Annotated in this window: 113 protein-coding genes, 1 tRNA gene and 2 pseudogenes (1 of these 116 cut by a window edge); 63 read left to right on the forward strand and 53 right to left on the reverse strand. The window is 71.6% G+C overall.

From position 1 onward, the window contains the following. A protein-coding gene (locus ACZ3IJ_RS20345; protein WP_467470051.1) for an extracellular solute-binding protein crosses the window boundary here: on the reverse strand, positions 1 to 1,108 show its 5' portion. It extends 164 nt beyond the left edge of the window; only the first 1,108 of its 1,272 coding nucleotides appear in the window; the start codon lies at positions 1,106 to 1,108; its stop codon lies off the left edge, out of view. Positions 1,109 to 1,317: 209 nt separating this feature from the next. On the opposite strand from ACZ3IJ_RS20345, the gene ACZ3IJ_RS20350 reads away from it, so the two are divergent. The 3 genes from ACZ3IJ_RS20350 to ACZ3IJ_RS20360 all read left to right on the forward strand — a co-directional run bounded on the left by ACZ3IJ_RS20350 (position 1,318) and on the right by ACZ3IJ_RS20360 (position 4,452). After that, positions 1,318 to 2,256, forward strand: a complete 939-nt coding sequence (locus ACZ3IJ_RS20350; protein WP_391800340.1) for an ROK family protein — start codon at positions 1,318 to 1,320, stop codon at positions 2,254 to 2,256. Continuing rightward, positions 2,256 to 3,401: an N-acetylglucosamine-6-phosphate deacetylase gene (nagA, locus tag ACZ3IJ_RS20355; protein WP_467470054.1), complete on the forward strand. Its 1,146-nt coding sequence runs from the start codon at positions 2,256 to 2,258 to the stop codon at positions 3,399 to 3,401. Before ACZ3IJ_RS20350 ends, nagA begins: the two co-directional genes overlap by 1 nt. Positions 3,402 to 3,525: 124 nt before the next feature. Continuing rightward, positions 3,526 to 4,452, forward strand: a complete 927-nt coding sequence (locus ACZ3IJ_RS20360; RefSeq protein ID WP_467470056.1) for a 1-phosphofructokinase family hexose kinase — start codon at positions 3,526 to 3,528, stop codon at positions 4,450 to 4,452. Positions 4,453 to 4,516: 64 nt separating this feature from the next. Here the strand turns inward: ACZ3IJ_RS20360 and ACZ3IJ_RS20365 are convergent, their stop codons facing one another. Then, a complete protein-coding gene (locus ACZ3IJ_RS20365) occupies positions 4,517 to 5,485 on the reverse strand; it encodes a CBM35 domain-containing protein (protein ID WP_467470058.1) in 969 nt (322 codons plus the stop codon). Positions 5,486 to 5,592: 107 nt separating this feature from the next. Beyond that, complete coding sequence (gene cdgB / locus ACZ3IJ_RS20370; RefSeq protein ID WP_467470059.1) at positions 5,593 to 7,215, reverse strand: diguanylate cyclase CdgB; 1,623 nt, start codon at positions 7,213 to 7,215, stop codon at positions 5,593 to 5,595. 337 nt (positions 7,216 to 7,552) lie between these two features. Here cdgB and ACZ3IJ_RS20375 point away from each other — a divergent pair, with 337 nt between their 5' ends. Next, complete coding sequence (locus ACZ3IJ_RS20375) at positions 7,553 to 8,119, forward strand: flavin reductase family protein (protein WP_467470061.1); 567 nt, start codon at positions 7,553 to 7,555, stop codon at positions 8,117 to 8,119. Between the two features lie 80 nt (positions 8,120 to 8,199). Here the strand turns inward: ACZ3IJ_RS20375 and arfB are convergent, their stop codons facing one another. Next, positions 8,200 to 8,637, reverse strand: coding sequence for an alternative ribosome rescue aminoacyl-tRNA hydrolase ArfB (gene arfB / locus ACZ3IJ_RS20380; protein ID WP_361676583.1), 438 nt, complete (start codon positions 8,635 to 8,637; stop codon positions 8,200 to 8,202). 138 nt (positions 8,638 to 8,775) lie between these two features. Between arfB and ACZ3IJ_RS20385 the strand changes: the two genes are divergently transcribed. The 4 genes from ACZ3IJ_RS20385 to ACZ3IJ_RS20400 all read left to right on the forward strand — a co-directional run bounded on the left by ACZ3IJ_RS20385 (position 8,776) and on the right by ACZ3IJ_RS20400 (position 11,709). Beyond that, on the forward strand, positions 8,776 to 9,351 hold the full coding sequence (locus ACZ3IJ_RS20385; RefSeq protein WP_352190192.1) for a TerD family protein: 576 nt from the start codon (positions 8,776 to 8,778) through the stop codon (positions 9,349 to 9,351). Between the two features lie 184 nt (positions 9,352 to 9,535). Beyond that, the gene (locus tag ACZ3IJ_RS20390; RefSeq protein ID WP_467470064.1) at positions 9,536 to 10,105 is read left to right on the forward strand and encodes a GNAT family N-acetyltransferase; all 570 of its coding nucleotides are present in this window, start codon (positions 9,536 to 9,538) and stop codon (positions 10,103 to 10,105) included. Positions 10,106 to 10,147: 42 nt separating this feature from the next. Continuing rightward, positions 10,148 to 10,555 (forward strand): YciI family protein, encoded by a 408-nt coding sequence (locus ACZ3IJ_RS20395; protein ID WP_467470066.1) that lies wholly within the window; start codon positions 10,148 to 10,150, stop codon positions 10,553 to 10,555. 8 nt (positions 10,556 to 10,563) lie between these two features. Next, entirely contained in the window at positions 10,564 to 11,709 is a 1,146-nt protein-coding gene (locus ACZ3IJ_RS20400; protein ID WP_467470069.1) for an RNA polymerase sigma factor, read from the forward strand. Positions 11,710 to 11,755: 46 nt separating this feature from the next. Here ACZ3IJ_RS20400 and ACZ3IJ_RS20405 read toward each other — a convergent pair whose 3' ends face one another. Further along, positions 11,756 to 13,165: a M1 family metallopeptidase gene (locus ACZ3IJ_RS20405; protein WP_467470073.1), complete on the reverse strand. Its 1,410-nt coding sequence runs from the start codon at positions 13,163 to 13,165 to the stop codon at positions 11,756 to 11,758. Positions 13,166 to 13,284: 119 nt separating this feature from the next. Continuing rightward, entirely contained in the window at positions 13,285 to 13,827 is a 543-nt protein-coding gene (locus tag ACZ3IJ_RS20410; RefSeq protein WP_467470075.1) for a GlcG/HbpS family heme-binding protein, read from the reverse strand. A 293-nt stretch (positions 13,828 to 14,120) separates the two neighbouring features. On the opposite strand from ACZ3IJ_RS20410, the gene ACZ3IJ_RS20415 reads away from it, so the two are divergent. The 4 genes from ACZ3IJ_RS20415 (at position 14,121) to ACZ3IJ_RS20430 (ending at position 18,257) form a co-directional block, all read left to right on the forward strand. Continuing rightward, the gene (locus ACZ3IJ_RS20415) at positions 14,121 to 15,287 is read left to right on the forward strand and encodes a sensor histidine kinase (protein WP_467470278.1); all 1,167 of its coding nucleotides are present in this window, start codon (positions 14,121 to 14,123) and stop codon (positions 15,285 to 15,287) included. Between the two features lie 25 nt (positions 15,288 to 15,312). Then, a complete protein-coding gene (locus ACZ3IJ_RS20420) occupies positions 15,313 to 15,939 on the forward strand; it encodes a response regulator (RefSeq protein WP_467470077.1) in 627 nt (208 codons plus the stop codon). Between the two features lie 68 nt (positions 15,940 to 16,007). Then, complete coding sequence (locus tag ACZ3IJ_RS20425; protein WP_467470080.1) at positions 16,008 to 17,219, forward strand: FAD-dependent monooxygenase; 1,212 nt, start codon at positions 16,008 to 16,010, stop codon at positions 17,217 to 17,219. Between the two features lie 537 nt (positions 17,220 to 17,756). Further along, positions 17,757 to 18,257 carry a hypothetical protein gene (locus ACZ3IJ_RS20430; protein WP_467470082.1) on the forward strand — a complete coding sequence of 167 codons (501 nt, stop codon included), beginning with the start codon at positions 17,757 to 17,759 and terminating at the stop codon, positions 18,255 to 18,257. Positions 18,258 to 18,266: 9 nt separating this feature from the next. On the opposite strand, the gene ACZ3IJ_RS20435 is transcribed toward ACZ3IJ_RS20430, so the two are convergent. Then, positions 18,267 to 18,956 carry a pentapeptide repeat-containing protein gene (locus ACZ3IJ_RS20435; RefSeq protein WP_467470084.1) on the reverse strand — a complete coding sequence of 230 codons (690 nt, stop codon included), beginning with the start codon at positions 18,954 to 18,956 and terminating at the stop codon, positions 18,267 to 18,269. 98 nt (positions 18,957 to 19,054) lie between these two features. On the opposite strand from ACZ3IJ_RS20435, the gene ACZ3IJ_RS20440 reads away from it, so the two are divergent. Together ACZ3IJ_RS20440 and ACZ3IJ_RS20445 are read left to right on the forward strand one after the other, a co-directional pair. Beyond that, complete coding sequence (locus tag ACZ3IJ_RS20440) at positions 19,055 to 20,254, forward strand: NAD(P)-binding protein (RefSeq protein WP_467470086.1); 1,200 nt, start codon at positions 19,055 to 19,057, stop codon at positions 20,252 to 20,254. A 67-nt stretch (positions 20,255 to 20,321) separates the two neighbouring features. Beyond that, positions 20,322 to 21,320 carry a zinc-binding dehydrogenase gene (locus ACZ3IJ_RS20445; protein ID WP_467470088.1) on the forward strand — a complete coding sequence of 333 codons (999 nt, stop codon included), beginning with the start codon at positions 20,322 to 20,324 and terminating at the stop codon, positions 21,318 to 21,320. Between the two features lie 85 nt (positions 21,321 to 21,405). Here the strand turns inward: ACZ3IJ_RS20445 and ACZ3IJ_RS20450 are convergent, their stop codons facing one another. Both ACZ3IJ_RS20450 and ACZ3IJ_RS20455 read right to left on the reverse strand, forming a co-directional pair. Continuing rightward, a complete protein-coding gene (locus ACZ3IJ_RS20450) occupies positions 21,406 to 21,882 on the reverse strand; it encodes a GNAT family N-acetyltransferase (protein ID WP_467470090.1) in 477 nt (158 codons plus the stop codon). Positions 21,883 to 21,912: 30 nt separating this feature from the next. Next, positions 21,913 to 22,464 carry a DsbA family protein gene (locus tag ACZ3IJ_RS20455; protein ID WP_467470092.1) on the reverse strand — a complete coding sequence of 184 codons (552 nt, stop codon included), beginning with the start codon at positions 22,462 to 22,464 and terminating at the stop codon, positions 21,913 to 21,915. Between the two features lie 129 nt (positions 22,465 to 22,593). Here ACZ3IJ_RS20455 and ACZ3IJ_RS20460 point away from each other — a divergent pair, with 129 nt between their 5' ends. Both ACZ3IJ_RS20460 and ACZ3IJ_RS20465 read left to right on the forward strand, forming a co-directional pair. Further along, the gene (locus ACZ3IJ_RS20460; RefSeq protein WP_467470094.1) at positions 22,594 to 23,994 is read left to right on the forward strand and encodes an NAD(P)/FAD-dependent oxidoreductase; all 1,401 of its coding nucleotides are present in this window, start codon (positions 22,594 to 22,596) and stop codon (positions 23,992 to 23,994) included. A 37-nt stretch (positions 23,995 to 24,031) separates the two neighbouring features. Next, a complete protein-coding gene (locus ACZ3IJ_RS20465) occupies positions 24,032 to 24,781 on the forward strand; it encodes an ATP-grasp domain-containing protein (protein WP_467470280.1) in 750 nt (249 codons plus the stop codon). Positions 24,782 to 24,803: 22 nt separating this feature from the next. Here the strand turns inward: ACZ3IJ_RS20465 and ACZ3IJ_RS20470 are convergent, their stop codons facing one another. Both ACZ3IJ_RS20470 and ACZ3IJ_RS20475 read right to left on the reverse strand, forming a co-directional pair. Then, the gene (locus tag ACZ3IJ_RS20470; protein ID WP_467470096.1) at positions 24,804 to 25,064 is read right to left on the reverse strand and encodes a DUF7683 domain-containing protein; all 261 of its coding nucleotides are present in this window, start codon (positions 25,062 to 25,064) and stop codon (positions 24,804 to 24,806) included. 35 nt (positions 25,065 to 25,099) lie between these two features. After that, on the reverse strand, positions 25,100 to 25,354 hold the full coding sequence (locus ACZ3IJ_RS20475) for a hypothetical protein (RefSeq protein WP_391800317.1): 255 nt from the start codon (positions 25,352 to 25,354) through the stop codon (positions 25,100 to 25,102). Between the two features lie 92 nt (positions 25,355 to 25,446). Here ACZ3IJ_RS20475 and ACZ3IJ_RS20480 point away from each other — a divergent pair, with 92 nt between their 5' ends. The 4 genes and pseudogenes from ACZ3IJ_RS20480 to ACZ3IJ_RS20495 all read left to right on the forward strand — a co-directional run. Next, the gene (locus ACZ3IJ_RS20480; protein ID WP_467470099.1) at positions 25,447 to 25,773 is read left to right on the forward strand and encodes a hypothetical protein; all 327 of its coding nucleotides are present in this window, start codon (positions 25,447 to 25,449) and stop codon (positions 25,771 to 25,773) included. Positions 25,774 to 26,138: 365 nt separating this feature from the next. Beyond that, positions 26,139 to 26,663, forward strand: coding sequence for a hypothetical protein (locus tag ACZ3IJ_RS20485; protein WP_467470101.1), 525 nt, complete (start codon positions 26,139 to 26,141; stop codon positions 26,661 to 26,663). A 219-nt stretch (positions 26,664 to 26,882) separates the two neighbouring features. Beyond that, complete coding sequence (locus ACZ3IJ_RS20490; RefSeq protein ID WP_467470103.1) at positions 26,883 to 27,212, forward strand: hypothetical protein; 330 nt, start codon at positions 26,883 to 26,885, stop codon at positions 27,210 to 27,212. Between the two features lie 102 nt (positions 27,213 to 27,314). Next, a pseudogene (locus ACZ3IJ_RS20495) lies at positions 27,315 to 27,605 on the forward strand (tyrosine-type recombinase/integrase); the annotation flags it as partial. 70 nt (positions 27,606 to 27,675) lie between these two features. Here the strand turns inward: ACZ3IJ_RS20495 and ACZ3IJ_RS20500 are convergent. Beyond that, positions 27,676 to 27,749: transfer RNA gene (locus tag ACZ3IJ_RS20500), tRNA-Thr, on the reverse strand. Between the two features lie 181 nt (positions 27,750 to 27,930). On the opposite strand from ACZ3IJ_RS20500, the gene ACZ3IJ_RS20505 reads away from it, so the two are divergent. From ACZ3IJ_RS20505 to ACZ3IJ_RS20515, 3 genes are all read left to right on the forward strand, one after another. Further along, complete coding sequence (locus tag ACZ3IJ_RS20505) at positions 27,931 to 29,028, forward strand: ABC transporter ATP-binding protein (RefSeq protein WP_467470105.1); 1,098 nt, start codon at positions 27,931 to 27,933, stop codon at positions 29,026 to 29,028. A 203-nt stretch (positions 29,029 to 29,231) separates the two neighbouring features. Next, a complete protein-coding gene (locus ACZ3IJ_RS20510; RefSeq protein WP_467470107.1) occupies positions 29,232 to 29,645 on the forward strand; it encodes a hypothetical protein in 414 nt (137 codons plus the stop codon). Between the two features lie 99 nt (positions 29,646 to 29,744). Then, on the forward strand, positions 29,745 to 30,461 hold the full coding sequence (locus ACZ3IJ_RS20515; protein WP_391800312.1) for a nucleotidyltransferase family protein: 717 nt from the start codon (positions 29,745 to 29,747) through the stop codon (positions 30,459 to 30,461). Positions 30,462 to 30,604: 143 nt separating this feature from the next. Here ACZ3IJ_RS20515 and ACZ3IJ_RS20520 read toward each other — a convergent pair whose 3' ends face one another. The 6 genes from ACZ3IJ_RS20520 to ACZ3IJ_RS20545 form a co-directional block, all read right to left on the reverse strand. Further along, entirely contained in the window at positions 30,605 to 32,179 is a 1,575-nt protein-coding gene (locus tag ACZ3IJ_RS20520; protein ID WP_467470110.1) for a DoxX family membrane protein, read from the reverse strand. A gap of 143 nt (positions 32,180 to 32,322) precedes the next feature. Next, entirely contained in the window at positions 32,323 to 33,282 is a 960-nt protein-coding gene (rlmB, locus tag ACZ3IJ_RS20525) for a 23S rRNA (guanosine(2251)-2'-O)-methyltransferase RlmB (protein WP_391800310.1), read from the reverse strand. 98 nt (positions 33,283 to 33,380) lie between these two features. Beyond that, entirely contained in the window at positions 33,381 to 34,781 is a 1,401-nt protein-coding gene (gene cysS / locus ACZ3IJ_RS20530) for a cysteine--tRNA ligase (protein ID WP_391800309.1), read from the reverse strand. Between the two features lie 222 nt (positions 34,782 to 35,003). Continuing rightward, the gene (gene ispF / locus ACZ3IJ_RS20535) at positions 35,004 to 35,507 is read right to left on the reverse strand and encodes a 2-C-methyl-D-erythritol 2,4-cyclodiphosphate synthase (protein ID WP_467470113.1); all 504 of its coding nucleotides are present in this window, start codon (positions 35,505 to 35,507) and stop codon (positions 35,004 to 35,006) included. Then, complete coding sequence (ispD, locus tag ACZ3IJ_RS20540) at positions 35,497 to 36,246, reverse strand: 2-C-methyl-D-erythritol 4-phosphate cytidylyltransferase (protein WP_467470115.1); 750 nt, start codon at positions 36,244 to 36,246, stop codon at positions 35,497 to 35,499. Before ispD ends, ispF begins: the two co-directional genes overlap by 11 nt. Positions 36,247 to 36,649: 403 nt before the next feature. After that, a complete protein-coding gene (locus tag ACZ3IJ_RS20545) occupies positions 36,650 to 37,132 on the reverse strand; it encodes a CarD family transcriptional regulator (RefSeq protein ID WP_003953493.1) in 483 nt (160 codons plus the stop codon). Positions 37,133 to 37,770: 638 nt separating this feature from the next. Here ACZ3IJ_RS20545 and ACZ3IJ_RS20550 point away from each other — a divergent pair. Beyond that, entirely contained in the window at positions 37,771 to 38,451 is a 681-nt protein-coding gene (locus tag ACZ3IJ_RS20550; protein WP_467470117.1) for a DUF461 domain-containing protein, read from the forward strand. A 102-nt stretch (positions 38,452 to 38,553) separates the two neighbouring features. Here ACZ3IJ_RS20550 and phoP read toward each other — a convergent pair whose 3' ends face one another. Together phoP and phoR are read right to left on the reverse strand one after the other, a co-directional pair. Next, positions 38,554 to 39,225 carry a two-component system response regulator PhoP gene (phoP, locus tag ACZ3IJ_RS20555; RefSeq protein WP_465270246.1) on the reverse strand — a complete coding sequence of 224 codons (672 nt, stop codon included), beginning with the start codon at positions 39,223 to 39,225 and terminating at the stop codon, positions 38,554 to 38,556. A 5-nt stretch (positions 39,226 to 39,230) separates the two neighbouring features. Next, positions 39,231 to 40,460, reverse strand: a complete 1,230-nt coding sequence (gene phoR, locus ACZ3IJ_RS20560) for a two-component system sensor histidine kinase PhoR (RefSeq protein ID WP_451054963.1) — start codon at positions 40,458 to 40,460, stop codon at positions 39,231 to 39,233. A 262-nt stretch (positions 40,461 to 40,722) separates the two neighbouring features. On the opposite strand from phoR, the gene phoU reads away from it, so the two are divergent. Together phoU and ACZ3IJ_RS20570 are read left to right on the forward strand one after the other, a co-directional pair. Then, a complete protein-coding gene (gene phoU / locus ACZ3IJ_RS20565; RefSeq protein WP_391800304.1) occupies positions 40,723 to 41,403 on the forward strand; it encodes a phosphate signaling complex protein PhoU in 681 nt (226 codons plus the stop codon). Between the two features lie 141 nt (positions 41,404 to 41,544). After that, positions 41,545 to 41,697: a hypothetical protein gene (locus ACZ3IJ_RS20570; protein WP_467470121.1), complete on the forward strand. Its 153-nt coding sequence runs from the start codon at positions 41,545 to 41,547 to the stop codon at positions 41,695 to 41,697. 179 nt (positions 41,698 to 41,876) lie between these two features. Here the strand turns inward: ACZ3IJ_RS20570 and ACZ3IJ_RS20575 are convergent, their stop codons facing one another. The 3 genes from ACZ3IJ_RS20575 to ACZ3IJ_RS20585 all read right to left on the reverse strand — a co-directional run bounded on the left by ACZ3IJ_RS20575 (position 41,877) and on the right by ACZ3IJ_RS20585 (position 44,369). Then, positions 41,877 to 42,344, reverse strand: a complete 468-nt coding sequence (locus tag ACZ3IJ_RS20575) for a GNAT family N-acetyltransferase (RefSeq protein WP_467470123.1) — start codon at positions 42,342 to 42,344, stop codon at positions 41,877 to 41,879. A 162-nt stretch (positions 42,345 to 42,506) separates the two neighbouring features. Further along, complete coding sequence (locus tag ACZ3IJ_RS20580; protein ID WP_467470125.1) at positions 42,507 to 43,481, reverse strand: GNAT family N-acetyltransferase; 975 nt, start codon at positions 43,479 to 43,481, stop codon at positions 42,507 to 42,509. A 129-nt stretch (positions 43,482 to 43,610) separates the two neighbouring features. Continuing rightward, on the reverse strand, positions 43,611 to 44,369 hold the full coding sequence (locus ACZ3IJ_RS20585) for a phosphoglyceromutase (protein WP_391800297.1): 759 nt from the start codon (positions 44,367 to 44,369) through the stop codon (positions 43,611 to 43,613). Between the two features lie 125 nt (positions 44,370 to 44,494). Here ACZ3IJ_RS20585 and ACZ3IJ_RS20590 point away from each other — a divergent pair, with 125 nt between their 5' ends. Continuing rightward, on the forward strand, positions 44,495 to 45,832 hold the full coding sequence (locus ACZ3IJ_RS20590) for an MDR family MFS transporter (RefSeq protein WP_467470127.1): 1,338 nt from the start codon (positions 44,495 to 44,497) through the stop codon (positions 45,830 to 45,832). Positions 45,833 to 46,046: 214 nt separating this feature from the next. Here the strand turns inward: ACZ3IJ_RS20590 and ACZ3IJ_RS20595 are convergent, their stop codons facing one another. Next, a complete protein-coding gene (locus ACZ3IJ_RS20595) occupies positions 46,047 to 46,550 on the reverse strand; it encodes a type III secretion system chaperone family protein (protein ID WP_467470129.1) in 504 nt (167 codons plus the stop codon). After that, positions 46,543 to 47,886 (reverse strand): D-inositol-3-phosphate glycosyltransferase, encoded by a 1,344-nt coding sequence (gene mshA / locus ACZ3IJ_RS20600; protein WP_467470131.1) that lies wholly within the window; start codon positions 47,884 to 47,886, stop codon positions 46,543 to 46,545. The genes ACZ3IJ_RS20595 and mshA overlap by 8 nt, the downstream gene beginning before the upstream one ends. A gap of 207 nt (positions 47,887 to 48,093) precedes the next feature. Here mshA and ACZ3IJ_RS20605 point away from each other — a divergent pair, with 207 nt between their 5' ends. From ACZ3IJ_RS20605 to ACZ3IJ_RS20615, 3 genes are all read left to right on the forward strand, one after another. Further along, positions 48,094 to 48,900, forward strand: a complete 807-nt coding sequence (locus ACZ3IJ_RS20605; protein WP_467470133.1) for a class I SAM-dependent methyltransferase — start codon at positions 48,094 to 48,096, stop codon at positions 48,898 to 48,900. Positions 48,901 to 49,160: 260 nt separating this feature from the next. After that, on the forward strand, positions 49,161 to 50,267 hold the full coding sequence (locus ACZ3IJ_RS20610) for a C40 family peptidase (RefSeq protein ID WP_467470135.1): 1,107 nt from the start codon (positions 49,161 to 49,163) through the stop codon (positions 50,265 to 50,267). 225 nt (positions 50,268 to 50,492) lie between these two features. After that, on the forward strand, positions 50,493 to 51,740 hold the full coding sequence (locus ACZ3IJ_RS20615; RefSeq protein ID WP_467470138.1) for a PP2C family protein-serine/threonine phosphatase: 1,248 nt from the start codon (positions 50,493 to 50,495) through the stop codon (positions 51,738 to 51,740). Between the two features lie 134 nt (positions 51,741 to 51,874). Here the strand turns inward: ACZ3IJ_RS20615 and ACZ3IJ_RS20620 are convergent, their stop codons facing one another. From ACZ3IJ_RS20620 to ACZ3IJ_RS20630, 3 genes are all read right to left on the reverse strand, one after another. Then, on the reverse strand, positions 51,875 to 52,213 hold the full coding sequence (locus ACZ3IJ_RS20620) for a DUF2516 family protein (protein WP_467470140.1): 339 nt from the start codon (positions 52,211 to 52,213) through the stop codon (positions 51,875 to 51,877). Between the two features lie 85 nt (positions 52,214 to 52,298). Continuing rightward, a complete protein-coding gene (locus ACZ3IJ_RS20625; protein WP_467470141.1) occupies positions 52,299 to 52,898 on the reverse strand; it encodes a hypothetical protein in 600 nt (199 codons plus the stop codon). 28 nt (positions 52,899 to 52,926) lie between these two features. Continuing rightward, positions 52,927 to 53,373 (reverse strand): helix-turn-helix domain-containing protein, encoded by a 447-nt coding sequence (locus tag ACZ3IJ_RS20630; protein ID WP_467470143.1) that lies wholly within the window; start codon positions 53,371 to 53,373, stop codon positions 52,927 to 52,929. 177 nt (positions 53,374 to 53,550) lie between these two features. Here ACZ3IJ_RS20630 and ACZ3IJ_RS20635 point away from each other — a divergent pair, with 177 nt between their 5' ends. Further along, positions 53,551 to 54,036, forward strand: a complete 486-nt coding sequence (locus ACZ3IJ_RS20635) for a MarR family winged helix-turn-helix transcriptional regulator (protein WP_467470145.1) — start codon at positions 53,551 to 53,553, stop codon at positions 54,034 to 54,036. Positions 54,037 to 54,134: 98 nt separating this feature from the next. After that, the gene (locus ACZ3IJ_RS20640; RefSeq protein ID WP_467470147.1) at positions 54,135 to 55,622 is read left to right on the forward strand and encodes an MFS transporter; all 1,488 of its coding nucleotides are present in this window, start codon (positions 54,135 to 54,137) and stop codon (positions 55,620 to 55,622) included. On the opposite strand, the gene ACZ3IJ_RS20645 is transcribed toward ACZ3IJ_RS20640, so the two are convergent. Further along, on the reverse strand, positions 55,528 to 56,469 hold the full coding sequence (locus ACZ3IJ_RS20645; protein WP_467470149.1) for a DMT family transporter: 942 nt from the start codon (positions 56,467 to 56,469) through the stop codon (positions 55,528 to 55,530). The genes ACZ3IJ_RS20640 and ACZ3IJ_RS20645 overlap by 95 nt on opposite strands. 72 nt (positions 56,470 to 56,541) lie before the next feature. Here ACZ3IJ_RS20645 and ACZ3IJ_RS20650 point away from each other — a divergent pair, with 72 nt between their 5' ends. The 3 genes from ACZ3IJ_RS20650 (at position 56,542) to ACZ3IJ_RS20660 (ending at position 59,273) form a co-directional block, all read left to right on the forward strand. Beyond that, a complete protein-coding gene (locus tag ACZ3IJ_RS20650) occupies positions 56,542 to 57,411 on the forward strand; it encodes a LysR family transcriptional regulator (protein ID WP_467470151.1) in 870 nt (289 codons plus the stop codon). A 169-nt stretch (positions 57,412 to 57,580) separates the two neighbouring features. After that, positions 57,581 to 58,309 (forward strand): hypothetical protein, encoded by a 729-nt coding sequence (locus ACZ3IJ_RS20655; protein ID WP_467470153.1) that lies wholly within the window; start codon positions 57,581 to 57,583, stop codon positions 58,307 to 58,309. A gap of 67 nt (positions 58,310 to 58,376) precedes the next feature. After that, positions 58,377 to 59,273 (forward strand): hypothetical protein, encoded by an 897-nt coding sequence (locus ACZ3IJ_RS20660; protein ID WP_467470155.1) that lies wholly within the window; start codon positions 58,377 to 58,379, stop codon positions 59,271 to 59,273. Here ACZ3IJ_RS20660 and ACZ3IJ_RS20665 read toward each other — a convergent pair. Continuing rightward, entirely contained in the window at positions 59,198 to 59,995 is a 798-nt protein-coding gene (locus ACZ3IJ_RS20665; protein ID WP_467470157.1) for a TetR/AcrR family transcriptional regulator, read from the reverse strand. The two genes, ACZ3IJ_RS20660 and ACZ3IJ_RS20665, sit on opposite strands and share 76 nt — an antisense overlap. 67 nt (positions 59,996 to 60,062) lie before the next feature. On the opposite strand from ACZ3IJ_RS20665, the gene ACZ3IJ_RS20670 reads away from it, so the two are divergent. Next, the gene (locus tag ACZ3IJ_RS20670) at positions 60,063 to 61,040 is read left to right on the forward strand and encodes an ATP-binding cassette domain-containing protein (RefSeq protein ID WP_467470159.1); all 978 of its coding nucleotides are present in this window, start codon (positions 60,063 to 60,065) and stop codon (positions 61,038 to 61,040) included. Then, positions 61,033 to 61,776 (forward strand): ABC transporter permease, encoded by a 744-nt coding sequence (locus tag ACZ3IJ_RS20675; RefSeq protein WP_467470161.1) that lies wholly within the window; start codon positions 61,033 to 61,035, stop codon positions 61,774 to 61,776. The genes ACZ3IJ_RS20670 and ACZ3IJ_RS20675 overlap by 8 nt, the downstream gene beginning before the upstream one ends. Positions 61,777 to 61,786: 10 nt before the next feature. On the opposite strand, the gene ACZ3IJ_RS20680 is transcribed toward ACZ3IJ_RS20675, so the two are convergent. Then, positions 61,787 to 63,031 (reverse strand): GNAT family N-acetyltransferase, encoded by a 1,245-nt coding sequence (locus tag ACZ3IJ_RS20680; RefSeq protein WP_467470163.1) that lies wholly within the window; start codon positions 63,029 to 63,031, stop codon positions 61,787 to 61,789. Positions 63,032 to 63,165: 134 nt separating this feature from the next. Continuing rightward, on the reverse strand, positions 63,166 to 63,741 hold the full coding sequence (locus ACZ3IJ_RS20685; protein WP_391800277.1) for an RsiG family protein: 576 nt from the start codon (positions 63,739 to 63,741) through the stop codon (positions 63,166 to 63,168). Positions 63,742 to 63,867: 126 nt separating this feature from the next. Between ACZ3IJ_RS20685 and dtd the strand changes: the two genes are divergently transcribed. Then, positions 63,868 to 64,293 carry a D-aminoacyl-tRNA deacylase gene (gene dtd / locus ACZ3IJ_RS20690; RefSeq protein WP_467470166.1) on the forward strand — a complete coding sequence of 142 codons (426 nt, stop codon included), beginning with the start codon at positions 63,868 to 63,870 and terminating at the stop codon, positions 64,291 to 64,293. Between the two features lie 42 nt (positions 64,294 to 64,335). Here the strand turns inward: dtd and ygfZ are convergent, their stop codons facing one another. The 6 genes from ygfZ to ACZ3IJ_RS20720 form a co-directional block, all read right to left on the reverse strand. Next, positions 64,336 to 65,316: a CAF17-like 4Fe-4S cluster assembly/insertion protein YgfZ gene (gene ygfZ, locus ACZ3IJ_RS20695; protein WP_467470168.1), complete on the reverse strand. Its 981-nt coding sequence runs from the start codon at positions 65,314 to 65,316 to the stop codon at positions 64,336 to 64,338. Positions 65,317 to 65,325: 9 nt separating this feature from the next. Beyond that, positions 65,326 to 65,763 carry a Fur family transcriptional regulator gene (locus ACZ3IJ_RS20700; RefSeq protein WP_467470170.1) on the reverse strand — a complete coding sequence of 146 codons (438 nt, stop codon included), beginning with the start codon at positions 65,761 to 65,763 and terminating at the stop codon, positions 65,326 to 65,328. 41 nt (positions 65,764 to 65,804) lie between these two features. Beyond that, positions 65,805 to 66,377 carry a heme-binding beta-barrel domain-containing protein gene (locus ACZ3IJ_RS20705; RefSeq protein ID WP_391800274.1) on the reverse strand — a complete coding sequence of 191 codons (573 nt, stop codon included), beginning with the start codon at positions 66,375 to 66,377 and terminating at the stop codon, positions 65,805 to 65,807. A gap of 226 nt (positions 66,378 to 66,603) precedes the next feature. Next, a complete protein-coding gene (locus ACZ3IJ_RS20710; RefSeq protein WP_467470173.1) occupies positions 66,604 to 67,488 on the reverse strand; it encodes a hypothetical protein in 885 nt (294 codons plus the stop codon). After that, entirely contained in the window at positions 67,485 to 68,273 is a 789-nt protein-coding gene (locus tag ACZ3IJ_RS20715; protein ID WP_467470175.1) for a hypothetical protein, read from the reverse strand. Before ACZ3IJ_RS20715 ends, ACZ3IJ_RS20710 begins: the two co-directional genes overlap by 4 nt. Positions 68,274 to 68,281: 8 nt before the next feature. Then, positions 68,282 to 69,040 (reverse strand): hypothetical protein, encoded by a 759-nt coding sequence (locus ACZ3IJ_RS20720; RefSeq protein WP_467470177.1) that lies wholly within the window; start codon positions 69,038 to 69,040, stop codon positions 68,282 to 68,284. 105 nt (positions 69,041 to 69,145) lie between these two features. Here ACZ3IJ_RS20720 and ACZ3IJ_RS20725 point away from each other — a divergent pair, with 105 nt between their 5' ends. Next, positions 69,146 to 69,508: a DsrE family protein gene (locus ACZ3IJ_RS20725; protein ID WP_137994334.1), complete on the forward strand. Its 363-nt coding sequence runs from the start codon at positions 69,146 to 69,148 to the stop codon at positions 69,506 to 69,508. Positions 69,509 to 69,545: 37 nt separating this feature from the next. Here the strand turns inward: ACZ3IJ_RS20725 and ACZ3IJ_RS20730 are convergent. From ACZ3IJ_RS20730 to ACZ3IJ_RS20760, 7 genes and pseudogenes are all read right to left on the reverse strand, one after another. Beyond that, positions 69,546 to 69,824, reverse strand: a pseudogene (locus tag ACZ3IJ_RS20730) (DUF3099 domain-containing protein); the annotation flags it as partial. Positions 69,825 to 69,931: 107 nt separating this feature from the next. Then, a complete protein-coding gene (locus tag ACZ3IJ_RS20735; RefSeq protein ID WP_352191368.1) occupies positions 69,932 to 70,219 on the reverse strand; it encodes a DUF1416 domain-containing protein in 288 nt (95 codons plus the stop codon). Positions 70,220 to 70,258: 39 nt separating this feature from the next. Continuing rightward, positions 70,259 to 71,104 (reverse strand): sulfurtransferase, encoded by an 846-nt coding sequence (locus ACZ3IJ_RS20740; RefSeq protein WP_467470179.1) that lies wholly within the window; start codon positions 71,102 to 71,104, stop codon positions 70,259 to 70,261. A 434-nt stretch (positions 71,105 to 71,538) separates the two neighbouring features. Further along, the gene (locus ACZ3IJ_RS20745; RefSeq protein WP_467470181.1) at positions 71,539 to 72,228 is read right to left on the reverse strand and encodes an LmeA family phospholipid-binding protein; all 690 of its coding nucleotides are present in this window, start codon (positions 72,226 to 72,228) and stop codon (positions 71,539 to 71,541) included. A 79-nt stretch (positions 72,229 to 72,307) separates the two neighbouring features. Continuing rightward, positions 72,308 to 73,429 (reverse strand): hypothetical protein, encoded by a 1,122-nt coding sequence (locus ACZ3IJ_RS20750; RefSeq protein ID WP_467470183.1) that lies wholly within the window; start codon positions 73,427 to 73,429, stop codon positions 72,308 to 72,310. Between the two features lie 10 nt (positions 73,430 to 73,439). Then, positions 73,440 to 73,694, reverse strand: coding sequence for a MoaD/ThiS family protein (locus ACZ3IJ_RS20755; RefSeq protein ID WP_352191364.1), 255 nt, complete (start codon positions 73,692 to 73,694; stop codon positions 73,440 to 73,442). Positions 73,695 to 73,739: 45 nt separating this feature from the next. Next, entirely contained in the window at positions 73,740 to 74,543 is an 804-nt protein-coding gene (locus ACZ3IJ_RS20760) for an alpha/beta hydrolase (protein WP_467470185.1), read from the reverse strand. 227 nt (positions 74,544 to 74,770) lie between these two features. Here ACZ3IJ_RS20760 and ACZ3IJ_RS20765 point away from each other — a divergent pair, with 227 nt between their 5' ends. The 5 genes from ACZ3IJ_RS20765 (at position 74,771) to ACZ3IJ_RS20785 (ending at position 79,963) form a co-directional block, all read left to right on the forward strand. After that, a complete protein-coding gene (locus tag ACZ3IJ_RS20765; protein ID WP_383289012.1) occupies positions 74,771 to 75,568 on the forward strand; it encodes a response regulator transcription factor in 798 nt (265 codons plus the stop codon). Positions 75,569 to 75,592: 24 nt separating this feature from the next. After that, complete coding sequence (locus tag ACZ3IJ_RS20770) at positions 75,593 to 76,621, forward strand: LacI family DNA-binding transcriptional regulator (protein WP_391800265.1); 1,029 nt, start codon at positions 75,593 to 75,595, stop codon at positions 76,619 to 76,621. Positions 76,622 to 76,731: 110 nt separating this feature from the next. Beyond that, positions 76,732 to 77,793, forward strand: coding sequence for a S1C family serine protease (locus tag ACZ3IJ_RS20775; protein ID WP_467470188.1), 1,062 nt, complete (start codon positions 76,732 to 76,734; stop codon positions 77,791 to 77,793). 20 nt (positions 77,794 to 77,813) lie between these two features. Then, positions 77,814 to 78,539, forward strand: coding sequence for a response regulator transcription factor (locus ACZ3IJ_RS20780; protein ID WP_467470190.1), 726 nt, complete (start codon positions 77,814 to 77,816; stop codon positions 78,537 to 78,539). Further along, entirely contained in the window at positions 78,536 to 79,963 is a 1,428-nt protein-coding gene (locus tag ACZ3IJ_RS20785; RefSeq protein ID WP_467470192.1) for a sensor histidine kinase, read from the forward strand. The genes ACZ3IJ_RS20780 and ACZ3IJ_RS20785 overlap by 4 nt, the downstream gene beginning before the upstream one ends. Here the strand turns inward: ACZ3IJ_RS20785 and ACZ3IJ_RS20790 are convergent. After that, complete coding sequence (locus ACZ3IJ_RS20790) at positions 79,928 to 80,779, reverse strand: phosphatidylinositol-specific phospholipase C (RefSeq protein WP_467470194.1); 852 nt, start codon at positions 80,777 to 80,779, stop codon at positions 79,928 to 79,930. The genes ACZ3IJ_RS20785 and ACZ3IJ_RS20790 overlap by 36 nt on opposite strands. Before the next feature lie 115 nt (positions 80,780 to 80,894). Then, positions 80,895 to 82,715, reverse strand: coding sequence for a bifunctional metallophosphatase/5'-nucleotidase (locus ACZ3IJ_RS20795; protein ID WP_467470196.1), 1,821 nt, complete (start codon positions 82,713 to 82,715; stop codon positions 80,895 to 80,897). A 135-nt stretch (positions 82,716 to 82,850) separates the two neighbouring features. Here ACZ3IJ_RS20795 and mshD point away from each other — a divergent pair, with 135 nt between their 5' ends. From mshD to pstB, 16 genes are all read left to right on the forward strand, one after another. Further along, positions 82,851 to 83,777 (forward strand): mycothiol synthase, encoded by a 927-nt coding sequence (gene mshD / locus ACZ3IJ_RS20800; protein ID WP_467470198.1) that lies wholly within the window; start codon positions 82,851 to 82,853, stop codon positions 83,775 to 83,777. A gap of 100 nt (positions 83,778 to 83,877) precedes the next feature. Continuing rightward, positions 83,878 to 84,261: a GntR family transcriptional regulator gene (locus ACZ3IJ_RS20805; RefSeq protein WP_467470200.1), complete on the forward strand. Its 384-nt coding sequence runs from the start codon at positions 83,878 to 83,880 to the stop codon at positions 84,259 to 84,261. Continuing rightward, positions 84,258 to 85,109 carry an ABC transporter ATP-binding protein gene (locus ACZ3IJ_RS20810; RefSeq protein ID WP_467470202.1) on the forward strand — a complete coding sequence of 284 codons (852 nt, stop codon included), beginning with the start codon at positions 84,258 to 84,260 and terminating at the stop codon, positions 85,107 to 85,109. Before ACZ3IJ_RS20805 ends, ACZ3IJ_RS20810 begins: the two co-directional genes overlap by 4 nt. After that, positions 85,106 to 86,074 (forward strand): ABC transporter permease, encoded by a 969-nt coding sequence (locus ACZ3IJ_RS20815; RefSeq protein ID WP_467470204.1) that lies wholly within the window; start codon positions 85,106 to 85,108, stop codon positions 86,072 to 86,074. The genes ACZ3IJ_RS20810 and ACZ3IJ_RS20815 overlap by 4 nt, the downstream gene beginning before the upstream one ends. 484 nt (positions 86,075 to 86,558) lie before the next feature. Further along, positions 86,559 to 88,730, forward strand: coding sequence for an AfsR/SARP family transcriptional regulator (locus ACZ3IJ_RS20820; protein ID WP_467470206.1), 2,172 nt, complete (start codon positions 86,559 to 86,561; stop codon positions 88,728 to 88,730). Between the two features lie 129 nt (positions 88,731 to 88,859). After that, complete coding sequence (locus tag ACZ3IJ_RS20825) at positions 88,860 to 90,218, forward strand: iron-containing redox enzyme family protein (protein WP_467470208.1); 1,359 nt, start codon at positions 88,860 to 88,862, stop codon at positions 90,216 to 90,218. Next, positions 90,215 to 90,583: a Rieske (2Fe-2S) protein gene (locus ACZ3IJ_RS20830; RefSeq protein WP_352191349.1), complete on the forward strand. Its 369-nt coding sequence runs from the start codon at positions 90,215 to 90,217 to the stop codon at positions 90,581 to 90,583. The genes ACZ3IJ_RS20825 and ACZ3IJ_RS20830 overlap by 4 nt, the downstream gene beginning before the upstream one ends. Continuing rightward, a complete protein-coding gene (locus ACZ3IJ_RS20835; protein WP_467470210.1) occupies positions 90,580 to 91,683 on the forward strand; it encodes a 50S ribosomal protein L11 methyltransferase in 1,104 nt (367 codons plus the stop codon). The genes ACZ3IJ_RS20830 and ACZ3IJ_RS20835 overlap by 4 nt, the downstream gene beginning before the upstream one ends. Before the next feature lie 4 nt (positions 91,684 to 91,687). Continuing rightward, entirely contained in the window at positions 91,688 to 93,046 is a 1,359-nt protein-coding gene (locus ACZ3IJ_RS20840) for an APC family permease (RefSeq protein WP_467470212.1), read from the forward strand. Positions 93,047 to 93,389: 343 nt separating this feature from the next. Next, on the forward strand, positions 93,390 to 95,717 hold the full coding sequence (locus ACZ3IJ_RS20845; RefSeq protein ID WP_467470214.1) for an RNA degradosome polyphosphate kinase: 2,328 nt from the start codon (positions 93,390 to 93,392) through the stop codon (positions 95,715 to 95,717). Continuing rightward, positions 95,704 to 96,723 carry a CHAD domain-containing protein gene (locus tag ACZ3IJ_RS20850; protein ID WP_467470216.1) on the forward strand — a complete coding sequence of 340 codons (1,020 nt, stop codon included), beginning with the start codon at positions 95,704 to 95,706 and terminating at the stop codon, positions 96,721 to 96,723. The genes ACZ3IJ_RS20845 and ACZ3IJ_RS20850 overlap by 14 nt, the downstream gene beginning before the upstream one ends. Beyond that, a complete protein-coding gene (locus ACZ3IJ_RS20855; protein ID WP_467470217.1) occupies positions 96,720 to 97,121 on the forward strand; it encodes an NUDIX hydrolase in 402 nt (133 codons plus the stop codon). The genes ACZ3IJ_RS20850 and ACZ3IJ_RS20855 overlap by 4 nt, the downstream gene beginning before the upstream one ends. Before the next feature lie 575 nt (positions 97,122 to 97,696). Next, the gene (gene pstS / locus ACZ3IJ_RS20860; RefSeq protein WP_467470219.1) at positions 97,697 to 98,833 is read left to right on the forward strand and encodes a phosphate ABC transporter substrate-binding protein PstS; all 1,137 of its coding nucleotides are present in this window, start codon (positions 97,697 to 97,699) and stop codon (positions 98,831 to 98,833) included. A 107-nt stretch (positions 98,834 to 98,940) separates the two neighbouring features. Continuing rightward, positions 98,941 to 99,918: a phosphate ABC transporter permease subunit PstC gene (gene pstC, locus ACZ3IJ_RS20865; RefSeq protein ID WP_467470221.1), complete on the forward strand. Its 978-nt coding sequence runs from the start codon at positions 98,941 to 98,943 to the stop codon at positions 99,916 to 99,918. Beyond that, positions 99,915 to 100,994 carry a phosphate ABC transporter permease PstA gene (gene pstA / locus ACZ3IJ_RS20870; protein ID WP_391800247.1) on the forward strand — a complete coding sequence of 360 codons (1,080 nt, stop codon included), beginning with the start codon at positions 99,915 to 99,917 and terminating at the stop codon, positions 100,992 to 100,994. Before pstC ends, pstA begins: the two co-directional genes overlap by 4 nt. A gap of 28 nt (positions 100,995 to 101,022) precedes the next feature. Beyond that, positions 101,023 to 101,799 (forward strand): phosphate ABC transporter ATP-binding protein PstB, encoded by a 777-nt coding sequence (gene pstB, locus ACZ3IJ_RS20875; protein ID WP_467470223.1) that lies wholly within the window; start codon positions 101,023 to 101,025, stop codon positions 101,797 to 101,799. A gap of 544 nt (positions 101,800 to 102,343) precedes the next feature. Here the strand turns inward: pstB and ACZ3IJ_RS20880 are convergent. Together ACZ3IJ_RS20880 and ACZ3IJ_RS20885 are read right to left on the reverse strand one after the other, a co-directional pair. Further along, complete coding sequence (locus ACZ3IJ_RS20880; RefSeq protein WP_352192558.1) at positions 102,344 to 103,342, reverse strand: inorganic phosphate transporter; 999 nt, start codon at positions 103,340 to 103,342, stop codon at positions 102,344 to 102,346. 6 nt (positions 103,343 to 103,348) lie between these two features. Then, positions 103,349 to 103,969 carry a DUF47 domain-containing protein gene (locus ACZ3IJ_RS20885; protein WP_361436756.1) on the reverse strand — a complete coding sequence of 207 codons (621 nt, stop codon included), beginning with the start codon at positions 103,967 to 103,969 and terminating at the stop codon, positions 103,349 to 103,351. A gap of 193 nt (positions 103,970 to 104,162) precedes the next feature. Between ACZ3IJ_RS20885 and ACZ3IJ_RS20890 the strand changes: the two genes are divergently transcribed. Then, positions 104,163 to 104,513: a metal-sensitive transcriptional regulator gene (locus tag ACZ3IJ_RS20890; RefSeq protein ID WP_391800246.1), complete on the forward strand. Its 351-nt coding sequence runs from the start codon at positions 104,163 to 104,165 to the stop codon at positions 104,511 to 104,513. A 64-nt stretch (positions 104,514 to 104,577) separates the two neighbouring features. Here the strand turns inward: ACZ3IJ_RS20890 and ACZ3IJ_RS20895 are convergent, their stop codons facing one another. Together ACZ3IJ_RS20895 and ACZ3IJ_RS20900 are read right to left on the reverse strand one after the other, a co-directional pair. Further along, positions 104,578 to 104,763 carry a hypothetical protein gene (locus tag ACZ3IJ_RS20895; RefSeq protein ID WP_467470226.1) on the reverse strand — a complete coding sequence of 62 codons (186 nt, stop codon included), beginning with the start codon at positions 104,761 to 104,763 and terminating at the stop codon, positions 104,578 to 104,580. Between the two features lie 109 nt (positions 104,764 to 104,872). Then, complete coding sequence (locus ACZ3IJ_RS20900; RefSeq protein ID WP_467470282.1) at positions 104,873 to 105,679, reverse strand: SCO4651 family lipoprotein; 807 nt, start codon at positions 105,677 to 105,679, stop codon at positions 104,873 to 104,875. Between the two features lie 100 nt (positions 105,680 to 105,779). On the opposite strand from ACZ3IJ_RS20900, the gene ACZ3IJ_RS20905 reads away from it, so the two are divergent. Beyond that, positions 105,780 to 105,938 (forward strand): hypothetical protein, encoded by a 159-nt coding sequence (locus ACZ3IJ_RS20905; protein ID WP_467470228.1) that lies wholly within the window; start codon positions 105,780 to 105,782, stop codon positions 105,936 to 105,938. A 239-nt stretch (positions 105,939 to 106,177) separates the two neighbouring features. Here the strand turns inward: ACZ3IJ_RS20905 and ACZ3IJ_RS20910 are convergent, their stop codons facing one another. Together ACZ3IJ_RS20910 and ACZ3IJ_RS20915 are read right to left on the reverse strand one after the other, a co-directional pair. After that, the gene (locus ACZ3IJ_RS20910; RefSeq protein WP_467470230.1) at positions 106,178 to 106,894 is read right to left on the reverse strand and encodes a phosphatase PAP2 family protein; all 717 of its coding nucleotides are present in this window, start codon (positions 106,892 to 106,894) and stop codon (positions 106,178 to 106,180) included. Between the two features lie 193 nt (positions 106,895 to 107,087). Beyond that, positions 107,088 to 108,116, reverse strand: a complete 1,029-nt coding sequence (locus ACZ3IJ_RS20915) for a C40 family peptidase (RefSeq protein ID WP_391800242.1) — start codon at positions 108,114 to 108,116, stop codon at positions 107,088 to 107,090. Between the two features lie 176 nt (positions 108,117 to 108,292). On the opposite strand from ACZ3IJ_RS20915, the gene ACZ3IJ_RS20920 reads away from it, so the two are divergent. Beyond that, on the forward strand, positions 108,293 to 109,081 hold the full coding sequence (locus ACZ3IJ_RS20920; protein ID WP_467470233.1) for a hypothetical protein: 789 nt from the start codon (positions 108,293 to 108,295) through the stop codon (positions 109,079 to 109,081). Positions 109,082 to 109,198: the final 117 nt, after the last annotated feature.

Genomic DNA, 109,198 nt, shown 5'->3' on the forward strand with positions numbered 1-109,198 from the left:
CCGTGAGGAACTCGCGCAGGCTCGCGTGCTCCTCGTCGCTCTCCATCCGGGAGAACGCGCTGACCGTCACCGGCAGCAGGTCGTTGTCGCCCGCGAACTTCAGCACGTTCTCGTCGCTGAAGACGAAGTCGAGGAAGTCCCCGATCTCCTCGCGGTGTCCGTTCTGCTTGAAGCCCATGATCCAGTCGGCGACGCCCATGGACGCCTTGGACCTGCCGTTCACGCCGGGCAGCGCGACCTTGCCGACCTTGACGCCCTTCTTCTCGGCCTCCTGCATGAGCGAGGGGTGGCCGTTGAGCATGCCGACCTCACCGCGCGAGAAGGCGGCGAAGGCGTCCTTGCGGTTGAGCTTGCCGGGGGCGACGGGTCCGGTGAGCTTCTTCTGGACCAGGTTCGACTTCAGCCAGTCGAAGGTCTCGACGTTCTGCTCGGAGTCGATCCGGTAGCGGTCGGTGCCGTCGGTGTAGCCGTCGCCGCCGCTGAGCAGCCACATCATCGTCTCGGCCTGCGCCTCCTCCGGGCCGAGCGGCAGCGCGAAGGGGTAGGTGACGTCCTTGGCCTTGAGCTTCTGCGCGGCGGCGGCCAGCTCGTCCCAGGTGGCCGGCGGCTTGCTGATGCCGGCCCGCTCGAAGAGGTCCTCGTTGTAGAAGAGCAGCCGGGTGGAGGCGACGAAGGGCAGGCCGTACTGGGTGCGCTTGTGCTCGCCGGCGGAGGCGAGGGGGGCCTGGAAGTTGGCCTGGACGGGTATGGAGAGCAGCTCGTCGGCGGAGTAGAGCTCGTCGGCCGCCGCGTAGTCGGCGTAGGCGCCGATCTGGGCGATGTCGGGGGCCTGGCCCGCCTTGACCATCTCGGCGACCTTCCGGTCGACGTCGTTCCAGGACTCGATCTGGACCTCGACCTGGACGCCGGGGTGCTCCGCCTCGTAGGCGGTGGTGAGCTGTTCCCAGTACTTCTTGGTGGTGTCGCCACCGGTCAGGTCGTAGTCGGCCGCGACCAGCTTCAGGGTCACGTCGCCGGAGTCGCCACCGGTGAGACCGCAGCCGGAGAGTCCCGCGGTCATGCCCAGCGCGGCGAACGTCGCGGTCAGTCCAAGAAATCGCCGCTGCACAGCGTCGCCCCACCCTCATGCTCGTCGTTGAGCTGTGATTTTCACAGAAGAGGAAGCATAAGGTCTACACCACTTGGGTAGGCCTTCGGGATCCGGTGGAGACCTTGTGAAGCCGCGCCCGGGCGGCCGTCACCCGGATTTGTATCCGTGCGCAACAATATCGGCCAGTGGACTAGACCTTTCGGCCCCGCACGCGCGAGACTGTTCCCGTGAGACACGTCATCGCCCTCGATGTGGGCGGCACCGGCATGAAGGCCGCCCTCGTCGGCGCGGACGGCACCCTGCTCCACGAGGCACGGCGCGCCACCGGGCGCGAGCGCGGCCCCGAGGCCGTCGTCGAGACGATCCTCGACTTCGCCGCCGAGCTGCGCGCCTACGGACTGGAGCGGTACGGCGAGCCCGCCGCGGCCGCCGGAGTCGCCGTCCCCGGCATCGTCGACGCCGAGAACGGCATCGCCGTCTACGCCTCCAACCTCGGCTGGCGCGACGTCCCGATGCGCGCCCAGCTCAGCGAGCGCCTCGACGGCATCCCGGTCGCACTCGGCCACGACGTCCGCACCGGCGGCCTCGCCGAGGGCCGGATCGGCGCCGGGAACGGCGCCGACCGCTTCCTCTTCGTACCGCTCGGCACCGGGATCGCCGGCGCCATCGGCATCGGCGGTGTCATCGAGGCAGGCGCCCACGGCTACGCAGGCGAGATCGGCCACATCGTCGTCCGCCCCGGCGGCACCGAGTGCGGCTGCGGCCAGCGCGGCTGCCTGGAGCGGTACGCCTCCGCCTCCGCCGTCTCCCTCGCCTGGGCCGCCGCCTCCGGCGACCCGGACGCCGACGCCGCCGACTGCGCCAAGGCCGTCGAGTCCGGTGACGCCAGGGCCGTACAGGTCTGGCAGGACGCCGTCGACGCGCTCGCCGACGGCCTGGTCACCGCGCTCACCCTCCTGGACCCCCGCACGCTCATCATCGGTGGCGGTCTCGCCGAGGCCGGGGAAACCTTGTTCACACCACTGAGGGCCGCCGTGGAGGAACGCGTCACGTTCCAGAAACTGCCCGCCGTCGTCCCCGCGGCCCTCGGGGACACCGCCGGATGCCTGGGCGCGGGCCTCCTCGCCTGGGATCTTCTCTCCCTCGACTCGGAGGTATCCGCCTGATGGCCGTTTCCACAGTTCTCGCCGGTGCCCGTGTGGTGCTGCCGACCGGCATCGTCGAGAACGGACGGGTGATCGTCGACGGCGGTCGCATCGCGGGCGCCGCGCCCGCCGACGCGCCCGCGATCGACCTCACCGGCCATTGGGTCGTCCCCGGCTTCGTCGACATGCACAACCACGGCGGCGGCGGCGCCTCGTTCACCTCCGGCACCGTGGACCAGATCCTCACCGGCGTCCACACCCACCGGCTGCACGGCACCACCACCGTCGTCGCCTCCTTCGTGACCGGCGAGATGGACTTCCTGAGCACCCGCGCCGGGCTGCTCTCCGAACTCGCCGAACAGGGCGAGATCGCGGGCATCCACTTCGAGGGCCCGTTCATCGCGCCCTGCCGCAAGGGCGCGCACGACGAGACGCTGCTGCGCGACCCCGACCCGGCCGACGTCCGCAAGCTCATCGACGCCGCCCGCGGCCAGGCCAGGATGGTCACCCTCGCCACCGAACTGCCCGGCGGCATCGACTCCGTACGCCTGCTCGCCGAGCACGGCGTGGTCGCCGCGATCGGCCACACCGACGCGACGTACGAGCAGACCGTCGAGGCCATCGACGCGGGCGCCACCGTGGCGACCCACCTCTACAACGCGATGCCCACCCTCGGCCACCGCGCCCCCGGCCCGATCGCCGCGCTCCTGGAGGACGAGCGGATCACGGTCGAGCTGATCAACGACGGCACCCATCTGCACCCGGCCGCCCTGGAGCTGGCGTTCCATCACGCCGGGCCGCGGCGGGTCGCGTTCATCACGGACGCCATGGACGCGGCGGGCTTCGGCGACGGGCTCTACTCGCTCGGCCCCCTGGCCGTGGAGGTGAAGGAGGGCGTCGCGCGGCTCGTCGAGGGCGGCTCCATCGCGGGCTCGACCCTCACCCTGGACCGCGCGTTCAAGCGGGCCGCGACCGTCGACGGGCTGCCCGTCGAGTCCGTCGTCCAGGCCATCTCCGCCAACCCGGCCCGGGTGCTCGGCATCGACGACCGGGTCGGCTCGCTCGAACCCGGTAAGGACGCCGACCTCGTCGTCCTCGACGCGGCCTTCGACGTCAAGGGCGTGATGCGCAAGGGCGCTTGGGTGGTTGAGCCCGACCTGGCGTGATATCGCCCCATCAGCGGTACGGCGGTTGGTCCGGGGACTGGGCCAACCGCCTTCCTTTTGGCATGATCGTGGCGCGTTCTACGGCTGTTCCAGGAACTTTCGACGGGCTACGGGGGTACGGCAGGTGATTCTCACGGTCACCCTCAACACGGCGCTCGACCTCACGTACCGCGTCCCCGCCCTCACCCCGCACGCCTCCCACCGCGTGACGCAGGTGATCGAACGCCCCGGCGGCAAGGGCCTCAACGTCGCCCGCGTCCTCGCGGCCCTCGGCCACGAGGCGGTCGTGACCGGCTTCGCGGGCGGCTCCACCGGCGAGATCCTGCGCGGGCACCTGGCGGCGACCCCGGTCCGCGACGAGCTGGTCCCGATCGCGGGACACACCCGCCGCACCGTCGCGATCGCCGACACCACGACCGGCGACACCACCCAGCTGAACGAGCCGGGCCCGGCCATCACCCCCGCCGAGTGGACGACCCTCACGGCCCGTTACACCGGCCTCCTCGCCGGCGCCTCCGCGGTGGCCCTCTGCGGCAGCCTCCCGCCCGGCATCCACGTCGGCGCGTACGCCGAGCTGATCAGGCTCGCCCGCACCGCCGGCGTCCCCGTCCTCCTCGACACCAGCGGCGAGCCCCTGCGGCGCGGCATCGCGGCCCGCCCCGACGTGGTCAAGCCGAACGCCGACGAGCTGGCCCAGCTCACCGGCTCGCGCGAACCGCACCGCGCCACCCGCGACGCCCGCCGCCGCGGCGCGCACGCGGTCGTCTCCTCGCTGGGCCCCCAGGGCATGCTGGCCGCGACCCCCGACGGCCTCTGGCACGCGTCCCCGCCGGCCGCGGTGAAGGGCAACCCGACGGGCGCCGGAGACTCGGCCGTCGCGGGCCTCCTCGCCGGCCTGGTCGACCGCCTCCCCTGGCCGGACCGCCTCACCCAGGCGGTCGCCCTCTCGGCGGCGACGGTCCTCTCCCCGGTGGCGGGCGAGTTCGACCGCGGCGCGTACGAGGACCTGCTGCCGCGCGTGACGGTCACCGAACAGCCGGCGGCCGCGTAACGCAGCGAGAGGCCCCGCGAGAACCGGTCGGTTCTCGCGGGGCCTCTCCCATGAGCCGGCCGGCTCAGAGGTTGCTGATCTTCACCCAGTCGAGGATCACGTCGCACTGGTTCCCCTGCTCGCAGGAGAGCTTGATCGTGTTCTGGCCCTTCTGGAGCGAGACCTGCGACCAGGTGGTCTGCCAGTTCTTCTCCAGGTTCGGGTCCGACGAACCGATGAAGTTCTTCAGGTTCATCGGGTTCGTGTTCGCCTTGTCGTTGACGGTCACGGTGGCGTTGGCGTCCTTCGCGGGGACCGCGTACCGGACCTCCATCTTGTACGTACCGGCCTCGGGGACCTCGGTCTTCCAGGTCGCGGACGCACCGACGCTGTTGAATCCGGCCACGTAGGTGCCGCCCGCACCCTTCGCGCCCTTGATGGTCTTCTCGAGGTGCGCGCTGCCGCCGAGCTGGAGGACCGCCGCGTCCTGCTGCGGCAGCGCCGCCGGGGAGTCGTCGGGGCTGGGCTCGGCGCTCGGGCTCTCGGTGACCTCCGAGGAACCGCCGGTCGGCTTGCCGCCCGCGGTGCCGCCGTCGGTCTCCTCGCCGCCCTTGTTGGTGATGATGGCGGCCGTGATTCCGATCACGACGACCGCGACGACCGCGATCGCGCCGACCAGCAGGCCGCGCGTGTTGGGGCCGCGGCCGCCGCCACCGCCGCGCTGGGACGGGATCGGCGACTGCCGGGTCTGCTGGTTGCCCGGGTACGTCTCGGGTGCCGCGTACTGCGGATGCGGCTGTCCGTACCCCGGCTGCTGCGGAACCTGCCCAGGCGGCGGACCGTACTGCTGCTGGCCGCCGTACTGGCGCTCGCCGACCGTTCTGACCTGGTTGTACGAGGTTCGCGGGACACCCGGCTGCGCGGCCGGTCCGGGGTAGCCGTAGCCACCGCCCTGACCCGGGGGCTGGGCGCCCGCCGCCTGGCCGTCCGCGTACAGGTAGCCGAACGGATCGTCGTTCTCGGGCGTGTTCGCGCCGTCGTTACCGGCAGCCATCCGGTCACTCCTATCCCATGCTCGCCAGCCGTCGCCGACCGGCCGAGCCTACCCCGAACGGGGAAGTCGACGATCCGGTCCTTGACAAGGAGGGGTGCCGTGGGCGGCTATCCGGCGCGCCGGTGGACCTTGGCGCGCGACCGCTTCTCGATGTACATCCGCTGGTCGGCGGAGTTCAGGACCTCTTCGACGGTCATGCCGCACTCGGCCCAGCCGATGCCGAAACTCGCCCCGACCCGGACCGCCCGGCCGTCCACCCGGATCGGCGGAATGATCGCGTTTCGGAGCCTTACGGCGAGGTCCGCGGCGTCGGCGGCGCCCAGGCCGTCGGCGAGGACGACGAACTCGTCACCTCCGAGACGGGCGACCGTGTCCCCGTCCCGTACGCCGGTGGTGAGCCGCCGGGCGACCTCGATGAGGACCGCGTCGCCGGTGTGGTGCCCGAACCGGTCGTTGATCGACTTGAAGCCGTCGAGGTCGCAGAAGAGCACCGCGAGCCCCTTCGTGCCGTCGTCGATCTCCCCGCCGGCGGGCGCGACGGAGTGGACGTGGTGGTCGTACGGCCCGCCGGCGCCGGGCCCGGCGTCGAAGCCGAAGCCGTGCTCGTGCCCGTACGGGGCGTCGTAGTCGGTCTCTGGGGTGGCGTGCGGGCGCTCGCAGAGCCGGGCGCTGAGCCGGGAGCGCAGCTCGGCGCTGTTGGGCAGGCCGGTGAGCGCATCGTGGGAGGCGCGGTGGGCGAGCTGCAGCTCGTGGCGCTTGCGCTCCTCGATGTCCTCGACGTGGGTGAGGAGGAAGCGGGGCCCGTCGGCGGTGTCGGCGACGACCGAGTTACGGAGGGAGACCCAGACGTACGTCCCGTCGCGGCGGCCGAGCCGCAGCTCGGCGCGGCCGCCCTCCGCGGAGGTGCGCAGCAGGGTCCCGATGTCCTCGGGGTGGACGAGGTCGGCGAAGGAGTAGCGGCGCATCACGGAGGCGGGCCGGCCGAGGAGCCGGCAGAGGGCGTCGTTGGTGCGCAGCAGCCGGCCGTGCTGGTCGCCGCCCATCTCCGCGATGGCCATGCCGGAGGGCGCGTACTCGAAGGCCTGGCGGAACGACTCTTCACTGGCGCGCAGGGCCTGCTGCTCGCGCTCCAGACGGACCAGGGCGCGCTGCATGTTTGCTCGCAGCCGGGCGTTGCTGATCGCAATCGCGGACTGCGAGGCGTACATCTGCAGGGCCTCCTGGCCCCAGGGGCCGGGGTGCCTGCCGTTGCGGGGCCGGTCGACGGAGATGACACCGAGAAGCTCGCGTCCGGAGCCGGAGGAGTACATCGGGGCGTAGAGGCGGTCGTGCGGATGCCACTCGTCCTCGAAGCGCGGGGCGGGGCCTTCGGTGTGCCACTGGGGGACGTCGTCCTCGATGAGGACCCAGCCCTCGGTGTGCGGTATGAACCGCAGGTCACCCCAGGCGACACCCATGGAGAGACGGCGTTCCCAGGACGAGCGGGAGCCGACACGGCCGGTGATCAGTGCTTCGGCCGCGGGACTGCCGGCGAAGGCGGCGACGACGAGATCACCGTCGGGGCGTACGAGGTTGACGCAGGCCAGCTCATAGTTGAGGCCCGCGACGATGCCGTCGGCGACGGTCTGCAGGGTGTCCGCCAGACTGCGGGCTGTATTGAGGTCGGCCACGACCTGATGCAGCTGCCGCAGGGTCGCAAGACGGACGTACGGCTCCGACTCGGTCTCCATCGCTCGCTCTCCCCGAGACCTCGACAGCAACTCCAGGGTTCTCATCGGCTCTCGTACTGCACTGTCTCCGCCACTGAATCACAGCGAGCTGTGCACCCGGTACACAGGGTCAACAAATACTGCGCTCTGTGACTCAAGTCACAAGACGTGATGAAGCGTGCCAGGGGGTACCCGTAACCGACCCCCACCCTTCCTGAACGCAAAGTGAACGGCGGGCGACCAGCAGGGGCTTCACGTGTCACCGCTTCCGGGACCGAGGTCCTAGGACCGGCGGGGGTGCCCGGTCTGGTCCCGGGGCCCGATGTCGCGGTCCGCGGGGCGGAGCTAGCGTGCGGATGTGCTGACGACGACCCTCACCTCGCCCCCCACCTCGGATCTGGCGATCCCTCATGCTGAGGGGGTGAGCAACGACGAGTTCCGGGCGGCGATGTCCCGCCTCGCGGCGGGCGTGGTCCTGGTGACGGCCCACGACCCGGACGACGGGCCGCGCGGCGAGGACGTCGGGATGACCGCGACCGCGTTCATGTCGGTCTCCCTGGACCCGCCGCTGGTCATGGTGAGCCTGCGCAACGGCTCCCGCATGGACGACCTGCTGACGGAGGTCCCCGTCTGGGCGGTCTCGGTACTCGCGGAGAACCAGCGCCACGTCGCCGGCCGTTTCGCGATGAAGGGCCGGGTGAGCGACCGTCTCCTCTTCGCGGACATCCCGTGCACCCGGGGCGAGGAGAGCGGCGCGCCCCTGGTGACCGGCGCGCTGGCGACGCTCGAATGCCGTACGGAGAACCGCGTGGTGGCGGGCGATCACACCCTGGTGGTGGCCCGCGTCCTGACGTCCTCGGTGCCGAGCGCGACGCAGGACTCCCCGCTGACGTACTTCCGGGGCAAGTACCGGCACCTGGCCTGAGCCGCCGAGGACGCGGCACAGGCGCGGCACAGGGTTCGCCCACGTGCCGGCCCCATTCGCGGGTCGGCCCCACTCGCCCGTCAGCCCCAGTCGCGGCCCTGGCGGCCCCGTTTCGTCTCCGAGCGCTGCTTCTTCACCCTCAGCCGGCGCTCGTTGATCCCCCGCGGGATCTTCGTCGCCCGGCGCGGCTTCGGCGGCGGGGCCGTCGCCTCCGCGAGGAGCGCGGCGAGACGCACCGCCGCCGTCTCGCGGTTGCGCCACTGCGAGCGGTGCTCCGACGCGCGGACCGTCACGACCCCGCCGACCAGCCGCGAGGCCAGCCGTTCGAGGGCGCGTGCCTTCCAGACCTCGGGCAGCGCCTCCGTCGACGCCAGGTCGAAACGGAGCTCCACCTGCGAGTCACTGGTGTTGACGTGCTGCCCGCCCGGCCCCGACGACCGCGAGAAACGCCACATGAGCTCGGCCTCGGGCAGCGAGACGGAGCCGCGGATCAGATAGGGACCGGACATGTCATCCATGTTCCCCGGACGGGCTCCCGCACGTCATCCTGTTTTCGCACCGCGGCGACACCGGTCCTGGACCGTGGAACCGGCGGGGCACCGTCCGCGTTATCCCGTGTGACGACATCACGAAGGTCACGAAGAAAGGCACATCCCATGGCTGTAAGCCTGTCCAAGGGCGGCAATGTCTCCCTGACGAAGGAGGCTCCGGGCCTGACCGCCGTCACCGTGGGCCTCGGCTGGGACGTCCGCACGACCACCGGCACGGACTTCGACCTCGACGCCTCGGCCATCGGCGTCGACGCCGCCGGCAAGGTCGCCTCCGACGCGCACTTCGTCTTCTTCAACAACAAGTCCACGCCGGACCAGACCATCGTCCACACCGGTGACAACCGCACCGGCGAGGGCGGCGGCGACGACGAGCAGATCAACGTGAACCTCGCCGCGCTGCCCCCGAACGTGGACAAGATCGTCTTCCCGGTCTCCATCTACGACGCGGTCAACCGCACGCAGAACTTCGGCCAGGTCCGGAACGCGTACATCCGCATCATCAACCAGGCCGGCGGCGCCGAGATCGCCCGCTACGACCTCTCCGAGGACGCCGCCGTCGAGACCGCGATGGTCTTCGGCGAGCTGTACCGCAACGGACAGGAGTGGAAGTTCCGCGCGGTCGGCCAGGGTTACGCCTCGGGCCTCGAGGGCATCGCCCGCGACTTCGGCGTCAACCTCTGACGTACGTACGGCGGTAGGACGGCTTCAGCCACACAGGCAGGGCCCACCCACACAGGCAGGGCCCACCGCACAGCCCGGCAGCCGCACGGCCAGGCGGCCATACAGGCAGCCGCACAGGCGGCCGAAGCCGTCCCCCGGGAGAGCCCCGGCGCGACCACCGCGCCGGGGCTCTACCCTTGCCCGCGTGATCGTCGAACCGCTCACCCCGGCCGAGGCCCACGCCCTCCCCGGCCCGCTGCTCACCGAACTCACCGTGCTGTACGCCTCGAACCGGGCGTTCCACGAACTCACCGGCGACTTCCCCGACCCCGACGACATCCGGACCGAACAGGTCGCCGCCGCCCTCGCCGACGAGTTCGCGCAGCCCGGCACCGAGGTGCTGCTGGCCCGCTCCGAGGGCCGGCTCGTCGGGATCGCCGTCACGCTCGCCCACCACCCCGACCCCGCCGACCCCGACCCCTGGCTCGGCCTGCTCATGATCGAGGGCGGCGCCCACCGCACCGGTCACGGCCGCCGGCTCGCCACCGCCGTCGAGGACCGCTTCCGCGCCGCGGGCCGTACGGGACTCAGGCTCGCGGTCCTGGAGGACAACGCGAAGGCCCTCGCGTTCTGGACCGCCCTCGGCTACGAGGAGACCGCGCGCCGGCCCGACCGCGCCCGCGCCCGGCCCTGCGTCGTCCTCCGTAAGAGACTCGCGGAGAAAAAGTCCGGCGGTGATGTCGAGAACGCGCAACCGGCTCCGTCCCCGAAGTGAACGTGACCACAATGGGTCGCATCAGCACCGAGGAGAACCATCATGGCCAAGTACCTGCTGCTCAAGCACTACCGTGGCGCCCCGGCGGCGGTGAACGACGTCCCCATGGACCGGTGGACGCCGGAGGAGATCTCGGCGCACATGCAGTACATGCAGGACTTCGCGGACCGGCTGGAGAAGTCCGGCGAGTTCGTCGACGGTCAGGCGCTCGCGCCCGAGGGTGCGTGGGTCCGGTACGACGGTGAGGGGCGCCCGCCGGTCACCGACGGCCCCTTCGCCGAGACCAAGGACCTCATCGCCGGCTGGATGATCATCGACGTCGACAGCTACGACCGCGCCGTCGAACTGGCCGGGGAGCTGTCGGCCGCCCCCGGGGCGGGCGGCAAGCCGATCCACGAGTGGCTGGAACTGCGCCCGTTCTACGGTGTGCGGCCCACCGTCACCGACTGACCTCACCGATGGACGAGGCACAGCTCCGGAGCCTCACACCGGGCGTCCTCGCGATCCTCGTCCGCCGCGGAGCCGACTTCGCGGCGGCCGAGGACGCCGTCCAGGACGCCCTGGTCGAGGCCGTCCGCGTCTGGCCGGCAGATCCTCCCCGGGACCCCAAGGGCTGGCTGGTCACCGTGGCCTGGCGCAAGTTCCTCGACGCGACCCGGGCCGACACGGCCCGCCGCCGCCGCGAGGACCGCGTCGACGAGGAGCCGCCGCCCGGCCCCGCACCCGCGGTGGACGACACGCTCCAGCTCTACTTCCTGTGCGCCCACCCGTCGCTGACGCCCTCGTCCGCGGTCGCGCTCACCCTGCGCGCCGTCGGCGGGCTGACCACCCGCCAGATCGCCCACGCCTACCTGGTGCCGGAGGCGACGATGGCGCAGCGGATCAGCCGGGCCAAGCGCACCGTCTCCGGGGTGCGGTTCGACCAGCCCGGCGACGTCGCCACCGTGCTGCGCGTCCTCTACCTGGTCTTCAACGAGGGCTACTCGGGAGACGTCGACCTCGCCGCCGAGGCCGTCCGGCTCACCCGGCAGCTCGCGGCCGTGATCGACCATCCCGAAGTGGCGGGGCTGCTCGCCCTGATGCTCCTCCACCACGCCCGGCGCGCCTCCCGGACCGCACCGGACGGCAGCCTGGTCCCGCTCGCCGAGCAGGACCGCGGCCGATGGGACACCCGGGCGATCGCCGAGGGGGTACGGATCCTGCAGGCGGCCCTCGCCCGCGACCGGCTCGGCGAGTTCCAGGCCCAGGCCGCCATCGCGGCGCTCCACGCGGACGCGCCGACCGCCGAGGAGACCGACTGGGTGCAGATCGTCGAGTGGTACGACGAGCTCGCGCGGCTGACCGACAGTCCGGTGGTCCGGCTCAACCGCGCGGTGGCGGTCGGCGAGGCCGACGGCCCGCGCGCGGGCCTGGCGGCGCTCGCCGCACTGGACGACTCCCTGCCGCGCCACACGGCGGTCGCCGCCTACCTGCACGAGCGGGACGGGGACGGGGCGACGGCGGCACGGCTGTACGCCGACGCGGCCCGCAGGGCCCCCAACCTCGCCGAACGCGACTACCTGACACGCCAGGCCGCCCGCCTCAACACCGAGGGGCAGGGCTGACGGGTCCGGTCTGCCGGGGGTGTACGGACCGGCCCGGGGGCCGCCGTCACGGCGTGGCCGGCCGGCCCTTCCCGTACAGCCACACGTCCCACACCTCGTCGTCGAGATCCCGGCCGGCCACGTCCTCCACATAGGCCGTGAAGTCGGCGGTGGAGGCGGTGCCATGGCGGTGGGCGGCGGGCCAGCCCGCGAGGATCTCGAAGAACTTCTCGTCACCGACCGCCTGCCGGACCTTGTGCACCACCATCGCGCCCCGCTGGTACACCGGCGGGTCGAAGAGGTTCTCCGCCGCGGGCGGCTCGGCCGGCGGGAAGGCCCAGTTGGCGTCCACGGGGAACGCCGACTCGAAGCTGCGCTGCGCCGGGGTGTCCTCGAAGTCCTCCGCGTACAGCCACTCCGCGTACACCGCGAAGCCCTCGCTGAGCCAGATGTCCTGCCAGGTCGCGGGCGTGACCGAGTTGCCGTACCACTGGTGCGCCAGCTCGTGGGCGAGGATCTCCGGTGTGAAGGCGTCCTGCGGGAAGACCGGCCGGGTCTGGGTCTCCAGCGCGTAGCCCGCGTCCGCGGTCCGTTCGACGATCGCGCCCGTGGCGGAGAAGGGGTACGGGCCGAAGTTCTCCTCCTGCCAGGCGACGACCTCGGGGATACGGTCCAGCAGCGGCGCGCTCTTCGCGGCGACGGTCGGGTCCGCGGCGGTCAGGACGGGCAGCCCGGACGGGGTCGCCGAGGCCTTCGTCACGTACCGGCCCACGCCGACGGTCGCGAGATAGCTGGCCATCGGCTCGGCGACGTGCCAGACGGACGTCGTCCGGCCGTTCGCGGTGCGCTCCGAGGTCCGCACACCGTTGGAGATCGCCTGCGTCCCGGCCGGGACGGTGAGCGTGATGTCGTACGTCGCCTTGTCGGAGGGGTGGTGGTTGCCGGGGAACCACGCCATGGAGCCGGTCGGCTGACCGAGCGCGAGCGCCCCGTCCGCGGTCCGCAGCCAGCCCTCCTGCGAGCCGTCCGGGTCCGTGATCGTCCGGGGTACGCCGGCGTACGTGACCTTCGCGCGGAACACGTCGCCCTTGTCGATGTCGTCGCGGGGCCGGAGCGTCAGCTCGTTCCCGGCCCGGTTGACCGCGGCCGGGACGTCGTCCACGGAGGCCGACGTGACGGAGAGACCGGCGAGGTCGAGGTTGAAGGCGCTGAGGTCCTGCGTGGCACGGGCCGTGATCATGGCCGTTGCGTCGAGCCGGCCCTGCCGGGGCTCGTAGCGGAGGTCGAGCGCGTAGTGGGTGACGTCGTAGCCGCCGTTGCCGAGCCTGGGGAAGTACGGGTCGCGCAGCCCGGCCGCGCCGGGCGTACCGCTCACCCCGCCCACGTCGACGCCGCCGTCCGCGGCCGCGGTGCAGCCGCCGAGGACGAGCAGCGCGGCGAGGGCTCCTGCCAGGCCGGTTCTGCTCCGTATGTCCACCAGTCGATCTTAGGCAGGGGTACGGCTGCGGTGCCGCCCGACGGGGTACGGCGACGGGTGCCGCCCGGCGGGGGGCCGGGCGGCACCGGGATCGTGCGGGCGCCGGTTCCTTCCCGGGGTTACTCCGAGAGCGACGCGAGGCCCGCCTGCGCGAACTTCTCGTCGAGGTCGCCGCTCGGCGCACCGGCGACACCGATGCCGGCGATCGGCGCGCCCTTGGCGGTCACCGGGACGCCGCCGCCGAGGAACAGGGTGCCGGGGATGTCCTTCAGGTTCGGGGCCTGGGCGAGGCGCTTGGCCAGCTCCGAGGTGGGGGCGTTCCAGGAGACCGCGGTGAACGCCTTGCGCTCGGCCGACTCGTACGACTGCGGGCCGGCGCCGTCGCCGCGCAGGGTCACGATGGTGTTGCCGTTGCGGTCCACGACGGCGACCGTGATCCGCTGGTTCTCGTCCTCGGCGGCGTCCAGGGTGGCCTGCGCGGCCTCGGTGGCGGCGGCGATCGTCAGGTGCGTGGTCTGCTGGAGGTTCTTGTTCGACGCGTCGGCCTTGGCGGCGACGGCGGGCGCGGCGGCCGGGGCGGAAGCGTTCGCGGAGACGGCGCCGAACGTGCCGGCGGCGGCGATGGCGACGGTGGCGGCACCGAAGGCGATCTTCTTCTTCATGACGGGCTCCTGGGGCTGTGGCGGTGGTCGGTCCGGTTCGAGGCGGGTCGTTCGTTTGCTCTGCCATCGATCCTCCGGCCGGAACCCGGCCCGTACGGTCCACGGACCGGATGCCGCCGTCGCGCATGATGGACGACGGGGGTGTCAGCCGATCGGTTGATGCCCCTCTGGTCCTCCTGGGCCAGTATGGATACGTATCCCCAGGTCAGAAGGTTTCTCCCCCGGTCAGAGGAGTACGTGTGACGGCGCAGGACCCGGACGCGGACCCGGACTCGCGCTGGCTCGCGCGGGTCATGCACCTCGCCTTCTTCCTCCTCCTCGGCGCGTCCCTGGCCCGCTTCCTCCTGCGGCACCCCTGGGAGGACCGCAGCCCGTGGATCGTCGCCCTCTCCGGCGCGCTCGCCGCCCTGTATCTCCTCGGCCCGGTGCTCGGCACCCGCCCCACCCCGCGCCGGATCGCCTGGCTGTTCACGGTCGTGGCCGTGTGGATGCTCCTGGTGGTCCTCGCGCCGAGCTTCGCGTGGTGCGCGGTGCCGCTCTTCTACACCGGCATGCGCACGCTGCCCCCGCGGGCCGCCCTCGTCCTCGTCACCCTCCTCACCGTCTTCGTCGTGACCGCGCAGGTCCAGCTCTCGGACGACGGCTTCGACCCCAACCTGATCGTCGCCCCGCCGGCCGTCGCGGCGATCGCCACCGCCGTCTTCGTCCACGCGCAGCGGCAGGCGGAGCGGCAGCGGGCGCTGATCGACGACCTGATCCGGACCCGCCGCGAGCTGGCCGCGACCGAACGTCGTGAGGGCACCCTCGCCGAACGCCAGCGGCTGTCGATGGAGATCCACGACACCCTGGCGCAGGGCCTGTCCAGCCAGCAGATGCTGCTCCAGGCGGCCGAGCGGACCTGGGACGGCGATCCGTCGACCGCGCGCCGCCATGTCCGTACCGCCGAGTCCATCGCCGAACGCAATCTCGCCGAGGCCCGCCGCTTCGTCCACGACCTGGCCCCGGCCGACCTCGCCGAGGGCGGCGGCCTGGAGGAGGCGCTGCGGATGCTGGCCGGGCGGGAGTCGGCCGCGTTCCGGGTCGACGGGGCACCGGTGGACCTGCCCGAGCGCGCCCAGTCGGCGCTGCTGCGCATCGCGCAGGGCGCCCTCGCCAACGTCCGCGAGCACGCGGGCGCCACCTCCGCCGCGCTGACCCTGACGTACCTCGACGACCAGGTCGTCCTCGACATCGCCGACGACGGGCGCGGCTTCGACGCCTCCGCGGTGCGCGGCGGCGCGGGGGTGCGCGGCGGCGCGGGGGTGCGCGGCGGCGCGGGGGTGCGCGGCCACGGCCTGCCCGCGATGCGGGCGCGGGTACGCCAGCTCGGCGGCACGCTGACGGTGGAGTCCACCCCGGGCGAGGGCACGGTCCTCTCGGCCGCGATCCCCTTGCCCACGAACCTGGAGGCGGGCCGATGACGACCCACGAACCCGGAGGTCGGCCGTGACCGTACGGATCCTGCTCTGCGACGACCACGCCGTCGTCCGCGCCGGGCTGCTCGCCCTGCTCGGCAGCGCCGACGACATCGAGGTCGTCGGCGAGGCCGGCAGCGGCGAGGAGGCCGTCGCGATGGCCGCCAAGCTGCGGCCCGACGTCGTCCTGATGGACCTCCAGCTCGGACCCGGCATCGACGGCGTCGAGGCCACCCGCCGGATCGCCGGGTCGGCGGTCGGCGTGCACGTCCTGGTCCTCACCACGTACGACACGGACGCCGACATCACCCGCGCCATCGAGGCGGGCGCGACCGGCTACCTCCTGAAGGCCGAGCGCCCCGAGGAGCTGTTCGCCGCGATCCACTCCGCGGCCCAGGGCCGTACGACCCTCTCCCCGCCGGTCGCCAGTCGCGTCATGGACCGGATGCGGGGCGCCGCCGGGCCGACCCTGACCGACCGCGAACGGGACATCCTCGGCCAGCTCGCACACGGCCTCGGCAACCGCGAGATCGCCCGCGCGCTCTTCATCAGCGAGGCGACCGTGAAGACCCATCTCGGACGGATCTACGCGAAGCTCGGCGTGGACACCCGTGCGGGTGCCGTCGCCGTGGCGAAGGAGCAGCGCCTGCTCCCCTGACGCTGCTACTCTGCGTTGCCTTTCTATCGCAGAGTGTCAGTTCGTCTCGTCTCGTTGTGGGAGCGCACGTGAAGATCGCCTGCGTCGGCGGTGGGCCCGCCGGCCTGTACTTCTCGATCCTGATGAAGCGGCAGGACCCGTCCCACGAGATCACCGTCTACGAACGGAACCCGGCGGGCTCCACGTACGGCTGGGGCGTGACCTACTGGGCCGGGCTCCTGGACAAGCTGCGCGCGGGCGACCCGGAGTCGGCGCGCGCCGTCGACGAGGCCTCCGTCCGCTGGACCGACGGTGTCGCCGTCGTCCGCGACGAGCGGACCGTCCACCGGGGCGACGAGGGCTTCGGCATCGGCCGCCGCCGGATGCTCACGCTCCTCGCCGAGCGGGCGGAGGCGCTCGGCGTACGGGTCGAGTTCGAGCACGGGATCAGCGGCCCCGACGCCCCCGAACTGGCGGACGCCGACCTCGTCGTCGCGGCCGACGGGGTCAACAGCGCCCTGCGCGAGGCGTACGCGGGCCACTTCGGCGCCGAGGTCGCCACCGGCCGCAACCCGTACATCTGGCTCGGCACGACGAAGGTCTTCGACTCCTTCAGCTTCGCGTTCAAGGAGACCGAGCACGGCTGGATCTGGTGTTACGCCTACGGGTTCAGCGGCGAGCAGTCCACCTGCGTGGTGGAGTGCGCCCCGGAGACCTGGAAGGGTCTGGGGCTCGACACGAGGAGCGAGGCCGACAGCCTGAACCTGCTGGAGAAGCTGTTCCACGACCTCCTCGACGGGCAGCCGCTGATCGGCCGGGGTCAGGACGCCGGCGCGGCGCAGTGGCTGAACTTCCGCACGCTCACCACCCGCGTCTGGCACCGAGACAACCTGGTCCTCGTAGGCGACGCCGCCCACACCACGCACTACTCGATCGGCGCGGGCACCACGCTCGCCCTGGAGGACGCCCTCGCCCTGGCGGACGCCCTGCGCGCCGGCGGGGACCTGGACGGGGCGCTCTCGCGGTACGGCGCCCGGCGGCGCGCCGAGCTCCTCTCGGCGCAGAGCGCGGCCCGCTACAGCGCCCGGTGGTACGAGAACCTGCCCCGCTACATGCGGCTCCCTCCGGCCCAGATGTTCGCGCTCCTCGGCCAGCGCCACTCGCCGCTGCTGCCGCACATTCCGCCGCAGCTCTACTACCACCTCGACCGCGTGGCCGACGGCCTGCGGCCCCTGCGCGAACTGAAGCGCCGGCTGGGCCCGAGGCTCGCCCGCACCCTGCACGCCAGGTCGCGAGCCTGACCGGCCCCCGCTCACCCGGGCGGGCAGTGCCGCCCCGCGCAGTACGCCCCCGCTCACCCGGGCGGGCAGTGCCGCCCCGCAGTACGCCTCCGCCCGCCCGGGCAGGCAGGTGCCAGCCCGCGCAGTACGCCCCCGCTCACCCGGGCGGGCAGTGCCGCCCCGCAGTACGCCCCCGCTCACCCGGGCGGGCAGTGCCGCCCCGCAGTACGCCTCCGCCCGCCCGGGCAGGCAGGTGCCAGCCCCCGCAGTACGCCCCCGCTCACCCGGGCGGGCAGGTGCCAGCCCCCGCAGTACGCCTCCGCCCGCCCGGGCAGGCAGGTGCCAGCCCCCGCAGTACGCCCCCGCTCACCCGGGCGGGCAGGTGCCAGCCCGCAGTACGCCTCCGCCCGGCCCGGGCAGGCAGGTGCCGCCCCGCGGAGTGCGCCCCCGCCGGTACGCCCGGGCCCACCCGCCCCGCACGGCCCGCCCACCCGGGCCGCACGGCCCGCTCACCCGCGCGGTAGGGGCCGTACCGCCGCGCGTGGGACCATCGTCCCCGTGCTCGACATCGGCTACTCCCTCTCCCGTCGCTTCCCCGACCCCCCGCAGACCGACTACCGCCGCGCGGACGTCCACGCGCTGCGCCACGACCTGTTCTGCGGGGACGTGTACCTCGCCGACCCCAAGGCCGACCGCGAGGTGTCCACAGCCTGGGGATGGGTGCCGGTGCTCGACTTCGCGTGGGCCCTCTGCGACATCGTCGAGCGGCTGGACCGCGACCCCCGGGGCAGCCGGGCCTCGCAGCCCCAGTACGCCGAGCTCGACTTCACCGAGTCCACGGACCGCATGCTCTTCGAGCGCCGCTTCGGCTGGGTGGACGTGGAGGCCGACTGGATGCCGGGCGACGAGCCGCCCCTCACCTTCAACCACCGCGAACTGCGCCGCGAGGCCCGCGACTTCCTGCACGACCTGGTCGCCGACCTCACCGACATGCACGAGGGCCTCGGCGACAACCCCGTGATCTGGGACCTCCAGGCCCGCTTCCCCCGCGTCCCCTGAGGCGCGCTCTCAGTCCTCCACCCGCACCCCCAGCTGCGCGGCGAACACCGGCGCCAGGTCCAGCAACTGCGCCGTACTGATCACCGCCCCCGCCAGCGCGTCCACCCCCCGCGCGTCCTCCAGACGCTCCACCGTCCGCAGGTCCACGTCCTTCATCCGGGCCCCGCCGAAGTCCGCCCCCTTCAGCACGCACCCCCGGAACTCCACCCGTTCGAGCACCGCGCCCGCGAAATCGGGCTCGTCGAGCACGCACTCCTCGAAGACGACGTCCTTCAGCCTCGCCGTCCGCAGGTTCAGGAAGTCGATCTTCCCTCCCCGCACGAGGACCCGCTCGAGCACCGCCCCGTGCAGCTGCGTCCCCCCGAGCCGCGCGTCCACGATCTCCACATCCCGCAGCGACGCCTCCGCCAGGTCCGTACCGACCCCGCGCACCCCGCTCAGCACGGAATCGAGCAGGCGCGCTCTGTTCAGCCGTGTCTCGTCCAGCGCGCACTCCCGCAGCGCGCACTCCAGGAACCGCGCCCCCGACCCGCTCTCCCCGGACAGGTCACGCCCCTCGAACGCGACCCCGTCGTAGTCCCCGTCCGGCTCCAGCCCTCCTTCGTACGCCTCCAGCGGCGGCAGCCGGACCTCCGCCCGCCGCACCACCGCGATCTTCTTCCTGCCGCCGCCACCGCCACTCGCCCTGCCCGTCACCATGACCCCATCGTGACGTACGCCACTGACAACGCCCCGATGTCACATCCCGACCCCCCTCACCCGTCCCCCTCGTACCAGCGAGAACGAGGGAGCGAGCGATGCAGCGGAACGACACGACCAGGCCCAGGACCGCCCGGAACCACATCACCGTCGTCGGCGGCGGGTTCGCCGGACTCACCGCGGCCATCACGGCCGCCGAGTCCGGAGCCGCGGTCACCCTCCACGAGGCCCACGCCGCCCTCGGCGGCCGCGCCCGCACCGCCGACGGCCCGTACCGCACCAACGAAGGACCGCACGCGCTCTACCGCAAGGGCCCCCACTGGACCTGGCTCGCGCAGCGTGACCTCATCGGCCCCCTCGCGCAGATCCCGCCCCTCGAAGCCGCCCGCTTCCGCTTCCACCTCCACGGCGCGCTGCGCCGCACCCCGCCGCTCGGCTTCCTGCGCCACACGCTCCGCACGGCCGACCGGGCACCCGTCGACACCGACTTCCTCACCTGGGCCACCCGGATCGCCGGCCCCGAGACGGCCCGTCAGGCCGCCGCGTACAGCGGGGTCGCCCTCTTCCACCACGACCCCGGCGCGCTCTCGGCCCGCTTCGTCCAGGAGCGGCTGCACCGCGCCGCCGCGCTGCCGCCGGAGGCGCAGTACATCCGGGGAGGCTGGGGGCGGCTCATCGAGCGGATGGCCGCGTACGCCCGGGAGGCGGGCGTACGGATCGAGACCTCGTCGCGGCTCGACGCGCTGCCGCTCGGCGACGGCCCGGTCGTCGTCGCGACCTCCCTGGCGGCCGCCGCCCGCCTCCTGGGCGAGCCGGCCCTTCGCGCGGAGAGCGGCCGCACCGTCCTGTTCGATCTGGCGCTGCGCCGCCGCAAGGGCGACCCGTTCATCGTCTCCGACCTGGACGCGCCCGGCTGGATCGAGCGCTTCACCGCGCAGGACCCCTCCCTCGCTCCGGCCGGCGAGCAGCTGATCCAGGCCCAGCTGCCCATCGCCCCGGGCGAGTCCAAGGCCGACGGCGTCGCGCACGCGGAGCGCCTGCTCGACCTGGGGTTCCCGGGCTGGCGCGAGCGTACGGTCTGGCGCCGCGAGGCCCTCTCCGGGGGCCGTACGGGAGCGGTCGACCGGCCCGGTACGACCTGGCGCGACCGGCCGGCGATCGACCGGGGCGACGGCGTGTACCTGGCCGGCGACGAGGTGGCGGCGCCGGGAGTGCTGTCGGAGGTGTCGTTCACGAGCGCGGTGGAGGCGGTGTCGCTGGCGCTCAGGAGCCGGAGCCTTGACCTCAAGTCCGCTTGAGGTTGAAAGCTGGGGCCGTCACGACGTACCGACCACGCGACACACCGACCACTTTCGGGGAGTCATCATGCACGCGATCCGTCTCCACGCCTTCGGCCCGGCGGAGAACCTCACCTACGAAGAGGTCGAGGACCCGATCCCGGGCCCCGGACAGGTGCGGATCGCGGTCGCCGCGGCCGGCGTCCACCTCCTCGACACGACCCTGCGCCTCGGCGCGACCGGCCCCTTCCCGGCCCCCGCCGAGCTGCCCACGATCCCCGGCCGCGAGGTCGCCGGCACCGTCGAGGCGCTCGGCGAGGGCACCGACCCCTCATGGCTGGGCAGGCGCGTCGTCGCCCACCTCGGCATGGCCCCCGGCGGCTACGCGGAACGCGCCGTCGTGGACGCCGGGCGGCTGCACGCCCTCGCGGACCACCTCGGGGAGGCGGAGGCCGTCGCGATGATCGGCACGGGCCGCACCACGCTCGGCATCCTCCAGTTCACCGAACTCGGCCCGGACTCGATCGCCGTCGTCCCCGCCGCGGCCGGCGGCATCGGCACCCTCCTCGTCCAGTACGCGAAGAACGCCGGCGCCACGGTCGTCGGCCTCGCGGGCGGCCCGGAGAAGGTGGCCCTGGTGAAGGAGAACGGCGCGGACCTCGCGGTCGACTACAAGCTCCCCGACTGGCCGGACCAGGTCCGCGCCTTCCTCGGTAGCAGGACCGCCACGGTCGTCTTCGACTCCGTCGGCGGCGCCACCGGCCTCGCGGCCGTCGACCTCCTCGGCAAGGGGGGCCGGCACGTCGTCTTCGGCTGGTCCGCCGCGGGCCTCCACGACGGCGGACCGCTCACCTTCACCGACGAGGAACTCGCCGCCCGCGGCATCACGTCGGAGTCCGTCCTCGGCCCCGTCATGATCCAGAAGGCGGGCGGCGACGTCCGCAACCTCGAACTCGCCTCCCTCGCCGCCGCCACCGCGGGCACCCTCCGCCCGGCGATCCACCGCTTCCCCCTCGAGGAGGCCGCGGCGGCCCACCGCGCCCTGGAGACCCGCGGCACGATCGGCAAGGTGGTCCTGATCCCGTAACGAACCCATCCGAACCCCCGCCCCCGTCAGCGGTGCCCCTCACCGGCCCCGCTGACACCCCCTCACCCCGGCGCGCTCGGCGGCGCTACGCCCCTGTCCCCAGCCCGCGCAGGGCCTCGTCCGTCAGCCGGTACACCGTCCACTCGTCCTGCGGGCGCGCGCCCAGCGACTCGTAGAAGTCGATCGACGGCGTGTTCCAGTTCAGGACCGACCACTCCAGCCGCTCGTACCCCCGCTCCACGCAGATCCGCGCCAACTCCGCCAGCAGCGCCTTCCCATGGCCGCCGCCCCGGCTCGACGGGCGGACGTACAGGTCCTCCAGATAGATGCCGTGGACCCCGCGCCAGGTCGAGAAGTTCAGGAACCACAGGGCGAAGCCCACCGGCTCGCCCTCGTCCGACTCGGCGATGTGCGCGAAGGCCGCGGGACGCGGGCCGAACAGCGCCTCGTGGAGCTGCTCGGGGGTCGCGCGGACCTCGTCCAGCGCCTTCTCGTACTCGGCGAGTTCACGGACCATCGCGTGGATCACAGGGACGTCGGCAGGTGTGGCGGTACGAATCATGTACGAATCATGCGCCCTGCCTGCGACCGGTCAACGCCCCGCCGCCAGCAGGGTCCGCGCGATGGACATTTGGTCCGGATCGAGCGCCTCCTCGCCGTCCTCCACGTCCCACAGCCCCTCCACCCCGTCGGCCACCCGCAGGGGATCCTCCGCCCCGCCGCTCGCGAACACCGCCGCCTGGAACTCCGCGAACCTCCCCGCCTCCACCGACGCCCGCAACGCCTTCGCGGACCGCGCCGACGCCGTCCCGCCGCTCCGCGCGTCCAGGAACGACGCGACGACGTACGCGATCCGCACCCTCCCCGCGGCCGCGGCCTCCGCGAGCGCCACGCCCCCGCTCTCCTCGAACCTGGCGCAGTAGCTGCAGCGCGGGTCGAGGAACACGGTCGCGGTGTGCGCGGCCGACGAATCCCCGACGAGGATCCGCGGACCCTCGACCACCGTCGTGAGCCCGGCCGCGGCGGTCGAGAACGACACCGCCGGAGCGTCCACCGGCGCCGCCGCACAACCCGCCGCCGCGAGCCCCACCACCCCCGCCGCCGCGAGCGCCACGACAGCACGGACAGTCCTGCGTACGGGCATGAAAAGGTCCTTTCGGAACAACGGAATCCGCACCCTCGAACCTAGGCGGCACCCCCACCCCGCCCACCCCGCCGAAAGACCCCGATCCAGGGGTCGAAGGCCCCCCGACCATCCAGTAGCCTCCCGCCCATGGTCAGCAGGAGCAGCACGGTCAACGGCGGCATCTCGTTCTGGTACGCGCAGGAAGGCACCCCCGCGCCGCGCGAGCCCCTGCCCGGGGACGCCACCGCGGACGTCTGCATCGTCGGCGGCGGCTACACCGGACTCTGGACGGCGTACTACCTCAAGAAGGCCGTCCCGTTCCTCAACATCACCGTCCTCGAAGCCGCGTTCTGCGGCTACGGCGCCTCCGGACGCAACGGCGGCTGGCTCTACAACGGCATCGCCGGCCGCGACCGCTACGCCAGGCTCCACGGCCACGAGGCCGCCGTCCGCCTCCAGCACGCGATGAACGACACCGTCACCGAGGTCGTCGAGGTCTGCGCCGCCGAGAACATCGACGCCGACATCCACCACGGCGGCGTCCTGGAGATCGCTCACTCCCCCGCCCAGCTCAACCGCCTCAAGGCCTTCCACGCCGTCGAGTTCGCCTTCGGCGAGAAGGAACGCGAGCTCTACGGCGCCCGCGAGACCGCGGACCGCATCCGCGTCACCGGCGCCGTCGGCTCCTCCTGGACCCCGCACGGCGCACGACTCCACCCCGTGAAGCTCGTGAAGGGCCTGGCCGCCGCCGTCGAGGCCCTCGGCGTCACGATCCACGAGTCGACCCCGGTCACCGAGATCAAGCCCAAGCACGCCGTCACCCCGTACGGCACCGTCCGCGCGCCGTACGTCCTGCGCTGCACCGAGGGCTTCACCGCCTCCCTCACGGGCCAGCGCCGCACCTGGCTCCCCATGAACTCCTCCATGATCGCCACCGAGCCGCTCACCGACGCCCAGTGGGACGCCATCGGCTGGCAGGGCCGGGAGACCCTCGGCGACATGGCCCACGCCTACATGTACGCCCAGCGCACCGCCGACGGCCGCATCGCCCTCGGCGGCCGGGGCGTCCCGTACCGCTACGGCTCCAGGACGGACAACGACGGCCGCACCCAGCCCCAGACGATCGAGGCCCTCCGCGACATCCTCGTCCGCTTCTTCCCCTCCCTCGCGGGCATCGGCGTCGACCACGCCTGGTCGGGCGTCCTCGGCGTCCCCCGCGACTGGTGCGCCACCGTCACCCTCGACCGCTCCACGGGCCTGGGCTGGGCGGGCGGCTACGTCGGATCCGGCGTCGCCACCGCCAACCTCGCGGCCCGCACCCTGCGCGACCTCATCCAGCAGGACTCCGGCCAGTCGGGGCCCACCGACCTGACCGGGCTCCCCTGGGTCGGCCACAAGGTCCGCAAATGGGAACCGGAACCGCTGCGCTGGCTCGGAGTCCAGGCGATGTACGCCGCCTACCGCGCGGCGGACCGTCAGGAATCCACCACCCACACGGCGACGTCATCCCGCATCGCCCGTATCGCCGACCGCCTCTCGGGCCGTTGACGTGGTGCTTGTCATGCCCGGTCGGCGGACGTCGACGATGGAGCTGCTGGCCGGCGAGGCGACGGCGCGGGGGATGGCGACCCTGACGGCGGAGGAGATCGGCGCGGCGGGAGAGACCGGCGCGGAGGCGGGACCGGCGTACTGGTACGGCGGACCGGTGGCAGCGGCGCGGCTCGCCGCACGGCTCGGGTTCGCCCCGCTCGAACCGGCGGACGACTGGCTCTCCGAGCTGCCGGAGGAGTTCACCGGGCGGGAGGTCCGTACGGCGACCGTCGCGGATGCCTGGGCGATCGAACGGCCGACGTTCGTCAAGCCGCCCCGGGACAAGTCCTTCCCGCCGGACGTCTACGCCGACGGCTCCCGGCTGCCCGCCGGCCTGGACCCGGCGACGCCGGTTCTGCTCTCCGAGGTGGTGACCTTCGCCGCCGAGTACCGGCTGTTCCTGCTGGACGGGCGGATCGCCACGGGCAGCCGGTACGCGGTGTTCGGCCGGCTCGACCCCCGTCCGCTCGACAGGCACGGGGCGGTCGCCGCGGAGATCACCGAGTTCGTGGAACGCCTCGTCGCCACAGCAGGCCCCACCCTCCCGAGCGCCGTCGTCGTGGACGTCGGCCAGCTCCTCGACCCGTACCGCCCGGGCCACCGCTGGGCCGTGGTGGAGGCCAACATGGCGTGGTTCTCCCACGCGTACGCCGCCGACCCGGCGCGGGTCCTGGACGTCGTACTGCGCTCGGCGGGACCGCGCGAGCGAGTGCGGCCGGAAGACCTCCGGTTCGTACGGCACTGAGCCCCGTCCCCACCGGACCGGATCACTCGGAGGCGTACGCCCCGATCTGGTAGTCGAGCCCCGGGTCGGGCGGACCGCACCGCAGGACCGCGTCCACGGCCGGCCACACGCCGGTGGGCACGTCGTAGTGGAGAAGCATCAAGGGATCGTCCGCATCCGGCGTGATCACTTCACGGAGCTGCAGGACCTGTTCACGGGTGACGGGGAACTCGGTACGCAGGAACTCGTCCGCCTTGCTGTACCCCTGAAGGGACCAGACGACTCCGGGCTGCTCTGAAGACATCCGCGGATCCTACGTTCGCAGGGCTGCACGCATCCTCATCGGGGCTGGTAGTCCCAGAAGCAGTAGGCACAGGCGCCACGGCCGTCACCCGTGGCCTCGGCCAGGACGACACGACGGCGTGGGTGAGTCTCCAGGCCCTGAGCCTGGGCGTACTCCTGCCCCTCTTCGAGAGCCTTGCAGGCCGACGAACGATGGAAGACCGCACCGCCGGCCGTGACATAGACGAACTTGACCAAGCCCTCGGGGACAGGGGCGCAGTCCACACACTGCTGGACGACCAAGTCATGCATGCATCGCTCATCCATGCAGCCCAGCCTAGTCGTCCAACCTGTGGCGGGCCTCCCAAATACCCATCCCTGAGGGGACGTTGGAGCCGAACCCGATGCGTACCCCCGATCCGGTCCCGGCGGCCGACCTGCCCGCCGAGGCGGCCGCGTTCGAGGGGCGGCTACCGGTGGAGCGGGTGATGCTCGACCGGTCGGTCGGCGCTATCGAGGACGCTTTCGCCGCGGCGCTCGACATCCGCTACTCGGGCGAGCCCGCCGATGATCACACCGTCCTCGTCCACGTCCGCAGCGTCGATATCGACGGTCAGCGACGAAGAGAGCCGTACGCCCACTGGCTTGCCGAGCAGGTGGGACTCACGGTCATCGGGCCTGCGCAACGGAGCGACGGCGGGCGGCCCTCGACCGTGCACCGGACGGCGTAGAGCGCTCTGCGGTTACTCCCTATCTCCCGCGGTTCCCCGCGGCTAATGGCACGGAAGTGGCACGTCGCCTTCTGAACCATAGCTCCAGCGAGATCGGTCACTTGAGGTCGTACAGGCCGCCCGGAAGTCCCTGAGGGCCTGTACTGGGCGCTGCCGGTTGCTGGGGTTGCCGTACTTCGCTGCGGTACAGCAACTGCCCGAGGGCTCCGGCGATGTAGTGGCATCCGGCCGTTGATCCTGGGTCCGCTGAGAGGCCGTTCAGCTCTCAGACCAGCCTGAGGCCCTTACACGTCAGAGCCGCCGACCGTATGTTTCCTCCTGACAGATACATGATAGGTGGGGGAATGTCAGGACAATTGTTCACCTTGATCGGTGTGCTCGTCGGCGCGGTTGCGTCGTACGTCGGTGGAGCCCTGATGGAGAGATCTCGGTGGCGGCGCCAACTTTCCACACGGTGGGACGAACGTCGCCTGGAGTGCTATCTCCGGTTTGCCGACGCGGTCAAGAGGTTCACCTCGCTGGCAGGTCGTCTGGCTGCAGGCAAGGGACTCTTCGACCTGCCTCAGCCACTCGCCAGGGAGGCCGGCCTGGAGCTCTTGGCCGAAGCTGAGCTTGAGCGTGGCTATGCGTTCGAAGCCGTGCTCCTTATGGGAGACGCGGAATCCATCTCGGCAGCCAGATCGCTGCAGCGGCAGGCCTGGGTACTGGAACAGTTCGTTCGAGACATGCGCCCAGGTACGCCAGACGACTGGATGAGGGCGTTCCGGGAGTTTCAGGAGAAGCGTGATGAGTTCTACGTTGCCGCACGCAACAGCCTCGGCGTCCATGCAAAGTTCCGGCTGCGATCCGAAGATCCAGCCATCCTCAGCCCGGACGCCCGCCACTTGTAGCCACGTCTGGCCCGGCGAGCAGCACTCTTTTCAACTGTGTTGGTGGGGCGGTAGGACTCGTACGGGAGCGTTCACCTGCGCTCATGGGCGGCCGGTCGTCTGGGCGTCTACCGCCCTCCGGTCCTGTTTGAACGGCCGCGAACGGCGTTGAATGAGACGGAAACTGAGACGGACGGCGGGGCCGAGTTCGCCAGCATCGTCGCTCTTGGAGGGGATGTCATGGCGCTGGTCCGCAAGGGATCACGACGGATCGTCGTCGACGGCATGGCCTACCGCTGGCGCCTGCGAGGCAGGCCGACGTATGCCCAGGGCTTGGCCTGGTCGCCGTGCACATTCGCGGTCGAGCATGCGGACACTGCGGGGACGACCCTTGTGGTCACCACCGACCAGCCGCATCCGAGCAACTGGATCGGTCACGAGGCTGACCCAGTACTGCCCTCTGGTGTTGCTGCGGCTGTTCGGCTTGCCTTGCGTGAGGGTTGGGCTCCGACGGTTCCGGGCTCCGCGTTCCACCTCGATCACTCCGTCGGCTTCACGCCTTCGAACTGACCTGATCCGGGAATCTTGGTGCTCGCACCTCAGCCGACGGCACTCAGCCACGACGGCGGGTGCGCCGACCGGCCACGCACGCGTGTGCCTCGCCGGAACGCTGGCCGCGATCACCACAGCAACTTCCGGGACGACTGGACCGCCGCCCGGAAGAAGGCCGGAGTGTCGGGGGACGTGCACGTCCACGACCTGCGCCACACCGGGAACACCCTGGCGTCCAGCGCCGGGGCCAGCACGCGGGAGCTCATGACGCGGATGGGGCACAGCACGACCCGGGCCGCGCTGATCTACCAGCACATGACGAGCGGCCGTGATCAGCACATCGCGGGGAAGCTCGGAGAGATGATCCGCCAGGCCCGGAAGGCCGGCGATCCGGAGCCTTCAGGCACGTGAGCGGCCGGCCGTGATCATGCCGAAGGGCCGGCCTCGGGGAAATCCCCCCGTGAGCTGGCCCTTCGTCTTGAGCCCCCTGTCGGGTTCGAACCGACGACCCCCGCTTTACAAGAGCGGTGCTCTGGCCAGCTGAGCTAAGGAGGCAGCGAGTGCAGTGTAACCAACCCCCACCCCGCCGCGGTCGGGAATCTCACCGACCCGGACTGCTGACAGATCGCGTGCCGGCAGGTAGCGTCACCCGAGGTTCACTCCGGTGGACTAGACCTCAATCCTTCCTTTACTCGGATCGTCCGGCACGTTCCTGCCGGTGAAGGGACACATCACCATGGCTTCTGTCACTTTCGACAAGGCGACCCGGCTCTACCCGGGTTCCGACAAGCCCGCCGTCGACCAGCTCGAGATCGAGATCGAGGACGGCGAGTTCCTCGTCCTCGTCGGGCCCTCCGGCTGCGGCAAGTCCACCTCGCTGCGCATGCTCGCCGGCCTGGAGGACGTGAACGGCGGTTCCATCCGCATCGGTGACCGCGACGTCACGCACCTGCCGCCCAAGGACCGGGACATCGCCATGGTGTTCCAGAACTACGCGCTGTACCCGCACATGACCGTCGCCGACAACATGGGCTTCGCCCTCAAGATCGCCGGCGTCAACAAGAGCGAGATCCGTGCCAAGGTCGAGGAGGCCGCGAAGATCCTCGACCTCACGCCGTACCTGGACCGCAAGCCGAAGGCCCTCTCCGGCGGTCAGCGTCAGCGTGTGGCCATGGGGCGCGCGATCGTGCGTGAGCCGCAGGTCTTCCTCATGGACGAGCCGCTGTCGAACCTCGACGCCAAGCTGCGTGTCTCCACCCGTACGCAGATCGCGTCGCTCCAGCGCCGTCTCGGCATCACCACGGTGTACGTCACCCACGACCAGGTCGAGGCCCTCACCATGGGCGACCGCGTCGCCGTCCTCAAGGACGGGCTGCTCCAGCAGGTCGACTCGCCGCGGAACATGTACGACCGCCCCGCCAACCTCTTCGTGGCCGGCTTCATCGGCTCCCCCGCCATGAACCTGGTCGAGGTGCCGATCACCGACGGCGGCGTGAAGTTCGGCAACAGCATCGTCCCGGTCTCCCGTGACGCGCTCTCCGCCGCCTCCGCCAAGGGCGACACGACCGTGACGGTCGGCATCCGCCCCGAGCACTTCGACGTGTCGGGCGCCACCAGCAAGGAGGGCCTGGCGGTCTCCGTGAACGTCGTCGAGGAGCTGGGCGCCGACGGTTACGTCTACGGCTCCGCCCGCGTCGGCGGCGAGGACAAGGACCTGGTCGTCCGCGTCGGCGGCCGCGCCGTGCCCGAGAAGGGCTCCACGCTGCACGTCGTGCCGCGCGCGGACGAGCTGCACGTCTTCTCCACCTCGACCGGCGAGCGCCTCAGCGGCTGAGTCCGCACCGAGGCTCCGTGCCTGCCGAACGGCCCCGCATCTCTTGCAGATGCGGGGCCGTTCGCGTACGTCGACAAATACCCCGGCATAGCCGCCAATTCAGACACCGGCGTCAACATGGGATTCGAATTTTCGCCTCGAACCATCCCCCGCGAGAGTGACTAAATGTCGCCATATCATCACCGGCCGCTACGCTCGCCTCCGTGACGCACACTGCCCGCCGTATCGGCCGCTCTCTCGCCCTCGTCCTGCCCGTCGTCCTGGTGCTCTCGGGAACGCTCGCGGTGTCCGCCGTTCCGTGGGCCGGCCAGGACTCCGACACCCAGATGCTGACCGCATCCTCGGAGGACGTCTCCGTTCCCGCCAAGTCCCGTGCCCCGCAGGATATTCTCCGCGACCGGCTCCTCGCGGAACTTCAGGAGAAGGACCCCGGAACGGCGCTGACCCACCTCCAGCGGGAGGTCGAGAACAGCCCGTCCCTCGCCAAGCACTGCATGTCCATCGCGCGCGCCCTCGGCAAGGCGGCCGTCCGCCACTACGGTCCGACCCGCGCCCAGTCCTACTCCCGCCCCGTCTGCGACACCTCGTTCGCGACCGGCGTGATGTACGCGAGCTGAGCCGCCCGGCTCGCCCCGCGACCCTGACGACGGACACCGAAGACCGGACACCGAAGACGCTGAACGGCTCCTTCGCGCGGTGCGCATATCGTTCGCGGTATGCATACCTCCCCGACGCAGGCCGTGGTCCTGGCGGGCGGCCAGGGCTCGCGCCTGCGCCCGTACACCGACGACCGCCCCAAGCCGATGGTCGAGATCCCGGGCACCGGGACCCCGATCATCGGCCATCAGCTGTCCTGGCTCGCCGCCGAGGGCGTGACGGACGCCGTCGTGTCCTGTGGCCATCTGGCCGAGGTGCTCGAGGAGTGGCTCGCCTCCGCCGATCTGCCGCTGCGCGTGACGACGGTCGTCGAGGAGGAACCCCTCGGCCGCGGTGGCGGCCTCAAGTACGCCGCCGCCCACCTTCCCGAGCCCGGACAGCCCTGGTACGCCACCAACGGCGACATCTGGACCCGCTTCTCCCTGCGTGAGATGGCCGCGTTCCACGACGAGCGCGACGCCACCGCCACCCTCGCCCTGGCCCGCCCCCGGATCCCGTGGGGCGCCGTCGAGACCGACACCTTCGGGCACATCACCGACTTCATCGAGGCGCCGCCGTCGCCGTTCCTCATCAACGCGGGCGTGTACGTCTTCTCCGCCGCGTTCACCGACCTGCTCCCGGACCGTGGTGACCATGAGCGCACCACGTTCCCCCGGCTGGCCAGGGAGCGCCGTCTCGCGGGCTTCCCGCTGCCCCACGGGGCCTACTGGCGGGCGATCGACACGGCGAAGGACCTGACCGAGGCGGCGAAGGAGCTGGCCTCCCAGGGCGCCTGACAGCCCCTCGTACACACCACGGCGAGGCGCAGGGCATGTGACCGGTCCGCCGTACGGACTCACCGCCGGGCCGGCCCACCATGAAAGGGCGGCACCGCTCCCTCGCGGTGCCGCCCTTCGCCTGTTTCCGGTCGGCGTGTCCGTCAGCCCAGCAGGCCGCCGATCGGGTTCCGGTTGCCGCCGGTGCCGCCCGTCGACGAGCCGCCGCTCGTCGGCTCGGTCGTACCGCCGGTGCCGCCACCGCCGCCGCTCGTGCCCCCGGTGCTCGTCGGGCCGGAGCTGGTGGACGGCGGTGCTGCCGGCCGCGACTGGGTCGGCGTACGGCTGCCGGTGCCCTGCGTGGCGGTCGGCCGGCTCTCCTCCGTACGGCCCGTCTCCCGTACGGTCTCGCTCGGCGAGGCCGTCTTGTCGTCCTCGCGCTCCCCGCTCGCGCCGGCCGTCGCCGACGGCTTCGGGCGGGTCGAGGCCGACTGGGACGGGGTGCGCTCGCCGGGCTCCTGCGGGAGCGTGCGGCCGGGCAGGTGGTTGATCGGGTCGTCGTTCGGGCCGGGGACCGTGACCATCTCGGTGGACCGTACGGCCCCGCCGAGCACCGAGCCGGTGAGCAGCGTGAGGCCGACGACGACGGAGGTGACGAGCGCCCCGCGGCGCAGGACGCGGCGGCGCAGGTCCCACAGCTCGGAGCGGGGGCCGAGGGTCCGCCAGGCCTCGCCGGCGAGACGGCCGTCGATGGAGTAGACGGGCGCGCCGGCGATGATCAGCGGGGACCAGGCGGCGAGGAAGATGATGTCGGCGGAGTCGTAGACGGGGACGGACTTCCAGCTCACCGTCAGCAGGAGCGCGGCGGAGAGCAGGGCGCCGATGACGGCCGCGACGCGCTGCCAGAGGCCGAGGACGGTGAGGACGCCGACGACGACCTGGAGGAAGGCGACGGTGAGGCCGGCGCCGACCGGGTGCTGGAGGGCGAAGTCGCGGAGCGGTTCGGCCAGCGCCCAGGGGTTGAGCGAGTGGAGCCACTTGACCATGGAGCCGCGCTCGCCGCCGTCGAAGTAGACGGGGTCGCAGAGCTTGCCCATGCCGGCGTAGATGGAGATGAAGCCGAGGAAGACGCGGAGCGGGAGGAGAACGACGCCGAGGTTCATCCGGCGCCCGGGGTAGTAGGCGTGCCGGACGGGGTCGGCGCCGTGGCGCTGCGCACGGCCGCCGCGGTACTCGTCGCCGCTCGGGTCGTCCCCGCGTCCGGTGCCGTACGCGCCGTCGCGGGACAGCTCGTACGGGCTGTCGTAGGCGTGGTCGAAGGCGCCTTCGGCGCGCCGCATCGGGGGGAGGAGCGGCGGGTCGGCGGTGACGACGGGGGTGGGCATGGTGTCGTCGATGCGCGGGATGGCCTGCGTGACGCCGGTGTCGTGGTGCGCGGGGGGTTCCAGCGTGGAGACGGAGGACTCGCGCACGGCCTGGAGCAGTCCGGTCGCTCCGGGCGCGGACTTTCCGGTCCACACGACGGGCCGGCGGCGGCCGGCGGCACCGCCCGCCGCTGCCGCGGCGGCGAGGGCCGGGCCGCGGGAGGCGGCGAACTTCGGCTGCTGGGCCGGGGCGAGCCGCACACGGAAGCTGGCGTGGTTCACGATGACCTGCGCGGGATCGGAATCCACTTTGAGCATGCTCAGCGCGGGCTGATCGTCGAACCCCGGCCGGGGCGTTCTGGTGTCCACACTCATCTAACCGAGTGACGCGGGGTTAGGACACTGCCTTGACGGGCTCTGAATGTCCGAGACCCGTCAAGATCGCGCCATCCGCGCCCATGTACGCGAAAGGGCCCAGCTCAGGGAGGTGGGCCCGTTCGGTACGGCGTGGGGCGAGGTCAGTTCGTGCGGCGGCGGGCGACCTCGTAGAGGACGATGCCCGCGGCGACGCCGGCGTTCAGCGACTCGGCGCCACCGGGCATCGAGATGCGGACGCGGTAGTCGCAGGTCTCGCCGACGAGGCGGCCGAGGCCCTTGCCCTCGCTGCCGATGACGATGACGACGGGGCCGTCGAGCGCCTCCAGGTCCTCGACGGTGTGCTCGCCGTCGGCGGCGAGGCCGACGACCGTGAGGCCCTCCTTCTGGAAGCCCTCCAGGGCCCGGGTCAGGTTGGTGACGCGGGAGACGGGGGTCCGGGCGGCGGTGCCGGCCGAGGACTTCCAGGCGCCGGCGGTCATGCCGGCCGCGCGGCGCTCGGGGACGACGACGCCGTGGCCGCCGAAGGCGGAGACGGAGCGGACGATCGCACCGAGGTTGCGGGGGTCGGTGACGCCGTCGAGGGCGACGATCAGCGGGTCCTCGTGGGCGTCGTAGGCGGCCGCGGTGAGGTCCTCGGGGTGCGCGTACTCGTAGGGCGGGACCTGGAGGACGAGGCCCTGGTGGTTCAGGCCGTTCGTCATCCGGTCGAGCTCCTGGCGCGGGGCCTCCATCAGGTTGATGTTGCCGCGGTCGCCGGCGAGCTTGAGGACGTCGCGGACGCGCTCGTCGTTGTCGATGAACTGCTGGACGTAGAGCGTGGTGGCGGGGACGCCGTCGCGGAGCGCCTCGAAGACCGGGTTGCGGCCGACGACCATCTCCGAGGTGCCCTTGGGGCCGCCTCGGCGCGGTGCGGGACGCCGGGCGGCGGCCTGCTTCGCCTGGGCGTTGGCGATGCGGTTCTTCTTGTGACCCTTGCGGGCGGAGGCGGGCGGCGTGGGGCCCTTGCCCTCCAGGCCCTTGCGCCGCTGGCCACCGCTGCCGACCGTCGCGCCCTTCTTGTTGGACGTACGGCGGTTCCTGCGCTGGCTGTTCCCGGCCATGACTACCTAATCCTCGGTGTTGCGTACGCATGTGCGTTCACGCGCGTACGTAGGTCTGTAAGTGAAGTGTGCCGCCCGGCTCCCCGAGCGGCACATCATCAGCGGGTGCCCAGCGTCCAGCGGGGCCCGTCGGGGCTGTCCTCGATGGCGAGGCCGGACTGGCCGAGCTGGTCGCGGATCGCGTCCGCGGTCGCCCAGTCCTTGCGCTCGCGGGCCGACTCACGCTGCTGGAGCACGAGCCGTACGAGGGTGTCGACGACGCCGTGGAGCTCTTCGCCGCGGTCGGTCTCCTCGGCCCAGTGCGGGTCGAGGGGGTCGAGGCCGAGGACGCCGAGCATGGCCCGGACCTCGCCGAGGCGGGCGATGGCCTCGTCCTTGTCGTCCGCGGCCAGCGCGCTGTTGCCCTGGCGCACGGTGGTGTGGATGATCGCGAGCGCCTGCGGGACGCCCAGGTCGTCGTCCATCGCCTCGGCGAAGGCGGGCGGCACCTCGGGGGCGGGCGGGACGGTCTTGCCCGCCTTCTCGGTGACGCGCTGGACGAAGCCCTCGATCCGCGCGAACGCGGACTCGGCCTCGCGCAGGGACTCCTCGCTGTACTCGATCATCGAGCGGTAGTGCGGGGTGCCCAGGTAGTAGCGCAGGACGATGGGGCGCCAGTGCTTGACCATCTCGGAGACGAGCACCGAGTTGCCGAGCGACTTGGACATCTTCTCGCCGCTCATGGTGACCCAGGCGTTGTGCACCCAGTACGAGGCGAAGTCGTCGCCGAAGGCCTTGGCCTGGGCGATCTCGTTCTCGTGGTGGGGGAAGATCAGGTCGAGGCCGCCGCCGTGGATGTCGAAGGCGGAGCCGAGGTACTTGTGGGCCATGGCCGAGCACTCCAGGTGCCAGCCGGGGCGGCCGCGGCCCCACGGGGTCTCCCAGTCGGGCTCGCCGGGCTTGGTGGCCTTCCACATGGCGAAGTCGCGCGGGTCGCGCTTGCCGGTGATGCCTTCCTCGGCGGGCTGGCGCAGGTCGTCGATGTCCTGGTTGGACAGGGCGAGGTAGCCGGGGAAGGAGCGGACGTCGAAGTAGACGCTGCCGTCGGCCTCGTAGGCGTGTCCGCGCTCGATGAGGCCGCGCATCATCTCGATCATCTCGGTGATGTGGCCGGTGGCGCGGGGCTCGTAGGTGGGCGGCAGGCAACCGAGGGCGTCGTAGCCGGAGTTGAACGCGCGCTCGTTCTCGTAGCCGATGGACCACCAGGGGCGGCCCTGGTCGCCGGCCTTGGCGATGATCTTGTCGTCGATGTCGGTGACGTTGCGGATGAACGTGACGTCGTAGCCGCGGTACTCGAACCAGCGGCGCATGATGTCGAAGTTCAGCCCCGACCGGATGTGGCCGATGTGCGGGGCGGCCTGGACGGTGGCACCACAGAGGTAGATCGAGACGCAGCCCGGTGTGAGCGGGGAGAAGTCACGGATCTGCCGGGCGCTGGTGTCGTACAGGCGAATAGTCACCACTCCAGGGTAGTGGGCGTGTGGTAGTGCCCCGCGACCGATTGCGGCTCGCCGGGCGGGATTTTTCCGGCGGTACGTCAGGCGGGGCGGGGTCCGGCAGGTCCGGCAGGTCCGGCAGGGCGGTCGGGTCCGGCAGGTCCGGCAGGGCGGTCGGGCACGCGGGGCCGGAAGCCCGGCCACCGCCGTCCGGCCGCGAGGAGGGACGGCGGGGGCCTGCAACGGTCAGGGCCGGCGGTAGACCAGGGCCGTCGCCAGTGCCGCCAGGCCTTCCGCCCGGCCGGTGAGGCCGAGGCCGTCCGTGGTCGTGCCGGAGACGGAGACGGGGGCGCCGACGGCCGCGCTCAGCGCCTTCTGCGCTTCGTCGCGGCGCTTGCCGACCTTGGGGCGGACGCCGATGACCTGGACGGCGACGTTCCCGATCTCGTACCCCTCGGCGCGGACGATCCGGGCGGCCTCCGTGAGGAGCGTGACGCCGGAGGCGCCGGACCACTCGGGCCGGGAGGTGCCGAAGTGGGCGCCGAGGTCGCCGATGCCGGCGGCGGAGAAGAGGGCGTCGCAGGCGGCGTGGGCGGCGACGTCGCCGTCCGAGTGCCCGGCGAGGCCGTACCCGTCGTTCTCGGGGCCGTCCCACAGCAGGCCGGCGCACCACAGCTCGCGGCCCTTCTCGAAGGCGTGGACGTCGGTGCCGATGCCGGTGCGCGGGATCGGCGGGAGGTCAGAAGCCATCGTTGGCCCTCCTGCGGGCGAGTACGGCCTCGGCCAGTACGAGATCGAGGGGACGGGTCACCTTGAACGCCTCCTCGTGGCCGGGGACGACCACGACCGGCGCGCCGAGCCGCTCGACCATGCCGGCGTCGTCGGTGGCGCCGTCACCGGTGAGGGCGACGGTCGCGTGGGCGTTGACGAGGGTCTCGTACTCGAAGCCCTGCGGGGTCTGTACGGCGCGCAGCCGGGCGCGCTCGGGTGTGGCGACGACGCTCTCGGGGTCGCCCTTCGTCTCCGCGGGCTCGACCTCCTTGACGGTGTCGGCGACCGGCAGGGCGGGCACGACGGCGACGGCCCCGTCCCGTACGGCCTCGATGACGGCGTCGACGGTGTCGACGGGCACGAGCGGGCGGGCCGCGTCGTGGACGAGGACGGTCGAGACGCCCTCGGGGAGCGCGGCGAGGCCGAGCCGTACGGATTCCTGGCGCGTGTCGCCGCCGGGGACGACGAGGTAGTCGGTGCGCTCGGGCAGCGCGTGGGCGTCGAGGAGGTTCTTGACCTCGGCGGCACCGTCGGAGGGCGCGACCACGACGACGAGGGAGACGGCGCGGGAGGCCGCCATCGCCCGGACGGCGTGGATGAGCATGGGGGTGCCGTTCAGCGCGCGGAGCGCCTTGGGGGCGCCCGGGCCGAGGCGTACGCCCCGGCCCGCCGCGGGGATCACAGCGGCGGTGCGCGCGGGACGCGTTTCGTCTGTCATCGGTTGCACTCCGGCAGGTTTGTTTGCTCGGCCGACATGGGTATGGCCTTGGGGGTCCCCCCGGACGAAGTCTGGGGGAGTGCTGGACGCGACGCCTTGACCGGGCCCTTTCCGTGACGACGGTCGGGGCGTTGCGAGTGGCACAGAGCCGTGGGACGCGAGGGGGGCAGGGGTACGGGAGCTTCGTGGACGGACGCGTCACGAGACGGACGTCACCCCGAGATCACCCGGACGTGAGATCGACCGGACGCGAGACCGACCGGAAGATCACCCGGCGCAGTCGGCAGTGCTGGAGCGCGTCGGGAGGATCACCCGGTCCGGACACGAAACATGCCGCAGCGCCCGGCGACAGCGCTGTGTGTGGGACACAGCACGTCATCGGGCACCGCGGCATAGCCTTCGCTCAGGACGCGAGGACCTCGTCGAGGAGAGCCTCGGCCTTGTCCTCGTTCGTGTTCTCCGCGAGCGCCAGCTCGCTCACCAGGATCTGCCGAGCCTTGGCGAGCATGCGCTTCTCACCTGCGGAGAGACCGCGCTCGCGCTCCCGGCGCCACAGGTCGCGGACCACTTCGGCGACCTTGATGACATCGCCGGAGGCGAGCTTCTCGAGGTTCGCCTTGTAGCGCCGGGACCAGTTCGTGGGCTCCTCGGCATACGGCGCGCGCAGCACCTCGAAGACCCGGTCAAGACCGTCCTGACCAACCACATCGCGAACACCGACGAACTCCGCATTGTCCGCCGGCACACGAACCGTCAGGTCGCCCTGGGCGACCTTGAGCACCAAGTAGGTCTTGTCCACGCCTTTGATCTGGCGAGTTTCGATGGCCTCGATCAGCGCGGCCCCGTGATGGGGATAGACCACGGTGTCGCCAACCTTGAACGTCATGTGACAGGTACCCCTTCCGTGGCTATCCAGGGTAACACGGAAACTGCTTCTTCTGAATGGCGTTTTCGCAGGTCAGGGCATATCTCAGGGCTTGACAACAGCGACGCGAACGTGCTGCGCAGGGCTTCCGGAAGCCGGTATTCGCAGGTCGGAGCGGCTGTACGGACGGAGAGAAACGCGCCCGCCACACCTGCCCGGAGCACCCCGGAGGAGGTGGGATGTCCCGTTTTGCCGGTTTCGGAGCGGACATCTTCGCGTACTCCGTTCGAGGATCGGTCACCCGTGCGGATGCATCCCGGACCGAATCCCGAATTGATCACCCGACGGTGTGACTCGGGCTTTTCCGTGAGGCGCGTGAGGGAATGCGCGGACGGTCACCGAATTGATCAAGTCTGTTATGTGAACGGAGCGCCAATGCGACGTGATCCGGCCACGGCGAAGGCGATCACGAAGCGAGTGGCGACCGCGGCCCCAGGGCCCGGGGGCTCGAAGGGGCGGGTCGGGTGCGGGACGGAGAGGGTGGCTCGGTAACCTAAGCCCGCTGACGCACCTTTAGCTCTTCCTTAGCCGGTTGGTCCTGAGCTCGACTCCAGCCGGTCGTCCCTGCCCGTCCGTACGTCCAAGGAGTTGCCGCCGCCGTGAGCCGCAGCCTTCGACGCGGCGCCCTCGCCGCCACCGCCATCGTGATCTCGATCGCCTCGCTGTCCGCCTGTGGCGCCGGCAACGACGCGCAGACGCTCGGCGTCCGGCCTGACAACGCCGCCGTCACCGTCGAGGACGTCAAGATCCAGAACGCCCTCGTGATCACCCAGCCGACCACCGGGGCCCCGGGCCCGGCCGTCGTCTCCGCCACGGTGTTCAACAACGGCAGCGCGCCGCAGACGCTCGACTCGATCACGCTCGGTGGCTCCCCCGCGCCGGTGGTGCTCAAGGCCGCCACGGGCTCCGGCCCGATCACGATCCCCGCGGGCGGCTCGGTCGTCATCGGCGGCAAGGGCAACGCCTCCGCCACGATCGAGAACGGCCACGAGGCCGTGAAGGACGGCGACGGCCAGGAACTCGTCTTCAAGCTCAGCCGGACCGGGGACGTCTCCCTGGCGGCCTTCGTCGTCCCGGCGACCGGCTACTTCGCCGAGTACGGTCCGACCGAGATCCCGCAGCCCCCGGCCGCCAAGCCGACCGCCACCGCGACGCCGACCGGCGACGCCGGCCACGGCGGCGAGGCCACCCCGACGGGCACCGCGACCCCCACGGGCACCGCCACGCCGGCCGGCACCGCCACGCCCACGGGCGGCGCGAGCAGCTCGACCGGTCACTGACACTCCCGTCACACCCGTACGCGGAAGGGGCGCCCCACCGGATCACTCCGGCGGGGCGCCCCTTCACGTACGGACGCAGACCTCGTGGCCGTGTACGGCGGTTTACGGCTCGAACTTGTAGCCGAGGCCGCGCACCGTCACCAGGTACCGCGGCGCGCCCGGGTCGGGCTCGATCTTCGCGCGCAGGCGCTTGACGTGGACGTCGAGGGTCTTGGTGTCGCCCACGTAGTCGGCGCCCCAGACCCGGTCGATCAGCTGCATACGGGTCAGGACGCGGCCCGCGTTCCGCAGCAGCATCTCCAGGAGGTCGAACTCCTTCAGCGGGAGGTCGACCTTGCCGCCGGAGACCGTGACGACGTGGCGGTCCACGTCCATCCGGACCGGGCCGGCCTCCAGGGCGGCGGGCGTGACCTCCTCCGGCTCACCGCGGCGGCGCAGCACCGCGCGGATGCGGGCGACCAGCTCCCGCGAGGAGAAGGGCTTCGTCACATAGTCGTCGGCTCCTATTTCCAGCCCGACGACCTTGTCGATCTCGCTGTCCTTGGCGGTCACCATGATGACCGGGACGTTCGAGCGGCCGCGGAGCTGGCGGCAGACCTCGGTGCCGGGCAGCCCCGGCAGCATGAGGTCGAGGAGGACGAGATCCGCCCCGTTGCGCTCGAACTCGTCGAGGCCGTCGGGCCCGGTCGCGGCGACCGCGACCTCGAAGCCTTCCTTGCGAAGCATGTACGACAGGGCGTCGCTGAAGGATTCCTCATCCTCGACGACAAGCACTCGGGTCACGGAAGGACCTCCGGGGCAGGGAGCGGTTCGGTCATGAGATCGGGGGTGGGGGAGGCGGGCGGGCGGCGGTCCCGTACGGCGCCCGCCTCGGGCAGCCGCAGGGTGAACGTGGAGCCCTGGCCTTCGGTGCTCCAGACGGTGACCTCTCCGCCGTGCGAGGCGGCCACGTGCTTGACGATGGCGAGACCGAGCCCCGTGCCTCCGGTGGCACGGGAGCGGGCGGGGTCGACGCGGTAGAAGCGCTCGAAGACCCGCTCGCGGTCCTTCTCGGAGATGCCGATGCCCTGGTCGGTCACCGCTATCTCGATCAGGTCGCCGCCGGGTGCCGAGACACGGCGGGCCGCGATGCCCACCCGCGTACGGGCCGGTGAGTAGTTGACGGCGTTCTCGACGAGATTGCCGAGGGCCGCGGCGAGCTGTCCACGGCTGCCCCACACGTGCAGGTCCGCGGTGCCTCCCGAGGCCATGGTGATCTGCTTGGTGGAGGCCGCGTGCCGGGAGCGGTCGATGGCCTCGGCGACCAGCTCGTCCACCCGTACCGGCTCGGAGTCCTCCAGCGGGTCGTCGTTCTGTACCCGGGAGAGGTCGATGAGCTCCTGTACGAGGTTGGTCAGGCGGGTCGCCTCGATCTGCATGCGGCCGGCGAAGCGGGTGACCGCCTCGGGGTCGTCCGAGGCGTCCATGACAGCCTCGGAGAGCAACGAGAGGGCGCCTGTCGGAGTCTTGAGCTCATGACTCACGTTGGCGACGAAGTCGCGCCGTACCGCTTCGATACGGCGGGCCTCGGTCAGGTCTTCGACCAGGAGCAGCACCAGGCGGGAGCCGAGCGGGGCGACGCGGGCGGAGACCGCGAGGGCCTCACCGCGTCCCGTACCGCGCCGGGGCAGGTCGAGCTCGACCTGCCGTATCTCCCCGTCGCGGCGGGTGTCGCGGGCCATGTTGAGCATGGGCTCGACGGCCAGCTTTCCGCCGCGGACCAGACCGAGGGCGTACGCCGCCGAGCTGGCCTTGACCACGGAGTCGCTCTCGTCGAGCACGACCGCGGAGGATCGCAGCACGGAAAGCACGGTGTCGACGCCGGGCGGGAGCACTGCGTCGGTGTGCAGGGAGGTCCGGGTGGGTCGCGCCTGGTCGCGCTCGCTCCAGCGGAACGCCAGCATGGCGATCACGCCGGTGCACACCCCGGCGATCGCTGCCAATGCGGCGACCGCCGCGTTCACGTCCATGCCATCCAGGTTATGCGGGCCGGTGGACACTCTCCCAGCCGTCCGTGTGGCTGCTCGAACAGTCGTCGCCCAGAGTTCACCGTAGGGACTGTGCTGGTTCATTTGGCCTGGCCGGAACAACGGCGTACGTCGCTCAGAGTTCACCGAGGGGAAAGGGTTCATTCACTTGGGGTGGACGCGCCTGACTTGTCGGCGGTCGAACGTGGGAGCGTGGGGGTCCGAGCACGAGCGGACCCCGGACGACTGCGAGAGAGGGACATCGATGCGGGACGCGTATCACGAGGAACTTGACTCGATCGGCGAGGGCCTGGTCGAGATGGCCCGCCTGGTCGGGTCGGCGATCGGGCGCGCCACGACGGCCATGCTCGACGCCGACCTGAAGCTCGCGGAGAGCGTGATCGCCGCGGACCAGAAGGTCGACGACCTGCAGCACGACCTGGAGGCCCGGGCGATAGCGCTTCTGGCCCGCCAGCAGCCGGTGGCGACGGACCTGCGGATCGTGGTGACCTCGCTGCGCATGAGCGCGGACCTGGAGCGGTCGGGCGACCTGGCGCAGCACGTGGCGAAGCTGGCGCGGCTGCGGTTCCCGGACACGGCCGTGCCGCGCGACCTGCACGCGACGATCCTGGAGATGGGTCAGCTGGCGCAGCGCCTGATGGCGAAGGCGGCGGAGGTCATCATCACGAAGGACGTCGACCTGGCGCTCCAGCTGGAGCAGGACGACGACGAGATGGACCTGCTGCACCGGACGCTGTTCCAGCATCTGATGGACGACCGCTGGAGGCACGGCATCGAGACGGCGGTCGACGTGACGCTGCTGGGCCGCTACTACGAGCGGTTCGCGGACCACGCGGTGTCGGTGGCGAAGCGCGTGGTGTACCTGGTGACGGGCGAGCACGCGGACGAGCTCCAGCAGTCGGACGCCCCGGTCGAAGGCGCGTAGCCCTCGGGCGGGCGAGTCGGGCGGCGGCGCGAACGGCGCCGGCTGCGGGCGGAGGCTCGCACTCCTGTGCGCCGTTGATGCGCCCGGTGGGCTGGGCATGCAATGGGGGGAGGCGATGTACGCCTTCGAGGAGGGACCCCCATGGCCGAATCCGCCACGACCACCGAACCCCAGCAGGAGCCGCCGCGCGGCGCGGTCCTCCTGCCCGTCCTCGGCGCCTGCGGGTGCGGCGCGGGCTGCGGCTGCGGCTGCCAGTCCGGCGGACCGTGCCAGTGCGGGGGCTGCTCGGGGTAGCCGTCGGACCGAAAGGCCCCGCCCGGGATTCGCCCCCGGGCGGGGCTTTTCCCGCGGGGCCTTTCACGCGGTGGCTTTCACGCGGGGCCTTCACGCGGGGCTTTAGGCAGGGCTTTATACGCAGGGCTCTTCACACGAGCCTTTCACGCGGGGCTTTTCGCGTCGCCGTCGCGGCGGCCTCACACGTCGAGCACACCGACCGGCTGCCCCCCGGTGGTCTCACCGGTCTCGCGGAAGCCCAGCTTGCGGTAGAAGTCGCCGGGGCCGTCCTCGTCCCCCTCCCACGACACGTACATCAGACTGCCGCCCCGCCGCCGTATCTCCTCACGCACCGCCTCGACGGCGAAGCGCCCGTATCCCTTGCCCTGGTGATCGGCGGAGATGTTGAGCCGCCAGAGCCCGCTGCGGTAGTCCTCGGGGTCCTTCTTCGGGGCCCACTGGATGTCGAGGAAGGCCATCAGGAAGCCGACGAGCTCGTCGCCGTCGAAGATGAGGCGGGGCCAGGCGGGCTCACCGAAGGCGTACGCCTCCGCCAGCGAGTTCGCGACGGGGGCGACGTTCTTCTCCTGGTGGGGATGGACGCGCAGGGCGATCGCGGCGTCGACGTTGTCGGGGGTGATCTTCTCGAGACGGAGTGCGGTAGACATGACGCGGAGGCTAACGACACCTCGGGGACGACGCTCGTGAATAGGCCGCGCCGCGTAGTCGGCGGGCGGGCCGCGGTCGGGCTTCCCCCGGCAGGATGAGCCGGGCGGCGCTCTCGGCGTCGTCGACGTTGCCGGCCCCGCGGCCTGCCGCCGCGGACGGACTCAGCGCCAGTCGTCGATCACATAGGCGTCCGGGTGGCTGTAGCCGGACTCGTTGGGCCTGTGCATGGTCACGCCTTGGAGCCAGGTACGGAAGCCGCGGTGGATCATGCGCCGGTACGCATCCTCGCGGGCCAGGTTCATTCCGGCGTCCAGTTGCCCCAACCCCTTCTCGACGGCCAGCTGCTCGCACGCGTCCAGCAGTCGTTCGAACCGGCCCGCGGCGTCCGGGCCCGGGCGCACCACGCCGAACTTGACGAAGCACACGTCCTCACCGGCCTCCGACCCCGCCCCGCAGTGGCAGACAGCCATTCCGTCGAGCTCGGATTCGGCGCCCACCAGAAGGATGGTGTCACCGAGCCCCTGAGCCTGCGTGGCCGTGATCTCGCGCTCCAGGCTCAGGCCCTCGTACACGGCCCCCGTCAGTACGCGACTGCGGCTCAGTGCGCCGGTCCGCTCAGCGGCGGTCAGCTCGCTGTACAGCACTCGCCCGGAGACCGCGGCACCGCCGGCGACCTGTTTCCTCATGACGGCCGTGAGGAACCGGGGCCAGAAGCCGTACCGGCGGTAGAGCTCGAGGTGCTTGGGACTGTGCGAGAAGGTGAACAGGCCGAGGTGGCGGGTCTGCCAGGTGTCGAAGCAGGCCATGACCGGTTCCATGAGGCGCCGGCCGATGCCCTGGTCCCACAGATCCGGACGCACGGTCAGCGGGCCGAAGAACCCGACGCTGCCCCAGTCGGCGGCGAAGTTCGATCCGACGACCTCGCCGTCGACGGTCGCCACGAAGGCCGCGTGCGGATCTGCCGCCCAGCGGGTGCGGACATAGTCGGCGGTCGCGAAGAACGTCTCCGGCTCAGGGTCCCCGAGGAAGGTCCCGAAGGCGACCCTGAAGATCGCGTCGGCCCGATCCAGGTCCGGCTCGGCCAGTGGACGGACCGACACCGAGGCGGCGACATCCGTTCGCTTCGCTCCGGGCATGATCGCTCTCCCTTCCGCCCCCGCTTCCATCGCACCACGGCCCTGACGGACCCGCAGAAGGCCCCGGGCACGAAGAAGCCCCCTCCCGGCGGGGAAACCGCAGGTAGGGGGCTCTTTCGTGAGTGAGAGTTACTTCTTGCCCTGGTTCTTCACGGCCTCGATCGCCGCGGCCGCCGCCTCCGGGTCGAGGTAGGTGCCGCCCGGGTTGAGGGGCTTGAAGTTCTCGTCCAGCTCGTAGGAGAGCGGGATGCCCGTCGGGATGTTCAGGCCCGCGATGGCCTCGTCCGAGATGCCGTCCAGGTGCTTGACCAGCGCGCGCAGGCTGTTCCCGTGGGCCGCGATCAGGACCGTCTTGCCGTCCAGGAGGTCCGGGACGATGCCGTCGTACCAGTACGGCAGCATGCGGTCGACGACGTCCTTCAGGCACTCCGTCCGCGGACGGAGCTCCGGCGGAATCGTCGCGTAGCGCGGGTCGGCCGACTGGGAGAACTCCGTGCCGTCCTCGAGCGCCGGCGGCGGGGTGTCGTACGAGCGGCGCCAGAGCATGAACTGCTCCTCGCCGAACTCCGCGAGCGTCTGCGCCTTGTCCTTGCCCTGGAGCGCACCGTAGTGACGCTCGTTCAGGCGCCAGGAGCGGTGGACCGGGATCCAGTGGCGGTCGGCGGACTCCAGGGCGAGCTGCGCCGTGCGGATGGCGCGCTTCTGGAGGGAGGTGTGCAGCACGTCGGGCAGCAGGCCGGCGTCCTTGAGCAGCTCACCGCCGCGGACCGCCTCCTTCTCGCCCTTCTCGGTGAGGTTGACGTCCACCCAGCCGGTGAACAGGTTCTTGGCGTTCCACTCGCTCTCGCCGTGGCGGAGGAGGATCAGCTTGTACGGTGCGTCGGCCATGCGCCCGAGCCTAATCGACGCCCGACGATTGACGTGCACCGTCAATTCGCTGGCGTCCGGCGTATGAGATGCGTAAGTTACGGGTGCCGCTAGAGGGACTTACATACACGGGGGGCCGGCCACACATGTCCATCGACTCGCTCAGACGATCAGCACGCGCGACGGTCTCCGGACTCCCCTCCGGCTTCTGGTGGCTCTGGCTCTCCACCCTGGTGAACCGGACCGGCGCCTTCGTGCTCACCTTCCTCTCCCTCTACCTCACCCGGGAGCTCGGCCACTCCGCCTGGTTCGCCGGACTCGTCGTCGCCCTCCACGGTCTCGGCGGCGTCGCCGGCTCCCCGCTCGGCGGCACGCTCACCGACAAGTGGGGCCGACGGCCCACGATGGTCACGATGCACCTGGTGACGGCATCCTGTGCCGCCGCCCTCGCGCTGGTCTCCACCGGCTGGGGCGTCGCGGCCGTCGTCCTGGTGATGGGCGTCTCCATGCAGGCCGTCCGGCCGTCCATCTCGGCGACCATCACCGACATGGTCCCCGAGCACGACCGCCGCCGGGCCTTCGCCCTCAACTACTGGGCCCTCAACCTCGGCTTCGCCGTCGCCGCCTTCGGCGGTGGCGCCGCGATCTTCCTCGGCTACCGCACTCTCTTCGTCGTCGAGGCCGTCGCGGTCACGCTCTGCGCCCTGATCGTCTTCCTCCGCCTTCCCGAGACACGCCCCGAGGCCCGCCGGAATCCGGCCGGCGAGATCGTCGAGAAGGACCGCGTCAGCGTCCTGGACGTCCTGCGCGACGCCCCCTTCCGTACGCTCGTCCTCCTCAACCTCCTCGTCTGCCTCGTCTTCACCGCACCCTGGGTCGGCCTGCCCCTCACCATGGCGGCGGCCGGACTGGAGCCGGGTGCGTACGGCGCCGTCATCGCCGTCAACGGTGTCGTGATCGTCGCCTTCCAGCTGCTGGTCAACAAGGTGACCGAGAAGCGCTCCCCTGCCGCGCTGCTCACCGTCTCCTCGCTGCTCTTCGCCGTCGGCACCGGGGCCACGGCCCTCGCCGGCACCCCGCTGGTCTTCGCGGCCACCGTCGTCGTGTGGACCATCGGCGAGATGGTCCACGTCCCCACCAACGCCGCCGCGACCGCCAAGCTCGCCCCCGAGCACGCCCGCGGCCGCTACCAGGGCGTGATGGGCATGTCCTGGGCACTGTCCGGCTTCCTCGCGCCGATCCTCGCGGGCTGGGTCGTCGACGGACCGGGGCCGGACTACCTCTGGATGGGCACCGCCGTCATCGGAGCCGTCGCGGCGATCGGCTACACGACCCGGCTCCGCAAGGCCCTCGCGGACGACACCCCGGTGGACGCGTCGCCGACGCTCACCAAGCCCGTGGCCACCCTCGCGGAAGCGCCCTCACTCACCCAGCCCGTGGCCGCCGGCGCCCGCGAGCCCGAGCCGCAGGACGCGGCCTCGTGACACTCCGGCTCCCCCGTCCCTGAGTCCGCGAAGCCCCCGGCCCCTCCCCTCGGCGCCGGGGGCTCTCGCGCGTCAGCGGCCGAGCGCCCGCTGGGGCTCGTACAGGTTCCGGGGGCGGACCGAGCCGCATGGCACGGCCATGGCGAGTACGGAAGGGGTCGTGCAGGGTCCGCCCAGGAGCGCCCGATCCCGCGCGATGACGGCGGGCGGAGAGTCAGTTCGCGGGCTTCTGGGTCAGGTGGGTGAACGCGTCGAGGTTGCGGGTCGACTCGCCGCGCGAGACCCGCCACTCGTACTCGCGCCGGATCGCGCTCGCGAAGCCCAGCTCCAGGAGCGTGTTGAAGGAGCCGTCCGCCGCTTCGAGGACAGAGCCGAGGAGCCGGTCCAGCTCGTCCGGGGTGACGGCGGCCAGCGGCAGCTTGCCGGTCAGATAGATGTCGCCCAGGCCGTCGACCGCGTAACTCACGCCGTACAGCTTGAGGTTGCGCTCCAGAAGCCAGCGGTGGACGCCCGGCTCGTTCTCGTCGGGGTGACGGATGACGAAGGCGTTGAGCGAGAGGGAGTGGCGGCCGACGCGCAGCGACAGGGTGGTGAAGAGCTTGCGCGTCCCGGGGAGTTTCACCACGTACGAGCCGGGCTCGGGCGACTCCCACTCCAGTTCGGCGTCCTTGAGGGTGTCCTCGACGACCTGCCGTACGTCCTCAGCTCGATCAGCCATGGTGCGAGCGTACGCGACGGCGATGATCGTGCATCGCCGCCGTGTACACGTCCGCCGTTCCCGACGCCGCCGTGTCCCAGCCGAAGGACTCCGCGTGCCGCGCCGCCGCCGCGCCCATCCGGCCGGCGAGCGCGGGGTCGGCCAGGAACCGCCCGAGCGCGTGGGCGTAGTCGGCCGGGTCGTGGCCCGGGACGAGGAAGCCGGTGGCGCCGTCCCGTACCGCGACCGGAAGGCCGCCCACCGCGGCCGCGACGACCGGGGTCCCGGCCGCCTGCGCCTCTATGGCGACCAGACCGAACGACTCGCTGTACGAGGGCATGACCAGCACCGACGCCGCCCGGAACCAGTCCGCGAGCCGGTCCTGGCCGACCGGCGGGTGGAAGCGGACGATGTCCGCGATGCCCAGCCGCGCGGCGAGCTTCTGCAGCCCCTCGGGCTTGGCGAGGCCGCTGCCGCTCGGCCCGCCGACGATCGGCACGATCATGCGCGAGCGCAGCGACGGATCCCGGTCGAGGAGCACGGCCGCGGCCCGCAGCAGGATGTCGGGGGCCTTCAGCGGCTGGATACGGCCCGCGAAGACCGGGATGAAGGCGTCGGCGGGCAGCCCGAGGCGGGCGCGGGCGGCGGCGCGGCCGTCGGCGGGGCGGAAGTGGTCCAGGTTCACGCCCGGGTGGACGACGGCGACCTTCGCCCGCTCCGCCTCGTAGAAGCGGACGAGCTCGTCGGCCTCCTCGGCGGTGTTGGCGATCAGCCGGTCGGCGGCGGAGACGATCTGCGTCTCGCCGATCACCCGCGCCGCGGGCTCGGGGGTGTCGCCCTCGGCGAGCGCCGCGTTCTTGACCTTGGCCATGGTGTGCATGGCGTGGACGAGCGGGACGCCCCAGCGCTCGGCAGCGAGCCAGCCGACGTGCCCGGAGAGCCAGTAGTGGGAGTGGACGAGGTCGTAGTAGCCGGGACGGTGGCCCGCCCAGGCCCGCATCACACCGTGCGTGAAGGCGCAGAGCTGGGCCGGCAGCTCCTCCTTGGCCAGGCCCTCGTAGGGCCCGGCGTCCACATGGCGTACGAGAACGCCCGGGGCGAGCTCGACGGCCGGGGCGAGGCCGCCGGTGGTGGCCCGGGTGAAGATCTCGACCTCGATGTCGATGGCGGCCAGGCGCTTGGCCAGCTCGACGATGTAGACGTTCATGCCGCCCGCGTCGCCGGTGCCCGGCTGGTGGAGGGGCGAGGTGTGGACGCTGAGCATGGCCACCCGGCGCGGGGTCCGGTGACGTCCGGGGAGCCGGAGCCGGGGCGGCGTCGCCAGGGAGCCGGCGAGCCGGGACACGTACTGGCTCACGTCGACGGTCCTTCCGCTGAGAGGAGGGCGGGCCTTGCGGGGTGGTGCGGGCGGTGCGGGCGGCGCGGGCCCGCGGGTGCGGGCACGGCTAAAGGGACGCGTAGTGCGTCCTTCACGCCCGACAACACCGGAATGCCGCCATCCATTTCCGTTTTGCCAATTCATTGCCGTGCACCCACGGCGTGGCGCGCCCCTTACCCTCGTTCCATGGCCCCGCGCACCACGCTCCGCACCCCGAGCCGCCCCGTCGGCACGGCCACCCGCGGGACCACCAACCCCAACCGGCTGCGCCGCATGGACCGCTGGATCGCCGCCGTCCACGGCGCGGCCCTGCGCCGCTCCGCCGAGCCGCCCGTCGCCGTCGACCTGGGCTACGGGGCCGCCCCCTGGACCGCCGTGGAGCTCCTGGCCCGGCTACGCGCGGCCGACCCGCGTACCGAGGTCGTCGGCATCGAGATCGAGCCGGCCCGGGTCGCCGCCGCCCGTCCGTACGAGACGGAGGGGCTCACCTTCCTGCACGGCGGCTTCGAGGTCCCCGTACCGGGCGAGGTCGCGCTGATCCGGGCCGCGAACGTGCTGCGGCAGTACGACGAGGACGAGGTGGCCGCGGTCTGGGCGCGGCTGTGCGCGCGGCTGGCGCCGGGAGGGCTGCTCGTCGAGGGAACCTGCGACGAGATCGGGCGGCGCCACGTGTGGGTGGCGCTCGACCGCACCGGTCCGCGGACGGTGACGTTCGCGACCCGCCTCGGCTCGCTCGACCGGCCGTCGGACCTCGCGGAGCGGCTCCCGAAGGCGCTGATCCACCGCAACGTGCCCGGCGAACCGGTGCACGCGTTCCTCCGCGACTTCGACCGGGCGTGGGCGGCGGCCGCTCCGTTCGCCTCGCTCGGCGCGCGGCAGCGCTGGATCCGGGCCGTACGCGATCTGGCGGCGGATTGGCCCCTGACGGACGGGCACCGGCGGTGGCGCCAGGGCGAAGTGACGGTCGGCTGGGAAGCACTCGCGCCCCGCTGACGGACGCGCGCCGCTCGCAGTGCCACCCGAAGGGTCGTCCGAAGAGTCACCTGAAGGGCCGTCCGGATGCCAACTGCCGGTGAATTCGCGGCACGTCGGGAACGCAACACCCACCTCACTCGTCCCCTGTGGGGGAAAGTGACCGACAGGGCCCGGTATCCCCTGTTGCTTTCGCGTTCCGCGTGGCACCATCACCAAGGTCACGACGAAGTTACTGACGGTAAATCAGATACCGGTGCGGGCCGTACGAGGGGGAGCTTGTGAACCGACGCCGCCGTGTCAACGCCGCGATCACCGTGGTCTGCGCCCTGACGGTGCTGGCCTCGCCCGCGCTGACGCTCCAGGCCTCGGCGGCCCCGGCCGCTCCCAAGGCGGCACCCGCCTCGCCCGCGGCACCCACCGCACCCGCGGCTCCGCTCCCGCCCGACGCTCCGAAGAAGACCCTCGAAGAGGTGCGCAAGGAGATCGACGGCCTGTACCGGAAGGCGGCCGCCGCCACCGACGCGTACAACCTCGCCGAGGAGCAGACCAAGGAACAGTCCGCCGAGATCGTGCGGCTGGCCAAGATGATCGTCGCCGGACGCGAGAAGATCGACGCGCTCAAGGCGCAGGCGGGTGCGGCGGCCCGTGCCCAGTACCGCAACGGCGGGCTTCCCGAGGGCGCCCAGTTCGTCCTCACCGACGACCCGCAGCTCTTCCTGGACAACGCCGGCCGGCTCAAGGAGGGCCAGAAGGCCACCAAGGACCTGCTGGCCGAAATGACGAGGACGCAGGCCCAGTTGACCGTCTACGCCAAGGACGCGGGCACCAACTGGACCAAGCTGGAGGCCAACCGCGTCAAGCAGGCCGGGGCGAAGAAGGACATCGAGGAGAAGATAGCCGCCGCCAAGAAGCTCGAGTCCGAGCTGGCGGCCGAGGAGCGCGCGCGGCTGCTGCGCCTGGAGGAGCAGGAGCAGTACCGGGCGCAGACCGCCTGGCTGGACACCGGTGTCCTCAAGGGCCTGAACAACACGGCGACTCCCCAGGGCAGGCGGGCCGTGGAGTTCGCGACGGCGCAGATCGGCAAGCCGTACGTGTGGGGGGCCGAGGGCCCGGACTCGTACGACTGCTCGGGGCTGACCCAGCGGGCCTGGGGCAAGGCGGGCCGGAACATCCCGCGCACCTCGCAGGAGCAGTGGCGCCTGCTGCCCAGGGTGGACATCAAGGACATGCGGCCGGGCGATCTGATCGTCTACTACAAGGACGCCAGTCATATCGGGATGTACGTCGGAAACGGGGCGATGGTGCACGCACCGCGTCCGGGGCGGAACGTGACCCTCGCGGGTGCGGGTTCGATGGAGATCCTGGGAGTCGTCCGCCCGGAGTGACCCACGCCACCGGAGGGCTCCGTTCCGGAGGCCCTCCGGCGTGATGTTCGTCATGGCTCCGCGGGCAACAACCTCCCCATGCGCGGCATATGCCAAGGGACCATCGATGCTCGTACCGTGATCGCCATTCCGCTGCCCGGTGCGGTACCGCTATGGTCCCCGTCTGGCGGGACGTCGTTCGTCGCCCCGCCGCGCCCTCGGGGGGAGGGAAGGAAACCACGACCGATGCCCGTACCCGTACCGCGCCAGAGAATCGTCTCTGCTGAGGCGCCCGGCGCTGTGCCCGCTGTGACAGGCACCGATCTCACGCTGCTCGTCGTCGAGGACGACCCGGCGGGTGCCCTCGCCGTCCCCGAGATGCTCGACGACGTCGACGGGACCCGCGTCCGCATCCGTACCGCCCGGAACCTCACCGAGGCCGAGCGGCTCCTCACCGACGACGTGCACTGCGTCCTCGTCGACCTGGCCCTCCCCGGGCCCCGCGCCGCCGGCGACGACACGCTCGCGCCCCTGCGCCACATCCTGCGGCTCGCGCCGCGCCACGCCGTCCTGGCGCTCGCGGCCTCGGCCGACGCGGAGCTGGCGGCGGAGGCCGTACGGGTCGGGGCCCAGGACCACCTCTTCCGCGAGGAGCTCGACGGCCGGCTGCTGAGCCGGGCCATCCGCTACGCGGTCGAGCGCAAGCGGGCCGACGCGGTGCAGGTGAAGCTCACCGAATCGCGGCTGCGGGCCCAGGAGAACGCCCGGCTGGAGCGCGGGCTGCTCCCCACCCCGCTCCTGGAGGGCTCCGACCTGCGGTTCGCCGCCCGCTACCGGCCCGGCCGCTCCCGCGCGCTGCTCGGCGGCGACTTCTACGACACCGTCCGCACCCCCGACGGCACGGTCCACGCGATGATCGGCGACGTCTGCGGGCACGGTCCCGACGAGGCGGCGCTCGGCGTGGAGCTGCGCATCGCGTGGCGCGCGCTCACCTTCGCGGGCCTCTGCGGTGACGAGCTGCTCTCCACGCTCCAGCGCGTCCTGGAACACGAGCGGGAGAGCGAGGAGATCTTCGCGACGCTCTGCACGGTCGACATCGCCCCCGACGGTCGCCGGGCGGGCCTCTGCCTGGCCGGGCACCCCGCGCCGCTGATCGCCCGCAAGGACCGGCCCGCGCGGCTGCTCCCGTACGAGGACGGCGGCCCGGCCCTCGGCCTGCTGCCGCGCGCCCGCTGGCCCCGGCGACAGGTGGAGCTGGGCGGGGCGTGGAGCCTGCTGATGTACACGGACGGTCTGATCGAGGGCCGCTCGGCGGGCCCGGGGTCGCCCCGGCTCGGCCAGGACGGGATGGTCGAGATGATCAACCGGCAGCTGGCGGAGGGCCTGCGGGGCGAGGAGCTCCTGGAGGCGGCGGTGGCGGAGGTGCGCTCGCTGAACGGCGGGGAGCTGACGGACGACGTGGCGGTCCTGGCACTGGAAAGGGCCCGGGGCTGACCCCGGGCCCCTTGGGTCCCATCGAACGTCTCGTACGGGTGGTGCGGTGCCGGTGACGGTGCCGTTCGGGCGGGTACCGCCACAGGCCCTGCTTGCGGCACCTGAGGCCGTACCGCCCGACCGGCTCCGCGCTTCTACCGGCCGCCGTTGTAGGGACCGTACGGACCGTCGCTGCTCGATCCGCCGCGCCGGCCGCCGCCGCCCGAGATCTGCTTGATGGCGGGCCGCACGTCGACCATGAAGACGATGGCGGCGATGACCCCGGCGATCTGCAGGAAGAACATGTCCAGAACCAGGTTCAGGACGAGGTTGATGCCGAGGATGATCAGCCAGAACTTCTTGGTCTGCTTGCCGGCCGCGCGATACGCGTCCTCGCGTGCCATGGCGGCGAAGACGAACGAGACGACGGCGAAGCCGAGGAAGACCAGGTCCGTCACCAGGGAGAGACCGAGGTCGAATCCGTCGCGCAACATGTCTGAACCGCCTAGTCAGTGATGGGGAGCCCTCGCGGCCAAGGTACCCGGTACAACGCGCCGGGCACCCCGATTGGTGCCCGGGTTACTTCTCGGTGGCGGTGACCGGCTTCTTGGCCGGCGCCTTGCGGGCGGTGGTCTTGCGGGCGGGCTTGGACGCCTCGGCCGTACCGGCGGGCTCGGCCGTCTTGGCGGCGGGCACCTGGGCGGCCTTGGACTCGGCCTTCTTCGCCTCCGGCGCGCTCGCCGGCTCCGGCTCGACGACCACCGCGATCTCGGTGATCTCCTCGGCCACCTCACCGCGCCACGCCCGGACGGCCTCCTCGCCGTGGGCGGCGACCTCCTCGTACTTCTCGCGCGCCTTGACCGCGTACTCGGCGGCCACGCCGACGCTCCGCAGGGCCAGGTCCTGAGCGGTCTCGCCGAGCTTCTTCAGGTCGGTGTCGAGGTTGCCGACGACCTCGGCGAGCTTCGACTGCACGGTGGCCTGGGCCTCCTTGGCCCGGTCCGTGACCTTCTCCTGCACGGCCTTGGGGTCGGTGTTGCGGACGGCGTCGATGCGCGCGGGCGCCTCGGCGGCGATCTGCTCGATCAGGCCGGGGACCTTCTTGGCCTGCTGGACGGCGAGGTCGGCGGTGCCGGCGGCGAAGTAGAGGGGGGTACGCAGTTCTTCGATGATGGCCATGGTGGTGGTCCTCCCGGATGTGTACGTACTAGCTCGGGGTGGGTCCGGCTGTGACGCCGGTGGCATCGGTGGTACCGGCGGCGTCGGCGGCGTCGGTCGCCTGGACCGCCCCGGCCGCTTCGGCCGCCTCGGCGGCGTTCTCCTTGCGGAAGGAGTCGTAGATCTGGAGCAGCACCTGCTTCTGCCGCTCGCTTATGGAGGGGTCGGCCAGGATGACGGCGCGCGTCTCCAGCTCGTCCCGCTCCTTCTCGTCGAGGATTCCGGCCCGCACGTACAGCGTCTCGGCGGAGATCCGCAGGGCCTTGGCGACCTGCTGCAGCACCTCGGCGCTTGGCTTGCGCAGGCCGCGCTCGATCTGGCTCAGATACGGATTGGACACCCCCGCGGCCTCCGCGAGCTGCCGCAACGACAGCTGCGCGGTGCGCCGCTGCTCACGGAGGTACTCGCCAAGGTTGCCGACGTTGAGTGATGCCATGACGGTGACGATGACATCCAGCGCTAACTTTTGCAAGCAGGCGCTTGCAGGAGTGTCGCACCTCACCGCGCGGGCGCCCCGCCGGATGAGAGGCGGCCACACCCGAAAGGCCCGGCGGGCGGGTGTCGTCCGCTTCCCGATAATCCGCGACGGATCGAGTAGCCTACCCTGGCCGGCATGACAGCCATGGCACCCTCGCGCACCGAACCGGACCTCTCCTTCCTCCTGGATCACACCAGCCATGTCCTGCGGACGCGGATGACCGCCGAGCTCGGGGAGATCGGACTCACCCCCCGTATGCACTGCGTCCTCGTCCACGCCCTGGAGGAGGAGCGCACCCAGGCGCAGCTCGCCGAGATCGGGGACATGGACAAGACCACGATGGTCGTCACCGTCGACGCCCTGGAGAAGGCCGGTCTCGCCGAGCGCCGGCCCTCCAGCACCGACCGGCGCGCCCGGATCATCGCGGTGACGGCGAAGGGAGCGGAGGTCGCGGCGGAGAGTCAGGCGATCGTCGACCGGGTGCACCACGGCGCCCTGGCCTCACTCCCCGACGCGGAGCGCGAAGTGCTGCTGCGCGCGCTGAACCGCCTGGTCACCGGTCATCTGGAGACACCCGCCGAAGGTGCGCGGCCGGCCCGTCGGGCGCGACAGAAGGGCTGAGCCTCCCACCCCGCCCCACCTCGATCCGTAAAAGATAGTCTGCAACGGAACTATCTGTTACGGTCTTTCCTGTTGCCTCGCCGAATCAGGAGAGACCCATGCCCGCCACATCCGCTCCCTCCCGCTCCAGCTCCCGCTCGCTCGCCCTCGGCGTCCTGGCCGCCGGGATGCTGATGACGATCCTCGACGGCAGCATCGTCACCGTCGCCATGCCGGCCATCCAGAGCGACCTCGGCTTCACCCCGGCCGGGCTCAGCTGGATCGTCAACGCGTACCTCATCGCCTTCGGCTCGCTGCTCCTCCTCGCCGGACGCCTCGGCGACCTGATCGGCCGCCGACGGATGTTCCTCGCGGGCACGGCCGTCTTCACCGCCGCCTCGCTGCTCGCCGGCGTCGCCACCTCCCCCGGCGTCCTGATCGCGGCACGCTTCCTCCAGGGCGTCGGCAGCGCGATGGCCTCGGCCGTGAGCCTCGGCATCCTCGTCACGCTCTTCACCGAAGCCCGCGAACGCGCCAGGGCCATCGCCGTGTTCAGCTTCACCGGCGCGGCCGGCGCTTCCCTCGGACAGGTTCTCGGCGGAATCCTGACCGACGCGCTCACCTGGAACTGGATCTTCTTCATCAACCTGCCCATCGGCGTCGCGACCCTCCTCGTCGCCCTCCGTGCCCTGCCCGCCGACCGCGGCCCGGGCCTCAGGGCCGGCGGCGGCGCGGACGTGCTCGGCGCGCTCCTCGTCACCGCCGGTCTGATGGTCGGCATCTACGCGGTCGTCAAGATCGAGGAGTACGGCGCGGCCTCGGCCCACACCCTCGGCCTCGGCGCGCTCTCGCTCGCCCTCCTCGCCGGCTTCGTCGTCCGCCAGGCGAGGATCGCGAACCCGCTGATGCCGCTCCGGATCCTGCGATCGCGCAGCGTCTCGGGCGCCAACCTGGTCCAGATGCTGATGGTCGCCGCTCTCTTCTCCTTCCAGGTCCTCGTCGCGCTCCACCTGCAGAAGGTCCTCGCGTACGGCGCCGCCGAGACCGGTCTCGCGATGCTGCCGGCCGCCGCCGTCATCGGCGCGGTGTCCCTGGGCGTCTCGGCCCGCCTCAACGCCCGCTTCGGCGAGCGCGCCGTCCTGCTCTCCGGGCTCGCGCTCCTCGTGGTGATGCTCGGCCTGCTCACCCGGCTCCCGGTGCACGCCTCGTACGTCACCGATCTGCTGCCCGTGATGCTGCTGGCGGCCGGTTTCGGCCTCGCGCTGCCCGCCCTGACCTCCCTGGGCATGTCCGGCGCGCGGGAGGAGGACGCGGGCCTCGCCTCGGGCCTGTTCAACACCACCCAGCAGATCGGCATGGCCCTCGGGATCGCGGTCCTCTCCACCCTGGCCGCCACCCGTACCGAATCCCTGACCGAGGCGGGCCGGCCCGTCGCCGAGGCCCTGACCTCCGGTCACCACCTGGCGTTCGCCGTCGCCACCGGGCTCCTGGCCTCCGCCTTCGCCGTCGCCCTCACGGTGCTGCGCCGGCCGAGGAACGGCGGGCCGGCCCAGCGGGAGCAGGAGCGGGAACAGCGGCGGGAGCGGGTCGCGGCGCCCGCCGCGTAAGCGCCACACCGGCGAGTACGACCGCCATCCCCACCACGACCCGTACCGTCAGCGGTTCGTCCAGGACGAGGGCCCCGAGCGCCACCGAGACCACCGGCAGCAGGTAGCCGATCGTCGCGGCGCTCGTCGGGCCCTCCTCGGCGATCATCCGGTAGTTGAGGTGGAAGGTCAGCCCGGTCGCGAAGACCCCGAGGACGACGACCGCGCCCACCCCCGCCCAGGTCACCGGCCCTGCGCCCCCGGCCACGGCCACCGGTGCCGGCGCGCTCAGGACGGTCGCCGCCAGGAGCTGGGCCGCGGAGAGCGCCATGGGAGCGGTACCTCTGCCGGTGAGCCGGCGGGCCATGTACGCGAAGGCCACCGCGTAACTCGCCGAAGCGCCGAGCAGGGCAAGCGCGCCCCAGTTCAGCAGCCCGGAGTCCCCGCTCCAGGGCGCGAAGATCAGCAGTACCCCGGCGAAGCCGAGGACGAGCCCGCCGGCCTTCGCCGCACCGAGGCCGCGCTCCGTGCCGAGCGCCGACCCGATGAGCAGGGACCAGAGCGGAGTGGTGGCGTTCAGGACGCCCGCGACACCGCTGTCGACGGACTGCTCGCCGATGCCGAACAGCAGGAACGGCAGGGCGTTGCAGAAGAACGCCGCGACCGCCAGCCGCCCCCACGTCGTCCGGTCCCGCGGCAGCTTCTGCCCGGCCGCGCACGCGAGCGCGAGCAGCACACCGGCCCCGAGCAGGCACCGTACGAAGGTGATCCACCCGGGGGTGAGGCCGTGGTCGAGAGCCAGCTTGATCCAGAGGAAGCCCGAGCCCCAGAGCAGGGCCAGGACGCCCATGCGCGTCGCCGAAGTCATGGCGTCCACGGTCCTCGCCGCGACTCGACAGGACAAGCGCAGGATCATGCATCCACCGTTAAGCTGTGCTACATGCTCGATGTGAGACGCATGCAGGTCCTCCGGGCCGTCGTCACCAGCGGCTCCGTCACCGCCGCCGCCGCGAACCTCGGCTACACGCCCTCCGCCGTGAGCCAGCAGATCAACGTCCTGGAGAAGGAGGCCGGCATCGCGCTGCTCGAACGCTCCGGGCGGGGCGTCCGGCCCACCGCCGCCGGGCTGCTGCTCACGGAACACGCGGCCCTGATCGGTCGCCAGGTCGCCGAGGCCGAGACCGCGCTCGCGGACCTGAGGGCCGGGCGCACCGGACAGGTGACAGTCCGGTACTTCGCCACCGCCGGCACCGACCTCGTCGCCCCGGCCCTGGCCCGCTTCCGGTCCGAGCACCCGCGTGTACGGGTGGACCTGAGGATCGCCGAGGGTGCGGCGCCCGACCCTGAGGCGGACCTCACGCTCCTGGTCCGGCCGCGGGGCACACCGTCCGTCGACGGCCTCCGCCTCGTCCACCTCGTCGACGACCCGTACCGGGTCGTTCTCCCCAGGGGCCACCGGTTCGCCGACCGGGGGCTCGTCGACCTCGCCGACCTCGCGGACGAGCCGTGGGTCGGCAGCGAACGCCCGGGCCCCTGCCTGGACGCGGTCCTGGAGGCCTGCGCGGCGGCCGGGTTCACGCCGGACATCGCGGTGGAGTGCGAGGAGTACGCCACCGCCCAGGGGTTCGTCGCCGCCGGCCTCGGCATCAGCCTGGTCCCGTTGACGGGCCTGGGCAGCCGGCACCCGAACGTGGTCGTCCGCAAGGTCCGCGGCCCGGAGCCGGTCCGCTCGATCCACGCGGCCGTTCGGGAGTCCTCCCTGGCGCTGCCCGCCGTGCGAGATCTCCTGACGGCACTTCAGGAGGCGTGAGCTCGCGCCGAGGTCCCGGGCCGCCCCCGGGTCGCTCCCGGGCGGCGCGTGTCCGCCGTTCCGGTCGTCGTGTTGACCCGGCCGGGTCCCGGGCCGTGCGCGGCCCGGCGAGGCGTAGTGGAGTGGGAGCCCGCCGACCGGCCCACGACACCGACAGGGAGCCGCCGACGTGAGCCGACCCCCCGCTCCCCCGCCGCAGGAACCGCAGGAACCGCAGGAACCGCAGGCGCCTCAGGGACCCCAGCCACAGGAGACCGAGCCCGTCGGCGAGGCGCGCTGGCCCATGGCCGCGGCCGTCGTGACCGCCATGGTGCTCACCCTGCTGCTCCCCGACTCCCTGCGCATCGCGCCCAAGTGGGTGCTCCCGTCCGTCGAGGGCCTGCTCCTGCTGGCGCTGATCGCGGGCGACCCGGGCCGGATCGACCGCCGCTCCGCCGCACTGCGCGCCGTGTCGATCACCCTCGTCGCCGTGCTCGCGCTCGGCGCCGTCTGGTCGACCGTCCAGCTGATCGACGACATCATCCACAACGGGAGCGAGACCGCCGACGCCACCAGCCTGCTCCAGACCGGGGGCACCGTCTGGGCGGGTACGGTGCTCGCGTTCTCGCTGCTGTACTTCGAGCTCGACGGCGGCGGAGCGGCGGCCCGCCTCCACCGCATGCCCCCCACCCCGGCACTCGCCTTCCCCCAGCAGTTCAGCCCCGAGCTCGCCGCGCCCGACTGGCGCCCCCGCTACGTCGACTACCTCTATCTCGGGCTCACCAACGCCACCGCCTTCAGCCCCACGGACGTCATGCCGCTGGCACCCTGGGCCAAGATCACCATGGCGGTGCAGTCCCTCGTCTCCCTGGTCATCCTCGGCCTGGTGGTCGCCCGCGCCGTCAACGTGCTCACCTAGCGGCAGACATACCGGCCCGTTCGCCTACATAGGGGTGGTTTCCGTCCGGCAGGGATACAGTCGGCTCGTGGCGGGAGCGAAGGTGCACTCCGAAGGAGCGGGACCGTTCACGACCCGGGTCACCTGGCGGCCTGAGGCGGGGGTCACCGCGGTCTGGGAATCGCGCCTGGCGCGTAAGCGGGCGCTGCTGACCGTCCGTGCGGCGGGCGAGACGGAGCCCCGCGCGCGGGCGGCGGACAGCGTCTCGGTCGGCCGGATGCGCAGGCTGAACGCCGTCGCCGCCTGCGCGTTCACCGTCGGGGGTGCGCTGTTCGCCCTCGGTGCCGGGCTGGCCCAGTTCGGTCCGGGCGACCTCACGAGTGCGTGGATCTACTTCACCGGCGGCCTCTGCTTCAACACCGGCGGGTACGCCTCGCTGCTCCAGGCGATCAACACGCCCGACCGTGACCACGAGGCCGGGGCACTGGCCGCGCGGCGCTGGAGATGGTGGAGCTACGAACCGGGCCGGATCGACTGGCTCAGCACCTTCGTACTGTTCGCCGGCACCCTCGTGTTCGGCGTCAACCTGGTGGGCTCGCTGCTGCACGGGCTCTCCGTTGAGCAGGTGAACAGGCTGGTCTGGGCCCCGGACATGATCGGCTGCGTCCTGTTCCTGATCTCGGGGCACCTCGCGCTGGTCGAGGTGTCCCACGGCCGGCCAAGGGTCCTCCCGCACGACCTCGCCTGGTGGATCGTGGCGGTCAACCAGCTCGGTTCGTTCCTCTTCATGGCCTCGGCGGTCACCGCGTTCACCCGGCCCTCGACCGGGGACCTGGTGAGCGCCGCCGTCGCCAACTGGGGCACGCTCACGGGAGCGGCGTGCTTCAGCGTCGGCGGCGTGCTCCAGTTCTACGAGCGCCCGGCCCCCTCCACCAGCAGCGCGACCCCGTCGAGGGTCCGGTCCAGGCCGAACCGGAACTCGTAGTCGGGCTCGTCCGCCTGCTCCATGACCCCCGCGTCCAGCATCCGCGCCACCGCCGGATAGCGCTCCGGGTCGGCCAGCCGCCGCAGGGTGTGGCCGTATCGGGAGAGGACCACCTCCGGGCTCTCCCCGCTCGCGCTGATGACGGCGCCGAGGTCGGCCATCATCAGCGCCTCGTTGCGGACGAAGCCGCCGAGCAGCATGACGACCGAGACCTTGGCCCCCTCGTCCAGGCCGGTGCCCTCCAGGGCGACCATGGCGTGCTCCCACCAGGCGACGGTGTTCGGCGTAGCGGGCGGGCCGGAGAGCGGGATGCGGAGCATCCAGAGGTTGCGGTGGTAGACCTCGCGCATCGCCCAGGCCCAGTGCTCGATCGCCTCGCGCCAGCCGGTGCCGGGCGGGAGCGGGACGGGCGGGGCGCCCGTGGCGGCGTCCTGCATCAGGACGTACAACTCGCTCTTGGCGCCGACGTAGCGGTAGAGGGACATGGGCGAGACGCCGAGCTCCTTGGCGATCCGGCCCATGGAGACCGCGTCGAGGCCCTCCGCCGCGGCGACGGCGACGGCCGTCGTCACGATCCGGTCGAGGGTGAGCCCGGGCCTGGGGCCCTTGGAGGGGCGGTCGCGCAGCCCCCAGGCGGCCTCGATGCTCGCGGGCAGGAAGGTTCCACCGCCCTCGCTCTTGTCGTCCGCCACCGCATCCGCCCTTCTTCGCTTGACGGCCATCCTAGTAATGCGTAACCCTTACACAGTAACGCGTAAGGCATACGCAGTACCGATCCCAGGGGGAACCATGCCATCCGCCGCCGCGCCCGCACCACGCGCCGTCCCGGCAGCACCACCCGCCGTCGAGGCCACCGGCCTGCGCAAGGCCTACGGGACCGTCCCCGTACTCGACTCCCTCGACCTCCGCGTCGAACAGGGCACCGTCTTCGCCCTCCTCGGCCCCAACGGCGCCGGCAAGACGACCACGGTCCGCATCCTCGCCACCCTCACCGCCCCGGACTCCGGCCGGGCGCGCGTGGCCGGATACGACATCGCCGACGAGCGGTCCCGGGTGCGCCGCGCCATCAGCCTCACCGGGCAGTTCGCCGCCGTCGACGAGATGCAGACCGGCGCCGAGAACCTGCGCATGATGGCCCGGCTCTCCGGCCTCTCCCGCCCGGCCGCCGCCCGCCGCGCCACCGAACTCCTGGAGCGCTTCGGCCTCTCAGAGGCGGGTGGGCGCCTCGCCAGGACGTACTCGGGGGGCATGCGCCGCCGCCTCGACCTCGCCGCCGGTCTGGTCCGCGACCCCGGCGAGACCTCGGTGATCTTCCTCGACGAGCCGACCACCGGGCTCGACCCGCGCAGCCGCAGGGAACTCTGGGACGTGGTCCGCGCCCTCTCCGACAGCGGTACGACCGTCTTCCTCACCACCCAGTACCTGGAGGAGGCCGATCAACTCGCCGACCGCATCGCCGTCATGGACGCCGGACGCGTCGTCGCCGAAGGCACCGCGCAGCAGCTCAAGGCCCGCTTCGCCGACCACAGGCTCGACCTCGTCCTGCGCGACCGGGAGAGCTACCTCCGGCTCGCCGACCGGGCCGTCCACCACGAGCCCGAGACCCTCACCCTCGGCGTCCCCACCGACGGCAGCGCCGCTCAGGTCCGGGCGCTCCTCGACGAACTCGACCCCGGCCGCACCGACATCGTCCGCTTCGCCCTGCGCACCGCGACGCTCGACGACGTCTTCCTGGCACTTACGGAGAAGGAGCCCCTCCATGTCTGACGCCCTCACCATGACCGGCCGCGGGCTCCGCCTCGGCCGCCGCAACGTCGACGCCGTCATCACCTCGATGATGCTGCCGATCATGCTGATGCTGGTCTTCGTCTACTTCTTCGGCGGAGCCATCGACACCGGCACGCGGTACGTGACCTACGTCGTCCCCGGCGTGCTCATCCTCTGCTCCGGCTTCGGCTCCGCCGGGACCGCCGTCGGCGTCAGCGAGGACATGAAGGGCGGGATCATCGACCGCTTCCGCTCGCTCGACATCGGCGGTACGCCGATCCTCGCCGGTCATGTCGGCGCGAGCGTCGCCCGCAACCTCGTCGCCACCGCGCTCGTCCTCGGCGTGGCCTTCGCGATCGGCTTCCGGCCCACCGCGACCCCGCTCGGCTGGCTCGCCGCGCTCGGGCTGCTCGTCGCCTTCATCACCGCGATCTCCTGGCTCGCCGCGGCGCTCGGGCTGCTCACCCGCACCCCCGAAGCGGCGGGCGGGGTCACCTTCTTCATGATGTTCCTGCCCTACCCGAGCAGCGCGTTCGTCCCGATCGAGACCATGCCGGGCTGGCTGCACGGCTTCGCCGAGCACCAGCCCGTCACCCCTCTCATCGAGTCGATGCGCGGACTGCTGCTCGACCAGCCGGTCGGCGACACGCCCTGGATCGCGCTGGCCTGGTGCGCCGGGATCATGGCCACGGGCATCGCCGCCTCGGGGGCGCTGTTCCGCCTCCGGACGAGGTGAGGGAAGCCGCTCAGAACATGTCGGGGCACCACGGCCGGCGCGCGGACCGCAGCAGCACGTCCGCGCGGGCGGCCGCACCCGCCGTCAGCTCCTCCACCCGGCCCAGCGCCACCAGCCGCGTCACCGACTCGTCGCCGAGCGAGAGGGTCCCCAACTCGGCGATGTCGAGGGCGAGGTCGGCGGATCCGGTCGTACGGGAACACTCCGCGCCCTCCGGGGAGGCGTCGAGCCGGTAGCGCCCGCCGGCCAGTCCGTCCGCGTCCCGCAGCTCCAGGACGAGGGAGCCGGAGGCCGCGTACGTACGGCCCTCGAGGACCTTGGTCACGTCCAGGACCCTGACCCACAGCATGTCGGCGTGGCTGACGACCCTCGCCGCGCGCGGGTCGGGCAGGAGCATCGGCAGGAGGTCGTCGGGGGCGCGGTAGCCCGACCGGACCGAGGTCACCCAGTCGATCGAGCAGAGGTACCGCCACAACGCCCGCTCGGCGGCCGGGGTGCAGGCGATCAGGTCCCGGACGGAGGCCGTGTTGACCGGCTGCTTGCCGTCGTCCCACTTGTCGTCCGAGCGGTAGGCGGCATAGCCCTCCACCTCGCCGGACTCCGAGCGGTAGACGGCGTAGAAGGGCTCGGTCCAGGGCTCGGTCTGGAAACCGGCGCCCGTACCGCGCTCCCAGTCGCGCGCCTCCCGGTTCGGGACGCCGGCCCGGACGCGGGCCAGTCGGCGGTGGACCTCGGGGCCGATCTTGCGGATCTCGGCGCCGTCGGACAGCTCGATCGAGCCGCCGCACTCGGGCCGGCCCGTGCGCCGGGGATCCAGCCCGGCGCGCGTCAGGTCGACGGCCCACTCGGTGGTCCAGGCGGCGGGCCCGAAGCCGTACCGGCCGTAGATCGGATACTCGGCGGCGATGAGGGTCGCGACGGCGTCGCCCCGCTCCTTCGCCGCGGCGAGGTCCGCCGTCATCGCCCCCCTGAGCACGCCCCGGCGGCGGTGCGTCGGCGAGACCGTGACCTGGCTGACGGCGTCGGCGACGAGCGAGCCGCCCCCGACCGTGGACAGCTCCTGCGTGAAGGTACGGAAGGTGCCGACGATCCTGCCCTTGTCAAACACGCCGAGCGTGCGGGAGAGGTCGAAGTTCTGCCGCCGCGCCTCGGCCTCGCCGTCCCCGAGGACCGGTGGCCGCATGAACCCCGTCTTCACGGCACACAGCCACTCGCCGAACTCGGACTCGCCCACGGGGCGCACCTCAAGGCTCATGACGGCGAGACTATGCACGCCACCGACCCCGCGCACGTGAGTTTTCCCGCGCCACGGGCGCGTGCGCCCGCGCGCCCCGGCCGCACGTGCCGCGGCCTCACTCGCCCCGGCCTCACTCGGTCAGCCTCACTCGCTCAGGCCAGGAGGTCGTCCACCTGCGCCTCGCCCTCGCGGTAGCGGCGGGTGATCTCCGCGCTGCAGTCGTCGGCCGTCCGCTGGAGGTCCTGCCGGCGGCGCGAGATCTGCTGTTCGTACCCCGCGAGCCGGCCCATCGCCGTGTGCAGCTCGTCATCCGTCCGCGCCCCGAGGTCGGAGAGCTCGACCTCCGAGAGCATCTCCGCGGCCAGCCGCCGGTACTCCTCGCTCCGCGGCGTCGACAGCGTCACGTGCCGTGCCGACGAGCCCCGACTCGACGGCACGTCCGCGAGGATCTCCGACAGCCGGTCCAGGACCGGCGACTCCGGATCCGTACGCCGCGCCAGCTCGGCCCTGAGGATGTCGATACGGCCCTGCAGCATCCGCCGTACGTAACTGAGGTCCGCCTCGTCGCCCTGCGCGTCACGGCGGAGCGCGCGCAGCTCCGGCAGCCTCAGGGCGGCGATGTCCGGCTGCCGCCGCTCCGGCAGTGCGGGCTCCGCCGTCCGCTGCACGGGCGGCCGTACGCCTACTCCGAAACGGGCCGGCGTCTGCCCGGCGCCAGGTGCACTCATGTGAATCGTCCCCTCGACCGGTGCGGAACCGCACCGCCTGACACGCATGGTGCCACTCCCGCCCCTGCGCGTGCAGGCGCTCTGCACCCGTTCAGCCCCTATGCGAAGGTCTGTAGGTTGGCCTGTATGCGTGCAGTGGTGCAGAGAGTGGACGGGGCGAGCGTCGTCGTCGCGGGCGAGACCGTCGGCGAGATCGTCGGCGAAGGGCTGTGTGTGCTGGTGGGAGTCACCCACGAGGACACTTCGGAGAAAGCGGCACAGTTGGCCAGAAAACTGTGGTCCGTCCGGATTCTGGAGGGAGAGAAATCCTGTTCGGACATTAATGCCCCCTTGCTGGTGATTTCTCAGTTCACCCTCTACGGGGACGCGCGCAAGGGCCGCCGGCCCACCTGGAACGCCGCGGCGCCCGGCCCGGTCGCCGAGCCGCTCGTCGACGAGGTCGTGGCACGGCTGCGCGAGCTGGGCGCGCACGTGGAGACGGGCCGGTTCGGAGCGGACATGCGCGTCTCGCTCACGAATCACGGCCCGTTCACGGTGCTCCTGGAGGTGTGAGGAGCCGGGTCCGGTCTTCGGTCCGGTCCTCCCGGCCGGGCTCTAGGGCTCGACCACCGTCTCCTGCGCGGCGGCCGTGTCCCCGGCCATCAGCTCCGCGTCCACCGGCACGTTCCGCTTCACCACCGCCAGCGCGATCGGCCCCAGCTCGTGGTGGCGGCCCGAGGTCGTGACGAAGCCCAGCTGGCGGCCCTCGGCGCCGTCCGACGCGAGCCGGATCGGGGTGCCGTGGCCCGGCAGATGGACCTCGCTGCCGTCCAGGTGCAGGAAGACGAGGCGACGAGGCGGCTTCCCCAGGTTGTGGACGCGCGCCACCGTCTCCTGTCCTCGGTAGCAGCCCTTCTGCAGGTGCACCGCGCTGCCGATCCAGCCCAGCTCGTGCGGGATGGTCCGGTGGTCGGTCTCGAAGCCGAGCCGCGGCCGGTGCGCCTCGATCCGCAGCGCCTCGTACGCGAGCATCCCGGCGGCCGGGCCGTGCGCGGCCGCGAAGGACTCCAGGTCGGCGCGGGGCAGGAACAGGTCGCGGCCGTGCGGGGTCTCCCGTACGACGACACCCGGCGGCACCTCGGCGATGGAGCCGGCCGGCAGGTGGACGACGGCGACCTCGTCCGTGCGGTCGGCGACCTCGACGCGGTAGAAGAACTTCATCGACTCCAGATAGGCGATGAGCTCGTCCTGCGTGCCGGGCTCGACGTGCGCCCAGACGGTCTCGCCGTCGTCGACGAGGTAGAGCGCGTGCTCGATGTGACCGTTGGCGGAGAGGACCAGCGCCTCGGTGGCCTGGCCGACCGGAAGCTCGCTGACGTGCTGGGTGAGCAGCAGATGCAGCCAGCTCAGGCGGTCGTCGCCGGAGACGGCGACGACGCCGCGGTGCGAGAGATCGACGAAGCCGTCACCCGCGGCGAGGGCACGCTGTTCGCGGAACAGGTCGCCGTAGTGCGCGGCGACACCTTCGTCACGGCCTTCGGCGGGGACGGCGCCGGGCAGGGACAGCAGAGGGCTGTGCGCTGAATGTTGCTGCATGGGGCAAGCCTACGACTGCGTACCGGTGTCCTTGTTCGAACAGTCCCGGCACCGGCCGAAGATCGCGAAGTGCTTCATGTCCGTCTCGAAGCCGAAGGTCTCGCGCAGCTTCCCGGTGAACTCGGCGGCCACCTCGACATCCGCCTCGATGACCTCCGTGCAGTCCCGGCAGACCAGGTGGAGGTGGTGGTGCCGGTCGGCGAGGTGGTACGTCGGCGCCCCGTGCCCGAGATGGGCGTGGGAGACGAGCCCGAGCTCCTCCAGGAGCTCCAGGGTCCGGTACACCGTGGAGATGTTCACACCGGCGGCCGTCCTGCGGACCTCGACCAGGATGTCGTCGGGCGTCGCGTGCTCCAGCGTGTCCACGGCCTCCAGGACAAGCTGGCGCTGAGGCGTCAGCCGGTAGCCGCGCTGCCGCAGGTCGCTCTTCCAGTCGGTGCTCACCACGCCCCCCAGTGTAGGAGGGCGTGGGCGCACACGGCTGGGTCCTACTTGAAGAAGGCGATGCCGTCGTCCGGCAGGTCGCCGAGGTTGCGCGCCATCTCGGCGACCTCCTCGGGCGTCACGACCTTCTTCAGGTGTGCGGACATGTACGGGCGGAGCGGGACCTCAGGGGTCGCCTTCTCGCCCACCCACATCAGGTCGCCCTTGACGTAGCCGTAGAGCCGCTTGCCGCCGCTGTAGGCGCCGGCCGCCGCCGTACGGGCCACGGCGTCGGTGACCAGGTCGATCTGCGGCTTCTTGTCGGCCAGCTCGCCGTACCAGATCTCCACGATGCCCTGGTCGCGGACCATGACGGTCTCGACCTTGCGGTCCTTGTCGATCCGCCAGTAGCCGCTCTCGCTCTCCAGCGGGCGGACCTGCTTGCCCTCGTTGTCCAGGACCCACGAGTGCGAGTGGTACTCGATGAAGTCACGGCCGTCGTGGCTGAAGGTCACGGACTGACCGAAGTTGCACTTCTCGGCGCCGGGGAAGTCGGCCACGCCCGCGCCTTCCCACGTTCCGAGGAGGAACGCGAGGGGGACGAGGTCCGGGTTGAGGTCGGACGGGATCTCGATCATGAGCAGCTCTGTCGTTCCGTAGAGGTGATTACCGCTGGCCCTGGTACAGCTTCTTCACGGCCAGACCGGTGAACGCGAGCACGGCGACGCAGACCAGGGCCAGGAGGACTTCGAAGAAGATGATCACGGGTGCTCCTCGGATGAGCGTGAAGGCAGGACGGGCCGGACCCCAGCTTAGTCTGCGGGGGCCCGGCCCTCTCTGCGAGGTCGGCCGGTGCGCGACGGGTCAGCCCAGGAGCTGGTTCTGGAGGGCCACGGTCTGCTGGAACGGGACCGTCAGCGCCTCCCCCTTGCGGAACTGGGTGACCAGCGCCAGGGTGTCGCCGGCCTGGATGTAGGCCCAGCGGGTCTGGTCGGCGTTCTGCGGCAGCTCGACGTGCGTGTACAGCACGGTGTACGGAACGCTGACGGCCGTCGGGAAGTCGCCGTCGACCTGGACCCCCTCGACGCCGTCGAGGAGCGGACCGGTGGTCGCTCCGGCCTGCACGGCGTCGTCCTTGAAGGCCTCGGCGAAGGCCACCGAGTTGAACCGGAGCAGGTGAATCCGGGTCGTCGTACCGTCCGGCGTCGTCCAGCCCCGGGCCGCGATGTGCCGCAGCGCGGACTCCTTCAGCGCCTCCGACAGCTCGGGCCGTTCGTCCGTCCGGTACTGGGACAGGAACTGGTCCACGCCGACCCAGCCGCCGTTCAGCTTCGGGTCCGGCTTGGCGCCCTCAGGCGCGGGAAGCAGGAGCTTGCGCAGGTCGGCGTGGTGGATCTCGCCGTCGTTGCCCTCGGTGAAGGGCCGCGGCGCGTCCGCCGGGAGCGCGGGGAGGCTGAGCTTCGGGTACGCCCAACGGCCGTCGCTCTCGGTCGCGAGACCGGGCACGTCGGTGCGCTCCATGGAGGTGATCCCGAGCGCGGTCCCGGTTCCGACGCCGGCGAAGACGAGCACGGCGGCGGTCCAGCGGGCGACGGCCCACAGGAGCGGCTTGCGGGAGGCCTTGGCGCCGGGTGCCTCGGCCACGGCTTCGGCCTCCGCGCCGGGTGTCTCGGTCGGCAGCGCTTCCGCTTCCGGGGCAGGCGCCTGCTCCGGGAGCTTCACGTCGGTGTCCGTCGTCTGCTCGGTCATACGTACTCCCCCGGGGACGTGATGTGGTCCAGCTGCTTGCGCACCAGCTTGGCGGCCGCCGCCCTGTCGAACGGCTTCGTGCCCGCGACGGTGACCGTGACCTCGACCTCGGAGTCGTACGCCGTGCAGTGCATCTCCACGAGCTCCCCGGCCTTCTCCGCCTTCGACAGGTCCTTGTCCTCGGGGACCATGAAGCAGGCGGAGTTCTCGTGCCCGCTGATCTTCGGCCCCTTGGGGAACTCGAACAGCTCGAAGAGCTCCTTCCTGAGGTCGAACATCTCGCGGATCCGCTTCTTGTCCTTCATCTGCGTCACGCGGATGGAGACCACGACGTCGTTGCTCTCCGAAGCGAAGGAGCGGACGGCGATGCCCTTGATGCCGACCTTCTCGACGCGCTTCTCGTAGGCACGCCGCTTCTTGCCCGAGAGGCCCTTGCCCTCCTCCTTCAGCAGCGCGAGGGCCTCCTTGTCGCCCAGCTCGCCGTCGTTCCCGTACGACTCGATGTCCGGGCCGAGGACGTACCCCTCAGGCACCGGCAGGAGCAGCTTGCTGAGCGGCGTCGACGCCCGGCCGCGCGACGCGCCCGCGGCCGGGTCCTTGTCCCACTGCGTCGCCTCGGGCTCCTCCCATGCGACGGTCGGGGCGCTGCGGTCGGCCGCGTCGACGGTGACGGCGGTGTACGTGACGCCGCCGCCGACCGCGCCGAGGACGAGCACGGCCGGCAGGACGACCGTCAGCAGCTTGCGCCCACGGCCGGGCTTCGTCGGCTCGGTCACGGTGTCCATGTCCTCGCTCACAGGCGCCCCAGCTGCTGCTCGGCGATCGATGCGATCTCCTTCGCGGAGATCTTCTTGGAGTCGACGACGAAGATCTCGGCCATGATGTCGCCGCGGTGGAAGTACGCCCGGGCCTCGTAGAGGTCCAGGTATCCGGCCTTCCGTTCCACCGGGAACACGTAGGACCGGCCGTTTGCGGAGCCCTTGATCGCCTCACCCTCGGAGGAGGCGAAGTCCTCGTCGGACATGTAGTCCATCTGGCCCTCGGCGTGTTCCTGCGCGCCGAGGGTGTCGGAAGAGCGGTACTGGACCAGCCGGATCTCGGTGAACCGGTACTTGCCCTGCTGCCACGTCGTGCGCGCGACGCGGCGGATGCCGCTGCTGAGCTGGAAGTCCAGCGCCCGGCCCGGGTTCTTGAAGTCACGTGCGTACGCGGACACCGACATCCAGCCGTCGCCGAGGTCCGAGAACTCCGTCTTCTTCGCGCCCGCCGGGCGCGGCAGGAGCAGCTTGCGCAGGTCGCCGTCCGTCTTGAGCCTGCGGTCCTCCGAGACCGGCAGGGGCGCGGCCTTCTGCCCCGCCGGGAGCGGCTTCGGGTAGGCGAGACCGGGCTGGTTCAGGGCGGGCAGAGCCGTCGGCTCCCGATCGACCTGGACGCCGTAGCCGACGGCGGTGCCGCCGACGAGGCCGAGGACGGCGGCGAGGACGACGAGGCCGACCGTCCGTCCGGTCCTGCGCCGGCGCTGCGCGGCGGCGCTTTCTTCTGTGCTTTCCAAGAGGGTCCCCCCACGAGACCTGAAGCGAGGATTCCGTTATCCGCGCACAGCGCTGACTCGTGAGTGGTGCATGAGGTTGCAGAGGTCCGCATTACAGTTCGGTATATGGCGAAGAAGCTCGTGATCAAGGTGACCGCCGGGGCCGACGCCCCCGAACGCTGCTCCCAGGCCTTCACCGTGGCGGCCGTCGCCGTGGCCAGTGGGGTCGAGGTCTCGCTCTGGCTGACGGGCGAGTCGTCGTGGTTCGCGCTCCCGGGCCGGGCGGCGGAGTTCGAACTCCCGCACGCCGCGCCGCTCCCGGACCTGATCGACTCGATCCTGGCGGCGGGGCGGATCACGCTCTGCACCCAGTGCGCGGCCCGCCGGGAGATCACGGAGAAGGACGTCCTGGAGGGCGTCCGCATCGCCGGCGCACAGGTCTTCGTCCAGGAGGCGATGACGGACGGCACCCAGGCCCTGGTCTACTGACCGGCCGCCGACCCTCTGCCGGCCGGCCGCCGACCGGCTACTGGCCCTCGCGGCGCTTCTTGCCGTCCAGCTCGTCCCACCACTCGTCGGACTGCGGGTCCCCGGACGGATCGTCCCACCAGCGGTCCTCCGGGCCCCTCCGGTTCGCGATCATCGCGGCGACCGGCGGGATGAGCATGGCGACGACGCACATCCCGATGGCTACGGGCATCGAGAACAGCCGCACGACGGCCCAGGCGCCCACGAAGAGCGCCACACAGCCGCCCATCAGCCAGAAATAGACGTGCCGACGACGCGCGTACATATCTTCAGAGTAAGACCGAAGGGCCGTGCCTCAAGTCCGGGAAAGCGTCCAACCCCCCAGGAGGCACGGCCCTTCGGCCGGTAGGCGGGGCTTCGTGTCCGAAGCCCTCATGGCGGTGATCAGACCGCGATCGCGACCTCGGCGAGGCCGCCGTGCTGCGCCACGACCTGGCGGTCGGCGGTGCCGCCGGGAACCAGGGCGCGGACGGTCCAGGTGCCCTCGGCCGCGTAGAACCGGAACTGGCCGGTGGCGGAGGTCGGGACCTCGGCCGTGAACTCGCCGGTCGAGTCCAGGAGGCGGACGTAACCGGTGACGGGCTCGCCGTCCCTGGTCACGAAGCCCTGGATGGTGGTCTCACCGGGCTTGATCGTCGAGGCGTCGGGGCCGCCGGGCTGTGCTCCACACATGTCTTTCGTCCTGTCCTTGGGTCCGTGCGTCCGGTGGTGTTACTTGTTGGCGCCGAGCTCGATCGGCACGCCCACGAGGGAGCCGTACTCGGTCCACGAGCCGTCGTAGTTCTTGACGTTCTCGACACCGAGCAGCTCGTGCAGCACGAACCAGGTCAGCGCGGAGCGCTCACCGATGCGGCAGTAGGCGATGGTGTCCTTCGCCAGATCGACCTGCTCGTCCTCGTAGAGGGCCTTGAGCTGGTCGTCCGACTTGAAGGTGCCGTCGTCGTTGGCGTTCTTCGACCACGGGATGTTGCGGGCGCTGGGCACGTGGCCGGGACGCTGCGACTGCTCCTGCGGGAGGTGGGCCGGCGCGAGCAGCTTGCCGGAGAACTCGTCGGGCGAACGCACGTCGACGAGGTTCTGGGCGCCGATCGCGGCCACGACGTCGTCGCGGAAGGCACGGATGGAGGTGTCCTGGGCCTTGGCCTTGTACTCGGTGGCCGGGCGGGCAGGTACCTCGGAGCCGTCGACGAGGTCGCGGGAGTCGAGCTCCCACTTCTTGCGGCCGCCGTCGAGGAGCTTCACGTCCTGGTGGCCGTAGAGCTTGAAGTACCAGTACGCGTAGGAGGCGAACCAGTTGTTGTTGCCGCCGTAGAGCACGACCGTGGTGTCGTTGGCGATGCCCTTCGCCGAGAGGAGCTTCTCGAAGCCCTCCTGGTCGATGAAGTCACGGCGGACCGGGTCCTGCAGGTCCTGGGTCCAGTCGATCCGGATCGCGTTGCGGATGTGGTTCTTCTCGTACGCGGAGGTGTCCTCGTCGACCTCGACGACGGCCACCTGCGGGTTGTCGAGGTTCGCCTCGACCCAGTCGGCGTCTACCAGGACGTCGCTGCGGCTCATGCTGTTCTCCTCCGGGGCAGTGTTCGGCGGTGTGGTGCGGTGTTGCGGTGCTGTGCGGTGTCGCGCAGGGGATTGCGGGTACGCGTCAGCGCCACGTACGGGCTACACGGGGGTGGCCCCGACCTGGGGTCGGAAGGGCCTGAGGAATACGGGACTGCGGCGTCCCGCTCAGACGGTGCGACAGAGCATGGCGGCGATGCGGCACAGGTCTACTGCCCGCCGCTTCGTGAGATCCGCCTGTCGCTTCATGCCCACGATCGTAGGGACGGACAGGCGGCCGTGTCACCGGTGTGTCGTATTTTGAGACGCGATCGTCCGAGATGTGGGACGAGATCGCGGAGAAACCGGGCGCCGCCAGGGTCGGGGGCGTGCCCGTGGGGTGATTTTTCTACGGGGCGGACGCCACCGTCTCACCATGTGGCCGAGCCCCGGTCTCAGCCCGCCAGGGTCACGTTCGTTCCCGTCACGGCGATCGCCACGCCGTCCTCGCGGGCCTCGACCTTCTCCAGCTTCATGCCCTGCGGCAGCCCGCCGATCTCCCGGTCGAAGTCGGTACGCTCGCGGATCAGGGACTCCAGGCCCGGGATGCCCTCGCCCGGCACCTTGTCGGCGCGGACGCGGATGGTGTTCCCGTCGACCAGGGTCACCGAGGAGACGACGCTGCGGGTGACCGTACGGCCCAGGATCTCCACCCCGCCGGTGACCTTCAGCTTGCCGTCGCCGCCGTAGGCGACCGTCACGTCACGGTCGGCGGCGGCCGTCAGATCTGCGTACGAGATCAGGGCGGTACCGGTCGCCGTGCGCGCGCGGGCGCCCGCGAAGTCGTCGTCGACCGTCACGTCCCGGAGCGCGGCGGTCATCTCGGTGATCCGGATCTTCCGGCTTCCGGCCGTGGCCTCGACGCCGGTCAGCGCGACGTCGACCTCGTCGAACCGCTTGTCCATCGCCTGGGTCAGGAACGGGAAGCCCTTGATGTCGACGTCCGTCGAGTCGGCCCGCGCGGGGCCGAGCCGCACGCGGTCGGCGGCCTCGGACTCGGCGTAGCCGACCGCGATCCGGTCGACGCCGACGAAGATCCCGCCGAGCACGACGGCCACGATCAGCAATACGCGCAGTGCTCGCATGACCTGCCCCGCCCCCAAAAACTTGTCCGGCCCCCGACATCAAGATCGACGCGTCGCGGGGCCGGATGGTTCCCCGGGGTCAGGCGAGGGCACGTCCCAGCAGGTAGACGGCGGGGGCGGCGGCGGTCAGCGGGAGCGCGACACCGGCGGTCATGTGCACGAACCGCGAGGGGTAGTCGTAGCTCGCGACGTGCAGTCCGACGAGCGCGCAGACCCCGGCGGCGAGACCGAGCAGCGCCCCGGAGGTCCCCAGGTCGGTGAGGCCTCCGGCCGCGATCCCGGCGCCCGCGGCGGCCAGCAGCGCCACGACGACGGAGGCCGGGCGGGGCAGCGGGAGCGCGCGGGCGACGGTGGCGGCGGCGACCGCGAGGCCGCCGACGACCACGGCGTCGGGCTCGGCGCCGAGGTGCCCGGTGGCGACGATCGTCAGCGCGGCCGAGGCGACGGTGGCCATCAGGCCGTACATGCGCTCGTCGGGGTCGGCGTGGCTGCGGAGCTGGAGGACGAGGGTGAGCAGCACCCAGACGCCGAGGGTGCCGATGATCGCGGCGGGCGCGTTCTCGCGGCCGGCGGCCAGCAGAGCGGCGTCGGCGGCCAGGCCGCCTGCGAAGGCGAGGGCGATGCCCTGGCGGGCCGGCCACATGCCGTTGAGCCGGAACCAGCCGGCGGCGGTGACGGCCTGGAGCAGGACGAGCGGGACGAGCAGTCCGTACGAGCCGAGCGCGGCCCCGCCGGCGAGCAGGACGCCGAGGACCGCGGTGAGGGCGGCGGGCTGGATCCCCGGCGCGATGATCGGCGAGCGTCCCTCGGCCCGGGCGCGCTGGGCGTCGGTGAGGCGGGTGTGGCCGGAGGTGGTGGGCGCGGAGTGCGCGGCCGTGGGCCCGCCCTGGACGCGGGCGGCCGGCGTCTCGTCCGGCAGCGGATGCGCCGCGGTCGCGGGCTGCGGAGGCAGGTAGGCGGTGGCGTCGTACGCCGTCGGCTGCTGCGGCTGCACGGGCTGTTGCTGCGGCTGCGGCTGCGGGGGCTGGACCACCGGCTGGTACTGCGTGTCCCAGGTCTGACCCTGCCACGTCTGTGTGACGTGCGGGTCCTGGAGGCCGTACGGCTGCTGACCCGCGTAAGGGTCGTGGCCCCGCTCGTGACCCTGGGGGTATCCCTGGTCGTAGCCCTGCTCGTACGGCTGCTGCTGATCGCTGCTCATGCTGTGCGGTTCACCCTCCTGCGAACGGCGGGAGCACCTCGACCGTGCCGCCCTCGGCAAGGCGTACGGTCTCATGGCCGCGGGTCCCGACGGGGTCACCGTCGACGAGGAACGAACACCTCTGGAGTACGCGGACCAGCTCGCCCGGGTGCTTCGCACGGGCGGCGTCCAGCGCCTCGGCCAGGTTCTCCGCGGTGTACGGCTCCTCGGCGACACCGGCGGCTGCCTTGGCCGCGGCCCAGTAGCGGATGGTTCCCGCTGCCATAGCGGCGCTCCCTTCGTTCGTGTGCGCGCCGGTGTCCATGATGGGCTATCGGCGCGTGAGCCAGTCCCCCAGACGGCGCAGCAGGTCCGCGTCGGCCGCGTTCTCGGCGTGGCCCATGCCGCGCTCCAGCCACAGTTCGCCCTCGCCCGCCTCCGCCAGCATCCGGGGGTGGTCGACGGGGAAGTACGGGTCGCGGTCGCCGTGGACGATCAGCAGCGGGGTCGGCGCGATCAGCGGGACTGCCTCCACGGGCGACAGCGGCACGGGGTTCCAGTCCTCGTTGTGGATCCGCGTGCGCAGTCCGTACCGGCCGACCAGGCGGCCCATGGGACGGGTGATCACCCAGTGGACGCGGCGCATCGAGGGCGTCCCCCGGTAGTACCAGCGGGCGGGTGCGCTGACCGCCGCGACCGCGTCGGTGTGGCCGCCGGTGTCCCGTTCCAGGGCCGCGTGGCGCAGTACGACCGAGCCGCCCATGGAGAAGCCGACGGTCGCCACGCGCGCGTGGCCGAGCTTCCGGGCCCAGCGCACCGCGGCCGAGAGGTCGAGGACCTCGCGGTCGCCGACGGTGGAGCGACCACCCGAACGGCCGTGCCCGCGGAAGGAGAAAGTGACGACGGCCGCGTACCCGGCGAGCGCCTCGGCGGCACGGCGGACCGCGGGCCTGTCGGCCGACCCGGTGAACCCGTGGGCCAGGACGACGGCCGTATCGGTGACGCCCCGTGTACACGGTTCGTAAACAGCCTCGATACGGACACCGTCCGTGGTGAGCAAAGTGGCACGCTGGGGACGGGACGTGATCGAGGAGACATCCACGATGTGAAATCGCCCCTCTGCCTCGGAACTCATGTGGGCTATTCTCCTAGGCAGAGGATCCGGGCAACGCAGCCCCCGGGTCCTTTTGCGTTTTCCGACCGTTGTTACGGACGGATGAACAAAAGCTCTCAGGGCGCGAGAGCCGCATGTGAGACACGCAGACGTCCTCGCAGGGACCGAGGAGGAACCGACGTCATGGACGAGCGAACCGAGCACGACCGGCAGGAAACCCGGCCGGCCACTCCCGCAGGAGGCCGCCGATGAGTTCACTGCTGCTGCTGACCAACGCACTCCAGCCCTCGACCGAGGTGCTTCCCGCCCTCGGCCTTCTGCTGCACAACGTACGGGTCGCCCCGGCCGAGGGTCCGGCCCTGGTGGACACCCCCGGAGCGGACGTCATCCTCGTCGACGGCCGCCGTGACCTCCCGCAGGTGCGCAGCCTCTGTCAGCTCCTCCGATCGACCGGGCCCGGCTGCCCACTGATCCTCGTCGTCACGGAGGGCGGTCTCGCGGCCGTCACCGCCGACTGGGGCATCGACGACGTGCTGCTCGACACCGCGGGTCCGGCCGAGGTCGAGGCCCGGCTGCGGCTGGCGACGGGCCGGCAGCAGATCGTGGCCGACGACTCCCCGATGGAGATCCGCAACGGCGATCTCTCGGTCGACGAGGCGACGTACAGCGCCAAGCTCAAGGGCCGGGTCCTTGACCTGACCTTCAAGGAGTTCGAGCTCCTCAAGTACCTCGCGCAGCACCCGGGCCGGGTCTTCACCCGCGCCCAGCTGCTCCAGGAGGTCTGGGGGTACGACTACTTCGGCGGCACCCGAACGGTCGATGTCCACGTACGGCGACTTCGCGCCAAGCTCGGCCCGGAACACGAGTCGCTGATCGGCACCGTCCGTAACGTCGGATACCGCTTCGTCACGCCGGAGAAGGTGGAGCGGGCGGCCGAGGAGGCACGGGCGAAGGAAGAGGCCCGGGTCAAGGGTGGCGCGCGCGATGTCACCCCCTCGGAGGACAGGAACGTGGCGGAAGCCACAGTGCGACCTGCCGGTAGGTAGGTCACCCCGCGTAGACTGCCGCGCGTGGCCAAGGTGACGCGGGATGACGTAGCGCGACTGGCGGGTACTTCGACCGCGGTCGTGAGTTACGTCATCAACAACGGACCCCGGCCGGTCGCCCCGGCCACGCGCGAGCGTGTACTCGCCGCCATCAAGGAGCTGGGCTACCGACCCGACCGGGTGGCGCAGGCGATGGCATCGCGGCGCACGGACCTCATAGGCATGATCGTCCCGGACGCGCGCCAGCCGTTCTTCGGCGAGATGGCGCACGCGGTCGAACAGGCCGCCGCCGAGCGCGGCAAGATGGTGCTCGTCGGCAATTCGGACTACCGCGACGAGCGCGAGGTCCACTACCTGCGCGCGTTCCTCGGGATGCGGGTCTCCGGTCTGATCCTGGTCAGCCAGGGCATGAGCGAGCGGGCCGCGAGCGAGATCGAGGCCTGGGACGCGCGCGTGGTGCTGCTGCACGAGCGGCCCGAGGCGCTGGACGACGTGGCCGTCGTCACGGACGACATCGGCGGCGCGCAGCTCGCCACCCGGCACCTTCTGGAGCACGGGCACCCGTACGTGGCGTGTCTCGGCGGTGTGCCGAACACCCCGGCGGTCGGCGACCCGGTCGCGGACCACGAGGAGGGCTGGCGGCGGGCCATGCTGGAGGCCGGCATCTCGATCGAGGGACGGCTCTTCCAGGCTCCGTACAACCGCTACGACGCGTATCAGGTCGCGCTGAAGCTGCTCTCAGGACCGGACCGTCCGCCGGCGATCTTCTGCTCCACCGACGACCAGGCCTTCGGCGTGCTGCGGGCGGCGCGCGAGCTGCGGATCGACGTGCCGACGGAGCTGGCGGTGGCGGGCTTCGACGACGTCAAGGAGGCGGCGCTGACGGATCCGCCGCTGACGACGATCTCCTCGGACCGCCCGGCGATGGCCCGGGCGGCGGTGGACCTGGTCCTGGACGACTCGCTGCGGGTGGTGGGCTCCAAGCGCGAACGGGTGAAGCAGTTCCCGTCGGCTCTGGTGGTCCGCCGCTCCTGCGGCTGCGACGGCGGCTGACCCCGCCGCGCCCGGCCGCCTCTGGTCTTTATATGAGGCATACAGGGTTCTGTCGGGCTTCTCAGGCCGTCCTCAGAGTGCTCTCATGAACGGCTCCGAGAGTCTCTCCCATGACGGACCACCAGCAGCCGCAGCAGCCGTACTACCCGCCGCAGCCCCCGAGGCCGCCGTACGACCCGACGCAGCCCGTCACCACGGAACCGGGCACGACGGTCTGGCCGTCCGGGGGCCACGTCCCTCCGACGGCCACTCCCCCGGCCCCGCCCGCGCCCGCCGCGGCCGCCCCGCTCCCGCGCCGGCGCGCCAAGCGGGGCGTCGGTCTCCTCGTCGCCGTGGCGATCGCCGCCGCGGCGGTCGGCGGCGGCACCGCGACCCTGGTGCAGCAGCTCACCGCGGACGGCGCCCCGACGGCGTCCGGCGTCAGCGGTACGAACGTCTCCGCGAGCAGCAAGGGCACGGTCGCGGGGGTGGCCCAGGCCGTCTCGCCGTCGATCGTGGAGATCTCCGCGTCCTCGGCGTCCGGCAAGTCCACCGGCTCGGGCGTGATCATCACCGGTGACGGCGAGATCGTCACCAACAACCACGTCATCTCCGGCGCCTCCTCGATCGCCGTCCAGCTGTCGGACGGGAAGACGTACGAGGCGAAGGTCGTCGGGACCGACCCCGACAAGGACCTCGCGCTGATCAAGCTGGAGGGCGCGTCCGGGCTCAAGGCGGCCACGCTCGGCGACTCCGACGACGTGAAGGTCGGCGACGAGGTCGTGGCGATCGGCTCCCCCGAGGGTCTGACCGGCACGGTCACCAGCGGCATCGTCTCCGCGCTCGACCGTGACGTGACGGTGGCCAAGGACGACGGCCAGGACCAGCAGCGGCAGCAGTACGACCCGCGGCAGGGGTGGCCGTTCGAGTTCGGCGGGCAGGAGTTCAACGGCGACACCGGTTCGTCGAAGACGACGTACAAGGCGATCCAGACCGACGCCTCGCTCAATCCGGGGAATTCCGGCGGCGCGCTGATCAATATGAACGGCGAGATCATCGGAATCAATTCGGCGATGTACTCGCCGAGTTCTTCGAGCGGCTCTTCGGCAGGCAGCGTCGGTCTCGGATTCGCCATCCCGGTGAACACGCTCAAGGCCGACCTGGACGAGCTCCGGGACGGCGGCGCGAACTGAACGCGTGCGAGGCTGGCCCCATGACTGGCCCGGTGAATGAAGGCGACCGCATCCTCATCGTCGACGACGAGCCCGCCGTACGGGAGGCGCTGCGCCGCAGTCTCGCCTTCGAGGGGTACGGGACCGAGGAGGCCGTCGACGGGATCGACGCGCTCGCCCGGCTGGAGTCGTACGCCCCCGATCTCGTCGTGCTCGACGTGCAGATGCCCCGGATGGACGGGCTGACGGCGGCGCGACGGATCCGGGCGGCCGGCTCGACCGTGCCGATCCTGATGCTCACGGCCCGGGACACCGTCGGCGACCGGGTGACGGGGCTCGACGCGGGCGCGGACGACTACCTGGTGAAGCCGTTCGAGCTGGACGAGCTCTTCGCCCGCATCCGGGCCCTGCTGCGGCGCAGCTCGTACGCGAGCGCCGCCGAGGCGCAGCCGGAGGGCGACGTCCTGAGCTTCGGGGATCTGCGGATGGACCTGGCGACCCGTGAGGTGACGCGGGCCGGCCGGGCGGTGGAGCTCACGCGGACGGAGTTCACGCTCCTGGAGATGTTCCTGGCGCATCCGCGCCAGGTGCTGACGCGCGAGCAGATCCTGAAGGCGGTCTGGGGCTTCGACTTCGAGCCGAGTTCGAACTCGCTCGACGTGTACGTGATGTATCTGCGGCGGAAGACGGAGGCGGGCGGCGAGCCGCGCCTCGTGCACACGGTGCGGGGTGTGGGGTACGTGCTGCGCGGTGGAGGCCCTGAGTGAGCGGTCCTGTGGTCTGGTTCCGGTCGCGGCCGCTGCGGTCCCGGCTGGCGCTGCTGACGGCGACGGCGGTCGCGGTGGCGGTGGCGGCGGTCTCGCTCGCCTGCTGGTTCGTGACACGGGCGCAGCTGGAGGCGGAGCTCGACTCCTCGCTGCGCGGCAGCCGCCTCACGGACGAGCAGGCGCGGATGCTGCTGGCCTCCTGCGCCCCGGGGGCGCGGGACCGCCCGGTGCCGGCCGGGCCCGCGCAGACCCTGCAGATCGTCACCGTCACCGGCGACCTCTGCACGCTCGGCACCTCCCCGATCCCCGCCCGGAACGAGGACCTCGCGGTCGCGCGGGGCGAGCAGCCGTTCGCCCTGCACACGACGGACGCCGAGAACGGCACCGAGATGCGGGTCTACTCGTATCCCGTGTCGATCGCCGGTCAGCCGGTGGCGGTCTCGGTCGCCCGTCCGCTGTACGAGATCGACCGCTCGATGTCCACGCTCGGCTGGGTGCTGCTGCTCGTCTCCGGAATCGGTGTCGTGGGCGCGGGCGCGGCCGGGCTCTGGGTGGCGCGGACGGGCCTGGAACCGGTGAACCGGCTGACGGGCGCGGTGGAGCACGTGGCGGCGACGGAGGACCTGACGGTACGGATCCCGGTCGAGGGCGAGGACGAGATCGCCCGCCTGTCGCGCTCCTTCAACGCGATGACGGCGGCGCTCGCGGTCTCGCGGGACCGGCAGGCGCAGCTGATCGCGGACGCGGGCCATGAGCTGCGGACGCCGCTGACCTCGCTGCGTACCAACATCGAACTGCTCGCCCGCAGCGAGCAGACGGGCCGGGCGCTGCCGCCCGAGGACCGGCGGGCGCTGATGGCGTCGGTGAAGGCGCAGATGACGGAGCTGGCGGCGCTGATCGGCGACCTCCAGGAGCTGGCGCGCCCGGACGCGGCGCAGCCGGGCCGGCTGGAGGTCGTCCCGCTGCACACGCTCCTGAGGTCGGCCCTGGACCGGGCGCGGCTGCGGGGTCCCGAGCTGTCGTTCGTCACCGATCTGGCGCCCTGGTACGTCCGGGCGGAGCCGGCGGCGCTCGAGCGCGCGCTGGTGAACGTCCTGGACAACGCGGTGAAGTTCTCGCCGGCCCGAGGCACGGTGGAGGTGACCCTGATGCGGGGCGAGCTGACCGTCCGCGACCACGGGCCGGGCGTCGCGGCGGAGGAACTCCCCCATGTCTTCGAGCGCTTCTGGCGCTCGCCGTCGGCGCGCAGCCTGCCCGGCTCGGGACTCGGTCTGTCGATCGTGGCCCGTACGGTCCACCAGGCCGGCGGCACCGTGGCGCTGACGGCGGCCGAGGGCGGCGGCACGGCGGCGGTCCTGCGACTGCCTGGCGCGCCGACGCCCCCGCCGTCAGTTGTGGCGGACGAGGGACTCGGCCAGGCCTGAGCGGGTGTTGGGGAAGTCCATGGCGACGATGCCGAGGCCCTTCCAGCCGTTCGCGGTGCCGTCCAGGAAGCCGTGGACGCGGGGGTTGAGGTTGTCGGAGTTCCAGCGCGGCGGCAGGGACGCGGACGTGCTGACGAAGTTGACGTACAGCCTGCCGGGCTGTGCGACGGCCGTGCGGAGGTGGGCCTCGATCTTGGGGTACTTCGCGTTCGGCAGGGCGTTCCAGTCGTCCTGGATCGCGATGGCGCCGCCGTCCCACCACTTGAGGCCGGGCAGGCCTCCGTTGTCGGCGATGAGGACGACCCTGCCGCGGGCCTGGCCGAGGGTGGGGACGGTGTCGCCGATGCGGAAGAGGGAGCGCCAGCCCCGGTTGTCGAGGTAGTCGCCGAAGACGGCGCCGAAGGTGGCGTCGGACTCCGAGGAGTACTCCTGCTTGACGCGCATCAGGACGGTCTCGGAGGGATGGGCGGCGAGGAAGTCGCGGCAGGCGATGAGGACGTCGCCGAACATCATGTTCTGGTACGAGGGGCCGTGGTGGATGGCGAAGGAGCCGCCGGTGACGCGGCACCGGATGTCGAAGAACCGGATTCCGGAGGCGAGCTGCTGCGCGAGGGTGGTGTTCTGGCACTCGGACCAGGGGCCGCCGAAGCGGGCGCCGGAGTCGTGGGTGCCGGGGATGGTGAGCTTCTGGAGCGGGGTGGGGTCGCCGTGGCCGGCCATCCAGTCCTGGGTGGCGAGCGCCCGCGCGGGCGGGGCTCCCACCAGGAGGACGGCACCGGCTGCCGCGGCTCCCGCGAGAAAGCGTCGTCGGTCCATGCGCGGAGTATGACGCGTACGCGTCAATGACCGCCAGGGTTCGGCGTACGCGAAGGGGGCGGCGGACCGTCGGAACGGCCCGCCGCCCCCTGGCGACGCGGAGTTGCCCCCGGTGTTACTTGACGACCGTGATCCGGCCCGTGGCGGGCGGGGCCAGCGGGGCGCTCGCGGAGGAGTGCGCCGTCAGGTAGGCGGTGAACAGGTCCAGGTCGGACGCGCCGACCAGCTTGTTCTTGTGCTCCTTCAGGACGGCGAAGCCGTCACCGCCACCGGCCAGGAACTCGTTCATCGCGACCCGGTAGGTCTTCGACGGGTCGATCGCCTCACCGTTCAGCTTCACCGAGGAGACCACGATCCGGTCGGCGCCGGTCTTCGTCATGTCCAGGGTGTAGGTGAAGCCCTTCGAGACCTGGAGGATCTTCGGGGCGGCCTGGTTCGGGCCGCTCACCTGCTGCTGGAGCGCGGTGACGAGCTGGGCGCCGGTCAGGTCGACCGCCGTCATCATGTTGGTGAACGGCTGGACGGTGTACGCCTCGCCGTAGGTCACGACCCCGTCGCCCTCGGCGCCGGACGCCTTGTGGACCAGCGGCGCGCGGACACCGCCCGGGTTCATCAGCGCGAGCTGCGCGCCGCCCTTGTCGGCCGGGGCCATGCCCTCCAGCTGCGCGTCGGCGATCAGGTTGCCGAGCGGCTTCTCGGGCGCGTCGGCCGGGTTGTCGACGTCACCGGAGATGTAGCCGACCGGACGGCTCGCGATCGGCGCGGCGAGCGTCTTCCAGCGGTCGATCAGCCGGGTCATGTCCTCGGCCTTCGCCACGTCACGGGTGACGACGTGGTTCGCGGAGGAGACGGCGGTACGGACGATGTCCTTGGACCGGCGGTCGTAGGTCAGCGTCGTGTCGGTGTACAGCTTGCCGAAGGAGGCGGCCGAGGTGACCGTGCGCGGCTTGCCCGACGGGTCCGGGATGGTGCACGCGTACGCCTGGTGGGTGTGGCCCGTGACCAGGGCGTCGACCTGCGGGCTGACCTTCTTCGCGATGTCGACGATCGGGCCCGAGATGCCGTCGCCGGGACCGGGGCTGTCGCAGTTGTAGTTGTACGAACCCGAGGCCGGCGAACCGCCCTCGTGCAGCAGGGCGACGATGGACTTGACGCCCTTGCGCTCCAGGACCTTGGTGTACTTGTTGATCGTCTCGATCTCGTCGCCGAACTTCAGGCCCTTGATGCCCTCGGCGGAGACGATGTCGGCCGTGCCCTCCAGGGTGACGCCGATGAAGCCGACCTTGACGCCGTCCCGCTCCCAGATGAAGTACGGGTCGAGGATCGGACGGCCGGTCTTCTCGTTCGTCACATTGGCCGCGAGGTAGGGGAAGCGCGCCCCCTTGAACCGCTTGCCCTCCTCGAAGCAGCCGGCGGTGGGGTGGCAGCCGCCGTTCTGCATCCGGGCCAGCTCCCGCGCGCCCTCGTCGAACTCGTGGTTGCCCACCGAGCTGACGTCGAGCTTCAGCCGGTTCAGCGCCTCGACGGTCGGCTCGTCGTGGAAGAGCCCGGAGACCAGCGGGGAGGCGCCGATCATGTCGCCGGCGGCGGCGGTGACGGAGTACCGGTTGCCCTTGCGGGCCTCACGCAGGTGCGTGGCCAGGTACTCGACGCCACCGGCGTCGATGGTCTTCGTCGTGCCGTCCTCGTTGGTGTGGGTGACCCGGCCGGCCGAGCCCGTGGGGGGCTCCAGGTTCCCGTGCAGGTCGTTGAAGGAGAGGAGCTGCACGTCGACATAGCGCCCGTAGCCGTAGCCGTGGCCGCGCTCGTCACCCCCGCCCTTCGTGCCCGAGGCGCCCGCGGGCAGCGCGGCGACGAGCGCGCCGACGGTGGCGAGCCCCGCGCCGACGGCGAGTATCCGCCCCGCTGTCCTCTTCTTCTTCGGTGTCGCTGCCATCGTTCCCCTTGTCCCCGCGCCCCTGTGTGCGGCGCCTGTCGACTGCTGACGTACCCGGCGCAGCCTAGAGTCAACGCGCGTAGCGCAACAGGGGGTACCGGGTTACAACTAGGTTGATTCCGTAGGCTCGGAGGCATGACTCCTGACGCGGCACCGGCCCTCGAACCCGGCCGGCAGATCCACACTCTCGACGAGCTCTCCCCCGAGCAGGTGACGGACGTCCTCGACCTGCTGGAGGCGACCGACGGCGCCGACGGCGTCCACGCCGTGTCCGAGCAGGGGCGGCTGTACCTGCGCCACGGCCGGCGCGAGGGGGTGCGGCACTTCCTGCTCACCGTCGGCACCCAGCTCTACGGCTACGCGCAGCTGGAGGACACCGACCCGGTGGAGGCGCCGGCCGCCGAGCTCGTGGTCCATCCGTCGCATCGCGGCCGCGGTCACGGCCGGGCGCTCGGCACCGCGCTGCTCGCCGCCTCGGGCAAGCGACTGCGGGTCTGGGCGCACGGCGGGAAGGCCGCGGCCCGGCATCTGGCGCAGGTGCTCGGTCTGACCCTGTTCCGCGAACTGCGCCAGCTGCGCCGCCCCTTGGTGCCGCTCGACATCCCCGAGCCGACGCTCCCCGAGGGCGTCACGGTCCGCACCTTCGTCCCCGGCCAGGACGACGCGGCCTGGCTCGCGGTCAACGCGGAGGCCTTCGCCCACCACCCCGAGCAGGGCTCGCTCGCCCAGCGCGACCTCGACGACCGGTTCGCCGAGCCGTGGTTCGACCCCAAGGGCTTCTTCCTCGCGGAGAAGGAGGGGAAGCTGATCGGCTTCCACTGGACGAAGACGCACGCGGAGGAGCAGCTCGGCGAGGTGTACGTGATCGGCATCCTGCCGGAGGCGCAGGGGAGCGGCCTCGGCAAGGCGCTCACGGCGATCGGGCTGCGTCACCTGGCCGCGCAGGGGCTGCCGACGGCGATGCTGTACGTCGACGCGGACAACACGGCGGCGGTGACGGTGTACGAGCGGCTGGGCTTCGTCACGCACGAGGTGGACCTGATGTACCGCACGGAGTCCTGAGCCCCGGCCAACACACCTGGCAGAGGGGGCGGTTGACACCGCCCCCTCTCTTGCACCACCCTTTCACTACTTGATTAGTGAAAGGGTGGTGAGAAGGAACGTGCTCGAGTACCGCATCGACCGGCGCAGTGGCGTCGCCACCTACGTCCAGATCGTCCAGCAGACCAAACAGGCCCTGCGCATGGGCGTCCTGGAACCGGGGGACCGGCTGCCCACCGCGCGCGAGGTCGTCGAGGCGACGGCCGTCAACCCGAACACGGTCCTCAAGGCCTACCGCGAGCTGGAGCGCGAAGGGCTCGTCGAGGCCCGCCGCGGCCTCGGCACCTTCGTCCGCGCGACGCTCGGCACCGGCCCCGCGGACTCGCCCCTGCGGGGCGAACTCGCCGACTGGGCACGCCGTGCGCGGGAGGAAGGGCTGGAGCGCGAGGACGTGGCCGCGCTCTTCACATCCGTACTGAAGGAATTCTTCGAGGGGGACGCATGACCGACGAAACGGTCCTGAGCGCCGAGGGCCTGGGCAAACGGTACGGGGGGCGGGGGCCGGCCCGGCGCCGTGGAGACGGCTGGGCACTGAGAGGGTGCACCTTCGCGCTCCCCGCGGGCAGGGTCTGCGCGCTCGTCGGCCCCAACGGCGCGGGCAAGTCCACCCTCCTCGCGCTGGCGGCCGGACTGCTGCCGGCCACCGAGGGCACGGTCCGGGCGCCCGCCCGCGAACACCTCGCGTACGTCGCCCAGGAGAAGCCGCTCTACCCGCAGCTCACCGTCGCCGAGACACTGCGGATGGGCAGCGAGCTCAACCCGGGCCGCTGGGACGCGGCCGCCGCCGAGCGGATCACCGCCGAGCTCGACCAGGACGCGCGCGTCCGCGAGCTCTCCGGCGGCCAGCGCACCCGCGTCGCCCTCGCCCTGGCCCTCGGCAAGCGGCCCGCACTGCTCCTCCTCGACGAGCCGATGGCCGACCTGGACCCGCTCGCCCGCCGACAGCTCATGGGCGCCCTGATGGCGGACGCCGCCGAACGCGGCACGACGGTCGTCATGTCCTCGCACATCCTCACCGAGCTGGAGGGCGCCTGCGACCACCTCCTCCTCGTCGACGGCGGCCGCGTCCGGCTCGACGGCGCGATCGACGAACTCCTCGCCGCGCACGCCCTGCTCCGCGGCCCGGTCGCCGACCTCGCCCCCCACACGGTCGTCGAGTCCCGCACGACGGGCCGCCAGCTCACGGCCCTGGTCCGCCGGGAGGGCCGGATCGAAGGCCCCTGGCAGACGAGCGTCCCGACCCTGGAGGACCTCGTCCTCGCCCACCTGCGCCCCGAAGGAGCCTCCGTATGAGCACCCTCCCGCTGAAGGGCCAGCACTGGGTGACGGTCCGCCAGCACCGACGCACGCTCCAGGTCGCGGGAGCGGCGGTGGTCCTGGTCCTCGTCGGCGTCCTGGGGCTGCGGATCTGGGACGCCACGGTCGCGGACGTGCACGTGGTGGACGGCTACGCGCTCGCGTCCGACGACAGCCGGGCGTACGGACTCCTGCGCCTGGCCCTGGAGTACACCGGCATCGGCATGGTCCTCCTCCCGCTCCTCGCCGGGGCCTTCGTCGCGGGCCCGCTGATCGCCCGTGAGCTGGAGAGCGGCACGTACCGGCTCGCGCTCACCCAGTCCCTCACCCCGGTGGGGTGGTTCCGCGCGAAGCTCCTCACCGCGACGGTCGCGGCGCTCGCGGTCACCCTCGCCCTGATGGCGGTCTACCGGATCGGGTGGGGCCGGGTCTCGGGCACCTGGCAGCTGCACTGGTCGGACCGCGGCCCGTACGAGGCGACCGGCACCGTCCTCGTCGCGTACGTCCTGCTGTCCGTCGCCGTCGGCGCGCTCCTCGGACAGCTGATCCGCCGCACGGTGGTCGCGATGGCCGCGACCGGCCTGGTCACCGGCCTGGTCCTGGCCGCGCTCGGCGCGCTGCGCTGGACCTTCCTGCCGGTACGGACGGTCACGGGACAGCCCGTGGCCGACGGCTCCATGGTGCTGATGCCCGAGGACGGCCTGATCATGGACCAGGGCCTGATGGACAGCACCGGCGGCCGGCTGCCCGGCTATTTCTGCGATCCCGAGGCCGTCGCGGCCGGCGGCTGCCGGGTCGACGTACCCGTCGTCGCCGAGTACCTCGACTACCACCCCCTGTCCCACTTCTGGCCCACCCAGCTCATCGAGACGGGCATCGTGCTCACGCTCGCCGCCGTCACGCTCCTCGTCGCGTTCCGGGTCCTGAGCAGGCGCCACCCGTCGTCGCCCGCCGCGGACTGACGCTGCGGACGAGACCGGACGGAGAAGCGACGGAGCCGGCCGAACGGAGATCTGTGCGAACTCTCTCGGCCAAGGGATGTGATTGAGCCATCCGACGGGGCCGCCGGGAGCAGCCCCCTTCCTCCCCCGATGTCGTGGTTGATGACGAGTTGACTCGGCGAACGTGCCGCCGTTGCCGGTGGCACGTTCGCCGCTCCGCCGCCAATTGCCGGATATCCGGTGGAATGCAACCACGGCCGAGTGTCAGCTTTTGACCCCGCGCCGGGCCAACTAGCGTGCCTCACATCCGCGTTCGCACCCTGCTTCACGCAGGTGCGCCGTCCACGGGTACACGGGGGAGGGATCTGCGTCATGCAATGGTGCGCCATGAGGGCTGTGCGAGGTCATGGGCCGTTCCAGGAGCATCCCGACACATCGAGGACCGTCTCCTGATCCACAGGTCAACGTTCCCCGTCGTCGACGCCCGGTCCTGGAGTGACATCACATGCCCGAACCGACGCACCGTCTTGCCCTGCACCTGCTCGGTCCCCTCCGCATCTGGCGGGCAGGCCGGGAACTCACCGTGGGCCCGCCCAAACAGCGGGCCGTCCTCGCGCTCCTCGCCGGCCGGCGCGGCACCGTGGTCAGCCGCACGCAGATCGTGGACGCGCTCTGGGGCACCGACGCCCCGGCCACGGCCGCCAACGCCGTGCACACCTACGTCGCCGCGCTGCGCCGGACCCTCGAACCGGACCGCGGCAGCCGGGAGTCCGGCGCGTTCATCGTCTCCCGCGCCGGCGGCTACGAACTGCGCGTACCCGCCGACGCGGTCGACTCCGCCGTCTTCGTCCGTCGCTACGAAGAGGCACGGCACCTGGTGGCCTCGGGCGACGCCCCGGCCGCCTACGCGCGCTTCGAGTCGGCGCTCGGCCTCTGGCACGGCGAGGCGCTCAGCGGCATCCCCGGACCGTACGCGGCCCTCGAACGCACCCGGCTGCGCGAGCTGCGGTTCGCCGCGACCGAGGGCTGGATCGCCGGGCTGATCGCCACCGGCCACCTCGACGCGGCGATCATCGCCTCCTCCGAGGCCATCGCCCAGGAGCCGCTGCGCGAACGGCTCCGCCACCTCCACATGCTGGCCCTGTCCCGGTGCGGACGGCAGGCCCACGCCATCCAGGCGTACGACGAGGCACGGACCCTCCTGCGGGAGGAACTCGGCATCGACCCCGGCCGGGAACTGCGGGAGCTGTACGAGCGGATACTGGCGGGCGAGACCGCCGCCGAGAGCCCGCCCGCGACACCGGCCGCGCCCCGGGCCGACTCGCCCTGGCCCTCCGTCACGCCCCGGCCGCCCAGTCCGTCCGAGTCACCCTGGCCGTCCAGGCCGCCCCGGCCCGCCGCCGCTCCCCGGGCGGCCCGGTCGGCCCCGTTCCGGACGTACGCGCTCAAACCCGCCGCACACCGGCCCGCGCCGCTCCCGGCGACCCGCCCGGAGCCACAGCCACCCGCCCCCCTCCCGCGGCGCAGCCCCCTCGCCCCCCACACCGGGCATCCCTTGCACCAGCTCCCCGCCACCGCCCGCGTCTTCCTGGGCCGCGAACCGGAGCTCCGGCAGGCCAGGCAGAAACTCGACCAGGACACCGCCCGGTGCCGGAGCACGGCCCCGATCCTGACCGTCGACGGACCCGCGGGGGTCGGCAAGACCGCCTTCGCCCTGGAACTCGCCCACGAGTACGCGGACCTGTTTCCCGACGGACAGCTGTACGTCGACCTCAGGGGCACGGGCGACGGCGGCCGCCGCTCCGCCTTCGACGCGCTCGCCCGCCTCCTCCAGGGACTGGGCGTCGAACACGACCGGCTCCCCCACGACCTCGAAGGGCGCGTCACCCTCTACCGCACCCTCGTGCACGGCAGGCGGATGCTGCTCCTCCTCGACGACGCGGCCGACGCGGACCAGTTACGCCCGCTCGTCCCACCCGGCCCCTCGGCCGTCATCGTCACCAGCCGCCGCCTCCAGCGGGGGCTCGTCGCCCGCGAGGGCGCCCAGCGCATCGGGCTGCGTCCACTGGCCCGGCAGACCGCCGCCGACCTCTTCGTCGCCCTCCTCGGCCCCGAGCGGTGCGCCGGACACCGCGCCACGGTGGAGCGCCTCGCCGAGTACTGCGGACGGCTCCCGCTCGGCATCCGGATCGCCGCCGGGACCCTCGCCGCCAACCCGCACCTGTGCCCGCGGGAGCTGGCGGAGCGGTACGAGGACCCCTGGACGCGGCTCGACCACCTGAGCGTCGAGGGGGACGGCGAGGCCAGCGTGCGCCACGCGCTGGAGGCCAGCTACCTGTCCCTCTCCCCCGAGACGGCCCGGCTCTTCCGGGCACTGGGCAGGGCCGGTGCCGGGACGGGCGGGCCCGCCGGCACCATCGGCCCCGCGGACGCGACCGCCTTCGCGGACGGCGACCCTGCGGCCGCCCGGCGCAGGCTCGACGCCCTGGCCGATGTGGGCCTGCTGGAGCGCAGCGGCTCCGACGCGTACCGCTTCGACGAACTCGTCGGCATCTACGCCTCCGAGCGGGCGGCCGCCGCCGACCGGCCCACCGCCCGCTCGACGCTCCTGATGAGCCCGATCCACGACGACGGCTTCCCTGGCTGCAGTCTCCCCGACGCCCTCGCCCGCAGCTGAGAAGCCGGGCCCGCCCGGGACTGAAGAACGTGACCCTGACACTCTTCAGACCTTCTTCAGACCCCCCTGCGCACAATCGCCTGCGTCACGACGACTGTCGCTGTGCAGTAACGGAGGGGCACGACCACGATGACCACGAGCACCAGCCCGGAAAGCGCCTTCGGCAACCTGACCGAGGAGAGCGTCCGGTACAGCCGCTTCTCACAGTTCCGCTCGACCAGCGAACCGTTCATCAAGGACAACCCGTATCACCGCCCCCTGAACCCCGAGCGCATCGCCGGGATCGACTGGGGCACACCCCTCGTCGAGGAGACGTTCGCCTCCGACCGGAGCCTGCTCGCGAACCGTCTGCTGATGAACGTCTACGAGAGCGACGCGCTGTTCCTGCCGGCCGCCGGACTGCGCAGGTTCGAGGACGACTTCAACGCCTTCTACCACTCCGAGAGCCGGCTCTCCGGCGAGCGGATCCGCCCCGAGGCGGAGCGCTTCGCCTTCGGCTTCCTCGACGACTCCGTCGGCGTCACCGGGCAGTGGGACGAAGACACCCTCCGCGCCCATCTGCGCCGCTCCGTCGACCTGGCCAACAGCCCCGGCAACCGACCGGTGTTCGACGCGATCCGTTCCGCCGCCTCACCCAGGACGGCCGCCGGCACGCAGATCGTCCAGATGGCGCTCGACGGTCTGACCGAGGCCACGGCGATGTCGCAGAACCTGGGCGGCGCGTTCGGACCGGAGCAGAGCGAGCTCTTCAAGATCTTCGTCGACGAGTTCGGCTACGGCGTCTTCCCCGCGAAGCACAGCACGCTCTTCATGGAGCTCTGCTCCAGCGTCGACATGGCCACCACCTCGCACCACTACTGGTTCTTCTACCTGCCCAGCTCGATCGCGATCAACAACTACTTCTACTGGGCGACCCGGAACCGCACCGGCTTCTTCCGCTACATCGGCGCGATGGCCTTCCTGGAGGCGACCTTCGCCGCCTGGTTCGGCGACCTCACCAAGGTCTTCCGCGACGTGTACGGCAAGGACGTCGACACCCGCTACTGCGACGAGCACGCGCACATCGACCAGCACCACGGCCGGATGGCCATCGACGACCTGCTCATCCCGCTCGCCCTCAAGCACGGCCCCGTCGCCGTCAAGGGCCTGCTCCAGGGCGTCGAGGAGATCCAGCTCCTCGACCGCCTCGCGGGCGCCGACCTGCTGGCCCAGCTCACCTGGGACCCGGCGCTCTCCGACGCCCCGTCGAAGACCGACGCACCGGCCGGCGAGGTCGTGGAGCTCGACAGCGACAGCCCCTTCGACACCCAGGTCGCCTCCGCCGACACCCGTCTGCACGTCCGCGGCGGCGAGGCCCTGCTGTACACCTCCGCCACCGGCGACCCGCTGCGCGTGCCGCAGGGCAGGTCCGTCGTCGTCCCGGCAGGCCGCCTCTACGGCGTCCGGGCCGAGTCCCGTACCCAGGTCGCCACCGGACCGGCCGCGTGAGCGCCCGTACGAAGGGGGCCGCGGCCGCACCCGCGAAGCCCCGCACACGCGCGGAGTTCGACCGCACCGAGCACAACGCGCTCGTCGCCGGCGACGAGATCTACTTCGTCATGGAACGCGACGACGCCGTGCACGTCCTGAGCAGCCGCTGCCCCCACCGCGGCGGCCCGCTCCACCTCGGCGAGGTCGAAGAGGGGAGGCTCGTCTGCCCCTGGCACGGCGGCCTGTTCCCGGTCGACCGGCTCTGTGACCGCTCGCACCCCGCCGTGCGCGTCGGACACACCGTCACCGTGTACCTCCCCGCCGGAGATGAGACGCCCGTCCCCATCCACACCATGGTCCGAGCAGGAGTGAACGCGGCATGACCCTCACCGCCACGGAAGACACCCCCCTCGACCTGATCGCACCCCGCCGTCCCGCGGGCTCCGCCGATCCCTGCCAGACCCTGCTCGCGCTCGGCGAGGAGGCCATGGCGCAGCGCCAGTTCGAGCGCGCCTACGACCTGTTCAGCGCCGCGGCCCGCTGCGACACCGCCGGCGACGGCGAGCGCTACCGGCGCGAGATCAACCGCGCCGTGCGCGCCCTCGTCCCGCGCTGGCACTTCGGCATGATGAACGACACCGAGCGCAACCAGGCGTACGCCAAGGCGATCCAGCAGGTCGTCGGCGACGGGCAGCTGGTCCTCGACATCGGCACCGGCGGCGGTCTCCTCGCGCTGCTCGCCGCCCGCTCCGGAGCGCAGCAGGTCGTCACGGTCGAGGCCGTCGACGTCGTCTCCGCGACCGCCCGCGAGATCGTCCGGCAGAACGGGTACGACGACGTCGTCAGCGTCGTCTCCGGACTCTCCACGGACCTGCGCGTCGGCGTGGACCTGCCGCGCCGGGCCGACGTCCTGGTCACCGAGATCTTCGACTGCGCGCTGCTCGGCGAGTTCGCCGTACCCGCGCTGAAGCACGCCCGGCGGGAGCTGCTCACCCCCGACGCGACCGTGCTGCCCCGCTCCGGCCGTCTCTTCGCCCAGTTCGTGGAGAGCCCCGAGCTGCACTCGCTCAACCACGTCGGCGAGGTCGAGGGTTTCGACTTCAGCCCCTTCGCCTCTCTCACCTCGCTGGAGTACTTCTCCACCACCCTCACCAACTACCGGTACCGCCCGCTCACCGACCCGGTCGAGATCTTCCACTTCGACTTCGCCCAGGACATCGAACCGGCCTCACGCGGGTTCGAGATCGCTCCGCTGGAGAACGGGTCCGCCCACGCCGTCGTGATCTGGTTCGAACTCGACCTGGCCGAGGGCATCACGCTCTCCAACAGCCCTTCGGACACCGGCTCCCACTGGAAACAAGCCATTCAGACCCTTCCGGAGCCCTGGCGGCTGAAGAAGGACTCCCCACTCGGGTTCCGTGCCGCGCATGATGGCACGCGCGTGCTGGTCGGCCCCGCGAACAGGTCCCACACACCCAGGTGAGGTAATGGCAGTCACGAATGAGGGACAGACGTCCGAGGAGCGCAAGCCGAGCACCGGCCAACCCGGCTCCACCACCACCACTCCTGACGCGTCGACTTCGGAACTCCACAAGACCCTGACCGTCCCCAAGGGCGTCGGTGTCGCCACCGGAATGATCATCGGCAGCGGGCTCCTCGTCCTGCCGGGCCTCGCCTACGACCAGGTCGGTTCCAGTGCCGTGTACGCCTGGCTCTCGGCGGCCGTCGTGGTCCTTCCGCTCCTCGTCGTCTTCGCGCGGCTCGGAGCCCGCTACCCGACCGCCGGCGGCGTCCAGGGCTTCGCCCAGGCCGCCTTCGGCTCACCGGGCTCCACCGTCGCGTCGGTCATCCTCATCGGCGCCTGCGCGTTCGGCGGAGCGGCGATGGCGATCAGCGGCGGCAACTACGTCGCCGCGCTCCTCGGCGACAGCGGCATCGGCGGCTGGGTGGCCCTCGGCTACCTGGCGGTCATCGGTCTGCTCCAGGCGGCCGGTTCCCGGCTGGCCGGCGGCATCCAGTCGGCGGTCACCATCGGCCTGCTGCTGCTCCTCGCCCTGGTCGCCTTCGCGCCCGCGATGGTGGACTCCGGCTCCCTGCACGGCGACGTGGGCCCGCCGACCGACTGGCTGGCCGCCCTGCCCGCCGTGGGCCTGGTGTTCTTCGCCTTCACCGGCTGGGAGCTGGTCTCGTCGACGGCCGAGGAGTACCGCAACCCGAAGCGGGACTTCCCGCTCGTCATCGGCATCACCTTCGTCATCGTCGTCGCGCTCTACCTGGGCATATCCCTCGCCGTCCAGCTCGTCGTCGCACCCGACGACCCGCTGCTCTCCGAGGCGCCGGTCGTCGCCGTCCTGGAGCAGGTCCTCGGCGACGCAAGCGGCCGGATCGCGGCCGCACTGGGGGCGGCGATCATCTTCGCGACCCTGATGGGCGGCACCTGGGCGACCTCCCGGATCGTGTTCGCCACCGCGCGCGACGGCCTCCTGCCGGACACGCTGGCCCGGGTCGACGCCCGCTCCGGCGCGCCCCGGCCCGCGGTGCTGCTGTCGGTGCTGATGTTCGGCGGGGTGGTGGTCGTCGAGGCGTTCGACCTGATCAGCCTGACGATGGTCTTCCAGCTCTCCACGGTGAACTTCGTCATCGGCTACGCGATCGCCGTGCTCAGCTACGCCAAGCTGTACACGCGCCCGTCCCAGCGGCTCCTCGCGCTGGTGGCCGGAGCCCCGGTCGTGGCCATGCTGGCCGGGTTCGGCTGGGTGCTGCTGTACCCGGCGGCGCTGCTGGCCTTCGCGGCCCTGGTCCACAGGACCCGGCGGCGCAGGGCACGGGCCGAGGCGGACGTCTGACGACAAAGGCGGTACGGAGAAGGGCCGGGCATACGCCCGGCCCTTCTGCTTGCCCCGACCCCTCAGCCTGTCCCGCCCTGCTGTCCCGGCCTTCTGCTTGCCACCGGCCGTTCCGGCGTGCTACCTCTCGCCCGTCCGCTCCCGGATTTCGTAGCGGCACACGTTGCGCATGGATTCCCGCACGTCATGTCGTCGTTACCGGCCATTCAGACGCGCTTGCGACGCTCACGCAATGAAGCCCGTCGTGCCCGCGACCCCCAACGCGCTCCCCAAAGGGAGACTCCCCGCGCCCACGGCCCGCTCCGACGCGCCCGACCACCCCTTCGCGCGGAAGAATGGGGCCATGAGCAAGCAGCCTGCCGAGGTCCCGGTCCAGCCGTCCGCGAAGAACGCCAAGACGGCCCCCAAGACTCCCGCGAAGCCGTCCGCGAAGCCCGCCGCGAAAAGCACCCGGAGCGGCGAGCCGACCACGCGGCAGAACGCCCAGCCCACGGTCGGCTCCATAGCCGCGCACCGCCCGCACACCGTCAACCCGGAGCGGGGCTCCGACCTCGACCCGGACCTCGACGCCGATCTCGACGCGTACGAGGACGACAGCACGGACGGCGAACTTCCCCAGGGCCGCTTCCTCGACCGGGAGCGCAGCTGGCTCGCGTTCAACGAACGCGTCCTCGAACTGGCCGAGGACCCCAACACCCCCCTCCTCGAACGGGCTAATTTCCTCGCGATCTTCGCGTCGAACCTCGACGAGTTCTTCATGGTGCGCGTGGCCGGCCTCAAGCGCCGCATCGCCACCGGCGTCGCCACCCGCTCCGCCTCCGGTCTGCAGCCCCGCGAGGTCCTGGAGCTGATCTGGACCCGCTCGCGCGAGCTCATGGCCCGGCACGCCGCCTGCTACCAACAGGACGTCGCCCCGGCCCTCGCCGACGAGGGCATCCACCTGATCCGCTGGCCCGAGCTGACCGAGAAGGAGCAGGCGCGTCTCTTCACCCTGTTCCGGCAGCAGATCTTCCCGGTCCTCACCCCGCTGGCCGTGGACCCGGCGCACCCCTTCCCGTACATCTCCGGCCTCTCCCTGAACCTGGCCGTCGTCGTACGCAACCCGGTCAGCGGTCACCGCCACTTCGCCCGCGTCAAGGTGCCGCCGCTGCTCTCCCGCTTCCTGGAGGCCTCCCCCGAGCGGTACGTCCCGCTGGAGGACGTCATCGCGGCGCACCTGGAAGAGCTCTTCCCCGGCATGGAGGTACTGGCCCACCACATGTTCCGGGTGACCCGGAACGAGGACCTCGAGGTCGAGGAGGACGACACCGAGAACCTGCTCCAGGCCCTGGAGAAGGAGCTGCTGCGCCGCCGCTTCGGCCCGCCGGTCCGACTGGAGGTCGAGGAGTCCATCGACCCGTACGTCCTCGACCTGCTCGTCCGCGAGCTGAAGGTCTCCGACGCCGAGGTCTACCCGCTCCCCGGTCCGCTCGACCTCACCGGCCTCTTCGGGATCGCCGGGCTCGACCGGCCCGAGCTGAAGTACCCGAAATTCGTCGCCGGCACCCACCGGGACCTCGCCGAGGTCGAGTCCGCCTCCGCGCCCGACATCTTCATGGCGCTGCGCGAACGGGACGTGCTGCTGCACCACCCGTACGACTCCTTCTCCACCTCCGTCCAGGCCTTCCTGGAGCAGGCCGCGGCCGACCCCGACGTCCTCGCGATCAAGCAGACGCTGTACCGGACCTCCGGCAAGTCCCCGATCGTCGACGCGCTGATCGACGCCGCCGAGAGCGGCAAGCAGGTCCTCGTCCTCGTCGAGATCAAGGCCCGCTTCGACGAACAGGCCAACATCAAGTGGGCGCGCAAGCTGGAGGAGGCCGGCTGCCACGTCGTCTACGGCCTCGTCGGCCTGAAGACGCACTGCAAGCTGTCCCTCGTGGTCCGCCAGGAGGGCGACGTCCTACGCCGGTACTCGCACGTCGGCACCGGCAACTACCACCCCAAGACGGCCCGGCTCTACGAGGACCTCGGCCTGCTGACCGCCGACCCGCAGGTCGGCGCGGACCTCTCCGACCTGTTCAACCGTCTCTCCGGCTACTCCCGCCGGGAGACCTACCGCCGGCTGCTCACGGCCCCGAAGTCCCTGCGGGACGGACTGGTCTCCCGGATCCACCAGGAGATCGCCCACCACCGCGCGGGCCGCCCGGCCTACGTCCGGATCAAGGTCAACTCGATGGTCGACGAGGCGATCATCGACGCCTGCTACCGGGCCTCGCAGGCGGGCGTCCCGGTCGACATCTGGGTCCGCGGCATCTGCGCGATCCGCCCGGGCGTCGCCGGCCTCTCCGAGAACATCCGGGTCCGCTCGATCCTCGGCCGCTTCCTCGAACACTCCCGGGTCTTCGCCTTCGGCAACGGCGGCGAGCCCGAGGTCTGGCTGGGCAGCGCCGACATGATGCACCGGAACCTCGACCGGCGCATCGAGGCGCTGGTCCGGGTCTCCGACCCGGCCCACCGGGCGGCCCTGAGCAGGCTCCTGGAGACCGGAATGTCCGACACCACCTCCTCCTGGCACCTCGGCCCGGACGGGAACTGGACGCGGCACGCGACCGACGCCGACGGCCAGCCCCTGCGGCACGTGCAGGAGATGCTCATCGACGCGCGGAGGCGCCGGCGTGCACAACCCTGACCACCTTTCCGCCACCGCGGGCGTCACGGCGGGAGAGGTCCTCTCCCCCTACCTCCAGGCGCGGGCCGGAGACTTCCTGCGCGCCCTGCGCCTGCACACGGAGAGCGGGGCGGACACCGCCGGCGCGGAGGAGGCCGCCCGGTCCCTGCGCGCCGCCGCCCGCCGCATCGGCGGCACGCTGCACACCTTCCGTCCGCTCCTCGACGCCCCCTGGGCCGACCAGCTCCGCACGGAGCTGGCCTGGCTCTCCGGGACGCTCGCCCTGGAGCACGCCTGCACCGCCCGGCTCATCCGACTGGTGGACGCCCTGTCCCGCCTGTCGAACGGGGGCCACGGCTCCGGCGCCCCGGGCCCCGGGGGACCCGTGCCCGCCGCGCGCGGTGCCGAGAGCGCGGGCCTGACGGTCGGCGCCGCCCGGGCCGGCGCCCTGCTGGAACGCCAGCTCACCCTGGCCCGGACGCGCGCCCACTCGGCCGCCCTCCAGGCGCTGGGCTCCTCCCGCTTCCACGCGGTCGCGGACGCCGTCGCGCTCCTGGCCTCCGAGGTTCCGCTCGGGCCCGCGGGGGCGGCCCAGGCGATCGAGGTCCTCGACGCCCCGGCCGCGGTCGTCGAGCGCCGCCTCCTGGACGCGGTCTCCGTCCTGCCGCTGGCCCGTGCGGCCCACCCGTACAACGCCGACGCCCTCGGTCTCGCGGCGGGCGAGGCCCAGGACGCGCCCTGGCACCAGACCCGGCTGCTGCTCCGGCTGCACCGGTACGCCTGCGAGGTGCTGAACGGCGACGCCACCCCCGACCCGGTCCTCGACGAGGCCGGCCGGGCGCTGAACCGCCACCGCGACGCCTCCGAGGCGGCCGCGGCGGCCGCCGCCGCGGCCCGCACACCCCGTATCGCCCCCGCCACCGCGTACGCCCTCGGCGTCCTCCACGCGGATCAGCGCCACGAGGTGGAAGCCTCCCGCTTCGCCTTCCAACGCGCCTGGCAGCCCGCCACGGCGCCCGTGTCATGACCTCACCAGCCCCGATCCTCGCAGCGGGGTGCGTCCTGTGGCGCCCCGCTCCCTCGGGCCAGGGCATCGAGATCGCCCTGGTCCACCGGCCGAAGTACGACGATTGGTCACACCCGAAGGGGAAGCTGAAGCGCGACGAGTCCGTCGAGGAGTGCGCGCTGCGCGAGGTACGGGAGGAGACCGGCCAGTCCTGCGTCCTGGGCGCCCGCCTCCCGTCGGCCCGCTACTGGGCGAACGGGCAGCCGAAGGAGGTCACGTACTGGTCGGCCCGCGCCCTCGGCGGCACCTTCACCCCGTCGAAGGAGGTCGACCGCGTGGAGTGGCTCCCCCGTGACAGGGCACGCCTGCGCCTGACCCAGCCCCGCGACCGAACACTCCTGGACGCCCTGCCGCTCTAACCACCCCGCCGCCCGACCGGCCCGGCGCCGGGTGGCCCGGCGCCGCGTGGCCCCGACGCCCGGCAGGACCGACGCCCGGCAGGACCGACGCCCGGCGGCACCGACGATCGACAGCCCCCGCAAGCCCACGGCCCCCGACGCCGGGCAGGCCCGGCGTCCGCCGGTCCCGACCGCCCGGCAATCCCGACGTCCAGTCGGCCCCAGACGTCCGGCAGCCCCCGCCCGCCACTCGGCGGCACCGGGCCGGCCGGCCGTACCGCCGCGGGGTCGGCAGCACCGCCTCGGCGGCGGTCGGCCGAGCCCGGCCCCGGCCGGGCGGGGGCCCGCAGCGCCTCGGGGGCCGTCGCCCCCGGGCCCCGTGTTCCGCCGCCCGCCCGAGGGCCCCGCACCGCGCCTTCCGGCACGGTTCACTTTCCGTTCACTCTCCCCCGTCGGCCGCTTCACCTGTTCTGCCTAATTTCGGTCGTACACGGTGCAGAGGCACAGCGCTGCACCCGGCACCCCGACACACACCGCCGTACAACGTTCAGGACAACCGGTCCGCGGCTGGCGGCTTCTGGAAGGAACACCCGAAAGTGAAGCTTTCGCGCATGAACGGGCTTCGCGCCTCCGCGATCGGTGCCCTCGTCGTCTCCGGCGCCCTCGTGCTGTCGGCGTGTGGCTCGGACAACAACAGCGGCACCCCGGCGAACGGCGACAAGACCTCGGCCGCCGCGTCGAACATCAAGTGCGACGGCGCCAAGGGCCAGCTCCTCGCCGCGGGCTCCTCCGCGCAGAAGAACGCCATGGACCTCTGGGTCAAGAACTTCCAGGCCGCCTGCTCCGGCGTCGAGGTCAACTACCAGGCCATCGGTTCCGGCGGCGGTATCACCAAGTTCAACCAGGGCCAGGTCGCCTTCGCGGGCTCCGACTCCGCCCTGAAGGACGAAGAGGTCGCCGAGTCGGCGAAGATCTGCAAGACCGGCAAGGGCATCAACCTGCCGATGGTCGGTGGCCCCATCGCCATCGGCTACAAGCTGGACGGCGTGGACAACCTGGTCCTGGACGCCTCCACGATCGCCAAGATCTTCAACACCGACATCAAGAAGTGGAACGACCCGGCGATCGCCAAGCTGAACCCGGGCGTCAAGCTGCCGGACACCAACATCCAGGCGTTCCACCGCTCCGACGAGTCGGGCACCACCCAGAACCTGGGCAAGTACCTCTCCACCGCCGCCCCGGCCGACTGGAAGCACGACCCGAAGACGAAGTCGTGGCCCGCCCCGGGTGGCCAGGCCGCCAACGGCTCCTCCGGTGTCGCCACCGCGGTCAAGGACGCCGAGGGCTCCATCGGCTACTTCGAGCTCTCCTACGCGACCGCCAACAAGATCTCCACCGTCAAGGTGAACACCGGCGCCTCCGCCCCGGTCGAGGCCACCCCGGAGAACGCCTCCAAGGCCATCGCCGCCGCGAAGACCAAGGGCACAGGCTCGGACATGGCCCTCTCCCTCGACTACGCCACCAAGGCCGAGGGCGCCTACCCGCTGATCCTCGTCACCTACGAGATCGCCTGCGACAAGGGCAACAAGGCGGAGACCCTGCCGACCCTGAAGGCGTTCCTCAACTACACCGTCAGCGAGGAGGGCCAGAAGGTCCTCTCCGAGGCCGGTTACGCCCCGCTCCCGGCCGACATCGCGACCAAGGTCCGCGAGATCGTCCCGACCCTGTCCTGATCCCCGGCCGGGCCCGGTCCGTCGCCCCGCGTGACGGACCGGCCCGGCATCCGGTGCACCGCCGCCAGGAGCCGTACGCAGTACGTCTCCGCAGACCGGAGAGACCGATGGTTACGACAACCACACCACCGATACGAAACAGCCGACGCGCGAAGAGCTCGTCCCGCCCGGGCGACCGGGTCTTCCTCGGACTGTCCCGGGGATCCGGCATCACGCTCCTGGTGATCATGGCCGCCATCGCCGGCTTCCTCACCTACCGCGCGATCCTCGCCGTCTCCAAGGACTCCACGAACTTCTTCACCACCTTCGAGTGGAACCCCGCGGGCGACCCGCCGGTCTTCGGCATCGCGGTCCTCGCCTTCGGCACGGTCGTCTCGTCGATCATCGCCATGGTCATCGCCGTGCCGGTCGCGATCGGCATCGCGCTGTTCATCTCGCACTACGCCCCGCGCAAGCTGGCCAAGCCGCTCGCGTACGTGGTCGACCTGCTCGCCGCCGTGCCCAGCATCATCTACGGCCTCTGGGGCGCGATCTTCCTCGTCCCCTACCTGGCCGGACTGAACCTCTGGCTCGACCAGTACCTGGGCTGGACGTACATCTTCGACAAGTCCAGCGACGGCGTCGCCCGCTCCCTCTTCACCGTGGGCATCCTGCTGGCGATCATGATCCTCCCGATCATCACCAACGTGACCCGCGAGGTCTTCCTCCAGGTCCCGAAGATGCACGAAGAGGCCGCCCTCGCCCTCGGCGCCACGCGCTGGGAGGTCATCCGCATGTCTGTCCTCCCCTTCGGGCGTTCGGGCATCATCTCCGCCTCGATGCTGGGCCTCGGCCGCGCGCTCGGTGAGACGATGGCCGTGGCCGTCGTGCTCTCCCCCAGCTTCCTCATCTCGGGTCACCTGCTCGACCCGGGCGGCGGCACCTTCGCCCAGAACATCGCCGCGAAGTTCAACGAGGCCAACGAGTTCGGCCGTGACGCGCTGATCGCCTCCGGCCTCGTCCTCTTCGTCATCACCCTGCTGGTCAACGGCGCGGCCCGATGGATCATCGCCCGCCGCAAGGAGTACTCGGGGGCCAACGCATGAGCCACCACGCCATACAGGACCGCCCGCCCGTGAAGAGCGTCGTCAAGCACGACCCGCTCCAGCACGCCCGGCTCCCCCGCTGGACCCCGCTCGCCACCGCCATAGGGTCGATCGCCGCCGCGGTCGGCCTCGGTCTCGCGGCCGGCTGGCACAGCCGCATCCAGTGGGGCCTGATCGCCGCGCTGTTCTTCGTCCTCGCGACGTACGCGATCACCACCAAGGTCGAGGGCAGCCGGCAGGCCAAGGACCGGGTCGCGACCAGCCTCGTCTGGGTCTGCTTCATCCTGGCCGTGATCCCGCTGCTCTCCCTCGCCTGGGTCACGATCAGCAAGGGCCTGGCGGTCCTCGACCCGTACTTCCTCAGCCACTCGATGAACGGCGTCCTCGACGCCGAGGCCGGCGGCGGTGTCTACCACGCGCTGCTCGGCACGATCGAGCAGGTACTCATCGCGACCCTGATCGCCGCGCCGATCGGCCTGCTGACCGCGGTCTACCTCGTCGAGTACGGCGGCGGGAAGCTCGCCCAGGCCGTCACCTTCTTCGTCGACGTCATGACGGGCATCCCGTCGATCGTCGCGGGCCTCTTCATCCTCGCCACCTGGAATCTGATGCTGGGCTTCGGGCCCTCCGGATTCGCCGGCGCGATGGCCCTCGCGATCCTGATGATGCCGGTCGTCGTCCGCTCCACCGAGGAGATGCTCAAGCTCGTCCCGAACGAGCTGCGCGAGGCCTCCCTCGCGCTCGGCATCCCGAAGTGGCGCACGATCCTGAAGGTGGTCCTCCCCACCGCGATCGGCGGCATCACCACGGGCGTCATGCTCGCGGTCGCCCGCATCACCGGTGAGACGGCCCCGATCCTGCTCCTCGTGTTCGGTACGAAGCTGATCAACCCGAACCCCTTCGAAGGCGCCCAGTCCTCGCTGCCGCTCTACGTGTACGAGCAGTACGCGGTCGGCACCGACGCCGCCGTGGCCCGCGCCTGGGCCGCCGCGCTCGTCCTGATCGCCTTCGTCATGATCCTCAACCTGGTGGCCCGCGGCATCGCCCGCTGGAAGGCCCCGAAGACCGGCCGCTGACCGCGGTCACCTCTGGAAGTGAATTGATATGGCCAAGCGAATCGACGTCAGCGGCCTCTCCGCCTACTACGGCGCCCACAAGGCGATCGACGACATCTCGATGACCGTCGAGCCCCGCTCGGTGACGGCCTTCATCGGCCCCTCCGGCTGCGGCAAGTCCACGTTCCTGCGCACCCTGAACCGTATGCACGAGGTCACCCCCGGTGGCCGCGTCGAGGGCAAGGTCCTCCTGGACGACCAGGACCTGTACGGCACCGGGGTCGACCCGGTCGCCGTGCGGCGCACGGTCGGCATGGTGTTCCAGCGCCCGAACCCCTTCCCCACCATGTCGATCTTCGACAACGTGGCGGCGGGCCTGCGGCTGAACGGCTCGTACAAGAAGTCCCAGCTCAACGACATCGTCGAGCGCTCCCTCAAGGGCGCGAACCTCTGGAACGAGGTCAAGGACCGCCTGAACAAGCCGGGCTCCGGCCTCTCCGGCGGCCAGCAGCAGCGTCTCTGCATCGCCCGCGCCATCGCGGTCGAGCCGGACGTCCTGCTGATGGACGAGCCCTGCTCGGCCCTCGACCCGATCTCGACGCTGGCGATCGAGGACCTGATCGGCGAGCTGAAGGAGCGCTTCACGATCGTCATCGTGACGCACAACATGCAGCAGGCCGCCCGTGTCTCGGACCGTACGGCGTTCTTCAACCTGGCGGCCGTGGGCCAGCCGGGCAAGCTGATCGAGCTGGACGACACCGAGCGGATCTTCTCCAACCCGAGCGTCCAGGCGACCGAGGACTACATCTCCGGCCGCTTCGGATAGCCCACACAGACCATGCGGCTCGGCCGCGTGGCGTCCTGCGGTGCTGCATGGCGGTGCCACCGCAGACGAAAGGGCCCGGCTCCCCTACAGGGGAGCCGGGCCCGACCATTTGTGGGGGGCCGGGCTGCCGCCCGACCCGCCGTGGCCGCCCTCACCCGAAGAAGAGCTGGACCACGTAGAAGCTCAGCGCCGCCACGATCGCCGCGGCCGGCATCGTGATACCGCATCCCCCGGGGGATAACCCCCGGACCCCCAGCAGCACCCCGCCCGCCGTGGCCGCCCTCACCCGAAGAAGAGCTGGACCACATAGAAGCTCAGCGCCGCCACGATCGCCGCGGCCGGCATCGTGATACCGCATCCCCCGGGGGATAACCCCCGGACCCCCAGCAGCACCCCGCCCGCCGTGGCCGCCCTCACCCGAAGAAGAGCTGGACCACATAGAAGCTCAGCGCCGCCACGATCGCCGCGGCCGGCACCGTGATACCGCATCCCCCGGGGGATAACCCCCGGACCCCCAGCAGCACCCCACCCGCCGTGGCCACCCTCACCCGAAGAAGAGCTGGACCACGTAGAAGCTCAGCGCCGCCACGATCGCCGCGGCCGGCATCGTGATGAACCAGCCGAGGATGATGTTCTTCGCGACACCCCACCGCACCGCGTTGACCCGCTTCGTCGCGCCCACGCCCATGATCGCGGACGTGATCACATGCGTCGTCGAGATCGGCGCGTGGAAGAGGAACGCCGAGCCGAACATGATCGACGCACCCGTCGTCTCCGCCGCGAACCCCTGCGGCGGGTCCAGCTCGATGATCTTCCGGCCGAGCGTCCGCATGATCCGCCAGCCACCCGCGTACGTACCCAGCGACAGCATCACCGCACACGCGATCTTGACCCACACCGGGATGTCGTCGCCGGACTGCTGCACATCGGCGATGACCAGGGCCATCACCACGATGCCCATCGTCTTCTGGGCGTCCTGCAGACCGTGGCCCAGCGCCATGCCCGCCGCCGACACCGTCTGCGCGATACGGAAGCCGCGCTTCGCCTTGTGCGGGTTCGTCTTGCGGAACAGCCACAGGATCAGGCACATCACCAGGTAGCCGCAGATCAGACCGACCACCGGCGAGATGAACATCGGGATGACGACCTTGTCGAGGACCCCTCCCCAGATGACCTCCGTACCGCCGGCCAGCGCCGCGCCCACCATGCCGCCGAACAGCGCGTGCGAGGAGGAGGACGGCAGGCCGAAGTACCAGGTGACCAGGTTCCAGATGATCGCGCCGACGAGCGCGGCGAAGAGGATGCCCATCCCCTTGTCGCCGTGCGGCGTCTCGATCAGGCCCTCACTGACGGTCTTGGCGACACCGCTGCCGAGGAACGCGCCGGCGAGGTTCATCACCGCCGCCATCGCGAGGGCGGCCCGCGGGGTCAGCGCCCGCGTCGACACCGAGGTGGCGATGGCGTTCGCCGAGTCGTGGAAGCCGTTGGTATACGTGAAGCCGAGCGCGACACCGATGGTCACGATCAGCGCGAAGGTGTCCACGAAGCCTCAGGACTCCTTGACCGCGATGGTCTCCACCGTGTTGGCCACGTGCTCGAACGCGTCGGCCGCCTCCTCCAGCACATCCACGATCTGCTTGAGCTTGAGGACCTCGATGGCGTCGTACTTGCCGTTGAAGAGGTGGGCGAGAAGCTTGCGGTGGATCTGGTCGGCCTGGTTCTCGAGCCGGTTGATCTCGATCCAGTACTCGGTGAGGTTGTCCATCGTCCGCAGGTGCGGCATGGCCTCGGCGGTCAGCTCCGCCGCGCGGGCCAGCACCTCGATCTGCTGCTCGACGCCCTTGGGCAGCTCCTCGACGTTGTAGAGGACGACCAGGTCGACGGCCTCCTCCATGAAGTCCATGATGTCGTCGAGGGAGGACGCGAGGTTGTAGATGTCCTCGCGGTCGAACGGCGTGATGAACGAGGAGTTCAGCTGGTGGAAAATGGCGTGGGTCGCGTCGTCACCGGCGTGCTCCGCTGCTCGCATCCGCTCCGCGATCTCGGCCCGGGCGGAAGGCTCCGCTCCGAGCAGTTCCATCAGGAGTTTCGAGCCCGTGACGATGTTGTCCGCGGACGCGGCGAACATGTCGTAGAAGCTCGTCTCCCTGGGGGTCAGACGAAATCGCACGTGGGGTCCTCGGGGTGCTGGGTTTCGGTCAGGCTGATGCTAGGCGCATCATCCGGCCACGGCTAACCGGCGTCCCTTCAGTGTCGCCCATCAGGCACAGTGATCTGCACGGGCCCCCGCCCGGATCGGCGGGGATCGGTACCATATACCCACGAGGGGTATAGCTACCCTTTCTGGACAACGGGAGGACGCGATGACGACCACCGAGGCGGCCGAGGTCACCCCCGACACTGCCGCACCCGGCACCGACCACGACCACGGCGTGCACGGCTACCACAAGCAGAAGGACGAGCACCTCAAGCGGCTGCGCCGGATCGAGGGCCAGATCCGCGGTCTGCAGCGGATGGTCGACGAGGACACGTACTGCATCGACATACTCACCCAGGTCTCCGCCTCCACCAAGGCCCTGCAGTCCTTCGCGCTCCAGCTCCTCGAGGAACACCTGCGGCACTGCGTCGCCGACGCCGCGACCAAGGGCGGCGACGAGATCGACGCCAAGGTCGAGGAGGCCACGAAGGCCATCGCGCGGATGATGCGTACCTGAGGACCCGGGGCCGCCGACGACGGCCCCGGCCGGTCGTCAGCGGCGGCCGGTGAACGGCGGCCGGTCAGCAGCAGCCGCCGGCCCGCTCCGTCGCGACCCTCAGCACCTCGTCGATCCGGTCGTCGCTGAGCCGTTCCCCGTCGGCCGCCGACGCCGCGATGATCAGTTCACCGCAGAGCTCGATCTCGGCGAGAGCGACGCAGTCCTGGTCAGTGGGGACTGTCGCGGTACTGGGCGGAGCCACGCGCATTCACCTCTTCCTGCCGGCGTCGGTCTCCCAGCGTAGGGAGCGCGCCACGCACCGCGCATGACTCGTCCGGACCATTTGGGAATGGCCTGCGGGTGGCTTCCCGCCGCCCCTACACCTTGATCTTCCCGGTGTAGATGTCCTTACGGTGCGGCAGCCGCACGTCGACGGGGGTGCCGAACCCGTACAGCAGGGTCGTCGACGCGACCGCGACCGTACGCCCCTGGTTGGCGAAGGTGAACTGGTGCCGCACCTTGCGCAGCCGGCCTTCCGCGTCCAGATACACGTCGAAAGGGACGGTGTCCTTGGCGAACCCTTTCGCCGCCGCGGCGAGCGCACCGCGCACCTGCGGAGAGGCGGCCCGCGCGGCCACCGCGAGGTCCGCGACGCCGCGGTAGTGGCTGACTTTCGCCCCTGCCAGGTCGACCTCGCCGACATAGGTCACCCGCTGCGCGCCGCGCAGCAGCTCGGCCGCCGCGGCCGGGTCGGTGGCCCCGCCGGTGATGAGGTTGCCGTCGTCGAGGGTGGTGGTGTCGACGCGGACCCACTTGTCGGCCGGGACGCCGGCGCCGCGGTTCTTCATGTAGAGGGCGCCGGGTGCGAGGAGTTCGGTGATGGGCCGGTGCTCACTGGCCCCGGCGGGGTCCTTGGGCAGGACGACCTGGAGGCTGCCGGTGCGGCGGCGGAAGTCGTAGCCGCCCTCGCCGCGGATGGTCACCCGCGTCCCGCCGGCCGCCATCTCCATGCTGGTGCTGGCCTTGGAGGTGCCGGCCCGGGTCAGTACCTCGGCCGCGCCCCGCACGGTCCGCGTCGGGTCTCCGCCGGGCTTGGCGTCCTGCGCCTCGGAGCATCCGCCCGCCATCAGCGCCGCGGCGACGGCCCACGCCGCTCCCGGACGCCCGTACCGCTGCACCACCATCGCCTGCCAACCCCCAACGCCGTACCGCTGCTTGTCCGGGACCCGCCCGATCCGCATAACGACGGCCTGGACGACCCGTCACGCGCAGTACGGTGGATCCGTGCACGAGCAGTCCCCGCATCACGTGACCACGACCGAACGAGGCTCCTTCGCGGTCGCCCGCTGCAGCTGCGGCTGGAAGGGCCCGGCGCGGAGATCCCGGGACAAGGCCCGCACGGACGCGGCGACGCACACGACGGACGCGCGGAAGACGGCGTAGCCGCCGGCCCCTCGGATTCACCGCCGTCCTGTGCGCGTTTGGGTGCAGCAGTTCGGGCACGCATGAATCGAGGGACGCGGGGCAGGCGGGCGTGGAGCGCATGGTGGGCCGCTCCTGCCGCCGGCACAGACATCCCCCCACCTGGGGCCGGCGGTCATACGAGAGGGCCCGCACTCCACCAGGGCGGAGTGCGGGCCCTCTGACGGTTCGGCGCGGACCACCCGTCGAGGCTGAACCCTCTAGGCGGCGAGATCGTTCTCCCCGGTCCCCTGGCCGAGCCGGGGCTCGGGGATGTCCAGGGTCTCCGGCAGCGAGGACCGGTCGGCGGCGCTCCGGGAGCGGACGAGCCGGGCGCCGTGCTTGGAGCGGGCGATCGCCGAGACGAGCGGGGTCAGCAGGGCGTGGGCGATCGGCGCGAGCAGCAGCGCGACCGCCGTACCGAGGGCGAAGCCGCCGATGACGTCGGTCGGGTAGTGGACGCCCATGTAGACCCGGCAGAAGCCTTCGGCGAAGGCGAGACCGATGGCGGCGAGGCCGAGCCTGCGGTGGGCGACGAAGAGCGCGACGGCGATGGCCATCGCCAGGGTGGCGTGGTCGGAGACGAACGAGAAGTCGGTCTTGCCGTCGACGAGGACCTCGAGGCCCTGGTGGTCGTTGAACGGCCGGGGCCGTTCGACGAAGCCCCGGATGGGGACGTTGACGAGCACGGCGACGCCGGCGGCCAGCGGGGCCCACACGAGCGCGGCGACGGCCGAGACGGAATCGGTGAGGGTGCCGCGGCGGCGGACGCTCCACCAGCACCAGAGCGCGACGAGGACGAGGGCGAGCATGATCCCGTACTCGCCTACGAAACCCATGACACGGTCGAGCCAGGGCGGAGCTTCCCGCGCCAGCCCGTTGATGTCGTAGAGCAGGCTGACATCGGGGTTCGAAACGTCCGATGCGAGTCCAGCCATCTGCTGCGGCCCCTTGCCTTGTCACGTGAGTCGACCGTGAGCGGTCGGATCAGGGAACGAACCGCCTGAGGCGTACGTTCCGCTCTTCCTCGACGATCACTCCGACGTTACCGAAGAGTGACGCGTCGTCGCTGCTCAGGGCCTGTGCTTAACGGAGAGTTCCGGCCATGGCCGCTGCCCGGCCGACGCGGTGTCAGCTCTGCGGCAGATGCGTCGGCAGAGCCGCCGCGCCGTCCTTGGTCACCCGGGTCGCACCAAAATAGTCAGGCGTGTCGATCTTGTCGAAACGGATGACGGCACCGGTTCGCGGCGCGTCGATCATGTAGCCGCCGCCGACGTAGATGCCGACGTGCCTGATGGCGCGGGAGTTCGTCAGGTCGTCGGAGAAGAAGACCAGGTCGCCGGGGAGCAGTTCGTCGCGGGAGGGGTGCGGACCGGCGTTGTACTGGTCGTTGGCGACACGCGGCAGCTCGATCCCGACGCTGAGATACGCGGCCTGGGTCAGCCCGGAGCAGTCGAATCGGCCATTCTGGGCCGCGGTTCCGGTACCGCCCCAGAGGTAGGGCGTCCCGAGCTTCTGCTGCGCGTAGTAGATCGCTCCGGCGGCCTGCCGTGAGGGTTCGACGCGGCCGACGGGCCGGGCGAAGCTCTTCTCCAGCGACCGGATGATCCGTACGTAGTTCTGCGTCTCGCTGATCCGCGGCACACCGCCGGACTTGATGACCCGGTAGGCACCCGCGTTGTACGCCGCGAGCATGTTGTTCGTGGCATCGCCCGGCACGTCCTTCACATAGCCGGCGAGCTCGCAGTCGTACGAGGCGGCCGAGGGGATCGCGTCCTTGGGATCCCACACGTCCCGGTCGCCGTCCCCGTCCCCGTCGATGCCGTGGCCGGCCCAGGTGCCGGGAATGAACTGGGCGATGCCCATGGCGTTCGCCGGCGACACGACCCTCGGGTTCCAGCCGCTCTCCTGGTAGAGCTGCGCGGCGAGCAGGGCCGGGTTGATGGCGGGGCAGAGGTTCCCCCACTGCTGGACGAGCCCCTGGTACGCGGCGGGCACGGCTCCCTTGGCCAGCCCCACGGTGCCGTTCCTGGCGTCCCCGGCGCCCCCGAAGAGACCGGCGGCGGCGGCGTACGTACCGACGACGAGCAGCGCGACGAAGCTCAGGCACACGCCGAAGACCCCACCGGCCACCAGCCATGCCTTGCGCGCCCTACGCACCGTCAACCACCCCTGGGCTCTTGGCAGTCCATCGAACGACAAGTCTAGGTGCGACACCCGCTCCAGGGGTGGGCACCCTGTTACCCGTTTCGGACAAAAACCTGCAACCCCGGCCGGAGGCGGGGGCGTCTCTCGTCGCGTCGAACAGCGGGAACCGGCCACACAGGGGGACGATCATGAGCCACGACGCGAACCATCTGACACGGGTGACACGGCTGGCGGTCGCCGCCCTGACGGCGACGCTTGCGGCGAGCCTGCTGACCGCCTGCGGCCCGGACGACGGCACCGGCGCGGGCACGCCGGGCGCGTCGGGGAAGCCGAGCGCGAGGCCTTCGGAAGGCGCGAAGCCGACGGCAGAGGCACCCCCGACCCGTACGGCACCCCCGACCGGTTCGGCCTCCCCGACCCGTACGGCGTCCCCGACCCGTACGGCGTCCCCGACCCGTACGGCGTCCCCGACCCGTACGGCTTCACCCTCCCACCACCCCGCGCGCGCCCTGACATGCGATCAACTCCGCAACGCCCGCGTGCAGACCGACCTCGTCAAGCTGCCCGACTACCCGCGCCCGGGGATGCGGCTCACCGACGGCCACTGGGAGCACGAGGACGGCGTCCAGGTAGACCTCCAGCCCCAGTGCGCGATCGGCCGGCTCGTGGGGGACGGCGCGGCGGACGCCGTGGGCGTCGTGAAGATCACCACACCGGGCACGGGCCGCTTCTACACGCTCGTCGTCTGGCGGAACGACCACGGGACCCCGGTCCCCTTCGCCACCGAGTCGCTCGGCGACCGCACTCCGGTGGTCTCCCTCGCGGTGACCCCGCCGGCCGTGACCGTCGTCCACCGCACACGCCGCGACGGCGAGCCCCTCGCGGTCAACACGCTGACCCGTACGGCTCTCTACCGCGTGGCAGGGGCCGGCCTCTACGAAGTCAGCCATGTCGACACCCCGTACGCGGGCGGATGACGGCGACACCTCGGGCCGTGTACGCGGCCTGAGGTGTAACAACGACAGTCATTGCCCGGAGTCACCCTCCGTGATACACAGAGTGACCATACGCTTCTTCGCATAGAAACCGGCCAC

The sequence above is a fragment of the Streptomyces sp. NPDC013317 genome, assembly GCF_055563155.1.

Coding starts and splice junctions, on each gene's coding strand:
- ACZ3IJ_RS20735 (WP_352191368.1), bottom strand. CDS start 70,219: ATGTGTGGAGCACAGCCCGGCGGCCCCGACGCCTCGACGATCAAGCCC.
- ACZ3IJ_RS20450 (WP_467470090.1), bottom strand. CDS start 21,882: ATGATTCGTACCGCCACACCTGCCGACGTCCCTGTGATCCACGCGATG.
- pstC (WP_467470221.1), top strand. CDS start 98,941: ATGGTTACGACAACCACACCACCGATACGAAACAGCCGACGCGCGAAG.
- ACZ3IJ_RS20365 (WP_467470058.1), bottom strand. CDS start 5,485: ATGGCTGCCGGTAACGACGGCGCGAACACGCCCGAGAACGACGATCCG.
- ACZ3IJ_RS20765 (WP_383289012.1), top strand. CDS start 74,771: ATGAGTTCACTGCTGCTGCTGACCAACGCACTCCAGCCCTCGACCGAG.
- pstB (WP_467470223.1), top strand. CDS start 101,023: ATGGCCAAGCGAATCGACGTCAGCGGCCTCTCCGCCTACTACGGCGCC.
- ACZ3IJ_RS20415 (WP_467470278.1), top strand. CDS start 14,121: ATGCACCTCGCCTTCTTCCTCCTCCTCGGCGCGTCCCTGGCCCGCTTC.
- ACZ3IJ_RS20845 (WP_467470214.1), top strand. CDS start 93,390: ATGAGCAAGCAGCCTGCCGAGGTCCCGGTCCAGCCGTCCGCGAAGAAC.
- ACZ3IJ_RS20780 (WP_467470190.1), top strand. CDS start 77,814: ATGACTGGCCCGGTGAATGAAGGCGACCGCATCCTCATCGTCGACGAC.
- ACZ3IJ_RS20895 (WP_467470226.1), bottom strand. CDS start 104,763: ATGCGCGTGGCTCCGCCCAGTACCGCGACAGTCCCCACTGACCAGGAC.
- ACZ3IJ_RS20395 (WP_467470066.1), top strand. CDS start 10,148: ATGGCCAAGTACCTGCTGCTCAAGCACTACCGTGGCGCCCCGGCGGCG.
- ACZ3IJ_RS20900 (WP_467470282.1), bottom strand. CDS start 105,679: ATGGTGGTGCAGCGGTACGGGCGTCCGGGAGCGGCGTGGGCCGTCGCC.
- ACZ3IJ_RS20810 (WP_467470202.1), top strand. CDS start 84,258: ATGACCGACGAAACGGTCCTGAGCGCCGAGGGCCTGGGCAAACGGTAC.
- ACZ3IJ_RS20745 (WP_467470181.1), bottom strand. CDS start 72,228: ATGCGAGCACTGCGCGTATTGCTGATCGTGGCCGTCGTGCTCGGCGGG.
- ACZ3IJ_RS20400 (WP_467470069.1), top strand. CDS start 10,564: ATGGACGAGGCACAGCTCCGGAGCCTCACACCGGGCGTCCTCGCGATC.
- ispD (WP_467470115.1), bottom strand. CDS start 36,246: ATGACAGACGAAACGCGTCCCGCGCGCACCGCCGCTGTGATCCCCGCG.
- ACZ3IJ_RS20710 (WP_467470173.1), bottom strand. CDS start 67,488: ATGACCGAGCAGACGACGGACACCGACGTGAAGCTCCCGGAGCAGGCG.
- ACZ3IJ_RS20595 (WP_467470129.1), bottom strand. CDS start 46,550: ATGGCTGATCGAGCTGAGGACGTACGGCAGGTCGTCGAGGACACCCTC.
- ACZ3IJ_RS20910 (WP_467470230.1), bottom strand. CDS start 106,894: ATGGCTGGACTCGCATCGGACGTTTCGAACCCCGATGTCAGCCTGCTC.
- ACZ3IJ_RS20385 (WP_352190192.1), top strand. CDS start 8,776: ATGGCTGTAAGCCTGTCCAAGGGCGGCAATGTCTCCCTGACGAAGGAG.
- ACZ3IJ_RS20725 (WP_137994334.1), top strand. CDS start 69,146: ATGGCGAAGAAGCTCGTGATCAAGGTGACCGCCGGGGCCGACGCCCCC.
- ygfZ (WP_467470168.1), bottom strand. CDS start 65,316: ATGCAGCAACATTCAGCGCACAGCCCTCTGCTGTCCCTGCCCGGCGCC.
- ACZ3IJ_RS20670 (WP_467470159.1), top strand. CDS start 60,063: ATGCCATCCGCCGCCGCGCCCGCACCACGCGCCGTCCCGGCAGCACCA.
- ACZ3IJ_RS20685 (WP_391800277.1), bottom strand. CDS start 63,741: ATGAGTGCACCTGGCGCCGGGCAGACGCCGGCCCGTTTCGGAGTAGGC.
- ACZ3IJ_RS20490 (WP_467470103.1), top strand. CDS start 26,883: ATGGCGCTGGTCCGCAAGGGATCACGACGGATCGTCGTCGACGGCATG.
- ACZ3IJ_RS20515 (WP_391800312.1), top strand. CDS start 29,745: ATGCATACCTCCCCGACGCAGGCCGTGGTCCTGGCGGGCGGCCAGGGC.
- ACZ3IJ_RS20760 (WP_467470185.1), bottom strand. CDS start 74,543: ATGAGTTCCGAGGCAGAGGGGCGATTTCACATCGTGGATGTCTCCTCG.
- ACZ3IJ_RS20635 (WP_467470145.1), top strand. CDS start 53,551: ATGACAGCCATGGCACCCTCGCGCACCGAACCGGACCTCTCCTTCCTC.
- ACZ3IJ_RS20755 (WP_352191364.1), bottom strand. CDS start 73,694: ATGGCAGCGGGAACCATCCGCTACTGGGCCGCGGCCAAGGCAGCCGCC.
- ACZ3IJ_RS20665 (WP_467470157.1), bottom strand. CDS start 59,995: ATGGCCGTCAAGCGAAGAAGGGCGGATGCGGTGGCGGACGACAAGAGC.
- ACZ3IJ_RS20640 (WP_467470147.1), top strand. CDS start 54,135: ATGCCCGCCACATCCGCTCCCTCCCGCTCCAGCTCCCGCTCGCTCGCC.
- ACZ3IJ_RS20705 (WP_391800274.1), bottom strand. CDS start 66,377: ATGATCGAGATCCCGTCCGACCTCAACCCGGACCTCGTCCCCCTCGCG.
- ACZ3IJ_RS20750 (WP_467470183.1), bottom strand. CDS start 73,429: ATGAGCAGCGATCAGCAGCAGCCGTACGAGCAGGGCTACGACCAGGGA.
- ACZ3IJ_RS20575 (WP_467470123.1), bottom strand. CDS start 42,344: ATGTCTACCGCACTCCGTCTCGAGAAGATCACCCCCGACAACGTCGAC.
- ACZ3IJ_RS20820 (WP_467470206.1), top strand. CDS start 86,559: ATGCCCGAACCGACGCACCGTCTTGCCCTGCACCTGCTCGGTCCCCTC.
- nagA (WP_467470054.1), top strand. CDS start 2,256: ATGGCCGTTTCCACAGTTCTCGCCGGTGCCCGTGTGGTGCTGCCGACC.
- rlmB (WP_391800310.1), bottom strand. CDS start 33,282: ATGGCCGGGAACAGCCAGCGCAGGAACCGCCGTACGTCCAACAAGAAG.
- ACZ3IJ_RS20455 (WP_467470092.1), bottom strand. CDS start 22,464: ATGCCCGTACGCAGGACTGTCCGTGCTGTCGTGGCGCTCGCGGCGGCG.
- ACZ3IJ_RS20815 (WP_467470204.1), top strand. CDS start 85,106: ATGAGCACCCTCCCGCTGAAGGGCCAGCACTGGGTGACGGTCCGCCAG.
- ACZ3IJ_RS20625 (WP_467470141.1), bottom strand. CDS start 52,898: ATGGCCATCATCGAAGAACTGCGTACCCCCCTCTACTTCGCCGCCGGC.
- ACZ3IJ_RS20475 (WP_391800317.1), bottom strand. CDS start 25,354: ATGCATGACTTGGTCGTCCAGCAGTGTGTGGACTGCGCCCCTGTCCCC.
- ACZ3IJ_RS20840 (WP_467470212.1), top strand. CDS start 91,688: ATGGCAGTCACGAATGAGGGACAGACGTCCGAGGAGCGCAAGCCGAGC.
- ACZ3IJ_RS20680 (WP_467470163.1), bottom strand. CDS start 63,031: ATGAGCCTTGAGGTGCGCCCCGTGGGCGAGTCCGAGTTCGGCGAGTGG.
- pstA (WP_391800247.1), top strand. CDS start 99,915: ATGAGCCACCACGCCATACAGGACCGCCCGCCCGTGAAGAGCGTCGTC.
- ACZ3IJ_RS20605 (WP_467470133.1), top strand. CDS start 48,094: ATGGCCCCGCGCACCACGCTCCGCACCCCGAGCCGCCCCGTCGGCACG.
- ACZ3IJ_RS20615 (WP_467470138.1), top strand. CDS start 50,493: ATGCCCGTACCCGTACCGCGCCAGAGAATCGTCTCTGCTGAGGCGCCC.
- ACZ3IJ_RS20445 (WP_467470088.1), top strand. CDS start 20,322: ATGCACGCGATCCGTCTCCACGCCTTCGGCCCGGCGGAGAACCTCACC.
- ACZ3IJ_RS20675 (WP_467470161.1), top strand. CDS start 61,033: ATGTCTGACGCCCTCACCATGACCGGCCGCGGGCTCCGCCTCGGCCGC.
- ACZ3IJ_RS20435 (WP_467470084.1), bottom strand. CDS start 18,956: ATGGTGACGGGCAGGGCGAGTGGCGGTGGCGGCGGCAGGAAGAAGATC.
- ACZ3IJ_RS20920 (WP_467470233.1), top strand. CDS start 108,293: ATGAGCCACGACGCGAACCATCTGACACGGGTGACACGGCTGGCGGTC.
- ACZ3IJ_RS20795 (WP_467470196.1), bottom strand. CDS start 82,715: ATGGCAGCGACACCGAAGAAGAAGAGGACAGCGGGGCGGATACTCGCC.
- ACZ3IJ_RS20590 (WP_467470127.1), top strand. CDS start 44,495: ATGTCCATCGACTCGCTCAGACGATCAGCACGCGCGACGGTCTCCGGA.
- ACZ3IJ_RS20740 (WP_467470179.1), bottom strand. CDS start 71,104: ATGAGCCGCAGCGACGTCCTGGTAGACGCCGACTGGGTCGAGGCGAAC.
- ACZ3IJ_RS20520 (WP_467470110.1), bottom strand. CDS start 32,179: ATGAGTGTGGACACCAGAACGCCCCGGCCGGGGTTCGACGATCAGCCC.
- phoU (WP_391800304.1), top strand. CDS start 40,723: ATGCGGGACGCGTATCACGAGGAACTTGACTCGATCGGCGAGGGCCTG.
- ACZ3IJ_RS20465 (WP_467470280.1), top strand. CDS start 24,032: ATGGAGCTGCTGGCCGGCGAGGCGACGGCGCGGGGGATGGCGACCCTG.
- ACZ3IJ_RS20570 (WP_467470121.1), top strand. CDS start 41,545: ATGGCCGAATCCGCCACGACCACCGAACCCCAGCAGGAGCCGCCGCGC.
- ACZ3IJ_RS20645 (WP_467470149.1), bottom strand. CDS start 56,469: ATGACTTCGGCGACGCGCATGGGCGTCCTGGCCCTGCTCTGGGGCTCG.
- dtd (WP_467470166.1), top strand. CDS start 63,868: ATGCGTGCAGTGGTGCAGAGAGTGGACGGGGCGAGCGTCGTCGTCGCG.
- cdgB (WP_467470059.1), bottom strand. CDS start 7,215: ATGGAGACCGAGTCGGAGCCGTACGTCCGTCTTGCGACCCTGCGGCAG.
- ACZ3IJ_RS20890 (WP_391800246.1), top strand. CDS start 104,163: ATGACGACCACCGAGGCGGCCGAGGTCACCCCCGACACTGCCGCACCC.
- ACZ3IJ_RS20790 (WP_467470194.1), bottom strand. CDS start 80,779: ATGGACCGACGACGCTTTCTCGCGGGAGCCGCGGCAGCCGGTGCCGTC.
- ACZ3IJ_RS20620 (WP_467470140.1), bottom strand. CDS start 52,213: ATGTTGCGCGACGGATTCGACCTCGGTCTCTCCCTGGTGACGGACCTG.
- ACZ3IJ_RS20580 (WP_467470125.1), bottom strand. CDS start 43,481: ATGCCCGGAGCGAAGCGAACGGATGTCGCCGCCTCGGTGTCGGTCCGT.
- ACZ3IJ_RS20480 (WP_467470099.1), top strand. CDS start 25,447: ATGCGTACCCCCGATCCGGTCCCGGCGGCCGACCTGCCCGCCGAGGCG.
- ACZ3IJ_RS20825 (WP_467470208.1), top strand. CDS start 88,860: ATGACCACGAGCACCAGCCCGGAAAGCGCCTTCGGCAACCTGACCGAG.
- ACZ3IJ_RS20650 (WP_467470151.1), top strand. CDS start 56,542: ATGCTCGATGTGAGACGCATGCAGGTCCTCCGGGCCGTCGTCACCAGC.
- ACZ3IJ_RS20715 (WP_467470175.1), bottom strand. CDS start 68,273: ATGGACACCGTGACCGAGCCGACGAAGCCCGGCCGTGGGCGCAAGCTG.
- arfB (WP_361676583.1), bottom strand. CDS start 8,637: ATGGATGACATGTCCGGTCCCTATCTGATCCGCGGCTCCGTCTCGCTG.
- ispF (WP_467470113.1), bottom strand. CDS start 35,507: ATGGCTTCTGACCTCCCGCCGATCCCGCGCACCGGCATCGGCACCGAC.
- ACZ3IJ_RS20855 (WP_467470217.1), top strand. CDS start 96,720: ATGACCTCACCAGCCCCGATCCTCGCAGCGGGGTGCGTCCTGTGGCGC.
- ACZ3IJ_RS20470 (WP_467470096.1), bottom strand. CDS start 25,064: ATGTCTTCAGAGCAGCCCGGAGTCGTCTGGTCCCTTCAGGGGTACAGC.
- phoR (WP_451054963.1), bottom strand. CDS start 40,460: ATGGACGTGAACGCGGCGGTCGCCGCATTGGCAGCGATCGCCGGGGTG.
- ACZ3IJ_RS20775 (WP_467470188.1), top strand. CDS start 76,732: ATGACGGACCACCAGCAGCCGCAGCAGCCGTACTACCCGCCGCAGCCC.
- ACZ3IJ_RS20630 (WP_467470143.1), bottom strand. CDS start 53,373: ATGGCATCACTCAACGTCGGCAACCTTGGCGAGTACCTCCGTGAGCAG.
- ACZ3IJ_RS20410 (WP_467470075.1), bottom strand. CDS start 13,827: ATGAAGAAGAAGATCGCCTTCGGTGCCGCCACCGTCGCCATCGCCGCC.
- mshD (WP_467470198.1), top strand. CDS start 82,851: ATGACTCCTGACGCGGCACCGGCCCTCGAACCCGGCCGGCAGATCCAC.
- ACZ3IJ_RS20585 (WP_391800297.1), bottom strand. CDS start 44,369: ATGGCCGACGCACCGTACAAGCTGATCCTCCTCCGCCACGGCGAGAGC.
- ACZ3IJ_RS20460 (WP_467470094.1), top strand. CDS start 22,594: ATGGTCAGCAGGAGCAGCACGGTCAACGGCGGCATCTCGTTCTGGTAC.
- ACZ3IJ_RS20835 (WP_467470210.1), top strand. CDS start 90,580: ATGACCCTCACCGCCACGGAAGACACCCCCCTCGACCTGATCGCACCC.
- ACZ3IJ_RS20440 (WP_467470086.1), top strand. CDS start 19,055: ATGCAGCGGAACGACACGACCAGGCCCAGGACCGCCCGGAACCACATC.
- ACZ3IJ_RS20505 (WP_467470105.1), top strand. CDS start 27,931: ATGGCTTCTGTCACTTTCGACAAGGCGACCCGGCTCTACCCGGGTTCC.
- ACZ3IJ_RS20545 (WP_003953493.1), bottom strand. CDS start 37,132: ATGACGTTCAAGGTTGGCGACACCGTGGTCTATCCCCATCACGGGGCC.